Raw genomic sequence first — 98,442 nt, forward strand, 5'->3', positions numbered from 1 at the left:
CAGCAGACTCTTCTGCATCAGCAGCATCTAACAGTGCATCTGCAGCGGACAGTTCAGCTTCTGCAGCAAGCAATAGTGCAAGTTCAGCGGATAGTTCAGCTTCTGCAGCAAGCAACAGCGCAAGTGCAGCAGACTCTTCTGCATCAGCAGCATCTAACAGTGCATCTGCAGCGGACAGTTCAGCTTCTGCAGCAAGCAATAGTGCAAGTTCAGCGGATAGTTCAGCTTCTGCAGCAAGCAACAGCGCAAGTGCAGCAGACTCTTCTGCATCAGCAGCATCTAACAGTGCATCTGCAGCGGACAGTTCAGCTTCAGCAGCGTCTAACAGTGCATCTGCAGCAGATAGTTCAGCTTCGGCGGCGTCTAACAGCGCAAGCGCAGCAGACAGTTCAGCATCAGCAGCGTCTAACAGTGCAAGCGCAGCGGACAGTTCAGCGTCAGCGGCATCTAACAGTGCAAGTGCAGCGGACTCTTCTGCATCAGCTGCATCTAACAGTGCGTCAGCGGCAGACTCTTCTGCATCAGCAGCAAGCAACAGCGCAAGCGCAGCAGATAGTTCAGCTTCTGCGGCATCTAACAGTGCATCTGCAGCGGACAGCTCAGCATCAGCGGCAAGCAACAGCGCAAGTGCAGCAGACTCTTCTGCATCAGCAGCATCTAACAGTGCATCTGCAGCGGACAGTTCAGCTTCTGCAGCAAGCAATAGTGCAAGTTCAGCGGATAGTTCAGCTTCTGCAGCAAGCAATAGTGCAAGCGCAGCAGACTCTTCTGCATCAGCAGCATCTAACAGTGCATCTGCAGCGGATAGTTCAGCTTCTGCGGCATCTAACAGTGCATCTGCAGCGGACAGTTCAGCATCAGCGGCAAGCAACAGCGCAAGTGCAGCAGACTCTTCTGCATCAGCAGCATCTAACAGTGCATCTGCAGCGGACAGCTCAGCTTCAGCAGCGTCTAACAGTGCAAGCGCAGCGGACAGTTCAGCGTCAGCAGCATCTAATAGTGCAAGTGCAGCAGACTCTTCTGCATCAGCAGCATCTAACAGTGCATCTGCAGCGGACAGTTCAGCTTCTGCAGCAAGCAATAGTGCAAGTTCAGCGGATAGTTCAGCTTCTGCAGCGTCTAACAGCGCAAGTTCAGCAGATAGTTCAGCTTCTGCAGCAAGCAATAGCGCAAGCTCAGCAGACTCTTCAGCTTCAGCAGCATCTAACAGCGCATCTGCAGCGGACAGCTCAGCGTCAGCGGCATCTAACAGTGCAAGTGCAGCGGACTCTTCTGCATCAGCTGCATCTAACAGTGCATCTGCAGCGGACAGCTCAGCATCAGCGGCAAGCAACAGCGCAAGTGCAGCAGACTCTTCTGCATCAGCAGCATCTAACAGTGCATCTGCAGCGGACAGTTCAGCTTCTGCAGCAAGCAATAGTGCAAGTTCAGCGGATAGTTCAGCTTCTGCAGCAAGCAATAGTGCAAGTGCAGCGGACTCTTCTGCATCAGCTGCATCTAACAGCGCATCTGCAGCGGATAGTTCAGCTTCTGCGGCATCTAACAGTGCAAGCTCAGCAGACAGTTCAGCATCAGCAGCAAGTAACAGCGCATCTGCAGCGGATAGTTCAGCTTCTGCAGCAAGCAATAGTGCAAGTTCAGCGGATAGTTCAGCTTCTGCAGCAAGCAACAGCGCAAGTGCAGCAGACTCTTCTGCATCAGCAGCATCTAACAGTGCATCTGCAGCGGACAGTTCAGCTTCAGCAGCGTCTAACAGTGCAAGCGCAGCAGACTCTTCTGCATCAGCAGCATCTAATAGTGCAAGCGCAGCAGACAGTTCAGCATCAGCAGCAAGTAACAGCGCATCTGCAGCGGATAGTTCAGCTTCTGCGGCAAGCAATAGTGCAAGCGCAGCGGATAGTTCAGCATCAGCAGCATCTAATAGCGCATCTGCAGCGGACAGTTCAGCTTCAGCGGCATCTAACAGTGCAAGCTCAGCGGACTCTTCTGCATCAGCAGCGTCTAACAGCGCATCTTCAGCAGCATCTTCTGCCTCAATAGCAGAAAGCACGGCAAGACGTATTGAAGACGCAGGAATTGTTGATAGCAAAGGTCGTACGGCAATTGCAGCAGATAATACTAGTGATAGAAATAGTGCATCAGCGAAAGGTAAAGATGCGACAGCTATGGGGTATGGTTCAAATGCAAGTGGCGAAAATGCAACAGCTATTGGTAATAATGCGGAAGCATCAGGTAAAAACTCAACAGCATTAGGTCAAGATGCTAAAGCAACAGCAGAAAATGCAGTGGCGATTGGTCAGGGATCTGAGGCTCATGAGAAAGATACTGTATCTGTAGGACGCCAAAATCATGAACGTCGTATTACTAATGTTGCGAATCCTGTTCATGCGACTGATGCGGCAAATAAACAATATGTTGATAGTGCCGTGAGTTCGGTTCGTAATGATGTGAATTCAGTACGTAGTGATCTGAGAAAAACGGATAAGAAACTTCGTGGTGGTATTGCCGGTGCAACAGCTATTGCCAATATTCCACAAGTGACGCGTCCTGGTGCATCAATGGTTGGTGCTGGTGTTGGCAATTATAAAGGTCAAAGCGCAGTTGCCGTAGGTTATTCGAGAATGAGTGATAATAATAAGATTATCTTCAAAGTAACCGGTGGAGCAACAACTCAAGGTGATTATAATATTGGAGCCGGTATCGGTTACCAATGGTAATGAATTGATGCATTAAGTTGAAATGACTCAGGAAATTCCTGAGTCATTTTTATATGGCTTCAAGTATGATAAATAAAATACCTTAAAGTTTAACCGCTCTTTTTAGAGGATTTATATAACAAGGATATAACGTGAAAAAATATAAGATTGGGATTACTTTTAATTTAGAAGCGCAAGTTGCAGATATCTGGGCAAATGGCGCAAATCAAAATGTGATTCATCTTTATACACTATTTAAACATTCTGATATTGTGCAAGATGTTGTATTGGTTTCCTGGGGGCCTGAGAAGCGAACAACACCACCGAAAGGTTTTATGCTAGATAACCTTAACTTAAAATTTGCCTATATTGACGATGTGATTGATGAGTTGGATGTTCTTATTGAGGGATCATTAACCGTTGAACCGCCTCAAGTAACACGTATGCATGAACATGGTGGGAAAGTAGTCTGTTATAAAATGGGTAACGATTTTGTGATGGATATGGAATATTTTCTTTTTGATAAGAAAGCCGGTCGTGTATTTAATGGTACGATGTTTGATAAGGTATGGATGATTCCTCAGCATGAAAATACCTGTCGTTCTTATCTTTCAATTATGTATGACTGCGATTCTTATGTTGTACCAGCTATTTGGTCTCCAATATTTTGTGATCAAGTAATTGAACGATTAAAAAAAGATCATAATCTGGAGTTTGGTTATAAGCCAAATTTTGTTGAAAAAGGTAAGCGCATTGCTTCGTTTGAAGCTAATATGAATATTGTAAAAACGAGCTTTATTCCGATTTTAATTTGTGAACAGGCATACCGAACTGATCCAAGTAAAATTAAGCATTTTTATGCTTGTAATACTTATCATAAAAAAGATAACCCGACATTTTTTAACTTTATCGGTAGAACACAAATTGTAGGAAAAGGAATAATGACTGTTGAAGGTCGTTATCAGATGCCAGATTTTTTAACAAGATATGTTGATGTAGTACTCAGTCACCAATGGGAAAATGGATTAAATTATGCCTATAATGATGCATTGTACGGGGGATATCCATTCATTCACAATTCTAAATTATTACCGAAAGGTGTTGGCTATTACTATGATGAATTTGATGCTTTTAATGGCGCAAAAGTGCTATTAGATGTGATCGAGAATCATGATAAAAATCATGTTCAATATGTAAAACGCGCAAATGAGTATTTGGATTCTTTATTGCCCACTAACCCAGTTAATATATACCTATACGAGAAAGAATTAAAAAGATTATTTGAATAATAAGGTTTGTTATGTTTAAAGGCTATGTAATTAACTTAACCCGAAGTAAAGAAAGACTCTATAGATTTAATCAACATCCAGATGCAAAATTTTTTACGAGGCTAGAAGCAATCGATAAAAATGATTTTGAGCATATTTCGAATGTGGAAAATTTATTGTTTGATCAAACATTTGTTCAATCTCATTATCATAGAGCATCAGTGAGTTTAGGAGAAATCTGTTGTACCCTTTCACATATTAAAGCTTGGAAAATGATCGCTGAAGATCAATCACTTAATGATGACGATTTTGCTGTAGTCGCTGAAGATGACATTATCTTGGCACCTCGTTTTTCTTATTCCGTTCGTCAATTAATTGATAATATGAGAAAGAGTGAGTCGAATATTGTTCTTTTACATAAAATTGGCGGGCGAATTCCTTTTTGGAAAAGTGCAATTTCAACAGGTGATGAAGAAATTAAGCCAGTTGTGTTTTTAAATCATAATGAATATGACAATGACGGGGCATCACTTTATTTAATACGTAGATCATTTGCTAAAAAGATGACGGAAAAATGCCAAAGGATCAAACCATTTTGGTTGGCAGATATTTTTACCGCATTTTGTGAGAGTAATCATATTACGGTTGCAAATCCTTTATTAGGGTCGATTACAGAATGGAGCGATTCTTATATTTGGGATAGAGATTTACCTAATAAAAAGAAAAAGATTTTGTTTGTTCATCAATCATTGATCATTGGTGGAGCAGAAACGATTCTGTTAAATTACTTAAAGATACTGGCATTAAATCCCAATTATGAGGTTGAACTACTTCTTTTAAATGAAGCACCTATATCAAGAATTAATTCGCTAATTCCAGATTCCGTGAAAGTTTCCTTTATTCTAACGGAAGTAGAGTCTGAGTTTAATATTTTTTTATATTGGAAATTACAAGATCAATTAACAGAAAAAGAGAGACATTATTTCTCTAGTTGGCAAAACGGAATAAAGATAAGAACAAATAATGCGATCTTAGATTTTTTAACCCAAAATCATTTTGACATTATTGTGAATTTTAATCAGCATTTAGATGATTTTCTTTCTCAATACGATGTATCAAGTAAAATTATTCGTTGGGTACATATTAAAGATGATCTTGATCGATATCGAGAGAATGCCACACAGTATTATCCTATTTTGGCTAAACATTGTGCCGCAATTACAATTTCTCATGATATGGATCATTTGGCCAAAATTTCTTTTGCTAAAATGAATTTAGCATTACCAACTCAGATGATTTATAACCCTGTAGATAATTTTAGAATTTGTCGCTTGGCCGAGGAAATCAATCCAGAGGATAAAGCCTTATTTGCACAACCTTTTATTCTTTCGGTAGCAAGGTTATTCGAATATAAAAATCATTTACAGATGTTGGATATTTATGCTGAGTTAAAAAAACGTGGCTGTAAAGAAAAACTTTATATTATCGGTAAAGGGCATGAACATATCGAAGCACAATTAGTAGACAAAATTCATCACTTAGGTTTACAAGATGATTGCTTGTTATTAGGAAGCCGTGATAATCCTTTTCCGTTTATGAAGCATGCGAAGTTATTTATGCATACTTCTCGTTTAGAAGGGCTTCCGACAGTATTTATTGAAAGTATGATATGTGGTACACCAATCATTGCTTTTGATTGCCCAACAGGTCCGAGAGAAATATTAAATGATGGTAAATTTGGTATGTTAATACCATTAGGTGATGAGAAAGCGTTTATTGAACAAGCTTATCAATTTTTAACGAATGATATCATCAGTACCGCTTATCGAAAGAAATTAATTGAGGCGGTCAAGCCATTTATGTTTGAGTCGGTATCTAAACAATTTTTTGCATTTCTTAAAACAATTGAGTAGCACTGTCCTTATTGTTGCTATGGGTGATTAGTCGATTATCCCCACTTTTGAAAGCGGGGATAAAATCAATATTTAAGTAGAATTACATTTTAGGAATGTTAATGCCTGATGAAAGCACGTCTTGAATATCCGATTTTAAAACATCTGCTTTTGGCCCATAAATCGCTTGGATACCAGAGCCTTTCACGATAAAGCCCATTGCGCCCGCTTGTTTCCAGCTTGCTTTATCACCCACTAAGTCTGGGTTATGTACGGTAATACGTAAACGTGTCATACAAGCATCAACATCTGCGATGTTATTACGTCCACCAAGTAAGTTGATGATTTGAATAACTTGCGCGCTAGCATTTGCCACTTTTGGCTCATCGCTAGAAGCTTCATCTGAACCTTTTGCATCATAGTTACCATTACGGCCTGCTGTGGCAAGATTAAATTTCTTAATCATAAAGTTCGCGATAAAGAACATAGCAACGGCAAATAGGATAGATACCCAAATAAAGTTGATTACATCCATACCAATGCCGGCTTTAATCGCCATTGGTGTACGGGTTAAGAACTCAATGTTACCGAAGGAATGCACACGTAAGTCCACGATATCTGCCATGGCAAAAGCAGAACCTTGTACTAACGCATAAACAATATAAAGTGGTAATGCGACAAACATAAACATGTATTCGATTGGCTCTGTTACCCCTGTTAAGAACACCGCAAGTGCTGATGAAAGGAAAATACCTTTATAGAGTTTTTTCTTATCTTCATCTACGTTGATATACATCGCAAGTGTCAAACCCATTAAGATACCGCTTGAACCAATCATTTGCCCTACTTTGAATCGAGCGGGTGTCACGGTTGAAAGTAGCTCGTTATATTGGGTTACATTACCCGCATCTTTAAGGTTAATTAAGTCAGAAATCCATGCAAGCCATAGCGGGTCTTGACCAAATACTTGTTTACCTTGTTGTACACCTGTTAAGAATTCATAAGTACCCCCTAATGACGTATAATTCATTGGGATAGTCAACATGTGGTGTAAACCAAACGGAAGTAATAGACGCTCTAAGGTACCATAAATAAATGGTGCTAAGATTGGCGCTGAGTTTTGTGAATTAGCAATCCATTGACCGAAATGGTTAATTCCGGTTTGGACTAAAGGCCAGAATAGCGATAAGACGATAGCGACTAATACAGAACGATAAATAACAACGAAAGGAACAAAACGTTTACCATTAAAGAAGGTGAGTACTTCAGGTAACTTACGGAAATTGTAGTAACTATTGAAGGTTGTTGCCCCCACAAAACCCGCAATAATACCGACGAAAACCCCCATATTCAATGCAGGTTGCCCTAGAATATTCACAAAGTAATGTGCAACTGGGATTTCGCCTGCAAATACGGTATTTACGTGTGCATTTGGATCCGCTAGCATTTCAAGTTTCACACCGAAAAAGTTACCAGTGATTAAGTTAATTAAAATGAAAGCAAGACCCGCTGCAAATGCGCCACCTGCACGCTCATTTGCCCAGCTACCACCAATCGCTAAAGCAAATAATAAATGAAGGTTACCGATAATCCCCCAACCAATTTGAGCGATAATGTTTCCGACACGTACTAGCCATTCTGTGTCACTAATCAAAGGCAGTGAGTTGCCAATACTCACCATTAAACCTGCTGCTGGCATAACGGCAATCACCACCATTAGGCATTTACCGAATTTTTGCCAAAACTCAAAACTGAGCATTTTTTTCATATCTATTCTCCTACAAGATGAGAGCTACTTCTACGCCAAAATGGTCGGAAACAATCGGTTTATTTTTTCCATTAAAAATAACCTGACTGGATAAAACCCTTTTTGCTTGGTTTAAAAAAAAATAATCTAATCGCTTTTCTTGACTATGGCCTTTCCAGCCATCAATCGCTTTCTCTACAGTGATGCCGCTATCCTTTTGCTCTGCCATTTCAAACGTATCAAATAAACCTAAGGATTTAATTTGTTGATAAGCTTGCTGATCGCTTATTGCATCGGTATTAAAATCGCCCATCAAGATTTTAAGATTCGCACTTTGACTCCGTTCTACAATATAACGAACATTATCGAGTTGGTTTTCCCCATCGCAATTTGGCAAATTGATATGGCAAGAATAACATTCAATTAACTGACCTTGATATTCCACCGTCAAACCAATGATTTTACGCGAGAGAATCGAGTCAATACGTTGATGTTGGCTACAATAAAATGCATCAACATCATAGACAGGCAAACGGGTTAAAAACGCAATGCCTTCATCATATTTATCGTAACCAATATGCGAATTGCTCCAAAAAAACGAATATTTTTGTGCAACGCGTTGATTGATTTTATTCAACAGAATGACACCATAGTTATCTTGCTTTAATGTCGGCGAAATAGCAGGAGCCGACATCAATTGATTAACCTCTTGTAAGGCGATAATGTCATAGCCCTTTTCCACAATCGTCTCAGCAAGAATCTCTATTTTTTCCGCTTGGTTAGCTTCTAACCAAGCGTGTACATTCAGGGTAAGTAGTTTCATTGCTTTCCCCCTTAGCCCTCACAATGCCAGATGTCTGCATTATATTGAGCGATAGTGCGATCTGATGAGAAGAAGCCCGCTTTTGCGATATTGTGAACCACTTTCTCATTCCAGCTATCTTGATCTTCATAATCAGCTAAGATTTGTTCTTTCGCTTCGACATAAGCATTAAAGTCAATTAACGTCATAAACCAGTCTTTATTCAATAATTCGTTATAAAGACGTTCTAAACGTGTTTTGTTCCCTAATTTCACCACGGCAGGATTTAGAATAAAATCGACCGCTCTTTTAATCTCTTTGTCGTTTTCATAATACGCTTTTGAAACATAACCCGCTGTTTCATAAAGTTTAATAATGCTTTCTGAATCTTTACCGAAAGTATAGATATTTTCAGTGCCTGCTAATTCTGCAATTTCAACATTAGCACCATCCATTGTGCCTAGTGTTAACGCGCCATTCAGCATAAACTTCATATTCCCTGTGCCAGAAGCTTCTTTAGAGGCAAGTGAAATTTGTTCTGAAATATCGGTTGCAGGAATCAGCTTTTCCGCCACGCTCACATTATAGTTTTCCACTAAATGCACGTTTAAATACTTGTTCACTTCAGGATCATTATTGATTAACTCAGATAAACAAAGAATTAAGTGAATAATATCCTGAGCAATAATATAAGCAGGTGCAGCTTTTCCACCGAAAATCACGGTAATTTTACGTTTTGGTAATTTACCTGCTTTAATTTCTAAGTATTTATGAATCACGTAAAGTGCATTCATTTGTTGGCGTTTATATTCATGGAAACGCTTAATTTGCGTATCAATGATTGAATTTTCATCTAAATCAATACCTTTATTTTCTTTAAGGTAGGTTTTTAATGCCAATTTGTTTTCAAACTTAATTTTCGCTAATTGTTGGTGAACCTTTTTATCATCTTTAAAGGCTAACAATTTTTCTAATTTCGTTGCATCATGCAAATACTCATCACCAATCAATTCTTTAATATAAGCCGCTAATGGTTGGTTAGAAAACTCTAACCAACGGCGGAATGTAATACCGTTTGTCTTATTATTGAATTTTTCAGGATATAACGCATAGAACGCTTTAAGCTCTGAATTTTTCAAAATCTCCGTATGTAATGCCGCCACACCATTCACAGAATTTGAAAAGTGGATGTCCATGTGCGCCATATGCACACGTTTTTGTTTATCAATAATTTGTACGGCTGGATCTTGATATTCCGCACGCACTAATTCATCTAATTTTTTAATGATCACCACTAAATGTGGCACCACTTCATCGAGATAATCGAGTGGCCATTTCTCTAGCGCTTCAGCCAAAATCGTATGGTTGGTATAGCCCACCATATTACGTACAATTTCAACCGCTTCTGCAAATTTAATCTGATGTTTTTCCATTAATAAGCGAATTAATTCAGGAATCACCATTGAAGGGTGTGTATCATTGATCTGTACATAGGCATAATCGGCTAGATCATGTAAATTACTGCCACGAGCAATCGCTTCATCAATTAATAACTGTGCCGCATTTGATACCATAAAGTATTGTTGATAAATACGCAGTAATTCCCCATTTTTATCTGAATCATCTGGATAAAGGAATAAAGTCAGATTTTCTTCAATCGCAGTTTTATCAAACTCAATCCCTTTTTTAATCAATTTTGAATTTACTGATTGAATATCAAATAAATTGAGATAGTTTTTCGTCTCTTTCTTATAACCTAAAATATCAATGCGATCTAATTTAGAGGTTAACGTAAATTTCTTAAATGGTACTTCATAGCTAATATCTGTTGGAATTAACCAAGAGTTATCCTCAATCCAATCATTAGGCTCGGCATGTTGTTCATTCTTTTTAAAGACTTGTTTAAATAAGCCATAATGATAATTTAAACCGACCCCTTCCGCATTTAATCCAAGCGTAGACATGGAATCAATAAAACAAGAAGCCAAACGCCCTAAACCACCATTTCCTAAAGACGGTTCTGGCTCAATATCTTCAATATGACTTAATGATTTACCCGCACTTGCTAATTCCGTTTTGATGTCTTGATACACACCAAGGTTAATCAGGTTATTAGAAAGTAATTTACCAATTAAGAATTCTGCAGAAATATAATAAACCTTACGTTTACCTGTGTTTTTAGGTTTATCTGCTGAGAGTGTTTTTACGTAATTTAATAATTGAATATAAGTTTCTTTATCGCTTAATTGTTCAAGCGATTTATTGGTTTCGTTTTTTACAAATGTACTAAATTTCATCATTATGTTTTTCCTGATTCACACGTTGATATAACGTGGTCATTTTTGCTAAAAAGTCTTTTTTATCTTGTGTTAAATCTGATTGTTGCATTCTCCATTGCCAGTTTCCACCAATTGTTGAAGGAACATTCATTCTTGAGCTCGCAGGCAAGTCTAAAACATCTTGCATTGTGGCAATCGCCGTATTGCTCACCGTCGCAAAAAGCTGACGAATCATTGCTTGGCAAATGGATTCATCCTCACGGCGGTGGGTATAATCATTAATATATTGCTGCTGTTGTTCAGTCAGGCTGTTATACCAACCATTAGTCACATCATTATCATGTGTGCCGGTATAAACAATGGAATGTGGAATGCAATAGTGCGGGCTATCTAAGCTTTTTCCGCTAACATCTTCAAAGCCAAATTGTAGGATCTTCATACCTGGGTAATGACAATCTGCAAGCAGTTTTCTGGCTTTATCATCAATATTACCTAAATCTTCGGCAATAATCGGTAAATCGCCTAGTTGCTCTTTAACGGCTTTAAATAAGTCATAACCAGGGCCTGGCTGCCAGCTACCATCTTTAGCAACCTCTGCTTTTCCGTCCACTTGCCAATAATCAGAGAAACCTTTGAAATGGTCGATACGCAGTACATCATAAATCTTGAAGCTTTCTTCAATACGGTGAATCCACCAAGTGTAGCCTTGTTTTTTATGCACTTCCCAATCGTAAAGCGGGTTACCCCAAAGCTGCCCAGTTGCACTGAACTGATCAGCTGGAACCCCGGCAACAAAAAGCGGATTGCGTTCTTTATCTAATTGGAAAAGTTCTGGTTTGGTCCAAACTTCTACGCTATCTGCTGCCACATAAATTGGCATATCACCGATAATCTGAATACCTTTTTGATTCGCATAATGTTTTAATTCGCCCCATTGTTTAAAGAAGAAATATTGCGTCACTTTGAAGTACTGAATTTGATCCGATAACATCGTGCGATATTTTTCTAGCGTGTTTGGATCACGCGCCACGACTTTTTTATCATCCCATTTTTGCAACGCTTGGTTACCAAAATGTTCTTTAATAGCCATAAACTCAGCAAAATCGTCTAACCACAAGCGGTTGTTTTTTTCAAAATTTTGGAAATCCGCTTGGAATGATTGATTCGCTAAAAAATTTTTCACGGCGATTTCTAAAATTGGACGGCGCGCATAGAAGATGCGTTCATAATCCACGTTAGTTGGATCATCACCAAAATTGACTGATGTATAATTAGCTTTCTTCAACAAGCCCATTTGAGTTAATAAGTCAAAATCAATAAGGTGAGTATTGCCTGCAATCGCAGAAAAAGATTGATAAGGAGAATCTCCATAACTGGTGGTGGTAAGTGGAAGAATTTGCCAATAAGTTTGTTTAGTTTCAACTAAAAAATCGACAAAGTCATAAGCAGATTGCCCAAAACTACCAATCCCAAATGCATTTGGTAGAGAAGTAATGTGCATAAGAACACCACTTGAACGAGTCAGCATAATATATCCTCTAGGAAGTCATGATTTTGGCTCATTCTAACCTAAACATATTTTAACGCAATAACTTTTACGTAAAAGTTTAAATCATTTTCGTAAAAGAGTGATATTTGTCACATTTTATACGTATAACATTTTGGGTTTTATGATATGCTATAGCTATACCTATGGAACGAATGGTAGATAAAAGGATTAAAAATGAGCAAGTACAAGAAGGTTTATAACGATATAAAAAGCCAAATTAACCATGGTAATTTTACACCGTTACAAGAGCTTCCTAGTGAAAATGAACTCATGCAGAGTTATGGTTTTTCTAAAGACACCATTCGAAAAGCGCTTTCTTTACTTGAAATTGATGGCTATATTCAAAAGCAACAAGGCCGAAATTCAATTGTTTTAGAGCATGACTTATCTAAGCCACAAATGCTTTCTGAAATTAAAACCGTTAGCGAATTAAACAGTGCCTCTACACACCAAGTAAAAACCACATTAACCAGCTTGTATATTGTGCAAGGTGAAGAAGAATTGATGGATATTTTTAACGTCAACGATCAGATCGATTTCTACCGCATTGCTCGTCTCCGTGAAATTGATGGTGAAGCGGTTGAGCATGAAGTGTCTTATTTTGATCGCCGTATCGTGCCGTTTATTAGCCGAGAAATCGCAGAACACTCTATTTATCACTATCTAGAAAACGAATTAAAATTAAAAATTAGCCACTCACAACGAAAAATTGTCTTTCGTTATGCAAATGAAGAAGAAAAAAATGCGATAAATCTTGATGAGTATGACATGGTCGTAAATGTGACGAGCACGACTTATTTGGCTGATGGTCGACCGTTTCAATATGGGAGTATTAGCTACCGACCAGATAAAATTGCGTTTATCTCAACCGCAAAACGACATGCATAATGTGTTTAGCTAGTTAGTGTTAAATACATTGAACTAGTGAAAAAAAACCGCTCCTTAATCAGCTGAAGCTTAGTTCAACCTTTGGGGAGCAGATAAGTATTCTGTTTTTGCTGAGAGATTATTTAATCTCCGCTAAAACTTTTGTGAGTAATTCCCAGTATGTTTGTACGGTTGAAATTTGGACTTTTTCATCTGGCGAATGCGCATTACGAATAGTAGGCCCCACAGAAATCATATCAATGTTCGGATAATGTTCTTTTAATAAGCCACATTCAAGACCCGCATGAATTACTTTAATCTCAGGCTCTTTGCCAAGCACTTCTGCATAATGTTTTTTCATTAAGGCTAAAATTGCCGTGTCGTTTACCGGTTTCCAACCCGGGTAAGAACCTGAGAATTCGACCGTTGCACCCGTGAGTTTGGCGAGTGAAGTTAAGGTTTCTTTTACATATTCTTTACCGCTTTCAATCAATGAGCGAATAAGAATCGTGCCTTTGATTTTATCTTCAAGGGTTTTTAATACACCAATGCTCAACGAGCTCTCCACGACATTTTTGATGACATCACTGTTGCGGATTACGCCATTTGGTAAGATGTTCAGCAAATTAATCACTTTTTGGGTGGTTTCAAGCGTGAAGGTTTGTTGTGGATTTTCAACTTGCTCAACGGTTAAGGTTAAGTTTGGTTCAGCGATAGCAAGCTCTTCTTTCAATAAAACGTCAAAATTCTTGACCGCGCTTTTTACGCTTTCTACATCATGATTGAAGCAAATGGTTGCGGCCGCTTCACGTGGAATCGCATTACGAATTGAACCGCCGCGAATTTCTGCAAGGGCAAAGTGCGGTTGATTTTGTGAAAGTTTTGCTAATAAGCGTGCCAATACTTTAATTGCATTCGCACGAGTGGTGTGAATATCACAACCAGAGTGACCACCACGTAAACCTTTTAAGTTAATTTGCAAAGTATGATTGAATGAATTGGTTTCACGGTGAACAGGTAGCTCAATATTAGCATTTACCCCACCAGCACAACCAATATAGATTTCACCGATTTCTTCGGTATCGGTATTAATTAAGATTTCTGATTTTAACCAGTTACGGCGAAGGTGTACGGCACCATCCATGCCGGTTTCTTCAGTCATGGTGAGTAACACCTCAAGTGGTGGATGTGCAATATCGGTACTTTCTAATACCGCTAAAGTGGACGCTAAACCGATGCCGTTATCTGCGCCAAGTGTGGTGCCTTGTGCTTTTACCCAATCCCCATCAATATAAGGACGAATTGGGTCTTGAACGAAGTTATGTGGATTGCCTTCATTCGCTTGCGGAACCATATCTAAATGTGCTTGTAACACAACAGGTTGGCTGTTTTCCATACCTGCTGTGGCAGGTTTACGAATTAATACATTACCGGCTTCATCACGCTCGGCAAAAAATTGTTTTTCTTTCGCCCAGTTGACAATAAAGGTCGCGAGCGCATCTTCGTGATGAGAAGGATGCGGAATTGCACAAATTTGATCAAACCATTTCCAAAGTAATTGCGGTTGTAATGTGGTAATTGCTGACATAATGAACTCCTTTTTTCATTAAAATTTTTGCGGAAATCATAGCATAAAACGCCATTTCAGGTTATCATTCGCCACAATTTTTTATTTAGCGACAAAGTTTAAGGTATTTGTTATGAGCGAAAAATATGTTGTGACTTGGGATATGTTCCAAATGCATGCCCGCAAATTAGCGGAGCGTTTACTTCCTGCTACGCAATGGAAGGGAATTATAGCCGTAAGTCGTGGTGGCTTATTTCCTGCAGCGGTACTTGCTCGAGAATTAAATATTCGTTTTGTAGAGACGGTTTGTATTGCTAGCTACGATCATGATCAGCAAGGTGCATTAAATGTATTACATCGAGCAGAAGGTGATGGAGAGGGAATGATTGTGGTAGACGATTTAGTGGATACCGGAAATACCGCTCGTGCAATTCGTGAAATGTATCCGAAAGCAAAATTTGTAACAGTATTTGCCAAACCAGCCGGCGCAGAACTAGTAGATGACTACGTAATTGATATTCCACAAAATACTTGGATTGAACAACCTTGGGATTTAGGTTTAACTTTTGTACCACCATTGGCTAGAAAATAATCATAAATATAAGTTAAAATGCGGGGCTTGACCTCGCATTTTGCTTTATTGAGCCTCTTACAAAATCTCATTAAAATTAACCGCACTTTTAATTAACAAGGAATTTGAATGTTAGTCCAACCTCGCTTTGTCCATCTGCGTACACATACTGATTTTTCAATGATTGATGGAATTGTGAAAGTGAAGCCGTTAGTTAAAGCCTGTGCGGCAGATAATATGGTGGCATTAGCATTAACTGATTTTACCAATTTTTGTGGTGTGGTGCGTTTTTACGGCGAAACACTTTCTTCAGGAATTAAGCCGATTATTGGTGCTGATGTACATGTTAAAAGTGAGTTATGTGGTGAGGAGTTATTTACACTCACGTTACTTGCCAAGAATAATGCAGGCTATAAAAACATTACATTATTGCTTTCAAAAGCTTATCAGCGCGGTTATGTTGATTTGCCTTATATCGATTTGCAATGGCTGATTGAACATCGTGATGGTGTGATTGTTTTATCCGGTGGCACACAGGGTGATGTGGGTAAAAAACTGCTAAAAGAAAATCCCTCCGAAATTGAAAGTGCGGTCAGTTTTTATCAAGAATTTTTTCCTGACCATTTTTACCTTTCGCTTTCTCGAACGGGGCGTCCGGATGAGGAACGTTATATTCAGGCCGCATTAAAACTGGCTGAGGCGCGTGATTTGCCGCTTGTCGCGACCAATGATGTTATCTTCCTTAGACCTGATGATTTTGAGGCGCACGAAATTCGTGTCGCTATTCATGATGGCTATACCCTAGACGATCCAAAACGCCCAAAACGTTATACCGAACAACAATATTTTCGCTCAGAAGAAGAGATGTGCCAATTATTTGCTGATATTCCTTCTGCGCTTGAAAATACGGTATTAATTGCGCAACGCTGTAATGTCACTTTGCGTTTGGGCGAGTATTTCCTTCCAAAATTCCCAACTGGCGATCTGAGTACGGAAGATTATTTGGTGATGAAATCCAAAGAGGGCTTGGAAGAGCGTTTGGCGTTTTTATTCCCCGATGAAAAAGTGCGGGTAGAAAGACGACCGGAATATGATGAGCGTCTTCAAATCGAACTCGATGTGATCAACCAAATGGGCTTCCCGGGTTACTTCTTAATCGTCATGGAGTTTATTCAGTGGTCAAAGGACAATGATATTCCTGTTGGACCTGGACGTGGTTCTGGTGCGGGTTCATTGGTGGCTTATGCACTAAAAATCACCGATTTGGACCCCCTTGAATTCGATCTCCTTTTTGAACGTTTTCTTAACCCAGAACGTGTTTCCATGCCCGATTTCGACGTAGATTTCTGTATGGATGGACGCGATCGCGTTATCGATCATGTCGCAGAAACCTATGGACGTGGTGCGGTATCACAAATTATTACCTTCGGTACCATGGCGGCCAAAGCGGTAATTCGAGATGTGGGGCGCGTATTAGGCCATCCTTATGGCTTTGTGGATCGTATTTCGAAAATGATTCCCCCTGATCCCGGCATGACTTTAGCCAAGGCTTTTGAGGCTGAACCACAGTTACAAGTGGCATATGATTCAGATGAAGAAGTCAAGGCCCTAATTGATATGGCACGTAAGCTGGAAGGGGTAACGCGAAATGCGGGTAAACACGCGGGTGGCGTGGTGATTTCCCCTTCTTTGATTACAGACTTTGCACCACTTTATTGTGACAACGAGGGGCTTCATCCTGTTACCCACTTCGATAAAAATGATGTGGAATATGCCGGTTTAGTGAAGTTTGACTTCTTAGGTTTGCGTACACTCACCATTATCAAATGGGCATTAGATATGATCAATGCCCGCCTTGCTCGTGAAGGCAAACCGCTAGTCGATATTGCAGCTATTCCATTAGATGATCCCGATTCCTTTGATTTATTGAAACGGTCAGAAACGACTGCTGTATTCCAGTTGGAATCGCGTGGGATGAAAGATTTAATTAAACGCCTTCAGCCAGACTGTTTTGAAGATATTATCGCGTTGGTAGCATTATTCCGCCCTGGTCCATTACAATCTGGCATGGTGGATAACTTTATTGACCGCAAACACGGTCGTGAGGAAGTGTCTTATCCTGATGCAAACTATCAACATGAAAGCCTTAAACCGATTTTAGAGCCAACTTACGGTATTATTTTGTATCAAGAGCAAGTCATGCAGATTGCTCAGGTGTTAGCAGGTTATACTCTTGGTGGTGCGGACTTATTACGTCGTGCGATGGGTAAGAAAAAGCCGGAAGAAATGGCGAAACAGCGCTCCGTGTTTAAAGAAGGTGCGGAAAAAAATGGCGTTGATGGTGAGCTTTCCATGAAGATTTTTGACTTAGTGGAAAAATTTGCGGGCTATGGTTTCAATAAATCGCACTCTGCCGCTTACGCATTGGTATCTTACCAAACCCTCTGGCTGAAAACCCATTTCCCTGCTGAGTTTATGGCAGCAGTAATGACTTCGGAAATGGATAATACGGATAAAATTGTTGGCTTATACGATGAATGTTTACGTATGGGCTTAAAAGTCACTGCACCAGATATCAACGTAGGAAAACATCATTTCAGCGTGAATGAAAATGGTGAGATTGTTTACGGTATCGGCGCCATTAAAGGGGTTGGGGAAGGTCCGATTGATGCATTGATTACCGCACGTAATGAAGGTGGGATTTTCAGAGACTTATTTGATTTATGTGCTCGCGTTGATTTGAAGAAAATTAACCGTCGGACCTTTGAAAGTCTGATTATGTCGGGCGCATTTGATAAGCTAGGACCTCATCGTGCGGCGTTATCTAAGAACCTAGAAGATGCGCTTAAAGCCTCTGATCAGCATGCAAAAGATGAAGCCATGGGGCAAGCCGATATGTTCGGTGTGCTGACAGAAACACACGAAGAAGTGGAAAATGCTTATGCCCACACGCCACCTTACACAGAAAAACAAATTTTAGATGGTGAACGTGAAACTCTAGGTTTGTATTTAAGTAGCCATCCGGTGAGTCGTTATTTGAAAGAGCTTTCTCATTACAGCTCTACACGATTAAAAGATCTGACACCGAATCGCCGTGGACAAATTAGCACAGCAGCTGGTTTGTTAGTATCAACTCGCTTTGCAACAACGAAAAAAGGCAATCGCATCGGTATCGCAACCATTGATGACCGTTCAGGGCGTTTAGACCTAACTCTGTTTGGCGAAAGCTTAGAGCAATTCGGTGAAAAACTGCAAAAAGATACAGTTGTGGTGGTATCTGGCCAGGTCAGTTTTGACGATTTTTCAGGCGGATTAAAAATGTCGGTACGGGATTTAATGACCTTAGATGAGGCGCGTTCCCGTTATGCGAAATCTTTGGCGGTAAGCTTGTCCGAAGAGCAGATTAGCTCAAGTTTTATTAAAAAGCTGAAAGAAATGTTAGCGCCTGTTAGTGGCGGAACTTTACCAATTAACGTATATTATCAAAGTACAAAAGGTCGTGTCTTACTGCGTTTAGGAATTCAATGGTCAATTATGCCAACTGATGAGATTTTGACAGAATTGGTGAATTTATTGGGTGAAAATGCGGTAGAATTAGAGTTTAGTTAGTATTCTGTTAAAAGTGTGGTTAAAAAATGTGTATTTTTCTGACCGCACTTTTATGACATTTTAGCGTGTAAAAAAGTGAGGGATAAAATGGAAAAAATCATTATTGATGCGGATAGATTTTTACGCACCATTTCTCGGATTTCCCATGAAATTATTGAAAAGCACCAGGATTTCAATAATGTGATTTTGGTTGGGATTAAACGTCGAGGGGCAGAAATTGCTGAACTAATTCAACGTCGTATTGAGGAATTAAAGGGCGTAGTTTTGCCAATGATGGAATTGGATATTACGTTTTATCGCGATGATTTAGAATATGTCGAACCTGAAAATCCAACTCCAGTGTATAGTGGTGCATCAAGTTATATGAATATTCAGGGTAAAGAAGTCATTTTAATTGATGATGTGTTATTTACTGGGAGAACGATTCGTGCAGCAATGGATGCATTAACGGATTTTGGGCGAGCGTCTAAAATTGAATTGGTGATTTTAGTCGATCGTGGACACCGTGAATTACCGATTCGGGCAGATTATGTCGGTAAAAATGTGCCGACGTCTCGAGAGGAGCAAGTTCAAGTTCGTACATTAAAGCTTGATGGTTGTTATGGTGTAGCACTATTGGCTAAATAGCGGTTAGCCTATTGTGAACCTTTAATAAAATTGATAATCTAAGAAACGTTATCCTATTATTTTTAAAGACAACTAAAATGGAAAAATCAATGTTAAAATCTTTCTTATTTGCGATGATCGGCTTACTGGCTTTCTCACAAGTACAAGCAGAAGAACGCGTTGTGGCGACAGTGAATGGTATACCCATTTTACAAAGTCAAGTAAACGCAGTAATGGGTAAAAAAGGTAGTCAACGAGCAGCATTAGATAAGATTATTGATGATATACTGACAGATAAGGCTATCAAAGAATCGGGAGTAAAAGTCAACCAAGCGGAAGTAAATCGCATTGTGGAAGATATTGCCGAAAGAAATGGTTTAACTTATGGTCAATTCTTAGATGCATTAGATTATCAAGGTATTTCTCTAAATGCATTTAAACAACAAATCTCTCGTCAAATGTTAATGGCGGGTGTGCGTAATCATGCCATTCAAAATAGTGTTGATGTCACCCGTGAACAAGTGGATGCACTAGGTAAGCAAATGCTCGATGAGGCAAAGGCAAAAGGTAATGCAAAGAAAGTAACGGGTAAAGAGTATAAAGTTCGTCATATTTTATTAAAATTAAACCCATTACTGAATGATGCGCAAGCAAAAGCAGAATTAGAGCGTATTCGCCGTGATATCATTTCCGGCAAAATGACATTTGCTGATGCGGCATTAAAATACTCTAAAGATTATTTATCTGGTGCGAATGGCGGCAGTTTGGGCTATGCTTTCCCTGAAGCTTATGTAGGTCCATTTGCAAAAGCAGTTGAAACTACACGACAGGGTAGTATTTCAGCACCATTTAAATCTGAATTTGGGTGGCATATTTTAGAAGTAGTGGGCAGTCGTGATGGCGATAAAACAGAAGATGCGTATCGCCAAAAAGCTTATGAACAGATTGTGAATAGTCAATTACAAGAAGCGACCAAAGACTGGGTGAAGGCATTACGTAAAAATGCTGATATTCAATATTTCGATAAATAACAGAAACCGTTAGAATAAGGGGGGCATTTTGCCCCTTTTGTCGTTTTTATAAAATGAGTGACGCATGAAAAAAATTTTTGTCTTTTTATTGATTCTTCTGCTTATTCTTGGCGGTGTTGGTTTTTGGGGTTATCAAAAACTAACGGAGTTTGTTCATACGCCGGTGAATGTCACACAAGATCAATTGCTTACAATTGACCGAGGCACTACGGGTAGTAAACTTGCTGCGTTATTAGAGCAGGAAAAAATTCTTGAGCATGCCGATTTATTACCTTGGTTATTGAAATTACAACCGCAACTCAACAAAGTAAAAGCGGGGACTTATTCTTTAACAGACGTGAAAACGTTGCAGGATTTATTGGATATGATTAATTCTGGCAAGGAAGCGCAATTTAGTGTGAAGTTTATTGAAGGTAAAACGTTCAAGGAATGGCGTAAAAACTTTGAAAATGCACCGCACTTAAAACAAACCTTGCAAGGTAAAAGTGATAAAGAAATTATGGCTCTATTGGATATTCCAGCCGCTACAAAAGCCGTTTACGAATGGAATAACATAGAGGGGTGGTTGTATCCAGATACCTATAATTACACCCCAAATTCGACTGATCTTGAATTATTAAAACGTTCAACTACTCGTCTACAAAAAGCCTTGGATAAAGCGTGGAATGAGCGCGATGAAAATCTTCCGTTAGCGGATCCATATCAGATGCTGATTTTGGCTTCTATTGTAGAGAAAGAAACGGGGATTGCGGCGGAGCGTCCACAAGTGGCTTCCGTATTTATTAATCGTTTGAAAGCCAATATGAAACTACAAACTGATCCAACCGTGATTTATGGAATGGGTGAGAGTTACAACGGAAATATTCGTAAGAAAGATTTGGAAACGATAACTCCTTACAATACTTATATGATTGAGGGGCTACCACCAACGCCAATTGCGATGGTGAGTGAGAGCGCTTTGCAGGCTGTTGCGCATCCCGCTAAAACGGACTTTTATTATTTTGTTGCCGATGGAAGTGGTGGCCATAAATTTACTCGTAATCTGAATGAGCATAATAAAGCAGTACAAGAATATTTACGTTGGTATCGTAACCAACAAAAAGGAGTCCACTAATGCAAGGCAAATTTATCGTGATTGAAGGGTTGGAAGGCGCAGGTAAAAGTACTGCCATGCAAACGGTGGTGGATACATTAAAATCCCTTGGTGTAAGCGATATTGTGTTTACTCGGGAACCAGGTGGTACCCCTTTAGCAGAAAAATTGCGCCATTTAATTAAACATGAAACAGAAGAACCTGTTACGGATAAAGCAGAATTATTGATGCTTTATGCGGCACGAATTCAATTGGTAGAAAATGTGATTAAGCCGGCATTGGCAGAAGGCAAAATTGTGTTAGGTGACCGTCACGATATGTCTTCACAGGCTTATCAAGGCGGTGGACGTCAGTTTGACCAAACGCTGATGGCGAATTTAAAAAATATGGTATTAGGCGATTTTGAGCCTGATTTTGTACTGTATTTAGACATTGATCCAGCTGAAGGTTTAGCTCGTGCAAGAGGACGTGGAGAATTAGACCGCATTGAACAACAAGGACTGGATTTCTTCCATCGTACTCGCCAACGTTATTTGGAATTGGTGCAGAACAACCCGAAAGCCGCCATTATTAATGCGGGTCAGCCTTTGGCACAAGTACAAGCAGACATTCAAAGTGCGGTCAAAAATTGGTGGGTTTCACAAACAAAATGAGCGAACTTTATCCTTGGTTAGTGCCTACTTATCACAAAATCAGCCAAACTTTTAGCGAAGGTTTGGGGCATCATGCACTATTGATTAAAGCTGATCAAGGTCTCGGTGCTGAAGGTTTGTTTGAGGCTTTAACAAAACGCATTATGTGTCAAACGCCAGGTAATGCACCTTGTGGCCATTGCCATGCTTGCCATTTAATAGCAGCGCACAGTCACCCTGATTTTCATGTTTTAGCCTCTCAAGAAGGCAAAGACATTGGGGTTGATCAGGTACGGGCGATTAATGAGATTGTCAGCCAACATGCGCAACAAAACGGCAATAAATTAGTATATATTCAAGAGGCAGAACGTCTTACGGAAGCGGCAGCGAATGCATTGCTTAAAACCTTAGAAGAGCCACGTCCGAACACGTATTTCTTGTTGCAAACAGAGCCTTCCTCTTCATTATTAGCAACTATTTACAGCCGTTGCCAAGTGTGGAATGTGAGTTTGCCAACGGAAGCGGAAGCCTTAACTTGGCTTTCTTCTCAATTTCAGGCAGAAACATCAGAATTATTAACCGCACTTGCGATGAATTTGGGGCGTCCACTGTTAGCATTAGACACACTTCAGCAAGGACTAATTGAACAACGGAAGAATTTCCTACGTCAATTTTGGCTGTTTTATCGTCGTCGTTCGCCTTTGGAAATTTTGCCTTTCTTTGAAAAAGAACGCACTTTACAGCAAGTGGATTGGATTTTAGCGTTTTTAAGCGATGCCATTAAATACAAACTCGAAATACAAAGTGGCTGGCAAACACTCGATCTTAAAACAGGTGTAACGCAATTTGCAGATGAGCAAACGATCCTTGAATTATTAACTGCAAATAAAATTATGCACAAAGTAAGATCGGATTTACTCACTATTAATGGCGTTAATATTGAATTAATGTTATTGGATGGTTTAACAAAATTAATTACTGACGTATTTAAGGACTAAATAAATTATGTTTATCGTAGATTCCCATTGCCATTTAGATGCATTGGATTATGAAAATTTACACAAAGATATTGCTGATGTAGTGACTAAAGCCCACGCACGAGATGTGAAGCATTTATTGGCGATTAGCGTAACATTAAGCCGTTTTGAAAAAGCGTATCCTGAGTTAGCCAAATTTCCGAATGTGTCTTTAGCTTGCGGAGTGCATCCATTAGATCTTGAAGAAGAACCTTACGATGCCGAGCGTTTATTACGTTTATCCCAAGATAAAAAAGTGATTGCAATTGGCGAAATTGGTTTGGATTATTATTACAGTGCAGATAATAAGGCATCGCAGCAAATGGTTTTTGCGGATCAAATCAGAATTGCTAATGAAGTGGATAAACCCGTGATTATTCATACTCGTTCAGCGCCAGAAGATACCATTGCCATGTTGCGTGAGCATCATGCTGAAAAGTGCGGTGGATTAATTCATTGTTTTACGGAAACCTTGGATTTTGCGAAAAAGGCACTTGATTTAGGTTTTTACATCTCCTGTTCTGGCATTATTACCTTTAAAAATGCGGAAAGTATTCGTGAAGCCATTCGTTATGTTCCGGCAGATCGTTTGTTAGTTGAAACCGATTCACCTTACTTAGCACCCGTGCCTTATCGTGGCAAAGAGAACCAACCTGCCCATACACGTGAAGTGTGTGAGTATGTGGCAGCGTTAAAAGGGCTATCAGCAGAAGAATTTGCGCAAATTAGTACACAAAACTTCGAGCGTTTGTTTAAAATTAATGTACAATAAATCTTCGTTATAAATAAGGGAGTCTTATGCGGAAATTTTTAAAGTATTTTTTATTTTTAGTCGTGTTTAGTTTTCATGGTGTGATGTTTGCGGTAGTAAACTATGTTTTTCCCCACTATGATGTCACTCGAGTCACTGGGGTTGAGGTCAAACGTGTCGATAAAGATGGTCCGATTACTAAGGTAAATCCAGCGGATGGCCCAACGCGCGATGTGTATTTTATTAATACACAAAATGATGATGGCAAAATCATGGTGTATCGTAATGAAGATACTCGTTGGAGTTTCCCATTCTATTTTAAATTTGGTTCTGCCAACTTGCAGGCTCAAGTACAAGCTTTGGGTAATGAAAACAAATTGGTACAAATCAAGTATTACGGTTGGCGTATGACGATGTTTGATGAATATCGCAATGCGGTTTCGGTGAAAGAAATTAGTGGAGATATCACACCAAGCTATCCAATTTTATCTTGGGTATTCTATGCTTTCTTATTAGTTACCCTTTTCCTTTCCGTACAATTTGTGCGTGGCTGGTTTGACAGCGAAAACTAGACCTATCAATTATCAGGGCGCAGGTTGCGCCCTAAATACATTTCGAATCAAAAACAGGTGGTATATTGACCACTCTTTTAAATCAATAAAGAGAATATTATGAGTTTATCCGCCGCGATTTTTATTTTAATCGTGTTAATTATTATTAGTGCAATTATGTCATCGGCAGAGATTTCTCTTGCAGGGGCAAGACGCATTAAATTACAAACTTTAGCAAATGAAGGCAATATCAATGCTGCAAAGGTTTTACAGCTACAAGAGCATCCAGGCCGTTTTATTACGGTAGTGCAAATTGGGTTAAATATGGTCGCTGTACTTGGTGGTGTGATTGGTGAAGCGACGATCAGTCTTCATTTACAAAACTTTTTGTATGAATATACCAAGGCAGAGTGGGTTGAGCCGGCTTCATCGTGGATTGCCTTTTTTATTGTCACCACGACATTTATTTTATTAGCTGATTTAATTCCGAAGCGCCTTGCGCTAATTAACCCTGAAACTGTGGCGCTTCGGACAGTGGGCATTATGCAAGCCTTTATTTTTTTCTTAAAACCTATTGTATGGTTTTTTGACGGTATTTCTAATGTCTTATTTCGTTTTATGAGAGTTTCCACTACGCGTGAAGATAATATGACATCCGAAGATATTGTCGCGATAGTGGAAGCTGGTGCAGAAGCAGGCGTGTTAAAAACACAAGAGCATTATTTAATTGAAAATATCTTTGAGATGCAAGAGCGAACCGTGTCTTCAACCATGACGACCCGTGAAAATATTGTGTTTTTAGACCGCACTTTTACTCGTCAAGAAGTCTTGAATACTTTATCAGCAGATTCTCATTCTAAATTAGTGATCTGTGATAATGGTTTGGACAAAATTTTAGGTTATGTAGAATCACATACTTTGTTGACGCTCTATCTTCAACAGGAAGTCGTGGATTTAACGGATAACCGTTTATTACGAAAAGCGTTATTCATTCCGGATACGCTGTCATTATATGAAGTATTGGAATTATTTAAATCTACAGGTGAAGATTTTGCGATTATCGTCAATGAGTATGCACTTGTCGTAGGTTTAATTACCTTAAACGATGTGATGAGCATTGTAATGGGCGAATTGGTTTCTAACGAAGAAGAACAAATTGTGAGCAGAGATGAAAACTCTTGGCTAATTGATGGGGCAACACCGCTTGAAGATGTGATGCGTGTCTTGGATATTGAATCTTTTCCTGATGAAGAAAATTATGAAACTATCAGTGGATTTATGATGTATATGTTACGCAAAATCCCCAAAAAAACCGATTTTGTCGTATACGATAAATATAAATTTGAAGTCATCGATACCGAAAATTTTAAAATTGATCAAATTCTAGTTTCTATTATCAAAGATAATGGCATGACTAAAGAATCTGTATAGTGCTAGGTGCTACCTTGCGTAATCCCTCATTCTAAGTATAATTAGCGGCGGTTTTAATCGCCTATAAATAAGGAAAATTTAATGTTTAAAAAAATCTCGGTATTCTTTGTGGCAGTAATGCTAGCAGGTTGTTCTTCGATTTCAGATATGACCTCTAACATTCCGTTTATAGGCAAAGACAAGAAGGTTATTGATTTAGATAAAGATAAAATTGACCAAAAATCTTATGCAGCTTCTTATGAAGCGACTGTAGCAACGTATAAAGGTCGTGTAACGAAACATTTCTTTGTGGATAATTTTGCAAGTGGTGCAAATGATTGGTATCTCGGTCGTATCGTTGTGCCAATTAAACAAATTCAAGAGAAACTTTATACGGGTGGTCATGAATCAGATGTGTATGCTTACTATAGCGGTGTGCTACATGCAGAGGCATTGCAAGCTAATTTCAGTCGTTTAAGTGCAAATTGTTGGCAAAAAGTGGATTCACTGAGTGTGACACAAGGAATTTACGATGCAATGCGAGATTTGCAAAATGGCAAAGAGCGAGGTGAGAATGACGTCTATATTTCTCAAGGTAGCGAAATGTTACTTAAAGCCTGTACTAGCCAATAATTTATTTGAGCTGCTGATGAGCGATCTCATCAGCAGTTTTTCTTTTTTGAAAATTATCAATGTGAAGGAGCAAGAATGTTAGAACTTTCGGAAAGCAACATTCATTTAAATGCTACGGCAACAAATAAGCAGCAAGCTATTGAAATGGCCGCGAGTGCATTAGAGCAAGCTGGCAATGTTGAACAAGGCTATTTGCAAGGTATGCTTGGACGAGAACAACAAACGTCTACTTTTTTAGGTAATGGAATTGCGATTCCACACGGTACATTAGAAACCCGTTCAATGGTGACAAAAACCGGTGTACAAGTTTTCCAATTTCCACAAGGTATTGAGTGGGGTGAGGGCAATATTGTCTATGTTGTGATCGGTATTGCTGCCCGTTCTGATGAGCATCTTGCTCTACTTCGTCAATTAACACATGTTTTAGGTGGTGAGGACACCGCAGCTCAATTAGCGACATTAACAGATGTTGAAAAATTCCGTGCGATTTTGTTGGGTGAAAGTGATTCTTTTAGCATGACTGACGAAACATTAAGTTTAGATATTGAAACACAAAGTTTGCTCACTCTTACCGCCATCAATGCAGGTAAATTACAACAGCAAAGTGCGGTTGAAAATAGCTTTGTTTCTGAAGTGATATCCAATTCTGCTTTGCCACTTGGTAAAGGTTTATGGGTAACAGATGCCGTCTCAGGTAATGTGAAAAATGCCTTGGCATTCAGTCGTGCGAAAACCATTTTTAATCATAATGGCAAAGCGGTGAAAGGCGTGTTGACGATTTCGGCTGTCAGTGACCAAATCAATGAGACATTAGCGCGTTTATTGAATGATGAAGTCCAAAATATTTTATTAAGTGGTAATGTGCAGCAAATTTTGACCGCACTTAATGGCGGTAAAGTACCTGTTGCAGCAGCTACTCAATCTGAAGACCAAATTGCGACAGGTGCAGTGATTGGTACCTTTACTGTTCGTAATGAACATGGTTTGCACGCTCGCCCAAGTGCGGTGCTCGTCAATGAGGTGAAAAAATTCACATCCAAGATCACGGTACAAAATCTTACTCGAGAAACCGCACCAGTTAGTGCAAAAAGCTTGATGAAAATTGTGGCATTAGGTGTGACTCAAGCTCATCGTTTACGTTTTGTTGCGGAAGGGGATGATGCGAAACAAGCTATTGAAGCCTTAGGTAAGATCATTGCGAGTGGACTTGGCGAAAGCGTATCTGCTGTACCACCGGCTGAACCGGATACCATTGAAGTAAGCCGCGAGCATGCACCACAAATCCACGAAGAAAACACGGGCTTACCAGCCGATGCCATTGAAGCGGTATTTATGATTCGTAATGAACACGGTTTACACGCTCGTCCAAGTGCCGTGCTCGTTAATGAAGTGAAAAAATATAATGCGTCGGTTGCGGTACAAAACTTAGATCGTGATACCCAATTAGTCAGTGCAAAAAGTTTGATGAAAATTGTGGCACTTGGTGTTGTGAAAGGTCATCGCCTACGTTTCGTCGCGAGCGGTGAAGAAGCTCAGCAAGCGATTGAGGGTATTGGTGCAGTGATTGAAAGTGGTTTAGGTGAAGGTCGGGGGTAAGTGATGGCAAAAGTAGCAACAATTACCTTAAACGCTGCTTATGATTTAGTTGGGCGTTTGCCGCGTATTGAAATCGGCGAAGTGAATACCGTTGAAACGCTCGGTATTTTCCCTGCAGGCAAAGGCATCAATGTCGCTAAGGTATTAAAAGATTTGGGCGTAGAGGTGGCCGTTGGTGGCTTCTTAGGGGAAGACAACGTCGGTGATTTTGAAACCTTATTTAAAAAACAGGGATTGGAAGACAAATTTCATCGTGTTGCGGGCAAAACTCGTATTAATGTAAAGATTACTGAAACTGAAGCGGATGTAACAGATTTAAATTTCTTAGGTTATCAAATCACTCCAGAAGCTTGGCAGCAATTTACAGCAGATTCATTAGCGTACTGCCAAAATTTTGACATCGTTGCAGTCTGCGGCAGCTTACCGCGTGGTGTGAGTCCTGAATTGTTCGCGGATTGGCTTAATCAGTTGCATCAAGCTGGTGTGAAAGTCGTATTAGATAGCAGTAATGCCGCACTCACGGCTGGTTTGAAAGCGTATCCTTGGTTGGTGAAACCAAATCATCGCGAATTAGAAGCGTGGATTGGTCATCCGTTAAATTCTCTTGATGAAATTATTGCGGCGGCAAAAAAACTTAAAGCAGAAGGCATTGCTAACGTCATTATTTCGATGGGAGCGAACGGTTCTTTATGGCTGAGTGATCAAGCTGTGATTCAAGCTCAACCATCTAAATGTGAAAATGTGGTGAGCACTGTAGGCGCAGGCGATTCTATGGTGGCAGGCTTAATTTACGGTATTGAAAAAGGCTTGTCTCAAGCGGAAACCTTAGCGTTTGCAAGTGCCGTTTCTGCTTTTGCCGTTTCACAAAGTAATGTGGGCGTGAGCGATATCGCCTTGCTTGAGCCAATTCTGGCGAATGTCAAAATTTCTGTGATTGAAGGATAATGTAATGAATTTGTTTTTAACTCAATCTCCGCAAATGGGTGCGGCAAAAGCCTATTTACTTCGCCAAGTATTGAGCGAGGTCGCGAAAAAAGCCAATCATACTGTGGTTGAACAAGCCAAAGAGGCGGATTTAGTGATTGTTTTCGGATCTAGTTTGCCAAACTCTGCTGATCTTGTGGGGAAAAAAGTCTTTTTAGCTAATGAAGACACGGTGATTGCTTCACCTGAAGTCACGCTGACGAATGCACTCAATCAAGCAGTGGACTATGTTCAACCGACTCAAAGTGCGGTTGGATTTAGCGGCGTTTCTGGCGTCAAAAATATTGTCGCGGTGACAGCTTGCCCAACGGGTGTTGCGCATACTTTTATGTCAGCTGAAGCCATTGAAACCTATGCAAAAAAACAAGGTTGGCAGGTCAAAGTCGAAACGCGTGGCCAAGTGGGCGCAGGTAATGAAATTACGCCTGAAGAAGTCGCTGCGGCAGATTTAGTCTTTGTTGCGGCCGATATTGATGTGCCGTTAGATAAATTCCAAGGTAAACCGATGTATCGTACTTCGACTGGTTTGGCTTTAAAGAAAACGGCACAGGAATTCGATAAGGCATTTAAAGAAGCGAAAATTTACGAAGGTGGTGCAGCAAAATCTTCTGCTAAATCAGAAGAAAGTAGCGAGAAAAAAGGCGTCTATAAACATTTGATGACGGGTGTATCGCACATGTTGCCGTTGGTGGTTGCTGGTGGCTTATTAATCGCGATTTCCTTTATGTTTGGTATTGAAGCCTTCAAAGATGAAACAATTTTTCATGGTATTCCAAAAGCCTTAATGGATATCGGTGGTGGCGCGGCATTCCATCTGATGATTGCGGTATTTGCCGGCTATGTGGCCTTTTCTATCGCAGACCGTCCAGGGCTCGCGGTAGGTCTCATTGGCGGGATGTTAGCCACCACGGCGGGCGCTGGGATTTTAGGTGGTATTATCGCGGGTTTCTTAGCGGGTTATGTGGTGAAAGGATTAAATGCAACCATTAAATTGCCAGCAAGTTTAACTTCCTTAAAACCGATTCTAATTCTACCGCTCTTTGGTACCTTGATTGTTGGCCTCGCCATGATTTATGTGATTAACCCACCGGTTTCACAAATTATGACCACCTTAAGCGATTGGTTAAAATCCATGGGTGAAGTCAATGCGATGGTGTTAGGTGCGATTATCGGTGCGATGATGTGTATTGATATGGGCGGTCCAGTAAACAAAGCAGCTTATACGTTCTCCGTGGGAATGTTAGCCTCTCAAGTTCATACCCCAATGGCTGCGGCTATGGCTGCCGGTATGGTGCCGCCAATTGGTATGGCGATTGCAACTTGGATTGCTCGCAGTAAATTTACCAGTAATCAACGTGATGCAGGTAAAGCCTCTTTTGTCTTAGGCTTATGTTTTATCTCTGAAGGGGCATTACCGTTTGTAGCTGCCGATCCATTGCGTGTGATTATTAGCTCGGTGATAGGTGGTGCAACTGCGGGTGCGATTTCAATGGCATTGAATATTTCTCTGCAAGCACCACATGGTGGTTTATTTGTGATTCCATTTGTCTCTGAACCATTACTCTACCTAGGTGCAATTGCAACGGGGGCATTATTAACCGGTGTGGTTTATGCGGTGATTAAGCCGAAGGCGACAGAATAATAGATTCGTTGATTAAAAAGTGCGGTAATCTGTAACCGCACTTTTCATTTATCAAGTATAATTACAATGATTTAGGGAGAAATTATGGATAAATACAATAAACTCCGCATTGAATGGGATTGTCGTCGAGGTATGCTTGAGCTGGATAAAATCATCATGCCTTTTTATAAAGCGCATTTTGACCAACTGACTGACGACAAAAAAGATATTTTTATTCGTTTACTTGCCGCCACGGATTTACAACTTTTTTCGTGGTTTTTTAATGGCAGTCAATCAGACGATGCTGAAGTGCAAGCGATGGTTGAATATATCCAAGATGTGCAGAAAACGAATGTCCGTTAATTTTTTGAAATTTTTATACATAAGGAACTTTTCAATTTTAACTCTGTCTGATAAAGCAACAATAGCTTGCTGTCTTGAATATATGAAGGCGTGTTAGACGTAGCATAGGAGATATATGGCTGAACAGCTAACAGATCAGGTTTTGGTAGAAAGAGTGCAGCAAGGCGATAAAAAAGCCTTTAATTTATTGGTTTCTCGTTATCAAAACAAAGTAGCCGGACTTTTAACCCGCTACATTTCTCATAACGACATTCCAGATGTTGTACAAGAATCCTTTATTAAGGCCTATCGTTCCATTGAATCCTTTCGGGGCGATAGTGCATTCTACACTTGGCTATATCGAATTGCCGTTAATACGGCAAAGAATTACTTAACGGCACAGGGGCGCCGTCCACCGAGAGAAGATATTTTGGCGGAAGATGCCGAAAGCTACGATGTGGGAACTCATCTACGTGATGTAGATACCCCTGAAAACGAAATGTTATCTAGCGAATTAGAAAAAGTGGTGTTTGATACTATTCACAGTTTGCCAGAAGATTTAAGAACTGCGATTACCTTGCGCGAGCTTGAAGGGTTAAGTTACGAAGAAATCGCAGAAATAATGGATTGCCCAGTAGGCACTGTACGTTCTCGCATTTTCCGCGCTCGGGAAGTGATTGAGAACAAAATACAACCGCTTATGCAACGTTAAAATAAAGTCGGAGTTTATAAAATGCAAAAAGAGTTACTTTCAGCCTACATGGATGGAGAAGAAGTCAGTGCCGAGTTGACGGAACAACTCTGTCAGGATAAAGATTCACAAAAATCTTGGGCGGCATATCACACAGTAAGATCGGTTATGCGTAAAGAGTCACCAGTGTTATTAGGTGCTGATTTTACGGCGAAAATGGCGGACTTAATTGAATTAGAAGAAGTAAAACACGTAGAGATTACTGTCTCTCAACCAACACCAGAAGAAGCAGACAGCTTACCATTTGTGCAAAAATTAAAAGCATTCTTTGCACCAATGACACAAATTGCTGTGGCGGCAGGCGTGTGTTTAGTGGCAGTAGTAGGTGTGCAATCATTCAATGCAAAAAGCACCTCGGTTACACCTGAAAACCCAGTTTTACAAACCTTACCATTTAACAATTCTGTTCAAGAAGTAAGTTACAACGCTCCGACCAAAGATGTAGCGACTTCGGAACAGGTTGAGCAAAAAAATCGCCGTATTGGTACGATGTTACAAAACTATGAATTACAGCGTCGCATTCATGCAGATAGTTTAAATGTAGGTAGTAATCAAGCTAAATAGTTGTTGCAATGAATTGAATTCACCACCTTAGGCGTGGTGAATTTTTTTATGGATAGGTTTATTTATGAAGAAAATGTCTTCTCAATTGACGACTCTTTTGAGCTTATGCTTATTGCCTTTTGCGGTATTAGCTGAAGATTCTCTTCAGGCATTAAATAAGATGTCACAAGCTATGAGCGATTTAAATTATGAAGTTGCTTTTGTACAAACATCGCCAACCAATATGGATTCGTTTCGTTATCGTCATATTAAACAAGAGCAAAAAGTCTATGCTCAGCTAGTCACTCTCGATGGGGAACAGCAAGAAATTATCCAACGGGATAATTTAGTTAGCTATTTTCAACCTGGCTCCCAAGCGTTTACGATTAATAGTGGATATATTGTTGATGCGCTTCCTGCCGTTATTCGTACTGATTTTAATAAACTCAATCAGTATTATGATTTTATTAAGCTTGGAAAAGACCGAATTGCAGGCCGATTTGTCGATACAATTCGTATTGTGCCTAAAGATGATTTTCGCTATCAATATCTTGTTTTTTTAGATGAAGATAATGGATTATTATTACGTGCAGATATGTTGGATAGAGAAGGAAATTTACTAGATCAATTTCGTGTTGTCACCTTGTATATTGATAATCGTTTACGTGGTTTAACCGATTACCTTAATAAAGTTTCCACTCCTCCGTTTTTACATGAAAGTAAGCAGGAATCATCCTTTAGAATAAATTGGAAACCTGATTGGTTACCACAAGGATTTGAGTTGGTGAGTCAGAATCAAGATTCTATGAATGAAGAAGTGATTGAAAATGCGTTATTTAGTGATGGGCTTTTTACTTTTACATTATATGTTAATAAAGCAGATCGTATTGCAGCAAAAGAAAATACGTGGAGACAGGGCGCTTACACGATTTATAGTAAAGTAATAGGTGATAAAGAAATTACGTTTATTGGTCAGCTTCCAATCGCTACGGCTAAGCAAATTGTACAAGGCGTGACATTCCTAAAATAATTCAGTAGACGTAAGAAAGTTGCTATTTTGTTTCCCCTTGCTATACTTTCTTCACCTAATGGATTTTGATAGCTAAACCCCGTCCTGCGGGGTTTTGTTTTATCAAGTGCGGTCATTTTTCTTAAGGTTTTTACAATGAATAATCCCCTTCCTCTTCTTGGTATTACGGGTTACAGCGGTAGTGGCAAAACCACATTGCTGGAAAAATTGCTTCCTCAATTAATTAAAAAAGGCCTACATGTTTCAGTGATTAAACACAGCCATCACAACGCTCAGGTGGATAAAGAGGGCAAAGATAGTTGGCGAATGAAAGAGGCGGGTTCTGCACAAGTTATTATGGCATGTGATACTCGTTGGGCATTAATGACAGAAACGCCTCAAGAGCCGGTTTCATTAGCCTATTTAAGCCAACAATTTGATCGTCATTTAACAGATTTGGTTTTGGTGGAAGGCTTTAAACAAGAACCTATTCCAAAGATTCTGTTGCATCGACAAGAGATGATAAAACCTTTGCCGGAATTAGATGAAAACGTGTTGGCTTTAGCAACGAATTATTCTCTTGAAACTGACCACACTTTATTAGATATTAATCACATTGAACAGATCGTTGAGTTTATTTATCAATGGTGGAAAAAGACGCAGTAATAGAACGTCAGCACTATAAAGGGCTGGCTTGGGTGGCCTCCATGGCTTTGTTTATGCAAAGCTTGGATGCGACTATTTTAAATACTGCCTTACCAACTATTGCAACAGATCTTCAAACCCCTGTCTTTGAAATGCAAATGGCGATTATCGCCTATTCTCTTGCGGTTGCTTTATTTATTCCTTTAACTGCTTGGGCGGCAGCGAAATTCGGTACGCTCACTGTTTTCCGTTCTGCTGTTTTTACCTTTGTATTCGGCTCGGTAGCTTGTGCGATGTCAATCTCTCTTGAAACCCTTGTGCTCGCACGAATTATCCAAGGTATTGGCGGGGCATTTATGATGCCTGTCGCTCGCCTTGCGATTATTCAAACCGTACCGAAAAATCAATTAATTAATGCCTGGAATTTAATGGCGACAGCAGGACTCATTGGTCCGATTCTTGGCCCGATTTTAGGTGGTTGGCTTGTGGTGCATACCTCATGGCATTGGATTTTCTTAATCAATATTCCTATTGGTATGTTAGGCTTTTGGACGGCGGCTAAAGTGATGGGAAATCATAAGGGTAATGCGTCTAAGTTAGACTGGACGGGCTTTTTACTCTTTGCATTTGGTTTAGTGGGTTTAACGCTCGGGCTTGATTTACTCGGTGAAAGTCATAGTGATCGCATAACCACGTACAGTGCATTAGCGATTGGCATGGCATTATTGATGGCTTATTATTTTTATGCGAAGGGTAATGATCGTGCCATTTTGCCGTTATCTCTTTTCAATACAAGAACATTCCGATTAGGCATTACAGCCAATATTTTTATCCGTCTTTCCGGTTCGGCTGTGCCATTCTTATTGCCATTAATGTTCCAACTTTCCTTTGGTTATTCAGCTGAAGTATCAGGCTGGTTGCTTGCACCTATTGCGCTAATGTCCGTCGTATTTAAACGCTTTATTGGGCGTATTTTAAATAGGCTAGGTTATAAAACGACATTAATTTTATCGTCAGTTTTAATGGCTGGCTCAACGGTTTCTATGTCATGGCTTGATTCCTCATCATCAACGATATGGATTATATGTAATCTGATGTGGTACGGTGCCTGTATGTCGATGATTTTTACCTCAATTAATACACTCACAGTCGGGGATCTATCACAGGAACAAGGCGGTGTAGGCTCGACGGTATTGAGCATTGTGCAACAAGTGGGTATTGGTTTTGGTATCGCCGTAGCATCTATTATTTTAACGTTATACCGTCAATTCATTGGTAACGAAGGTGAAGCATTACAACATGCTTTCAGTTACACGTTTCTGACCACTTCTGTTTTTGCGATCGCATTAGTTTGGATATTGAGCTATTTGCACAAAACAGACGGGGATCATTTGCGGAAAAAACGATGATATTGAATACCTTAGTTTAATTTGTTATAAGAAAGATCTTTTTCTTATTTCGTAAAAGTTTGATTTGCTTATATCTTAAGTAAAATTTTATATTCATATTTGGGTATCTGACCCGATTAAAGAAGGACAACTAATGAAATTAAAAGCGACCTTAACTCTTATTGCAGCGAGTTTGTTTTTAGCGGCTTGTGATCAATCTGGTTCTGCTGCAAAAGAAAGTACGAAAGCAGAAACAGCAAAACCTTCGGGCAATAACACGTTTGTGTACTGTACGGCAAAAGCACCACTTGGCTTTAGCCCGGCATTGGTAATGGAAGGCACATCCTACAATGCGAGTTCACAACAAGTGTATAACCGTTTGGTTGAATTTAAAAAAGGTTCAACTGACCTTGAGCCAGCCTTGGCTGAAAGCTGGGACATCAGTGACGATGGTTTAACTTATACGTTCCATTTACGTAAAGGAGTGAAGTTCCATACGACAAAAGAATTTACGCCAACACGTGATTTTAATGCGGATGATGTGATCTTTTCTTTCCAACGTCAGTTAGATCCTAACCACCCTTATCACAACGTATCGAAAGGGACTTATCCATATTTCAAAGCGATGAAATTCCCAGATTTATTAAAATCAGTTGAGAAAGTGGATGACAACACCGTTCGTATCACCTTGAATAAAAAAGATGCGACTTTCTTAGCAAGCTTGGGAATGGACTTTATCTCTATTTATTCCGCTGAATATGCAGATGCGATGCTGAAAGCGGGTAAACCAGAAACGATTGATAACAAACCAGTGGGTACAGGTCCGTTTATTTTTGTGGATTACAAAACTGACCAAGCGGCACAATACGTAGCGAATGAAACCTATTGGAAAGGTCGTACACCGCTTGATCGTTTAGTGATCAGTATCGTACCAGATGCGACGACGCGTTATGCGAAGTTACAAGCGGGTTCTTGTGATTTAATTCTCTTCCCGAACGTGGCGGATTTAGCCAAGATGAAAACTGATCCGAAAGTACAACTTTTGGAACAAAAAGGTTTGAACGTGGCATATATCGCATTCAATACAGAGAAAGCGCCATTTGATAACGTGAAAGTGCGCCAAGCATTGAACTATGCGGTGGACAAAAAAGCAATTATTGAAGCGGTTTATCAAGGTGCGGGCACTGCAGCGAAAAACCCACTACCGCCAACAATTTGGAGTTATAACGATGAAATCCAAGATTATCCGTATGATCCAGAGAAAGCGAAACAGCTTTTAGCAGAAGCAGGTTATCCAAACGGTTTTGAAACGGACTTCTGGATTCAACCGGTGGTACGTGCGTCTAACCCAAATCCAAAACGTATGGCTGAACTTGTGATGGCAGACTGGGCGAAAGTGGGCGTAAAAGCAAATCCAGTCACGTTTGAATGGGCTGACTATCAAAAACGTGCTAAAGCAGGTGAATTAACGGCGGGTATCTTTGGTTGGTCAGGCGATAACGGTGATCCGGATAACTTCCTTTCTCCGTTACTTGCAAGTGCTAACGCTGGCAACTCAAACTTTGCTCGTTTCAAAAATGCAGAATTTGATGCCTTATTAGATAAAGCGATTGGCTTAACCAATAAAGATGAGCGTGCGGCACTTTATAAAAAAGCACAAGTGATTTTCCATGAGCAAGCGCCATGGATTCCAGTTGCACACTCAGTTGGTTTTGCACCACTTAGCCCTCGCGTAAAAGGTTACGTACAAAGCCCATTCGGCTACGATGCGTTTTATGGCGTGAGTGTTGATAGTAAATAATTAACGGACTATACTAGCCCTTGCAGTTGCAAGGGCTTTTTGTTTTCAAGCAAAAGGAGAAAGAAAATGGACTTACATGATATTCGTGAGGATTATTGCAAACAGGCGCTTTCTCAGCATGATTGCGATCCCAATCCAATAAAACAATTTGAAAAATGGCTCAACGAAGCGATTACGGCTAAAGTCAATGAGCCGACAGGTGTTAATGTTGCGACGGTCAATGAAGACGGTCGTCCAACAAGTCGAATGGTACTGTTAAAAGAAGTGAACGAACAAGGCTTTGTCTTTTTCACGAATTATCACAGCCGAAAAGGTCGTGCCATAGAACATAATCCTTTCGTTGCCCTGACATTCTTTTGGCCTGAATTAGAACGTTCTGTGCGTATTGAGGGCAAAGCCGAAAAAATCTCGCCTGAACAATCAGATGAATATTTTGCGACTCGCCCTTACACCAGCCGAATTGGCGCTTGGGCCAGCGAGCAAAGTGCGGTCATTTCTAGCCACAAATCTTTATTAGCAAAAGCTGCTCTGATTGCAGCAAAACACCCATTAAACGTCCCACGCCCACCACATTGGGGCGGTTATCTTGTGATTCCTGATCGTATCGAATTCTGGCAAGGTCGCCCAAGTAGACTGCATGACCGAATTTGTTATTTATTCAATGATGGAAAATGGGAAATAGAGCGGTTATCACCGTAAGTTTCTTCAAAAATATGTAAAAAACAACCGCACTTTGATTTTTCAACCAAAGTGCGGTTGTTTTTTTACATTGTTTTTATTTACCGATGATTTCTGATAAATCAACTTTGCGGTTTTCGTAACGAGAACGGGTACACGCATCGGCAGTGGCGATGGCAGCTCGGGCTGCTTCACCGGTGAGTAATTTTACAAATTCCTCAGTTGGTTCCATACCATGCAGAATGTCGTTTAAATAACGCATTTCTTTTTTCATGATAGAACTCAACCAGAGTGGTGTGCGTTTGCCCGGTTTACCGTATTGAATCGCGCCGTCCATTTCTGTGCTGTTGTAAATACGGGTACGGTCATCATCTTCTTCTTGGGTTTCGTGAATGAGGAAATAAGTGTCTTTTCCATCCACACGAAGGGTGCCTTTGGTATTGTACATATCCAGTTTGATCGCACCTTTTTCCCCTTGAATTAATACATAATGTTCCCCCCAACGGAAAGCCGAACCCCATTCGAGAACAGCGAAGCGATTGTCATCATATTCCATGGTGACAAAAATCATATCATCTTCATCCCCGAATTTTTCGCCTTTGTGGGCAACATTGGCAGCTGCCATGGTAACGGTTTTTGGCATACCACCCATAATGAATTGTACGCAGTCTAATTCGTGAATATGGTGGTATAAGTGACCGCCAGATTTTTCACGGATTTTTTTCCATGAAATGGTTGGTTGTTGTTCTTCCCAGCCATTACGTGCAGTATGACAATAAAGCACTTTACCAATCACACCTTGATTGATTAATTCTTTGGCATGGTGAACACCGTTAAAGAAGTTCATCACATGACCAGCCATAAAAGTGACGCCATTTTCTTCGCAAGCACGCACCATGTCATCACAGTCTTGATAACTTAAGGCAATAGGTTTTTCACAGAAAACATGTTTTTTGTTTTTTGCTGCAAGGATGACCGGTTCTTTGTGTAAGTAGTTTGGGGTGGCGACAATTACGCAATCCACATCAGGTGAAGTGACTAATTCTTCAAGAGATTTTGCCGCTACGCATTGTAATTCTTGAGCAATGGTTTCACCATTTTCAGGGTCATATACTACGGTAATTTGTGCATCATCAAATTCATTCATGAAACGGGCTAAATCTGCACCAAAATAGCCAACGCCAACAACACCATATCGCATCATAATAAACTCCTTATTTTTTCACTGAGATTTGTTTTTCCGTTACCATGGATTGCTTCGCTGCTTCTGCAACTTCGATGGCTTCAGTTAAACATAGACTTAATGGGCTGGTTTTTCCTTGCGTTAAGTGCTCTACCACGCTTTGCACTTCGATTTCAGCCGCTCGGCTTAACCAAAGTTGGCAGGGTGCGTGGGTGACATTATATTGCTGAGTGCCTTTTGCACTTTCGCGTAAAGATAAATCAGCCTCAAATTCATCAAATAAATCAACGTGTTCTATTTTTCCATCTAGATAATTAAATGTGACACTTGAGGTAAAGAAATTGACTTCAATCACACCGTTTTCACCATGAATTTGAATGCCCCATTGGTGTAATCGATAAGCGGTACCCATTTCGAGCGAACCTAACACGCCATTTTCAAAACGTAGTAACAGTTGCAACACATCACGGCTGTCTGGCGTATCGTGATGCGCTTGATTAGCGGCTTGAGCAAAGACCGCCTCAATATCGCCTAATAACCAACAGAGTAAATCCAGTTCATGAATGAGGTGGAAAAGCTCACCACCCGTAAGATTGGCATCTAATTTCCACCATTCTTTGTTTGGTAGGTTTTCAATCCAACGCTGACGCATAGCACGTGCTACTGTAATGCGACCTAATTTTCCTTGTTCTAAAGCCGCTTTGACTTTTAACATGCCAGGTAACGTACGTTCCAAATGGCCCACAAAAATGACTTTACCTTTTTCTTCAGCAAGACGGCGTAAATGTTGGCCTTGAGAAGAGCTTAAGGTAAAAGGCGTTTCAATAAAGACATGACAGCCTGCATTTAACGCTAAGATAGCGGGGGAATAATGGGCATAGTTTGGTGTGGCAATGACCACTAAATCCGGTTTAGTTTTAGCCAACATTTCTTCCTCACTAAAAAAGGCTTGGCTGCCGTATTGGTCTGCGAGTTTTTGTGCCAGAGAAGGGTTGATATCGGCCACTGCAATTAAGTTTGCTTGGGCTTTATCAAATGCTGAAGCCAACTGAACGCCAAAAAAGCCGCAGCCGATTAAGGCGATGTTTAATCCATTAGTTTGCATCATGCCCTCCTTGTTGTAAGCGTTGGCGAATACTTTGGAAATATTGCAAGATCGCGCGTTGCATCCGTACCAAATCATGTGCTTCCACGGCATCAATTAATTCACGGTGTTGCATAGCTAATTTTTCAGGAGAAAGTATTGGTGGTGGTAAGCTTTTTTCTACTTGCTGATAAATTTGCCAAAACGCATCTAAATATTGAATCAGTAATGGGTTATTTAATGGTTCATAAAGTTTTAAATGAATGTGGTATTCATCTTTAGGGGAAAATTTTTGTTCACGGGCATTTTTTTCCATGTTGGCCACTGATTTTTGCAAAAGTACGGTCTGTTCTTGGCTAATTTTTCCCAACACCATCGGGGCAAAACCGTATTCTAAAATTTCCCGAATATCCAAAATATTAATCAGCTGATTATGATCATTATGCAAATTCAGTTGAGTGTGAAAACTTAATCCACGAATCATTGGTACAAGAGAGGATTCACTCACAAAGGTACCAACACCATGGCGAATGTCTAAAATGTGTAGCGCCTCTAAAGATTTAATGGCTTCACGTAAACTGGAACGGCTTACACCAAGTTGTTCAATCAGTTCATTTTCTGTTGGCATCAAATCGCCAGATTTGAGATTTTGTTTAATGATGAGCGATTTGATTTTATCCTGCAAAACGAGACTTGCTTCTTTTTTACTTGTTTTTTTCATTTCTGTTCTCATTTTCTAATCTATTTTCTGAATTTGTGATCCAGCTCTCATTCTCTCCAATTGACATAAGACATCATACGTCTTATCTTTGGTTATGCAAGCAGAAATTAGCAGTGATTTTAAATTCTGTGATCTAAACCACAAAATTCTCAAATACAAGGAAAGGAGGTTGTTATGACAACATCACTACCATGGTATAAAGAAGTCAGTCCTACGCAAAAAAAAGCGTTATTTGCGGCTTGGTTAGGTTATGTTTTTGATGGCTTCGATTATATGCTTATCACTTATGTGCTTTTGGATATTCAAAAGGAATTCGCCATGAGCACAACGGAAACATCCACACTATTACTTGCGGCCTTCGTCGCACGTCCATTAGGTGGGGCGATTTTTGGTAGTTTTGCCGATAAATATGGTCGTCGTTTGGCGATGATTGTTTCCATTATCACGTATTCCGTTGGCACATTCTTGTGCGGCTTATCCACCAGTTATATTTGGCTTTTCATCTTCCGTATGATTATCGGTATGGGGATGGCAGGTGAATATGCGTGTTCTTCCTCTTATGCCATTGAAAGCTGGCCACAACATTTACGTACAAAAGCCAGCGCATTCTTAGTGAGTGGCTTTTCCATTGGTAATATTCTTGCCTCTCAAGTGATTCCTTGGGTATCTCAAACTTATGGTTGGCGTATGGCTTTCTTTATTGGTTTAGCTCCGGTTGCTTTAGTACTCTATGTTCGTCGCCATGCACCTGAAAGTGAAGAATGGGCGCAAGCGAAAGCTGCGGGTAAAGTGAATAAAGTGCCACTTACTGACCTATTTACTAAAAAACAATTACCAATTACCTTAATTATTTTCTTAGTTTGTTATTCAATTTTCTCCGTAAACTGGCCGGTAGTAGGCTTGCTTCCACTTTACCTCAAAGAAAACGGCTATGCTGAAAATGTGAAATCACTGATGTTCTGGGCAGGCTTTGGTATCCTCATCGGTACCTTAATTGCAGGCTTTATCGGTGATAAATTGGGTGAGAAGAAAACCTTTGTATATAGCTTATTGTTATCACTTTTCTTCCTCTTCCCAGTATTCTATTTGCCAGAAAATAATGTGTTAGCCCTTGGTGCATTGCTCTTCTTCTTACTTGCAACTAACTTAGGGATTGCCGGTTTAGTACCAAAATATATGGCGACTTTCTTCCCGGCTGAAATGCGAAGCACAGGTATCGGTTTCATCTATAACTTCGCTGCGATCGGTGGAGGGGTGTCTCCTGTGATTGCCGCCGCACTTAGCGAAAGAGTAGGACTGGGTTCAGCCCTTGTGTATGTGACCTTATTCTGGACAATTGTCCTTGTTGCTCTCGTTGGATTAAGATTGCCAGAACGTATTCAAGCTCGTATGCAATAATAAAAAACGAAAGCAAAACAGACCGCACTTTTAGGTGCGGTTTGTTGTTTAATAATGCGGAGGCGGCGTTTCTTCTGCTTGGCTAGCAATATTAGAAGGTTGCATATCTTTTAATTTGCCGGCGAGATAGCGGAGTTGAAGTTGAATTTTATCCATATCAAACTGTTGTTGAACTAATGCTTGATTGAGTTCGTCTAAAAGTTGTTCTTGAAAAGCAATTTTCATTTCAAGTTCAGCGATGCGATCTTCTAAAATTTGTTGATTTTGCATAAAATTTCTCTAATTTCTAAAAAAATGTTGTGAATTTGGTCAATCCGATTTAACCTATTCACTATTCCGTTTCTATTATAAAGGATCAAGCAAAATGTTGAAAATTCAAAAGCTTTCTCTTGCTGCACTTATGGTAAGTGCGGTCGTTTCAGGTTCTGTTTTTGCAGAAGATAAAGCCGCGCCAAGCGCAAGTGATGCGTCTTATGCTGTGGGTGCGTTAATGGGTAACCAAGTAAAAGATTTAGTGGATGCTCAAAAAGAAGTCATTCAATACGACAATGCGCGTATTTTAGATGGCTTAAAAGATGCATTAGAAGGTAAAGTTGATGTTCGTAAAGACGAAAAAATTCAAAAGACCTTAGATGGCATTCAAGAGCAATTAGTGTCTGCTGCTAAAGCAAAAGTAGAACAACAAGCGAAAGCCGCAAAAGAAGAAGGTGATAAATACCGCGCTGAATTTTCGAAAAAAGATGGCGTGAAAAGTACCAAAGATGGCTTACTTTACAAAATCACTGAAGCAGGTAAAGGTGATGCGATTAAAGCAACAGATACTGTGAAAGTACATTACACCGGTAAATTACCAGATGGTAAAGTATTTGATAGCTCTGTTGAACGTGGTCAACCGGTTGAGTTTAAATTAAACCAAGTGATTAAAGGTTGGACTGAAGGCCTTCAGTTAGTGAAGAAAGGCGGTAAAATCGAATTAGTGATTCCACCTGAATTAGCTTATGGCAAACAAGGTGCAGGCGATTCAATTCCACCTGATGCAACGCTTTACTTCGACGTTGAAGTATTAGACGTTAATCCTAAAAAATAAGCCTTAATTTAACCGCACTTTGTCCAAAGTGCGGTCATTTTCCCTACCAGATTTGAAAAATGATACTAACCGATAGACAACCTTTCACCGATGAAGATCGTGCTATTCTGATTTCCTATAAAGCAGTAGTTGATGGCGTGAGCGCGTTGATTGGCGAGCATTGTGAAATCGTATTACACTCTTTGGAAGATATTGAGCATTCTGCCATTTGTATTGCCAACGGGCATAATACCAATCGCCAAGTGGGTTCACCGATTACGGATTTAGCCTTGAAATCCTTGCGTAATATGCAAAGTGAGAGTGTGTCTAAGCCTTATTTCACGCGTGCGAAGGGCAATGTGTTGATGAAGTCTGTGACTATCGCCATTCGAAATAGCAAACAACGCATTATTGGTTTACTTTGTATCAATATTAATTTGGATGTGCCGGTTTCTCAATTTATGCAGGCCTTTATGCCAACGCAGGAACAAAATGAAACCTCTTCCGTCAATTTTGCAAGTTCAGTGGAAGAATTGGTGGCACAAACGGTAGAAAAAACCATTGAAGAAGTGAATGCAGATCGCTCGGTTTCGAATAATAATAAGAACCGTCAGATTGTGATTTCACTTTACGAAAAAGGCATTTTTGATATTAAAGATGCGATCAATTTAGTGGCTGATCGCCTCGCGATTTCTCGCCACACCGTGTATTTGTATATTCGTCAAATCAAACAAGAGCAAGAATAATGAACTATGTTCTCGCCGTGAAAAGTCCCGTTTATGGAAAACAAGGGGCTTTTCTTGCCTATCAATTTGCCCAAGCGTTACTCGAAAAAGAGCATGCCATTAGCCAAATTTTCTTTTTCCAAGACGGTGTGAGTAATGGCAATGGCTTGGTTTATCCTGCCAATGATGAATTTAATCTCACGCAAGCTTGGCAAGCCTTTTCAGCGCAGCATCATATCCCTTTGCATTTATGTGTGGCGGCTTCACAACGTCGTGGCGTAGTGGATGCGCTTACGGCAAAAGATACGGATCATACGAATCTTGCAGAAGGTTTTGAGATTACAGGCTTAGGCGAGTTTATGGCGATGGCATTAAAAGCGGATCGGGTGGTGACATTGTGAAGCTAGCATTCTTATTTCGTACCGCACCGCATGGAAACGCGATTTCTCGTGAAGGTTTAGATGCTTTGCTTGCTGCGACAGCATTTTGTGATGAAGAGGAAATTGGTGTCTTTTTTATCGATGATGGCGTATTAAATTTACTCGATGGGCAAAATCCTGAGTTATTGTTACAAAAAGATTTTATTCGTACCTTTAAATTATTAGATTTATACGATATTGAACAGCGCTTTGTCTGTGCCGATTCGCTCGACCAATACAATTTGCAAACAGAACAACTCATTATTTCTGCTGAAAAAATTGACCGCACTTCGTTGATCAAGAAACTTAGCCAAGCAGAAAAAGTGTTTACGTTTTAAGGAATATTATGCTTTATACCTTTTCTCAAGCTCATTATTCTGAGACAGACCTTCAACGTTATTTGACTGAAATCACGGAAAATGATGCGGTGGTTTTATGGCAAGATGGCGTGTTGTTAGCTGTGAAGTATGGGGAAATGTTTACTCAATGCAAAGGGCAATGTTTTGTGTTGGAGCAGGATATTTTAGCTAGAAATTTAACCGCACTTTTGCCAGAAAACAATCAAGTGCGGTCAATTTCATTAGCAGATTTGGTGGATTTAACTGCTCAATATTCGCCTCAAATCGCCTTATAGTGGGCGTTCTTTCGGTAACAAGAGCGGTAATACCATAACAGAATAAAGTGCCAAACCTGCAGCCATTAAGCAGGTAATTTCTAATCCTCCTGCGCGTAACCATTCGCCAAATCCCATGTCATTAACGAGTGTGGCATAAAAGAATCCTGCCACGACTGTGTAACTAAATCCGATTAATCCTGCAATTAATGCAATAGCTTTCACGTTGTAGCTTGCATAACGGTGAAATGCCGCCCAAAGCGTAATGAGAAAAGTCGGCACTGCAGCGACAATAAAGACAGAAAGCACCGAGCTCTGAATTTGATCAGTATCATTATTCGAGAATGTTAAGGCGACAGTGCCAATAATTTGAATAATCAACGGAAAAAGAATAAATGCTTTAAGATATTTTTTCATGAGATGTCCAATTAATAGAAAAACGGAAGCATTGTATCAATCAAATGAAAGACAACCAATCTTTTCTCTATTTGGTTTTTATTACATCCACTAATGTGGGCTGAACGATTGAGGCATAATCTTGTGTATTGAGAATAATAGAGCGTTCTAACGTACCTGCATTAAATGCCAATTCATCATAACGAGACAGTAAGCTAGGATCAGCAATTAGAAACAAATCAGGATGAAAGCTAAAAGGCGGAATTGCACCAAATACACAGTCAGTTAAGGTATCTACTTCTGCCGGACTAGCAAGAGAGGCTTTCGTGCCACCTAAATAGGCCGCCACTTTGCTTAAATCAGATTGTTGATCAGCTGGCAATATCACTAATACCGCTTGTTTTATGCCATTTCCCTTTACTTTGCATACTAACGCTTTTGCCCCTTGCCCTAATTCTGTACCACGGATTTTAGCCACTTCTTCTGATTTTCCTGCTGTGGGGTGTTCAACGACACGATAGCGTGCTTGATGCTCATCTAAAAGTGCGGTCAATTTTTCAAATGTTTTGACAGACATGCGGGTTCCTTCAATAGCGATATTTTTAATGAGTTTAACAAAGGTTGATTCATGTGAAAATCAAAGAAAAATAATTAATCTTTTGAGTCGTATTTATTATGAGATAGACAAATACCTTTACGCCCCGTACTATGTTCCTTTTTATTTGGTATCTCTTATGACTCGAATTAATCTTGTTCCACCTGAGGAGCTTTGTGATCAGCATCTTTTAGCGGAGCATCGTGAATTAACCCGCATTCCTAACGCCGTGGCGAAAGGTAAATATCACTTAAAAGGACAGCCTGCAGAATATAAGTTAGGTGAAGGGCATGTACGCTTTTTCTTTAATAAATTGGCGTTTTTAAAGAAACGCTATGATGCATTGCATGCGGAATGTAAGGCGCGAGGCTTTAACGTGCAGTATATTTGGAATGAAACGTTACCTGATGATCCAAGTTTATGGTTGGACTATGAAGCCACAGAGGCGGCGTTACAGATTAATCGTGAACGTATTCAAGAAAGAATGCCATTAAAGGCGAGATTTACACCACATCTTTCAAAGAGCGATCAAAAATAAAGCGTTTTTCACTTCCCCTGTGGGGAAATTACAGGGGAAGTGAATGGGGTTAAATTATTTATATTCAACCACGATATCGCTTTCGCTGACGGTATCACCATAAACTGGCAATAAAGTTTTTTCGTAAGCTTGTTTTAAACGACCATCTTTGCCTAAGGTTTGGATTTCGTTATTTAACCAATTTAACAATTCAGGTGCGTCTTTGCGAACAGCTGGTGCAATAACATCTTGATCGCCAAAGTTTTTTACGCCCACAGTATAACCTGGATTTTGTTTTGCCCAAGCGAATAAGAAGGTATTGTCGTTAGATAATGCATCACCACGACCATCACGTAAGGCTTCAAAGGTTTCTGTATTTTGTTCAAATTTCAATAATTTCACATCTGGATAGTTTTTGGTAAAGAAAATATCAGCTGTGGTACCTTTATCTACAATTAAAGTTTTTCCTTTTAATTGTTCAAGATCAGTAATGACTGAGCCATCTTTTGAAACGACACCGAGTGCCACTTTCATATATGGATTAGCAAAATCTACCACTTCTTTACGAGCTGGTGTCACAGTAAAGTTAGCTAAGATAATATCAACTTTCTTAGAAAGTAAGTATTCAGCACGGTTTGCGGCATCCACTAAAACAAATTCCACTTTGTTTTCGTCACCTAATAAGTCTTTACCGATCGCTTTACCAATTTCGACATCAAAGCCTTGGCTTTTACCTTGCGCATCCACATAACCAAATGGTGGTTTATCGCTAAATACACCAATGCGCACTTTGCCATCTTTTTGTATTTGCTCAAGGCTTGAAACCGTTTTTGCTCCGTCTTTAGCGGGCTCTTTATCATTACACGCGGTTAAGCCAAATGCTAAGGTGGCAGTGGCTAAAAGTGCGGTCAATGTTTTAAATGTTTTCTTCATAGTTTGTCCCTCTCGGTTCATAATTTAAGATATTTAAGAATGTTTTCGCACGATCCGTGGTTGGATTCGTGAAGAAATCTTCCGGTTTTGCCTGTTCAATGATTTGCCCTTTATCCATAAACACAATGCGGTTAGCGACTTGACGGGCGAAGTTCATTTCATGGGTAACGATGAGCATCGTCATACCATCTTTGGCAAGACCTAAAATCACATCAAGTACTTCGCGTACCATTTCAGGGTCAAGGGCAGCAGTGACTTCATCGAACAGAATAATTTCAGGGTTCATGCAAAGTGAACGCACAATAGCAATTCGCTGTTTTTGCCCACCTGATAATTCACGCGGATAGGCATTTTTTCGGTCATATAGACCTACACGTTTAAGTAACTCATCGGCTTGTTTTTCAGCTTCTGCGCGATCGCGTTTTTGTACTTTTAAAGGACCGAGCAAAATATTGTCAATCACTGATAAATGAGCGAAGAGTTCATAACTTTGGAATACCATCCCAATGCGTTGACGTGCTTTGACCCAAGGAATGTCTTTACCTAACTCTCCTGCATTTTGCAGCAAAATCTGACCGCGCTTTATTTCTTCTAATCCATTTAGGCAGCGTAAAAAAGTACTTTTACCACAACCCGATGGACCTAAAATAACGACAACTTCGCCTTTCTCTATAGAAAGATTAATGCATTTGAGTGCTTCTACATCACCGTAATTTTTGACGAGGTTTTTAATTTCTAATAACGCCATGTGTTTTCCTAATAAAAATTAACTTTCCCAACGGGTTTCTAAATAACGGGAAAATAAGGATAGCAGGTAACAAATCACAAAGTATAAACTAAAAATGACACCGTAAATCCAAAGCGCCGCCGATTGATTACTAAATAATGAATGCTCGATAATTTGTTGACCGACTTTTATCACTTCTACTACACCGATTAACATTGCCAAGGAACTGGTTTTTACCATGCGGGTAAAGAGGTTAATCGCACTTGGTGTCACACGTTTTAAACTTTGTGGAAGTAAAATATACACAAAGGTTTGAAACGGCGTTAAACCTAAAGCGTAGGCTGATTCCACTTGATGTTTTTCAATGGAAGTTAATGCACCACGCACTAAATCCCCCATTTCTGCTGTTCCCCAGAAAATAAACACCAAAATACATACAGAAATGCCATCTAAGTGAATATCAAACCATTTTGCCAAACCAAAATACGCGAGAAAAAGTAAGGCTAATAATGGAATAATACGTACAAATTCTAAATAAAAGCGGCAGATGGCTTTGATAATTGGGTTTCTGTTCGTCATTTTTACGCCAAAAATCACGCCTAAAATACAGGCGAAGAAGACAGAAATGAACGCAATTTCAGCCGTCACGCATAAACCGTTAAGCAAGCGTTCAATGTTGCTACCTTGGAATAATAACTCAAGCCCCATATTTTGCTCTCCGAGTACGGCGTTCTAAATGACCGATGAACAGAGACATCGGTAATAGAATGATCAAATAAAACACCACTAATAAAAATAAGGCTTCATTGGTTTTGTAATCGAGCCCGATGACTTCTTTCGCTACAAACATCAGTTCGGCTACGGCAACGGCACTGATCACTGAGGTTTCTTTCATTAAGAACAAGCAATTTGCTCCGATTGCAGGTGTAGCAATCGCAAAGGCTTGCGGGAAAATCACATAGCGAAAAGCTTGAAAAGGGGTGAGACCAATACTTAAGGCAGATTCAATTTGTCCTTTTGATACTGCTTCCAGACCACCACGAAAGGCTTCTGCCATATAGCTTCCACCTAAAAATGCCAGGCCGATAATGCCGCAAGTAAACCCATCTAATTTTAGGCCGATTTTAGACAGCCCAAAATAGAGAAAAAATACTTGAATTAATAAAGGCGTATTACGAGAAAGTTCAATATAGCCTTTTACTAACCAAGTTAATGATTTGACTTTGTAGGTGGTAATCACCGCACAAATCACACCAATCACTAGCGACAATAAAATGCCCCAAAAGGCAAGATGAAGCGTCATCAGCGTGGCGTGAATAAAACGTGGGGTGACGCTTAAAATATAATCCCAATTCATTTTTTATAATTTAATCGTTTGCGTAACGATATAGTAAAAAATTTTGAATCGGTGAGAAAAGAATGGAAATGCATTATTTATAATGAAATGTAATAAGAGATACGTTTCAAATAAGATCTGCAAGAGAGAAAGAATAAAAAACGGAGCTTTATTCAGCCCCGTCTTTGTTTATTTTAATCACGTTTCGCAATAAGTGCGGTTGGTTCTTCGTCTTTTTTTGGTTCATCTTGTATTTCAGCAGGTTTATCTTGAATAGACATGGCTGATTTTAAACTGTCTTGACGAATTTTTTCCGCTGCTGCTTTGTCGCCAGCTTGTTCAAACACATAAGACGCCATCATGACATCATTTGGTTGAAGTTCGGTTGGGCAAGCAGTCACTTCTTTAAATGCTTCTGCTGCTTTAGCAAACTCGTTATTACGCACATAAAGATAGCCTAATGCACGATTGAGGCAACAACGTTGGCTTTCATCGGCACGTTTTGCACGTTTTTCCACTAACTTGAGCAGTTTGCTGTTATCTTCCGCTTGTAAACGAGTGATTTGCGTGCAAAGTTCAGGGCTGATTGGAGTGTTATCACCCAATTTTTTCATAATTTCAAGCGTGAATTCATAAGCTGACTCATGGTCGTTGCAATCAATCAAACGTTGAATTAAAGCGGTTTTTAACTCTAAGTCATTGCGACGGCGGCGTGGTTGAGCTTCCCACCAAGCAAGCAGACCTTCAACGCCTTCTTCATTCATTTTCTCATCTAACAAGCCATTTTCTGTTTCTTGTTGAAGCGCTTTAAATTCTTCTGCTGAGAATAAGCCTGAACCTTCGATTAAATCTAAGATTTCATCTAAAGCTTGATAAGCTTTAGAACGGCTATAAATTTCAGCAGCAAGTTTTAATACTTCTTTGTTGCGATCTGACATTTCAAGTAAGCTATCGACGGAACTACGCGCAGCCGGTAATTTATTTTGTTGTAATAAAATACGGGTACGAGCAATTTCAACGACCAGGTTATCTGAACCTGCAAGCTCCGTCGCTTCAATTAAATAACGGTTTGCACTGAATTCATCACCGCGTTGCTGAGCAGCCTCAGCGGCTTTAATCAGATTTAATACTGGCTCGGCAGAATGTTTTGCGTTTTTACCAATCAGTTTTTCTGCTTTGGCATAATCGCCTTCATTCATTTTCATCAAGCCTTCAAGGGTTTGACGCTGTGCTTTCACGCGTTTACGGCGAGAGAACCAGTTATAGGTATTGCTACTTAAACGGAAGAAACGGGTCACCAACCACTCTAACGAATAAATCACTGCAAGTGTAACTACAAAGAGAATCACTAATGTGGTGAGTGACATTTCATATACGGTGTTTGCCGTTTCAACTCTGACATAACCTTGCTGACCGGAGAGGTAAGGGCCTGCAATCAATCCGGCAAGTAAGGCGATCATTAAAAAGAGAACTCTAAACATTATCTATCCTTATTGTTGGGGTTCAGTTGCCGGTTGTGCAGCTGGTGCTTCAGCGGGTTTTTCTTCAGCTTTTGGCTCTTCCGCTTTCGCTTCAGGTGCTGGTTTTACTTCTTCTTTTCTTGGTGAATTATCAACCGCTTTTTCTGCTTCAATTTCCACTTTTTGAACATCTAAAGGTGTACGATTTAAGTACTTATCAAGCATACTTAAGCTTTGTAATTGGCTTGGCACATCCACATAGATGGATACTTCAGATAATTCATCCACTGATTTTAAGAAATTTTGAGTCACTTCAGCATTGGTATCAAAATAGCTACGAATCCAAGATGCAACAGCTTCTAAAGATTGTTTATAAAGTTCGTTTTGCTGACGAGGCACCGCCATAATCGCTAATTGTAAGCGTAAACGAATGTTTTCACGCAAGTAGATATCTTGGTTTGGCGCTAATAATTCTTTGCGAACCGCACCATGTTTCGGTGAAATACGGATAAAGTGATTTAAGAATGAGGTCGCACTTTTTTCTGCATTTTCCGCCCAGTCAGACAGGGAATCTGATAATTTTGTTGCATTTTGATCATCACCGAAATTCACATCCAACACAGGTAACTCATCAATCGTATTAGCTAATTGTGATAATTTTTGCATGACCGCATTTTGATCCACGCCAGTTACGGAGAGAAGTTGTTTCAGATCTTGATTGATAGCACTACGGATAGCCGCGGATTGTGAGTTGTTCACTTTCGCAAGGGTTTCATCAGCGAGTTTTAAGAGTGAAACCGATGTGTCCACATCATTATCTAACACTAATTTACGCAATGCATTGTTGAGCAAGAAATCAGCTTCTGAGAATAACCAATCAGTAGGTTGTTGAGCATTAGCTTGCGCGCTCACTTTATTGATTTGTGATTGTAAGCCAACTAACTCATGTGATTTGGCATTGATGAGCTCTTCTACTTGTGCAATTTTGTCTTGCGTTGCTTTATTCGCTGACTCTAATTGAGCAAGTTGCGTGGTATCAAATTTTACGTCTTGAGTAGGTGCTGAAACCACTGTTTTATTATTAATTTGAGCTTCAAGTGCGGTCAATTTTTGTTGGAATTCATCCACTTTTTGTTGGCCAAAATAATAACCTGCACCACCCACGCCAAGTGCAATGAGAATAGCCAATAAACTTAATCCTGTACCACTTTTCTTCACAACGGTTTGTGTACGAGGTGCAACAGGTTCATGATCTTCAGTTTGAATTTCCACTGCATCTGTTGCTTGGATTTCATCTGTTGTTTCTGGGGTTAATTTCTCTTTCGCCATATCTTTTCCTTAGTGAGAAAGGGGAGTTACTTCATTTAGTAAGGTATTAAGTAAACTTTGATTATCCGCACCGGCGGAAACCACCACATGATGCCAACCTTGTTGTATTGCAACATCCGCAATGCGTTGACTTACCGTGACTAAACAGCAATTTTTTAGCCAACTTTGTTCATTTTCAGGTACAAATTCGATTAACGCCTGCAAAATTTCAAGGCTTGTGACCACCAAGGTTTGTACACCGGAACGAATACAAATACTGGTCTGCTCTTCGTTGTTATAACTAATCAGTACTCGTTGGTAACATTCGACTGTCTCAACAGTTGCACCGCGTAGTGTGGCCTGTTCGCGTAATAATTCTCGTCCACCATTGCCACGTAAAATTAACAAGTTCTTATCGGTTAATTCTGCCATTTGCGGTAAATTTAATACACCTTCAGTATTTTCCGACGTGATTGGATAACGAACAGTACATTCAGTTTGACAGGAAAAATGCTGTGCCGTTCTATGTCCAACTGTAAAGTATTGTAAATCTTGACGCCAGCTAAAGCCAATATCTTTCAGGGTTTTATCCGCAAAATCGACCGCACTTTTTGAAACCAAAAACACATAATCACCACGTTTTAGCTGATTAAGTTTCGTCGGTAATTGTGCCAACTCGGCACCCGCTTCAATAGAAAGCAAAGGCAGATGCAAGGCAACCACACCAGCTTGATTCAGCTGCTCAACTAGGGTTTTTCCTCGTTCGTCAGGGCGAGTGACTAGTACAGCCATGGTGATTCCCTATGCTGAATAAATCTTTGCTAGAATCTTATCAGCGCCTTGTGCTAGGAGTTGTTCAGCAATGGTCACGCCTAATGCTTCGGCATTTTCAACCGCACTTTTACCTTCCGCACGAATAATCGCAGAGCCGTCGGTTTCTCCGACGAGTGCACGCAAGAAAATTTCGCCATTTTGCGCAATCGCATAGCCACCGATTGGTACTTGGCAGCCGCCTTGTAAGCGGGTATTCATTGCACGCTCAGCCAAAACACAAGTCGTCGTAGTTGCATCGGCAAGTGGAGCAAGCAATGCTTTCACTTCTTCATCATCAACACGGCACTCAATGCCTACTGCGCCTTGCCCAGCAGCCGGTAATGACTGTTCCACTTCAATAAACGAGGCAATGCGTTCTGCTAGCTCTAAACGAATTAAGCCAGCTGAGGCTAAAATAATGGCATCATATTCGCCATTATCTAATTTACTTAATCGGGTTCCCACATTGCCACGTAAGGAGCGAATATCAAGATCAGGACGTAATTGTTTTAATTGGCATTGACGACGTAAGCTTGATGTCCCAACAATAGCACCTTGGGGTAATTCATCTAATGAACGGTATGTATTAGACACGAAAGCATCGCGCGGATCTTCACGTTTACAGATCACACTTAAGCCCAAACCTTCTGGAAATTCCATCGGCACATCTTTCATTGAATGAACAGCAATATCGGCACGTTTTTCGAGTAAAGCATTTTCTAACTCTTTAACAAATAAGCCTTTCCCACCAATTTTAGCCAAAGGGGAATCTAGGATGACATCGCCTTTTGTCACCATCGGAATTAATTCAACAGAAAGTGTTGGGTGAAATTTTTCTAATTGATCTTTTACAAAATTTGCTTGCCAAAGTGCTAAAGGGCTTTGACGAGTCGCAATTTTTAAGGTTTTAAGTACTGCCATAAATACCGCTGATTTTAAATAGAAATGTGTCCTATGCTACCATTTTTAGGGCAAAAAGTCAGATCATTTAAATTTTTGATTTCCGATTAGGTAAGTGATACATTAACACCAGTTATTTGGCCATGGGTAGGAAGCCTTGAAATACGATCTCAATGAAGCTCGAAAAAGTATTGACGCACTAGACAAACGTCGTTTGGAGCGAGCACTATTGGGCTCTGGAGATGCCTTCCGACACATCGTCTCTTTGATGCCATTATTGTTGCATCTTAATCATCCCACTCTACCGGGTTATGTGGAAGATGCCCCCGCAGGCATCGCCGATTTTATTTTTTCCAATTATCAGCAAGATTTTCTTTCAAAAGAACATTCTGAACTTGCAGAAAGTGTGCAAAGCGCGGTCAATTCTGATGCTGTTTTTGCACCGATTTTAGGTATTTATGTGATGGGAAGTTTTGGCTCCATTAGCCAAACTTCAGCTTCGGATCTAGATATTTGGATCTGCCATCAAGATGATTTGTCTAAACAAGATCAGCAGCGCTTAGCGGAAAAAACGAAGAAAATCAGCCAATGGGCATCGACATTTCATGTAGAAATGCACTTCTATTTAATGACGCAACAGCGTTTCCGTAACGAACGTTATTCCGATCCGCTAACTAAAGAAAACAGTGGTTCTGCGCAATATATGTTGCTGTTGGAAGAATTTTATCGCTCTGCGGTACGCCTTGCGGGTAAACCATTATTGTGGCTGCACTTGTGGGTGGAAGATGAAAAGCAATATGAGGCCGAAGTTGCGCGTTTAGTCGCGACAGGTGAGCTTAATTTAAATGATTGGGTGGATTTTGGTGGATTAGGGCAATTCTCAGCCAGTGAATATTTTGGCGCAAGCTTGTGGCAACTTTATAAAGGTATTGATTCGCCTTATAAATCGGTGATGAAAATCTTATTGTTAGAAACTTATGCCCAAGAATACCCAAATGCCCAGTTAATTGCTCGCCAATTTAAAGAGGATTTGCTTTCTGGCCATAGCACCGCTATACATCATTTCGATCCTTATATTGCGATTTTAGAGAGAATTAGCCAATATTTGACCGCACATTCAGAATTTAAGCGTCTTGATTTTGTGCGTTCTTGTTTTTATGTGAAAGCGACGGAAGATTTTGCATTATACCACGCATCAAATTGGCGTATTTCTTATATGAAAATGATGGCCCAAGAATGGGGGTGGTCGAAAGAACGTATTGAAGAATTGGACCAACGCCCAACTTGGAAAATCAAACGGGTGAAAGAAAGTCACAATAATTTGGTGAGTTTCTTGATGATGAGTTATCGAAACCTGGTTGATTTTGCACGCAAACATAAAATTAATTCTAGCGTGATCCCACAAGATATCACGGTACTTTCTCGTAAACTTTATACGGCATTTGAAGAGTTACCCGGTAAAATTACACTACTGAATCCTCAAATTTCGCATAATTTAGCGGAAGATCATCTTACATTCATTGAAATTCATGGCAATAAACACTTTAAAGATGGTTGGTATGTGGTCAATCAACCGCCACATCATATTATGTTTTCGAAAGAACGTGTAATGGAATATGGGGAAAGTTTAAATAAGGTTGTTTCATGGGCTTATTTTAATCGCTTGTTGACGGCAGAAACGCATTTACATTTAATTAGTCAAAATATCGACCAACTCACTTTACGTAATTTTGTCGCTGATTTACGATTGTTTTTCCCCCATACAAATGGTCAAATACCGACAAATGAGGCACTTTCTTCGCAATGTGAAATCCGAGATCTTTTCATTGCGGTGAACTTGGTGAATGATCCAACAGCACAAGTGGAAGAACTTAAATCCAATATCTCGCCAAGTGATTTATTCAGTTTTGGTCAATTAGAGCAGAGCTTGGTCGGTAGCATTGATTTCACTTACCGTAATATGTGGAATGAAATTCGAACCTTACATTTTGAAGGCCAAAATGCGATTTTGCTAGCTTTAAAGGTGCTTTCTAATAAAATTTATCAAGGCGTAAATAAACCTCGTTCTGTACAGATTTTTTGTTACAGTAAACATTATAATCGTACATTACGAAATTTAGTAAGTGCCTTGGTTAATCGTTGCATTAGTATTCAATTAGGTGATAGTCGCCCAACAACGCATTCCCGTTTACGAGTGGCTGGGAAAAACTGGCAATTCTTCTTTGAAGAAAAAGGGATTAGCTTACAACCGATTGACGATGGAAAAGAAAGTGCGGTCAATTTTGAAGACGTTTTACCAACTCAGTTAGAAGAGAAAGAAACTATTCCTGAAACACGCCGATATCCACCTGAAATTGATTTATTTGCTAGTGAAGGATTTTTACAGTTCTTCTTTGAAGATAATACCGATAATAGCTTTAATGTTTATTTGTTAGATGAAAAGAATCGCCTCGAGATTTATCGTCAATGCGAGGGCTTAAAAGATGATAAAGTGCGTGAAGTGAACCAGATTTATCAGTCACTCGGCTCGAAAGGTTGTAAAAATCCGTATAAAATGGTGCAACGGAATTTTAATTACCCGCAATTTTATCAATTGCACTCGACAGAAAGCGGCATGCGTATTATGCCGTTCAAATTTAAAAGCAAAAGGACTTGCGACTAGCTAAATCAAAACAAGCATGATTTGAGATAAATCAAATATATCTGCAACTATGCATTGGAAGATAGGCAAAATCCCGATAGAATCCCTCGTTTGAAAATCTATTGAGAAATAATCTAAGGCTGTGGACGTTTTCGCCTTCAGGCGATAGGATGTGCGCCCTCTCATCTCTTGGAGAAAATTATGCAAGAAAAGTTAAAAGTATTAATTATCGACGACCATCCATTGATGCGTCGCGGTATCAAACAATTAGTGGAATTAGAAGAGAATTTTGAAGTTGTCGCTGATGTAGGAAGCGGTACAGAAGGTATTTCCATTGCGATTCAAGAATCCCCAGATTTAATTATTTTAGATCTGAATATGAAAGGCCTCTCTGGTTTAGATACCCTTAAAGGGTTGCGTGCGGAGGGTGTTGACGCACGAATTTTGATCTTAACTGTGTCTGATGCGAAAAATGATATTTTCACGCTCATCGATGCGGGTGCAGATGGCTATCTATTGAAAGATACTGAGCCAGATGTGTTACTTGAGCAAATTAAACGTATTGCACAAGGTGAAGTAATTTTAAGCGATTCGATTAAGAATTTACTTTTAGAGCGTAAACATACGGTTGATCCCATTGATTCACTCACCGATCGAGAAATGGATGTATTACGTTTAATTGCGACAGGTTTATCGAACAAACAAATTGCGGGTCAGCTTTTTATTTCTGAAGAAACAGTTAAAGTGCATATTCGTAATTTACTTCGTAAACTCAACGTTCACTCACGCGTTGCGGCAACTGTCTTGTTCTTTGAACGAAATGGTCGATAGGCAAGTTTAAAACGATAAAAAAGAGCAGTTTTCAACCGCTCTTTTTTGTTATCTTGGCACGCCCCGTAATAAAGGAATTGGCTCAAACGGTGCAACCGAGGTTGGTGCAGGAATATCATTAAAAATTAAGATAAATGATTTAGGTGGCAAGATTTTTTCATTTCGCCATAAACTGCCTATACCCACTAATTGAATATCATCGGGTAAATTTTTTATTCCTGATTTTAATACAGCTACGGTATTTGGACGAGGGTGCCCAATAGCAATGGCTGTGCCATGTTTACGTGCATATTGGATTGCATTTTGAAATTGGCGTTGCACATCCACTAAATTATCACTGTCATCTAAAAAGATATGGCGATCTAATACACGTACGCCTTGTTCTTTTGCTATTTTTCCCGCAACTGATTTCCCGATCGTTCGGCTATCTAAAAAGAATAAATGTTGCTCGCGAAGTGCGGTCATTAAATAGGTCATTAATGTGGCATCGGCTGTGGCTGCACTGCCCATATGATTATTCATTCCAATGGCATTTGGCACAATAGATTTAGCTTTTTTCACTCGTTCATTTACTTGCGCTTCAGATAACCCTAAAGTCAAACCACCTTCCTCAATTTTAATATTACTGATTGGCTGCATCGGCATATGAATGAGAATATCGTGATTTTGCGTTTTCGCTTGTTGATTGCGAATTTTGGCATAGGGTGCAGCAGGAATGATGGCGACAGAGATTTCCTTTGGCATCGCTAAAATTTCTGCATCTTCTTTCGGATGATAGCCAATGTCATCGATCACAATAGCCAGCTTGCCTTGTGCAAAACTAAAAGTAGAGAAAAGTGCGGTTGAAAAAATAATTGTATTTTTGACCGCACTTTGAAAGAACCTTGCCATTATTTAATCCACCCAGCCGGATTCACAGGTACCCCTTTACGGCTGATACCAAAGTAAAGTGCCGGTTTAGAGAGCTCACCCGTATTCCCCACTTGTGCGATGGTTTGTCCCGCAGAAACAAGCTGACCTTGTTTTACAAATACCGCTTGGTTGAAACCATACAGACTCAAGTCGCTATCGCCGTGTTTCACAATCACCATATAACCATAGCCATTAAGATGGCCGGCGAGAATAACACGACCACTTGCAATGGCTTTTACTGCGGTCCCCATTGGTGCGCCGATAACCATACCTTTCCATCGCACTTCGCCTGCTTGGATTGAGCCAAAGGAATACAACGTTGGGCCAGAAACTGGACGACTGTATTGACGAGCGGCGCTACCTAAACCACTGGTACTATTAATCAACTTACGTTCTTGATCGGTTGGTTGGTAAGGTTTTGAGGTCCGTTTTTCTTCTGCTTGTTTTTTCTGTGCAAGGGCTTCACGCTCACGTTGTTCTTGTTGGCGAGCGGCTTGTTCTGCACGTTGAATTTCTTGGCGAAGGGCATTTTCGTTCGCTTTCAACGTTTCCAGCTTATTCTGATCTTTCGTTAAGTTTTTGTTGAGTTCATTTAACGTAGATTGGCGTTCTTGCTGCGCTTTTTGTAATTCTTGCTGCTGTTTCTTTTGCGTAGAAAGTTGATCGCGATGATTTTTTTGTTGCCCTGAAATCGCTTCGCGCTGTTTCGCTAAACTCTCTTGTGTCGCTTTCAGATTGTTGATCATATCGATGCGAACTTGATTTAAGTGCTGATAATACAGTTTCATGCGTTCCGCTTTTTTCGCATCTTCTGAAAGCATTCTTTCTAAGGTAGAAGGATTTACACCTGAGCGATAAATAGCGTCTATTTGCTGTGCGAGCTTCACTTTTTGCGCACGCTCTTGCTTTTCTAATTGCTTGATTTGCTTTTCGGTTTCCGCCATTTGCTTGCGAATTTCTTTTAAGCTTAATTCTGTTTCGCGTAATTCACCGACAACACTGTTAATTTTGCTTTCTTGATGTTTAAGACTCGCTTGTAATTTGGCTTGTTCTCGCTTCTGTTCAGCGATCTTTGACTCTTGTTGTTTAATTTGTTTTTGAATCTGGTTGAGATCGTTGCCTTGCGCGAAAGATGAAAAGCCAAGCAAGCCACAAGCAAAAAGTGCGGTCAGTTTTGATAAGCTTTTTTTTCTACGATTGCTTTGTTGCATACATCTAAACTTAAGAGAAATTAAGGGACGAATAAAACTTAAATACTAGCATTATTTTTGAGTGGCTAAAAGTTTACAGGCGATTTTTTGCGAAAGATCAGTAAATGCCGCCTTTTTACTTTTAAACATAATGATTTTTTGCTATAAAAGAACCATTCATTTTTTATCAATACTTAGGAGATCCTTATGGAATTAGTATTCATTCGTCACGGTTTCAGTGAGTGGAACGCAAAAAATTTATTCACTGGTTGGCGTGATGTGAATTTAACCGAGCGCGGCGTAGAAGAAGCAAAAGCAGCGGGTAAAAAATTGTTCGAGAAAGGCTATGAATTCGATATCGCCTTCACTTCTGTTTTAACTCGTGCAATCAAAACCTGTAACATCGTGTTAGAAGAATCTCACCAATTATGGATTCCTCAAGTGAAAAACTGGCGTTTAAATGAGCGTCACTACGGTGCATTACAAGGCTTAGATAAAAAAGCAACCGCAGAACAATACGGTGACGAACAAGTTCATATCTGGCGTCGCTCTTATGACATTTCTCCTCCAGATTTAGATCCGAAAGATCCAAACTCTGCACATAACGACCGTCGTTATGCAAACATCCCATCTGACGTGGTACCAAACGCAGAAAACTTAAAATTAACCTTAGAACGCGCGTTACCATTCTGGGAAGATCAAATTGCACCAGCAATGCTTTCTGGTAAACGTGTTTTAGTGGTGGCGCACGGTAACTCACTTCGTGCATTAGCAAAACACATTATTGGTATTTCTGATGCGGAAATCATGGATTTTGAAATCCCAACCGGTCAACCGTTAGTGTTAAAACTTGATGATAAATTAAACTATGTAGAACACTACTATCTTTAATTTATAAATGATTTCAAAGTGCGGTTAATTTTGACCGCACTTTTTGTTTAAGGAGAATAACGGATGAAAAAATTACTTGCGGTGATTTTTGCCTTGTTACCTGTTTTGGCCTTTGCAGCATCGCCAAATCACTCGGCAAAATCAACTCAAACTAAGTCAGTGAAAACGGCAGTTAAAAAAGTGGAAGTCAAGAAAGCCACTACGCCTAAAGCCGTAGTCAAAACAGCAAAAAAGAAAGCCGATGCCAAAAAAGCAGAAGCGAAAAAGCCAACTAAAATTGCCGAAGCGAAAAAAGCGGTAACGAAAAAAGAAAAAATGAAAAATAAAACGACAAATAAAGCCTCTAAAGCAGAGCCGACAAAAACGAAAGGCAAACAGCGAGTAGAAAAAACTAAGCAAACTGCAGTTAAAGAATCAGCGAAACCTGAAAAAGTGATGGCTAAAAAAACACCTGCGGCTAAAACCGAAGTGAAGAAAGCAGAACTAAAATCTGTTGAAAAAGTGACTGAAAATAGCGTGGAAACTGTTACTCAGAAAACAGCGAATACCGTGACAAAATCCGTTGTTGTGCCAAGATGTAATGATTCAAAAGTCTTTGCCGTATTATCTGATGCGTTCCACAAGCAAGGTATCGTGACTAATACACCAATGACTATAAAACAGATTATCCAAGCGCATGAAACACAATCTTACCCACAACAAGGCATTCGGAGTTGTAACGCTATAGTTAGAACTAATGGCGTTAAATATGTTACGAATTACAGCATTATCTTGAATGATAAAGGCTTTTTCGTGCAAGTTGAAAACGCACAACCCGCTCAACGTTTCTAATCTTAACGTGCGTTATTTAAATGGAGTTGTTTGAATAGCGCACGCATTTCTTCTTCATTCAAACGGCGGTATTCACCATTACCCAATCCATCAAGTGTTAAATGACTCATTTGATAACGGATAAGTCGTAATGTCGGAAAGCCGATATGTGCCGTCATTCTACGCACTTGTCGATTACGCCCTTCACTAATTTTAATTTCCAACCAGCTCGTTGGAATACTTTGACGTTCACGAATAGGTGGATTGCGAGGCCAAAGAAAATCCGGTTCAGAAATCAACCGCACTTTTGCAGGCTTCGTCATCCCATCTTTCAATTCAACGCCTTTGCGGAGTTTGTCTAAGTCTGTCTCTTCAGGAATGCCTTCTACTTGTACAAAATACGTTTTTTCGGTTTTAAACTTAGGATCTGCCAAACGATGTTGCACTTCACCATTATTCGTTAAAATCAGCAGCCCTTCACTATCACGATCCAATCGTCCTGCCGCATACACATTAGGAATGGTAATAAAATCTTTTAATGTAGCTCGGCCATTTTCATCGGTGAATTGTGTCAGTACATCAAACGGTTTGTTAAATAAAACAACGATTGTTTGTTCTAATGTAAGTAGCTTTGCTTTTGGCTTAAATGAACGAGTAGGTTTTGCCGTTCGTTTGGTTGTAAATGAGTGAGAAGGGAAAGATTTTGACATATTATTTATTGAGTAAAAAAGAGAAAAAAGGCGGATTTTACTCCGCCCTTTTATATTACCATTGATAACGATAGACTGCTTGAATTGCATAAGGTTTATCGAAGTTTTTACCGTCAGCACGGCTTACTTCTAAACCAAAACGATGATTTGCAAATCCAGCATTTAAACCGACTGCACTTTCAAAACGTCCGCGGCTGCTTGCAACATCAAGCGCGCTGTTTGCGTAATGAATTTTGCTACTACGGTTTTTGCTGGTAATTGCATTGACTGCCGCGTAAGGTTGTAAATTCCAACCATTACTTAATGCAAAGCCTTTGGCTACACGTAAACCAATTCGAGAATAAACAGAAGATAAGCTATCTTCATTCTCTTGTGATGAAATATGTGTCCACGCTAATTGTGCTTGCGGAGTAATTGTCCAATCGTTCACAAGGCTAAAGCGTTTGCCTAATTCACTCGAAATAGTATAAGCGTTGTAATGGCGTTTTTCAGTGTGATCTGAGTTAGCGTGTAAACGGCTGTATTTCACGATGTTATCTACATAAATACCGTTATCTGCAAGGTAAGCTGCATATAACCCCACGCTGTTGCTTCTTACTTTGCCATTACCGTAATGGCCATTGAAATCAACGTTAGCTTGGCTACGACCAACAAACCCACCAACACGGAGGTTATCGGTTACAGCAGCATCTGCGCCCACTTGTAAGCTATGTACGTTTTGTTTAAAGCCAGCAGTTTCACTCTCACCAGTCGAAAGTGCGGCTAATTTTTGGCGAGAATTCACATTACGAACCCATACATTACCTTTTTCACCGTTTTTCACTTCGCCTAGACGTTGATGGATGCCACTTAAATCATCTTCCACTAAACGCAATTGTGCTTGGCGAAGAGAAACTTGTGCATTTGCTAAGTTTGAAAGTAACGGTTCGCTTGGTAGAACTGCTGGTGGTACTACTGGATTACTTGGGGTTACTACTGGGGTGCTAGGCGTTACCGCAGGTTTGCTTGGAGTCACCACTTGTTTGCTTGGTGTAACTGGTGCAACAGGTGGAGTTGGGGTGACTTCATTTTTAGAGTTCGCTAACACCCAATTATTTCCTTCTTTTGTGAGGAAGTATTGGTAAGCCCCTAAATCTACACGATTATTCGGGTTTGTTAAGCTAAATGCAGCGTTACCACCATGGGTTTCGACAAGTGTCACTTTACCGTTAGCAACATTTGCGCCTTGGTTCGTTACCCCAATTTTATGATTACCTTCAGCAGTGCCTTGAACAATGATTTTATTTGCATTGTTATTTTCAATATTGGTGTAAAGATTAAATATGCCAGAGCCAGTAAGATTTCCCGTGATAGTTAATACAGCATAAGGCGCTTTGGTGCTAGTTAAGGAAACGGCTGAATTATTTAAATGCAAGTCAGTTACTTCTGAGTTATTAACTAAATCCCATGTAGAATTGTTAGTGAGGTTTAATGTAACAGGTGTTTTATTTTTGTTGTCGTATTGTTTTACCACACCATTCAACTGAGAGTTATCTGCATTCAAAATAAATCTCGGTGAACTTGTCTTTTCACCTTCAGCTAAGTCCGTATCGGCTAGTTCAGGCATATTTAACCCTACAAGCACTTTTGCATCAGGTACTTTTGTATTTTTTAGATTAACGGTAGTTGAGTCGTAATTATTTGTTTCATCTCGAGGATCTTGTTTATTAGTAAAAATAACTACATCTCCAGTGTTATTTTCAATGTTAGAATTTGTAATGTTGGTTACGCCACCATCAAGTAAAAAACCTAAACCTTGACTTTGACCTTTCGCTTCAATTTTGAGCAAGCTGTCTTCAATATTTAATGTAGTATTCTCAGACATGTATGCAATAGTGGTTGATTTATCGATACCTGCTGGTTGTAGCGTGATATCTAAATTTTTGATATATAATGTTGAGTTTTCGGCATCTATAGCAGTGCTGTTATCCCCCCCCCAGAAAAATAGAGGAGTGGGTAATATTTGCTGTAGATTTATTATACACTTGGTATCCTGCGTCATCTTTAGCCAAACTAACTATACGAACTGCATCAATATCAATGGTGCTATTATCTTGAAGATTAAATGCTACATTTCCTGAAACAGTCTCACCATCTGCATCAACTGTAGAAAGCCCCTCAGATAAATTGATATTACCGAAGTGAAATTTAAGGTTTGAATCTCTCAATTCAAAAACAGAACTTGCAGGAAAAGCTTTCGATAATGTGAAAGTGCTATTAGGTTTGATTTCTAATGAGGTAGATCCATTAGAAAATCGAGGATCGAGGGAAATTAATGATTCTGTTGGATAATCGTTATCCTTTAAACCATTTTTCAGCCGAAAAGATACACTTGCAAGATTATTTTTATTTGTTAAATCATAGCCATAATCTGAATTAAAATTCATATTTTTTACTTCAGAGTCAGTTCTTTCCGGATTCTTATATATGGTACCTTCATATAGCTTATAATCAATAGCCCACACAGGGTTTACTAATCCTAACGCCACAGCCACCAGACTCACTTTAAAAGTGCGGTTAAAAATTTTATTGTTTTTCATATTAATTCCTTTGGATTATAAAAAAGCCAACTTATTGAATAAGTTGGCTTGAATTTTACCGATTTAATAATTAACCTGCAACAGCGATACGTTTCATATCTGTCATGTAGCCACGTAACTCTTGACCGATTAATTCAACCGGGTGGTTACGGATTGCATCATTTACATCACGTAAGGTGATGTTGTCGATAGCAACTGCTGGTGTTGGTTCACCTAAGTCACCTTTTTGTAAGGTTGGAATGATTTCTTTAGCAAGAATAGGCGTCGCGACGTTAGAGAATAAGTAGTTACCATATTCTGCCGTATCAGAAATTACCACGTTCATTTCGTATAAACGTTTACGCGCGATAGTGTTAGCAATTAACGGTAATTCGTGAAGTGATTCATAGTAAGCTGATTCTTCATAGATACCGCTTTCTACCATTGCATCAAAGGCTAATTCTACGCCTGCTTTCACCATTGCAACCATTAATACACCGTTATCAAAGTATTCTTGTTCAGAAATTTTGATGCCATCTGCTTTTGGTGCATTTTCAAAGGCAGTTTTGCCAGTTGCTTCACGCCATGCGAATAAATCTTTGTCGCCGTTTGCCCAGTCAGCCATCATGGTCGCAGAGAAGTGACTGCTGATGATGTCATCCATATGTTTGTAATATAAGAAACCAAGGCTTTCTTTGATTTGCTCAGCTAGTTCAAATGCACGTAATTTTGCGCTGTTTGATAAGCGATCCATCATTAATGTGATACCGCCTTGTTTTAAGGCTTCAGTAATGGTTTCCCAACCGTATTGGATCAATTTACCTGCGTATGCTGGATCTTTACCATCAGCAACAAGTTTGTCGTAACATACGATAGAACCTGCTTGTAACATACCGCAAAGAATGGTTTGTTCGCCCATTAAGTCAGATTTTACTTCTGCGACGAATGAAGATTCTAATACACCTGCACGGTCACCACCGGTTGCAGCTGCCCATGCTTTTGCAATTGCCATTCCTTCACCACGTGGGTCATTTGCTGGGTGAACTGCGATTAATGTTGGTACACCGAAACCGCGTTTGTATTCTTCACGTACTTCAGTACCTGGACATTTTGGTGCAGTCATTACAACAGTGATATCTTCACGGATTTGCTCACCTACTTCAACGATGTTGAAACCGTGTGAGTAACCGAATGCAGAATCTTTTTTCATTAACGGCATCACATCAGCCACCACTTTAGAGTGTTGTTTGTCTGGTGTTAAGTTGATCACTAAGTCTGCGGTTGGAATTAATTCTTGATAAGTGCCCACTTTAAAACCATTTTCAGTCGCACGTTGGAATGAAGCACGTTTTTCTGCAATCGCTTCTGGACGTAATGCATAAGCAATGTCTAAACCAGAATCACGCATATTTAAACCTTGATTTAAACCTTGCGCACCACAACCTACGATAACGATTTTTTTGCCTTTTAAGTAGTTGCAACCATCAGCGAATTCGCTGCGATCCATAAAACGACAACGACCTAATTGATCTAATTTTTCGCGTAAATTTAATGTATTGAAATAGTTAGCCATTTTTCATCCTTTGTATGATGTTGATTAATGTTTGTATGAGGTTGTGTTTGCATATTTTTTTGTTGTGGTTTGATTATAGGATTTTTTGTTGTTGCGTAAAGTGATATTATAGGAATGTCATGTTGCGATTTATGCAATTATTTTGTTTTTTTGTGAATTGGCATCGTATTTCGCTCGATGAGCGACCTACTTTTTCTTTGCTTGTGCAAAGTAAAAGTAGGCAAAGAAGGGAAAATATTTTATTCTTTCTTTGATTTAAAGTGCGGTTAAAAATTGAATATTTTTCATTATAAAAATAATCTTATAATCAACTTCATTTTAAAATAATGTGCTAATACATCTTAAGCCCCATATAAATCGCTTTTGTGACTTTCAATTTTTAGGCAATTTTCGTCTGTTTGAGCGCAGCGAGTTTAGAAAATTGCCGTAAAGAAAATTGAAACAAAGCAAAGATCAGCGATTTAACTGGGGTGTATTTTTCTTTGCTTACTTTCTTTTGTACAAGCAAAAGAAAGTAAGTCGCCATCGGCGAAACCTGATATTAAATAAAAGAAGAAATTATGGAATTTAACGACCTACAAATATTCATTCACCTCAGTGATACAAAAAACTTCGCCAGAACCGCCACCCAAAACCACATGTCTCCTTCTACGCTTTCACGTCAGATTCAACGAATGGAAGAAGAATTAGAACAGCCTTTATTTATTCGTGATAATCGACAAGTGCGTTTAACCGAACAAGGTGAAAAATTTTTGCAATTTGCGAAAACAGAATGGCAAAATTGGCAACAGTTTAAGCGCCAACTTCGGGATAATTCTGCGGAATTAAGCGGGGAGTTACGTTTATTTTGCTCGGTAACGGCTTCATATAGCCACTTGCCACAGGTGTTAGCCAAGTTTCGTACACGTTATCCTAAAGTAGAAATTCAACTGACAACTGGTGATCCCGCTTCAGCGGTACAATTTATTCAATCAGAGCAAGTGGATCTTGCATTGGCAGGAAAACCAAACAACCTGCCGGCAGGGTTAGAGTTTTATAAGATTGATGATATTTCCCTTTCATTGATTGCACCTCACGTGGCTTGTTTAGCGACACAATTATTACAGGAAGAACCCATCAATTGGCAGCAAATGCCTTTCATTTTGCCGTTAGATGGAATGGCGCGGCAGCGTATTGAACAATGGCTACGTAGCAAACACATTAAACATCCAAAAATTTATGCCACCGTAGCAGGACACGAAGGGATCGTGCCAATGGTAGCGCTCGGTTTTGGATTAGCGATGTTGCCTGATGTGGTGATTGATAATAACCCGATGGCAAAGGAGGTATCTCGTTTGCATTTGGACAATCCTGTCGAGGCATTTGATTTGGGCGTTTGTGTACAAAAAAGAAATTTGGCAAACCCCTTAATTCGTGCATTTTGGGAGATGTTAGACTAGAATAATAAGCAAAATTGACCTAAGGATTTATTATGTTAAGAGGCGTACTCATTTCACTTTTAGCCTCATTTTTATTTGGCTATATGTATTACTTTTCCACGCTGCTGAAACCCCTCAGCGGCACGGATATTTTCGGCTACCGAATGATTTTTACATTTCCTTTCGTCGCCCTTTCCGTCATCATGTTTAAACAGAAACAGGCATTAGTGGAACATATAAAACGCATAAAAAAACAACCGCTCTTTGTTCTCTCCTATATTATTTGTGGTGCATTAATGGGCTATCAAATGTGGCTCTTTTTGTGGGCACCCAATAATGGTAGCTCCTTAAGTGTCTCTTTCGGTTATTTGTTGTTACCAATTGTGATGGTGGCTGCGGGGCGACTCATTTTTAAAGAACGAATTTCGACACTAAAATTGATTGCGGTATTAATTGCTACAGTCGGGGTGATTTCCAACATCATATTAAAAGGTGGCTTATCTTGGGAAGCTATTGTCATTTGTGTTGGCTACACGACTTATTTCTCTCTAAGAAAAGCCTTAAAAAATACTGATCTTGGCGCATTTTGTTTAGAAATGATCGCATTACTACCAGTAAGCGTTTACTTTGCCCTTCAAACCGATTTTGCCACCGTGCAGGAATCGAATCCTAATATTTGGGTATTATTGGTATTACTCGGGCTTATTAGTGGCTCAGCATTGATTGCTTATGTTATTGCGAGCAATATGCTGCCAATGAATTTACTTGGCCTTTTAGGTTATGTTGAAACCATTTTGATGGTGATTATTTCATTTTTAATTGGAGAGGAAATGGATGCGAATAGCTATCCGTTATTCATTTGTTTAGTATTGGCCATGAGTCTGATTATTTTTGATGGTGTGTATAAACAACGGGCTAAAGGAATAAACCATGTCATTTAAAGAAATTAGTCCAGAACAAGCTTGGGAAATGGTACAAAATGGTGCCATGCTTGCAGATATTCGGGATCCACAACGTTTTACTTATTCCCACGCAAAAGGGGCATTTCATTTAACCAACCAAAGCTTTTTACAATTTGAAGAACAGGTGGATTTCGATTCCCCGATTATTGTGAGTTGTTATCATGGCGTGAGTAGCCGAAATGTGGCGACGTTTCTCGTTGAGCAAGGCTATGAAAATGTATTTAGTTTAATCGGTGGGTTTGATGGTTGGGAGAAGGCAGGTTTACCAATAGAAACAGCTTATTAATATTTTTCGTTGATTTAAAATGCGGTTAATCTGATACCTATTTTCTAATAGGGGGAATTTAGTAGACATAAAACCGGCTTAATAAACAAAAAGTGCGATGAAATCTGATTTCACCGCACTTTTTCTTGATTTAGGCTTATTGTCCTACTTTCTTTAACAACTCATTCGCCGCTAAAATACCAAGATTATTTGACGCCAGTGGACTGTCGCCAGTTAGTACATTACGATCGTTGTGTACTTGACCGGTAATGCCTTCATTCAATATTTTCATTCCTAAAGCTTCTAAGCGCTCAGCCAATAACCACTGTAATTTACCTGGAATGTAGCCGATATCCACGTTTGCGCCTTCATCTAATGCGTCTGGGAACACGCAGATTTCATAACCTTTGAATGGGAAATCTTCTGGTTTTTCGTCCACGCTTGCCGCTAAGAATGCCGCAGGACCATGACATAAACTGATGATATATTTATCATTTTTTATCGCCCAGTTTAACACAGCTTTCATATCGGTGCTGAACGGTAAGCCGTGCAATGCTGCGTGGCCACCAGGGATGAACACGCCTAAGTATGGCGAATCTTCCGCAGTGACTTCCGCCAACATATCCGCTAATTTACGTGGACTTTTGAATTTCGGCAAGTAGGTTTCGTATAAGCCCATCACCGCTTCATCTTCTGTTGGCATAGCCCACATTTCAAATTTTACAGCGTTACCTGAAAGGGTTGCTACTTCAATTTCAAAACCTGCGTGGTGAATGTGTAACATTGGCAACATTGTTTCTACAGGGTGATTACCTGTTGAGAATAATTTGCCATTTTTCATTTCAAGATAACGCTCGTCTGATGCGACCATTAAAATTTTGTGTTTGCCGCCTGTGTAAGGTTTGTTGAATTTAAAACCATCGAAATCCGTTTTTTTTGCCACATATTGGCTTAATGAGTACGTTGAAGGGAAAAACGCATTATGTTCTGCACGGTCTGCCACAGGACTTTTGAGATCTGCCATTTTGTTCTCCTAATGTTAAAAGAAAATTTAAAACAGGTTATTTGTCGTAATGATGTGAAGTATAGCCTAGTTTTTTGAACTGAAAATCAATAAAATGAGAATAAACTATTCTTAAAAAAGGAATAATGATGAATAAATTAGAGGCTCTTCGCTATTTTTGCTCCGCAGCTGAAACCTTAAATTTTCGCGAAACGGCTCAGCGGCTTGCCGTTTCACCTCAAGTGGTAACAAGAATGATCGCCGATCTTGAGGCTTTATTAGGTGAAAGTGTGTTTAAACGTAACACACGAAATATCAAGCTAACAGAGTTTGGCGAACAATTTTTGCCGAAAGCCACACAATATTTGGCGGAAGGTGAACGGCTGTTTTCCATAAACAATGTGAAAGATAAAGCAATGCAAGGCGTTGTGAGAATTACTTTGCCTCCGATGCCTTATAACGATGAAATTTTGTTTGAATTATTAACTGCACTTGAGCCTTACCCGGATATTGCGATTGACTGGTGGGTGGGCATTGATAAGCTCAAAAGTGTGGATGACCAGATCGATATTGGCTTGCGAATTTGTCAAGAACCCGAGCCGGATTGGGTGGCGCAGCATATTTGCACTTTTTCGGAAAAAATTGTCGCTTCGCCAACTTTACTCAAACGATTAGATTTTCCTAAAGATCTGCAAGATTTAGCTCAAAATTATCCGCTGAGTGGTTTGATTGACCCTAAGCTTAAACGTATTTGGCAGTGGCAAATCAATGCTGAACAACGCTTTATGCCAAACCGCGCGATTTTTTTTGCCTCAGATGTGCAAAGCGAACTGCAATCAGCATTGGCTGGACGCGCTTGCTCTTATCTTATCAACAGTGTTTGTGATCCCTATTTAGAAAACGGTCAATTGGTGGAGCTCTTCCCTGAAATTGAAAAGCAAAAATGGCAGCTTTATTTATATCGACCATATCAAACGATTGTCGCCGAGCGGGTGATATGGGTATATAACAAACTAAAAGAGATCTTGTTAGCGAAAATGGTTAAGGCATAAAAATATGGCGAGATAATCTCGCCATGTTTTTTTCACGATAGCTTATCCACAATCGCTTTCAACATTGTATAAGATTGGGCTTGTTTTTGTTCATCAAAAATATAGCTCACCGCCATAATTTCATCAAAATGTACCCGTTCACGTAATTGCTTGAGTTGAAAATCCACGCTTTCAGGACTACCGATAAGCGAACAAGCGGTCATTTGTTCCACTACGGCACGCTCTTGGTTGTAAATTGGGATTTCCTCGAAATCGACTGGGCCAAAGTGCGGTTTCTTTTGGGCGTGCATTTGAGCTTTCCAAACATCTTCTTCTGATGCCATCGGTGGTTGTAAATTTTGTTGTGCGTTAGTGACCACATTTAAGAAAAAGAGTGTTTGTGTTGTCGCGAGTTGTCTTGCTTCTTTATCGGTTTCGGCAATAATCGCGTTCACCCCTAAGATGACATAAGGCTCAGCAAGATAGGTAGAGGGTTTGAAGTTTTTGCGATAAATCTCCACCGCCATTTCCATCATGCGTGGCGCAAAGTGTGAAGCAAAGGCATAAGGCAAGCCAAGTTCTGCCGCAAGATAGGCACTTTCGGTGCTGGATCCCAAAATATAAAACGGTATATTCAAGCCCGCGGAAGGATAAGCTGAAACTGGGTTGCTATCTTTAAAGTAACCGCGAAGTTCCGCAATTTCTGCAGGGAAATCTAAGCTGTTTCGTCCACGACGAAGTGCCGCAGCCGTTTGCATATCCGTTCCTGGCGCACGGCCTAAACCGAGTTCAACACGGTTTGGATAAAGCGTCTCCAGTGTGCCATATTGCTCCGCTACTACATACGGCGAATGATTTGGTAACATCACGCCACCAGACCCCACGCGTAAGGTCTTCGTATTGGCTAGCGTATGTTGAATTAAAAGTGCGGTCGCTGAACTCACCAAATTTTTCATATTATGATGCTCAGCAATCCAATAGCGTTCAATGCCAATGCTCTCAGCATGTTTTGCAAGATTTACCATCGAATCGACCGCTTGCAAATAAGTTTGCCCTTCTCGAACAGGGGCGAGATTAAGAATTGAGAGCTTCATTTTATTTCCTCATGATTGATTTGTTGAGCGTCATTATACGTGTTTTTTCTGGCAGAAATATCGATAAAATTGGAATAGACTGTTCCGAGAAAAGGAAAAATATTGCAAAATAGGCACAAATTCAGATGTATTCGAAAAAATGATTGTATTTAATAATATTTCCCTAAAGCGCGGGCAAACCGAATTGCTCGAGAATGCCACGGCAACCATCAATCCGAAACAAAAAGTCGGCTTGGTGGGGAAGAATGGTTGCGGTAAGTCGTCTCTTTTTGCCCTATTAAAAAAAGAATTAACGCCAGAGGGTGGCGAGGTCACTTATCCATCCAACTGGCGGGTATCTTGGGTGAATCAAGAAACGCCGGCATTGGATATTCCTGCCATTGATTATGTGATTCAAGGAGATCGTGAATATTGCCGCTTGCAACAAGAGCTTGAGCAAGCAAATGAACGCAATGACGGTAACGCCATTGCGCGTATTCACGGGCAATTAGAAACCTTAGATGCGTGGACAATTCAATCTCGCGCAGCTTCTTTATTGCATGGTTTAGGATTTAGCCAAGAAGAAACAACTCAGCCAGTGAAAGCCTTTTCGGGTGGTTGGCGGATGCGTTTGAATTTGGCGCAAGCTCTGCTTTGTCCGTCAGATTTATTATTACTGGATGAGCCGACCAACCATTTGGATTTAGATGCGGTTATTTGGTTAGAACGTTGGTTAGTGCAATATCAAGGCTCCTTGGTATTAATTTCCCACGACCGTGATTTTCTCGATCCGATTGTGACAAAAATCCTCCATATCGAAAATCAGAAGCTTAACGAATACACGGGCGATTATTCTTCCTTTGAAGTGCAACGAGCAACTAAACTGGCACAACAAACTGCCATGTATCGTCAGCAACAACAAAAGATCTCTCATTTACAAAAATATATCGACCGCTTTAAAGCGAAAGCGACCAAAGCCAAACAAGCACAAAGCCGCATGAAAGCCTTAGAGCGCATGGAACTGATTGCACCGGCTTATGTGGATAATCCTTTTACCTTTGAATTTCGTCCGCCGCAATCCTTGCCGAATCCATTGGTGATGATTGAGCAGGCGAGTGCAGGTTATGGTAGCGGTGAAAGTGCGATAGAAATTTTAAGTAAAATTAAGCTGAATTTAGTACCGGGTTCGCGCATTGGTTTACTCGGTAAAAATGGTGCAGGAAAATCAACCTTGATTAAACTTTTAGCGGGAGAACTGACCGCACTTTCAGGCACAGTACAGTTGGCTAAAGGCGTGCAACTCGGTTATTTTGCTCAGCATCAGCTTGATACGCTACGTGCAGACGAATCCGCTCTCTGGCATATGCAAAAACTCGCGCCTGAGCAAACTGAGCAACAGGTTCGAGATTATTTGGGTGGTTTTGCGTTTCACGGCGATAAAGTAAATCAAACAGTGAAATCCTTTTCAGGAGGAGAAAAAGCCCGCTTGGTGTTAGCTTTGATTGTTTGGCAACGACCGAATTTGCTATTACTTGATGAACCAACCAACCACTTGGATTTGGATATGCGTCAGGCATTAACTGAAGCACTGGTGGATTACGAAGGCTCTTTGGTGGTGGTTTCTCACGATCGCCACTTACTACGTAATACCGTGGAAGAATTCTATTTGGTACACGATAAAAAAGTGGAAGAATTCAAAGGCGATTTAGAGGATTATCAAAAATGGCTGAATGAACAAAATAGTGCACCAGAAAATAAATCCTCGGAGAAAAATGACGACAATGAAAATTCCATGCAAAACCGCAAGGAACAAAAACGTCGCGAGGCCGAACTTCGTCAACAAACTGCGCCTCTTCGTAAACAAATCTCTCAATTGGAGGAAAAAATGAATAAACATGCCTCCAAACTTGCGGAGATTGAAAAGCAATTGGCTGATTCCGAACTATACAGCGCAGAAAATAAAGAAAAATTGACCGCACTTTTGGCACAGCAAGTAGAGGAGAAGAAAGCATTGGAAGAAGTCGAGATGGATTGGTTGGCAGCCCAGGAAGAATTGGAAGCAATGCTTCAAGCATAAGGACAGATTATGAATCAAAGCCTTTTTCATCATAGCAAACAACAGGAATATTGCCCTCAATGTGGTGCGCCTTTGCAAATTAAACAAGGCAAAAAAGGGCTGTTTTTAGGTTGCTCTGCTTATCCTGAATGTGATTATTTGCGACCTTTGCAACGATCGGAACATAAAGTATTAAAAACACTTGATGAAATTTGTCCGAAGTGCGGTAATTTATTGCAGTTGAAACAAGGCAGTTTTGGAATGTTTATTGGTTGTAGTTATTATCCTGAATGCGATTTTGTGGTGCGGGAAGAATCTGAATCTGAGGAAAAAATGGCTTGTCCTGAATGCAAAACGGGGCATTTGATTTCTCGTCGTGGTCGTCAAGGAAAGATTTTTTACGGCTGTGATAATTTCCCTAAATGTAAATTTTCTTTGCCTGCCAAGCCTTATACCGTGCCTTGCCCAACGTGCCATTTTCCACTTTCTTTGTTAAAAAGCGAAGATGGGGAAAAACAAATTTTCCAGTGTGCAAATAAAACTTGCCGTCATATTTTTGAGCAATAAAAGTAAAAGAGTGAAATGAATAGAGAACAAGTCGCCGAGGCCCTTCGACAAAATCAAGTGGTTGCTTATCCCACTGAAGCTGTATTTGGCTTGGGCTGTAATCCGCAAAGTGAAAGTGCGGTAAAAAAATTACTTGATTTAAAGCAACGTCCCGTGGAAAAAGGGTTGATTTTAGTGGCACCTAGCTTGGATTTTTTCCGTCCTTTTGTCGATTTTGAGCAGATTAATGATGAGCAGCTTTCTCGCCTTCAAGGTAAATATGAACGTCCAACTACTTGGATTGTTCCCGCTAAATCGACCACCCCGCATTTTCTCACAGGCAAATTTGATAGCATCGCAGTACGTTTGTGCGATCATCCTTCCGTAAAAGCCTTATGTGAACTCACGGGGTTTGCATTAACTTCTACTAGCGCCAATTTGACTGGTGAGCCACCTTGCCGCATCGCTGATGAAGTGCGGTCACAATTCGGTGCAGATTTTCCAGTATTAGATGAAATGGTAGGCGGGGCACGCAATCCATCCGAAATTCGAGACTTGCGCACAAATCAACTTTTTAGACAGGGATAATTTATGGATCTTTATGCTGTGTGGGGGAATCCGATTGCGCAAAGTAAATCCCCGTTAATTCAAAGTCAGTTAGCAGCGCAAACGCATCAAGCCATAGAATACATTGCAAAGTTAGGCGATCTTGATGCTTTTGAACAACAGCTTTTGGCATTTTTTGAGGAGGGCGCAAAAGGTTGCAATATTACTTCGCCTTTTAAAGAACGAGCTTATCAGCTGGCAGACGAATATAGCCAACGAGCAAAACTGGCGGAAGCCTGTAATACGCTAAAAAAACTCGATAATGGGGAGCTTTATGCGGATAACACCGATGGGATTGGCTTAGTGACGGATTTGGAGCGTTTAAATTGGCTTCGTCCAAATCAGCGTGTATTAATGTTAGGAGCGGGAGGCGCGACAAAAGGCGTATTATTGCCACTTTTACAAGCTCAACAAAATATTGTCCTTGCTAACCGCACTTTTTCGAAAGCAAAAGAATTAGCTGAAAGATTTCAGCCTTATGGCAATATTCAAGCCGCCTCAATGGATTCTATTCCGCTACAAACTTATGATTTGGTGATTAATGCGACTTCCGCTGGATTAAGTGGTGGAACGGCTCCAATTGATACTGAAATTTTAAAATTGGGCTCGGCTTTTTATGATATGCAATATGCGAAAGGTGCGGATACGCCATTTATCGCATTATGTAAAAGTTTAGGTTTAACCAATGTTAGCGATGGCTTTGGAATGTTGGTCGCGCAAGCTGCACATTCTTTCCATTTATGGCGAGGCGTAATGCCAGATTTTGTTGCGGTTTATGAGAAGCTTAAAAAGGCGATGTTATGATGACTCGATGCCCTTGGGTTGGCGAACAGCCTATTTATATTGATTATCATGACAAGGAATGGGGAAAGCCTGAATTCGACAGCCAAAAGCTATTTGAAAAAATTTGTTTGGAAGGGCAGCAAGCGGGGCTTTCGTGGATTATGGTTTTGAAAAAACGTGAATCTTACCGTGTGGCCTTTCATCAATTTGAACCGAAAAAAATCGCCAAAATGACTGCACTTGATATTGATGCTTGCATGCAAAATACGGGATTAATTCGCCATCGCGCCAAGTTAGAAGCCATTGTCAAAAATGCTAAAGCTTATTTGGCGATGGAAAAGTGCGGTGAAAATTTCAGTGATTTTATTTGGTCATTTGTAAATTATAAACCGATAGTGAATGATGTGCCTGATTTTAGATCTGTGCCGGCTAAAACAGAAATATCTAAAGCTCTTTCTAAAGCCTTAAAAAAACGTGGTTTCGTTTTTGTTGGCGACACCACATGCTATGCTTTTATGCAATCTATGGGATTAGTCAACGACCATATAAATGGCTGTTGTTGTAAGTGATATTCCAGTATAATCCCCCTAATTTCATCTGAATAAGAACTGAATTATGAATAAAAAATATACCTTAATTTCAATCTCAATTCTGACCGCACTTTATAGTCAACAAAGTTTGGCAGATCTGCATTCTCAGTGTTTACTTGGCGTGCCTCATTTTACTGGTGAGGTTGTGAAAGGTGATGTTAATAATTTGCCGGTTTATATTGAAGCAGATAAAGCAGAGATTAATCAGCCAACTCAGGCGATTTATCAAGGCAATGTGGATTTGAAACAAGGAAACCGTCATTTAGTTGGTAATTCAGTTGAAGTTAAACAAACTGGTGAAGGTGAACAAGCACAACGCTGGGCTTATTTGCGAGGAGGATTTGATTACAAAGATAATCAAATTAACCTATTAGGGAATGATGCGAGTTTTAATTTAGATAGTAAAAACGGTAATGTCACCGATGCAGACTACCAACTTGTAGGACGCCAAGGTCGTGGTAAAGCTCAGGAAATTGAGTTAGGTGATAATTACCGTTTAATGAAAAATGCGACATTTACCTCTTGTTTACCCGATGATAATGCTTGGGCGGTAGATGCCTCTGAGATTCGTCAGCACATTAAAGAAGAATATGCTGAATTTTGGCATGCTCGTTTTAAAGTATTAGGTGTGCCGGTATTCTATACTCCTTATCTACAATTACCGATTGGTGATCGTCGTCGTTCAGGTTTATTAATGCCAACAGTCGGTCATTCTAGTCGTGATGGTTTTTGGTATAAACAACCAATTTATTGGAACATTGCACCAAATTACGATGCCACATTTGCACCAAAATATATGTCACAGCGTGGCTGGCAATTAAATGGTGAGTTCCGTTATTTAACACCGGTTGGTGAAGGTAAACTGGCGGGCGAATATTTAGGACGAGATCGTTACGATGAATATATCAGCGAGAGTCATAAACGCCATTTATTTTATTGGAATCACAACTCCTCTTTTCTTGAAAATTGGCGTTTGAATATTGATTATACTAAAGTCAGTGATAACCGCTACTTCACTGATTTTGATTCGGATTATGGCAGCAGCACAGACGGTTATGCCAACCAATATGCTCGTATTGCGTATTATCAGCCAAACTATAATTTTGCGATTTCAGCTCGTCAGTTTCAGATTTTTGACGAAGTTTCCGTTGGGCCGTATCGTACGATGCCACAAATGGACTTCAATTATTATAAAAATGATTTAGCAAATGGTTGGTTAGATTTTAAATTATTCTCACAAGCCGCACGTTTTGATAATGACAGTGCATTAATGCCAACGGCTTGGCGTTTCCATACTGAGCCGAGTTTGACGACAGTAATGTCAAATAAATACGGAAACTTGAACATTGAAACCAAACTTTATGCAACGCATTATAATCAGAAGAAAGGATCTTCTGCTGCTGCAGAAGAGGTACAAAAATCCGTAAATCGTGTATTGCCACAATTAAAAGTAGACTTACAAACAGTTTTAGCCACCAACAAAACTTTATTTGATGGCTATACACAAACACTGGAACCACACGCACAATACTTATATCGACCGTATAAAGATCAAAGTAATATCGGTTCAAAACAGGTCAATGATTATCTTGGTTTTGGTTATGATTCAGCGTTAATTCAGCAAGATTATTATTCCTTATTTCGTGACCGTCGTTATAGTGGTTTAGACCGTATTTCATCGGCTAACCAGGTGACAGTAGGAGGAACCACCCGTTTTTATGATAAAAATGCCGATGAGCGTTTTAACTTCTCCGCAGGACAAATTTATTATTTAACGGCCTCCAGAATTGATGATAACCCGAGTAATCGCACACCAAAATCCTCTTCTTCTTGGGCATTAGAGTCTAACTGGAAAATGAGCGATAAATGGAATTGGCGCGGTAGCTACCAATACGATACGTTGCTCGATAAGGCTTCATTGGCGAATAGTAGTCTAGAATTTAACCCAATTAAGAATAATCTAATTCAGTTAAATTATCGTTACGCAAGTAAAGAGTATATCAACCAAAATTTAGGTGCGTCTGCTAACCGTTACCAACAAGATATTAAACAGGTCGGTGTTGTAGCCGCATGGGAAGTCTCGGATAATTGGGCAGTTGTTGGGAAATACTATCAAGATATTGCATTGAAAAAACCGGTTGAGCAATATGTGGGTGTGCAATATAACTCATGCTGTTGGTCTGTTGGCGTAGGGGCGAGACGTTATGTCACCAGTCGGCAAAATCAACGTGATGATCAAGTGGTTTATGATAACAGTGTTGGCGTTACCTTTGAATTACGAGGCCTAGGTGAAAATGATCACCAAAGCGGTATCGAAGACATGCTGAAGAAAGGTAAACTTCCTTATATTCAAGCATTTAGCTTATAGTGAAATGAATAAAGGCTACCGAAAGGTAGCCTTTTTGTTTAGAAGTGCGGTTAAAAAAGATGACGGTTTTTGACCGCACTTTGCTTATTTTTTTCGTTTTGCTCGAGGATGGGCTTGATCATACACTTCAGCAAGATGTTGGAAATTCAAATGCGTATAAATTTGCGTGGTGGATAAATTGCTGTGCCCTAAAAGCTCTTGAACGGCACGCAAATCTGAACTTGCTTCCAGCATATGCGTTGCAAAAGAGTGACGTAGTTTGTGTGGATTGAGATGGCTGTTTAATCCTTGGCGAATGCCCCAGGTTTCCATTCGCTTTTGAATAGAGCGATGAGTGAGGCGATTTCCTTGTTGGCTCACAAAAAGGGCGTCATCTTTAGGATTAAATAAAGGGCGTACCTTCAACCATTGCTGAATTGCATGAGAAGCATAATGTCCAAAAGGCACAATACGTTCTTTGTTTCCCTTACCAATCACTCTCACTTCACGTACACGAGTGTTAATGCTATTAAGGTTTAAGCCTTGTAATTCAGATAAGCGAAGCCCTGAGCTATACATCAATTCCATCATCGCACGATCACGCAAATCAATGGGATCTTTGCTGTCATTTGAAAGCAATTTTTGGACCTGTTCAGCATCAATATTTTTTGGTAAATGTTTGCCTTGTTTCGGCGCTGAAATACCCGTTGCCGGATTCACTTTAAGTTGACCTTGCTGCACAAGATAGCTGAAGAACTGACGAAGAGCAGACAAACGTAATGCTAAGCTCTTTTCTTTTAAACCTTGCTTACGGCTTTCCGCCAAAATAAGACGAACCACACTAGGATTCACTTGCTGCCAGTGCTGAATACCTTTTTCAGCCAGAATAGCTAAAATCGCATTCAGTTGATGTTGATAATTGGTGAGCGTATGTGGACTGACTTGACGTTCAATTCTCAAGTAATCCCAATATTGATTGAGGAGTGTATGCATTAGAGAGTTAATTCAAACAAACTTTTTTTCGTGTTTAGCTTAAATCCTTCGTGTTCTAAAATATTCTGTTGAGCTTGACTCAATTCCGCCACTAAACGATTAGATTGTGTATAACGGACAAACTCTTTCGCTTTAGAAATAAGGACAGCATAAATCTCGGCTTGATGTTTGTCTTCTTTTACAAAAATATCGGTTAATTGCCAATAGCGTTGTAGTTGTAAAGAGGATAAGCGAGGATAAAGTTGGACAAAACCAATCGCCTGTGAGTTTTCGTTTACAGCAACAAAAAATATGCTTTCATTAAAACGTATACGATTTGTTAAAAAGGTTAAAGTGCGGTCAGGATTTTCACTCATTCCGTTGGTAAGTCGATAGGCTTCAAAGAGTGGAGCAAGCACTTCTATATTCCATTGTTCGGCTTTGAAAATTTTCATTGTTACCAGACCTATTTTCCGTTTATTTATAAAATTGGTTATTTTTTATCGGTTCCATACAGTAGATTGTAGCTTTTTAGCACAAAATAATCATCATTTACCCAAAAAAATTTTCAAAATGTGATTTTGCACAAAGAAATCTGCCCAAAGTTTGGTATAGTAAACACACTTTTTATTTATTCAATATGGAGAAACAAAAATGGCACGTCGTCCTTTAGTTATGGGTAACTGGAAATTAAATGGTAGCAAAGCGTTTACCAAAGAGTTAATTGACGGTTTAAAAGTAGAATTACAGGGGGTTACGGGTTGTGATGTGGCTATTGCCCCGCCAGTCATGTATTTAGATATTGCAGAAACAGCTCTTGCGAATAGTCAAATTGCTTTAGGTGCACAAAATGTAGATGTAAATGTGAAAGGTGCATTCACAGGCGATATTTCTACTGAAATGCTGAAAGATTTCGGTGCAAAATATATTATCATAGGCCACTCCGAGCGTCGTACTTACCATAAGGAAAGCGATGAGTTTGTGGCAAAAAAATTTGGTGCATTAAAAGAAGCAGGTTTAGTACCAGTATTATGTATTGGTGAAACTGAAGCTGAAAACGAAGCGGGTAAAACAGAAGAAGTATGTGCGCGTCAAATTGATGCTGTCATTAACGCATTAGGTGTAGAAGCATTTAATGGTGCAGTGATTGCTTACGAACCAATTTGGGCAATCGGTACCGGTAAATCCGCAACTCCAGCACAAGCTCAAGCTGTTCACGCATTTATCCGTGCTCATATCGGAGCAAAATCACAAGCTGTAGCAGATCAAGTCATCATTCAATACGGTGGTTCGGTTAATGATGCTAATGCAGCAGAATTATTTACTCAACTGGATATTGATGGTGCATTAGTAGGAGGAGCTTCACTTAAAGCGCCTGCATTCGCCGTCATCGTGAAAGCTGCGGCAGCAGCAAAAAACTAATTTTATTAGTGGCGAAATAAAAAAGTGCAGATTACACTGTGATCTGCACTTTTTTTATAAAGATTAGTAGTTTGAGTTTATTAATACTTCTTCACCATAGCCACCAAGCGTTGGCATTGGTTGGTAAGTGGAGTTGGCCGCACGCATTAAACGAATACCACGAATGCCAGCCTCTTTTGCTGCGAGGATATCATCATCGCTGTCACCATAGTGAATGCTCACTTTATGCTCAATAATACCTGGCGTTTTGTTATATTTAGTTGGAAGCTTGCGACCGCCCATGAATTCTACAGGGTGCATGTCTTTAATATTAAAGGCTTTTTGTAGCACTGGGGTCACACCATCTTTATCGCCAGCTGTACGACCCGTGATGAAATAAATTTGGTCGCCACGTGCTTGGTGCATATTAATTAAATCTATCGCAATTTGTTTTGGAATAGAATATTGGTCACAACCCGCATTTACTTCATTCCAGAAATCTTGATTTTTTAAGTAATCATGTTTACCTGGGGAGTATTTTTGTTGGCCGTGATAGAAGCAAGGGCTACTGAAAAGTACAGTATCGTCAATGTCGAAGCTCACATTAATTGGTGCTTTGCCTTCCAATTCTTTTTTTAATTGTTCAACAGAGATCCAGTGAATCGGTTTTTGCTCAGTCATTTCACGAGCATTCGTACCTTGTTCAGTATAAGGTTCTTTGTTTGATGCAAAAGTAGAGATTGCGCTTGCCGCTAAAATTGCAATGGCAGAAAGTTTAAGTAAATTTTTCATGTTTTCCTCATTAAGTAGTTTGTTTTACTTGTAACAAATCATATTACTTTAAAATATGGGTGTGAAATAATAGCAATCGTTTGCTATTTAAAAAAGTGATCTTTGTCATATTTTTTTGAGATGTTTGTTTAATAAAGCATCAAAGAAAAATTTCCCCTTGAATTTGGTGGAATCGATCGCCATATAACGAATAACTTTTCTTAAAAGAAGGATAAAAAGAATGACAACAATTGTAAGCGTACGTCGTGATGGCCAAGTGGTTGTTGGGGGCGATGGACAGGTTTCACTAGGCAATACAGTGATGAAAGGGAATGCCCGTAAAGTACGCCGTTTATATAATGGCAAAGTTTTAGCCGGTTTCGCAGGCGGCACAGCTGATGCGTTCACCTTATTTGAATTATTCGAACGTAAATTAGAAATGCATCAAGGGCATTTGTTAAAAGCTGCTGTAGAATTAGCCAAAGATTGGCGAACCGATCGTGCGTTACGCAAGTTAGAAGCAATGTTGATTGTAGCGGATGAAAAAGAAAGTTTAATCATTACCGGTATTGGTGATGTGGTGCAACCGGAAGCCGATCAGATTTTAGCCATTGGTTCTGGCGGTAATTATGCATTATCGGCAGCCCGTGCGTTGGTGGAAAATACCGATTTATCAGCCCGTGAAATTGTTGAGAAATCTTTAAAAATTGCCGGTGATATTTGCGTGTTCACTAATACGAATTTTACTATTGAAGAATTACCGAATAAGTAAGGAAAAATTATGTCTGAAATGACCCCTCGTGAAATTGTTTCCGAATTAGATCAACATATTATCGGCCAAAAAGAGGCGAAAAGAGCGGTTGCGATCGCGTTGCGTAACCGTTGGAGAAGAATGCAGTTACAAGAGCCACTTCGTCATGAAGTGACCCCTAAAAATATTTTAATGATTGGGCCAACGGGTGTAGGTAAAACCGAGATTGCACGTCGTCTTGCGAAATTAGCCAATGCGCCTTTCATTAAAGTGGAAGCGACGAAGTTCACCGAAGTGGGCTATGTGGGGAAAGAAGTGGACTCCATTATCCGTGATTTAACGGACAGTGCGATGAAATTAGTTCGCCAACAAGAAATTGCGAAAAATCGTGCGAAAGCAGAAGATGCAGCGGAAGATCGTATTTTAGATGCATTATTGCCACCACCGAAAAATCAATGGGGTGAAGTCGAAAACCACGATACCAACAGTAGCACTCGCCAAGCGTTCCGTAAAAAATTACGTGAAGGTCAATTAGACGATAAAGAAATAGAAATTGATGTGTCTGCGGGTATGTCAATGGGCGTGGAAATCATGGCACCTCCAGGCATGGAAGAAATGACCAATCAGTTGCAATCTATGTTCCAAAGTCTGGGTTCGGATAAAACTAAAAAACGCAAAATGAAAATTAAGGATGCATTAAAAACCTTAATTGACGATGAAGCAGCCAAATTGATTAATCCAGAAGAATTGAAACAAAAAGCCATCGATGCCGTTGAGCAAAACGGTATCGTATTTATTGATGAGATTGATAAGATCTGTAAAAAAGGCGAATACAGTGGTGCAGATGTATCACGTGAAGGTGTGCAACGTGACTTATTACCATTAGTGGAAGGTTCAACGGTTAATACCAAACACGGTATGGTGAAAACTGATCATATTCTCTTTATTGCATCGGGCGCATTCCAAGTGGCGCGTCCATCGGATTTAATCCCCGAGTTGCAAGGTCGCTTGCCAATTCGTGTTGAATTATCAGCATTAACGGCAGAGGATTTTGAGCGTATTCTAACTGAGCCAAATGCCTCTTTAACGGAACAATATAAAGCGCTCATGGCAACAGAAGGCGTAAACATTGAGTTTACACAAGATGCAATCAAGAAAATTGCCGAAGCAGCCTTCCGTGTGAATGAGAAAACGGAGAATATCGGTGCAAGACGTTTGCATACCGTTATGGAGCGTTTAATGGATAAAATCTCATTTGATGCGAGTGAAATGGACGGTCAAACTGTTAATATTGATGCTGCTTATGTAATTGATGCTTTAGGCGAAGTGATTGAGAATGAAGATTTAAGTCGATTCATTCTGTAATAAAAGTTTAGACAAAGAAAAAGTGCGGTGATTTTGATTTGACCGCACTTTTTGTTTTTGATTAATGCTGGTTACGCTCCCATAAATCAGCATATTTCACAAAAGTTGAATGAGCGGAAAGTACTGCGAGCAGGAACCCTTGTTTTCCATCTAAGAAGCCTGCTTTTAAAATGTACATTTTCACAAAGCATCCGATGGCATGACTGACACCTTGCCACAATGTTGCTTTTTTACCTTTAGCTTGGCGTTGATCTGCCCAAGCTTTGGCGTAGTCTGCGGATTTTACCAAATAGTGATGAATGCTTTTATACGTGAAATGCTCCAAATCCCCAGTTAATTTCTGTACTTTTGTGTTTTCAGAATAAACCACTTTTTCATGTACCAGAGAATCATTATATCCTGCATAATTTGTGCGATATAAACGCACCACATAATCAGGATACCAACCGGAATGACGAATTTCACATCCAAACACTTCACTGACGCGCGGAATATCATAAACCCTATTTGGCGCATCTTGTTGAACCGCTTGTTGAATGGATTCACGCAGTCTTGGTGTGACGCGTTCATCGGCATCTAGCCACAAAACATAATCACTGGTGGCATATTGTTGTGCGCGTTGGCGTTGTTTGCCAAAACCTGGCCAATCAGAATGCGAATAAAATTTTGCACCATATTGTTCCGCAATTTCTTGGGTATTATCCGTACTGCCTGAATCGACAATAATGATTTCATCTACCCAATCTTTTACTGTATCAAGACATTGAGCAAGATTTGTTGCTTCATTTTTGACAATCATGGCAACGCTAATTGTTGGCATATTTTGATCCTTTTTTTGTTATACTAGCCGAAATTTTTTTCAGTATAACCGAATTTATTTTATGTGGCGTTTTTTTTATACCAGTCTGATGTACTTGATTCAGCCTTTAGTATTGTTTTTTATGCTACTACGTAGTATTAAGTCACCTAATTATCGAAAGCGTTTAGGTGAGCGTTACGGGTTTTATGAAAGATTAAGTAAGCCTGCGCAAAATGGCGTAGTTATTCATGCAGCTTCGGTTGGAGAAGTGATAGCTGTAACGCCTTTAGTAAAGCGTATTCAGCAAGATTATCCACATTTACCGATAACGTTTACAACCGTTACGCCTACAGGCTCTGAACGAGTAAAAGCCGCGTTCGGGGAAAGTGTGACGCATTGTTACCTGCCTTATGATTTGCCCGATGCCATTCATCGTTTTATTGATTTTATTCAACCTAAAGTATTCATTGTGATTGAAACGGAACTTTGGCCAAATTTGATTGATTGTTTGGCTCATCGAAATATTCCTTTCATTGTGGCGAATGCACGTCTTTCTGCACGCTCAGCGAAACGTTATGGGAAAGTGAAACAATGTTTGCAACGTATGTTTTCTCAAATCAGTTTGATTGCACCACAAGACAATATCAGCGGAAAGCGCTATTTAGCGTTAGGCTACGAGAAAGAACGTCTACGATTAACAGGCAATATTAAATATGATCTTGTCGTTAGTGATGACTTATTAAAAAAAATTGCGCTGCTTAGTGCAGATTGGGTGAAAAATCGTCCTGTTTGGATTGCGGCGAGTACGCACGAAGGGGAAGAAGAACTTATTTTACATGCGCATCATTTGTTATTAAAAAAACATCCGAATTTGCTGTTATTGCTAGTGCCTCGTCATCCTGAACGTTTTAATCCTGTGGCAGATTTAATTGAAAAAGCCAACTTTCACTTTATTCGTCGTTCAACGGGGGAGATTCCTTCAGAAAATACCCAAGTGATTCTGGGTGATACCATGGGTGAGTTGATGTTGATGTATGGTATTTCAGATATTGCGTTTGTCGGCGGAAGTTTGGTCAAACATGGGGGACATAATCCTTTAGAGCCTTTGGCATTTAAATTACCCGTTGTGAGTGGAAAGTATACCTTCAATTTTCCTGAAGTTTTTACTTCGCTCTTAGAAGTGCAAGGTGTGTTGCAAATCAACTCAACAGAAAAAGCATTGTCAGAGATTATTGATAAGTTATTGAATTCGAAAGGAGCGCGTCAACGTTTAGGCAATGCAGGTTACGAGGTATTAATCGAAAATCGTGGCGCATTACAGCGTCTTTTAGATTTGCTTCATCCTTATTTAACCCATATTTCGGAGAACAATAAATGACAAGCGTAATTTACCCTGGCACGTTTGACCCGATTACAAACGGGCATTTAGATATTATTGCGCGAAGTGCGGTCATTTTCCCGAAAGTTTTTGTCGCGGTGGCGAATAGTCCGAGCAAAAAGCCATTGTTCTCATTGGAAGAACGCGTTGAGCTGGTGCGTCAATCGGTCGCTCATTTGCCCAATGTGGAAGTATTTGGATTCTATGATTTACTCGCGAATGAAATCAAAGCGAAAAAGATTACAGCAATTATTCGTGGCGTGCGTACAACGACGGACTTCGAATATGAATTACAACTGGCCGCGTTAAACCGTTTATTAACCGAGGGTGTGGATAGTTTGTTTTTCCCACCAACAGAAAAATGGGCGTTTGTGTCTTCCACGATTGTACGAGAAATTTATTTACATCATGGCGATGTGAAAAAACTGGTGCCGGAAGCTGTCTATTTAGCTTTAAAAGCACGTCGTGAATGAAAAAAACACTTCTGATTTTAACCGCACTTTTAGCGTTAACCGGTTGTGGTACGGTGGTGAAATTAATCGATCCATCGGAAAAATACACACCTTATGCGGGGGCGGCTTATGATTTAGAGATGGCACAAAAATGGGGCTTACCTATTTTAGATTTGCCACTGTCATTTTTATTAGATACCGCATTATTGCCTTATGCGTGGTCAAATTAATTTGCATTAAGATATGAAACTCAATCCTCAACAACAACAGGCTGTCGAATATGTCAGTGGGCCTTGCTTGGTGCTGGCAGGCGCAGGCTCGGGCAAAACTCGCGTGATCATCAATAAGATTGCTCATTTGATTGAACACTGCGGTTATTTACCTAAACAGATCGCCGCCGTAACCTTTACCAACAAAGCCGCTCGTGAAATGAAAGAGCGTGTAGCCCATTCCATTGGTAAAGAAAAATCCAAAGGATTGATTGTTTCCACTTTCCATACCTTAGGTTTCGACATTATCAAACGGGAATATAAAGCGTTAGGCTTTAAATCGAATATGACCTTGTTTGATGAGCACGATCAACTTGCCTTACTCAAAGAACTGACGGCAGATGTACTGCAGGAAGATAAAGACTTACTGCGTGAATTAATTTCTGTTATTTCCAATTGGAAGAATGATTTGGTTTCGCCAAAACAGGCTTATTCCTTAGCGAAAGATGCCAAATATCAAACCTTTGCAAAGTGTTATGAGCGTTATGCGGCGCAAATTCGAGCTTACAATGCGTTGGATTTTGATGATTTGATTATGTTGCCGACCTTACTCTTCAAACAGAACGAAGAAGTACGGTCAAAATGGCAGGAGAAAATCCGCTATTTGTTGGTGGATGAATATCAAGATACTAATACTAGCCAATATGAGCTCATCAAATTACTCGTCGGCGAGCGAGCTTGTTTTACCGTAGTGGGTGATGATGACCAATCCATTTATTCTTGGCGAGGTGCAAGACCGCAAAATATGGTGCGTTTACGTGATGATTTTCCGCATGTGCAAGTCATTAAATTAGAACAAAATTACCGTTCCACTCATCGTATTTTGCATTGTGCCAATATTTTGATTGATAACAACGAGCACGTATTTGACAAAAAGCTTTTTTCCAACTTAGGCGAAGGTGAAAAACTGCAAGTCATTGAAGCGAAAAATGAAGAACATGAAGCCGAACGAATTGTGGCGGAATTAATTGCTCATCGTTTTAGCCGTAAAACTAAATTCAAGGATTATGCGATTTTGTATCGGGGGAATCATCAATCCCGACTATTGGAAAAAGTGCTGATGCAAAACCGTATTCCATACAAAATTTCTGGTGGAACGTCTTTTTTCTCTCGTGCTGAAATTAAGGACATGATGGCCTACTTGCGTTTGGTGGTGAATCAAGATGATGATGCGGCTTTTTTGCGTATCGTGAATACACCGAAACGGGAAATTGGTACGGCAACATTACAAAAACTAGGCGAGTTAGCACAGGAAAAACATATTAGCTTATTTGAGGCGATTTTTGAGTTTGAACTCATGCAACGAGTCACGCCAAAAGCCTATGATGCATTGCAAAAATTTGGTCGTTGGATGGTGGAGTTGAACGATCAAAGTTTACGTTCCGATCCTGAAACCGCGGTGCGTTCGTTACTTTCTTCATTGCATTACGAAGAATATTTGTATGAGTATGCCACCAGTCCGAAAGCTGCTGAAATGCAGAGTAAAAACGTGGCAACCTTGTTTAGCTGGGTAGAAGATATGCTCAAAGGCGATGAGGTGAATGAGCCGATGAATTTAAATCAAGTGGTTACCCGTTTAACCTTGCGCGATATGATGGAGCGAAGTGAAGACGATGACGAGAGTGATCAAGTGCAATTAATGACATTGCACGCCTCCAAAGGCTTAGAGTTTCCCCATGTGTATTTAATTGGTATGGAAGAGGGGATTTTGCCTCATCAAACCAGTATTGATGAAGACAATGTAGAGGAAGAGCGTCGTTTAGCCTATGTGGGTATTACTCGAGCACAACAAACGCTGACTTTTTCTCTTTGTCGTGAAAGACGTCAGTTTGGTGAGTTAATTCGCCCAGAGCCTAGCCGTTTCTTGGCAGAGTTACCGCAGGATGATGTGCAATGGGAAAAAGATAAGCCAAAATTAACGGTAGAGCAGAAGCAACAACAAACTTCTAGTCAGCTCGATCGTCTGCGGGCAATTTTAAAAGGCTAGAGATGATTAAAATTAAAGTGCAGTGAGAAATTTATTTGTTTTTTCAACCGCACTTTATTTATGCAAAATGGAGATAAATCAAGCAACCAAAACGGCTTTTACAAAAAATGATTTGACTTATTTTCAAAAAAACGTATTATACCGCCCACAAACCGATTGTGGTGAGATGGCCGAGTAGGCTGAAGGCGCTCCCCTGCTAAGGGAGTATGGGGTCAAAAACTCCATCGAGGGTTCGAATCCCTCTCTCACCGCCATTTGTTGTTAGTTTTATTATTCTGCACCCGTAGCTCAGCTGGATAGAGTACTCGGCTACGAACCGAGCGGTCAGAGGTTCGAATCCTCTCGGGTGCGCCATTTTAAATCGACTCTATCAGTTAAAATGGTCACGAAGAATAAAACATCACTACGCACCCGTAGCTCAGCTGGATAGAGTACTCGGCTACGAACCGAGCGGTCAAAGGTTCGAATCCTTTCGGGTGCGCCATCTTCTCTCTTCAAATTTTTCTTTTTATCAAAACAATTAATTCTTTATTTGATCATTTTTCTCGATCATCAATAGTTTTTAATAAATAATTTCCTTGTACGTCTGTGACACTTCTAAAACCGACATTCGTGATTTTATATGGGAAATTTGTCTTATACTCGACGTTATCGTGGTGATGACCATGGAAAACGTGTCTTACCCCTAATTTTTCAGCAAGTTGATTAATCACACGAAATCCCATTGGATGGGGCTTCGGTGCCTCATGGCAAATTAGAATATCGGCTTGCTCGTTTTCAATGGCTTCGATATCAGAAGGGAAAATAGACGTGCGATGACGCAATGGTACACCACCACGCCAAATTTTTTCTTGCGGGCTATATTGGCAATAGTGGATGGGATCAAAATACATCGGTTTATTGGGAGGCATCCAGATTTGCCCTCGGAATACGCCACCTAGGCCAGCAATACGTAGACCTTGGATTTCAACAACACGATTATGTAAATTACGTGATTTCCAATGTGTACCCCAAATCGCCTCAAATGCGGCGACGGTTTTGCTATCATGGTTGCCGTGAATAAACCAAATATCACAATAGTTTGCGAGTTTATCTAATTCATCAGGCGAAGAAAGTTGCAAGTCACCCAAAATAATCAGGGCAACGTTATCATTTTCTTGCACGAAAGGATAAAGATGTTCGTAACTTCCGTGCGGATCGCCTGCGAATAAAATCATCTTATTTCCCTGCTAAAATTTGTTTGCTATGTTGCAGATCATCTAGTACTTCATCATTGAGCACTTTTTCAATCACTGATTTTACTTGGTTATAGCGATCTAAGTAACTTGGAGACTCAATTTCAATATAGGGTACTTTATATTTATCGAGTAATTTTTTCAATAATTGCTGGAATTGTTGGCGTTGTTGCTGACTACCTAAACTGCGCAAACCGTCATCCACCCATTTAGTATTATTTTTTAAGAGAATTGTTACATCAAACGGATATTCTTTGATCATGGAATCTAAGAATGGATGAGCTTTTCCTTCATATTGAATACAAAATGCTTGTGTTGTGATGAAATCTGTATCAATAAAAGCAATTTTGTGTGCGTGTCGGACGGCATAATCAATATAATGCTGATGGCCGAGTGCCATTTGTGGATAGTCGGAATATTGCATGGCTTGCTCATCGCCACCTAATTTCTCAAAGACATATTCCCGACCATATTCCCATGCCGAAGTGGTATTAAATACGGCTGCCAGTTTGCTGACTAACACACTTTTACCGCTGCTTTCACCACCTAAAATAGCAATAGTCTTTGCAAAGAACGGACGGACTTCTTTCGGAATGAATTTCCAATATTGGAAAGGTGTAGTACGAATTTTCGTGGCGGATACATTAAAGAAAGAGCGATCAGGATCCACTAAAGAAACTTCAAGCCCTAAGTATTTTTCGTATGGCGCTTTGTCTTGCGGCTCACTGCTAAATACCATCGTAGGGGTAAATTGTTTTTCTTCAAATAGATTTTTTACCGCCTCACTCCAAGCTTGCCAGCCATTCGGATAGCTTGGGATGCCATCTTCTACTAAGTGATGGATAAAAATTTGATTTTGTTGATATTTAAAGATTTGTTGCATCCAACGAAGACGATCCTGTACTGTTGGCATACGTTTCATTTTGCTATCGTAAAAGAGTTTTAAGTCACGTTCTGTATCGCTACACACAATTACGTGAAGCTCATCCACTTTACTGAATGCCTCATAAATCATATTAATGTGGCCGGTATGAACCGGGTAGAATTTCCCAAAAATTACACCCACTTTTTTATCGTGTTTGTTCGACATAATGTATCCTTCGCTAAATGACCACTGCGAGGTGGCTGAATAGTCCTATTTTATGCAATCTTTGTGCAAATAAAAACATTTTTCATTGAATGATTTTTTACAGCGACATTTTGCGTTATACTACGACCTGCATTCTCAGGGCAGGGTGAAATTCCCTACCGGTGGTGATAGCCCACGAGCGCTTAAAAGTGCGGACAGTTTTGATCATGTTTTTGACGAAATTGTTTCTGATCGTTTTAAGGTTAGCAGATTTGGTGAAATTCCAAAGCCGACAGTATAGTCTGGATGAAAGAGAATAAAACGGATTGGGTTCCCAATTCCGTTCTGTTTATTTGCATTTCTCAGCCCTGATTCTGGTTAATTTTAACGTAACAACAAAGGAAATTACGATGAATCAGTCAATTTTATCTGCATTTGGTGCGACCGGCGAAGAACGGGTAATTAACGCATTGAACGCATTCAAACAAGGTAATGGCGTATTAGTATTGGATGATGAAGATCGCGAAAATGAAGGCGATTTAATTTTCCCAGCGGAAACCATTACCCCAGAACAAATGGCAAAACTTATTCGTTATGGCAGCGGTATCGTGTGTTTATGTATCACCGATGAACAATGCAAACAGCTTGATTTACCGCCGATGGTTGAGCATAATAATAGCGTGAATAAAACCGCGTTTACCGTGACAATTGAAGCAGCAGAAGGTGTGTCAACAGGTGTATCAGCACAAGATCGAGTAACAACCATTAAAGCTGCGATTGCAGATCAGGCAAAACCGACAGATCTTCATCGTCCAGGCCATGTTTTTCCATTACGCGCCGCAGAAGGGGGGGTTTTAGCCCGTCGCGGTCATACCGAAGCTTCGGTTGATTTAGCGCGTTTAAGTGGTTTTAAGCCAGCGGGTGTGATTTGTGAAATCACGAATGATGATGGCACCATGGCGCGTGCACCAGAAATTATCGAATTTGCGAAAAAATTTGGTTATGTGGTATTAACGATTGAAGATTTAGTGGCATATCGTCAGAAATATCAGTGCTAATTAAATACTCGGAAAAAAAGTGCGGTCAGAAAATTTGTTAAATTCTGACCGCACTTTGCATTTTAGGCTTAATTCGTTTCCACAAAGCTTAATGCCGTTTCAACCACTTCAATTCCCGCCCCTTGCTTAAAGGCATTTTCACTTAAATAGCGTCGCCATTGTCTTGCTCCTTTGCAGTTTTGGAATGCACCGAGCATATGTCGAACGATATGATTTAAATAAACACCTTGGCTCAGTTGCTTTTCAATGTAAGGGAACATGGCTTCCACCGCTTGTCTTGGTGTGACGATATCCGCATTGGCATCAAAAAGCATTTGATCAACATAGCCCAATAACGACGGATTTTGATAAGCCTCACGCCCAACCATCACGCCATCAACAAATTGTAAATGATGTTTCATTTCTTCGATGGTTTTAATGCCGCCATTAATTGCAATAGTCAACTGCGGGAAGTTTTTTTTCAATTGATAAACACGCTCATAATCCAAAGGGGGAATCTCGCGATTCTCTTTTGGGCTTAATCCTGAAAGCCAGGCTTTTCGTGCATGAACAATAAATTCTTGGCAGCCTGCGTGATGGACTTTTTCGATAAAGTCGCAGAGAAATTCATAGCTATCCAAATCATCAATGCCAATACGAGTTTTCACGGTGACAGGAATATTCACGACACGTTGCATTTCTGCAATACATTCTGCTACTAAATTCGCTTTTGCCATTAAGCAAGCACCAAACATACCATTTTGCACGCGGTCAGACGGGCAACCCACATTCAGATTAATTTCATGATAGCCTCTTTCTTCGGCTAATTTGGCACAATGTTTAAGCTGTGCGGGATCACTTCCACCAAGTTGTAAGGCAACTGGGTTTTCTTGCAAATCAAAATCTAAATGATCGTATTTGGCATGAATAATGGCGGGAGCCGTAACCATTTCAGTATAAAGCAACGCATGTTTACTAAATTGGCGATGAAAATAGCGACAATGGCGTGTTGTCCAATCTAACATTGGCGCAACGGAAAAGCGTCCACGATAAAAGTGCGGCTGATTTTCTGACATATTTTATTTCTCTTGAATTTTGTTACGGCGAAGATCTTCTGCTTGTTGTTCCTGCATTCGTTGGCGGAAACGTCCAGCCGCAAAGTGGTAAAAAGGTTTCGGACTAAATTGGCGCGAAATTATGGAGGCAATAATACTGGAAATCAAGAGCCAAATCAGCACGGGTTGGGCCCCCGTCATTTCCATTACTACTACGCTGGCTGTCACAGGGGATTGTGTGCCTCCAGCTAAAAAGGCTGCCATACATAAAATGACCAAGAAACGTTGATCGACCATGCCGTTACTGATTTCCCATAACATAGTGCCGATACCCGCACCAGTAGTGAGAGATGGCGTAAAAATTCCGCCCGCGATGCCATTCCAATACGTCGTAACCGTTGCGAAGAGTTTTAGTATTCCCACTTCAGGTGAAACGAGTTGTCCTTCTAATGCTCTTGCAACCACATTATAGCCCGTTCCATAAGTTTGCCCTTCGCTGTAGGTACCCATTGCGGCAAGTACTAAACCGAGTAATAAGGCAATGTAAATTGGGTGTTTGCGGATCCAATCACGCCATTTGAGTGGAGAAAGCCCCGCGAGCCCTTTGGCAAGGAGTCGTCCAAATATACCACCCAGTACACCGCAGACGATGCCACAAATGGCAAGCCAAAGATATAAATAAGGAATAGAAGTCGCACCTTTATAGGCTGGAAAGTAAGGGCTATTGCCTTGAATCGCCACTAAAATAAAACCGGCCGCTAATACACCGAGTAATACACGCCTTTCCCAGCGTAACATCACGCCTCGACCAAGTTCTTCAATGGCAAAAATGACCCCAGCTAAAGGGGCATTAAAGGCGGCAGCAAGACCGCCTGCTGCACCGGTTGCGATGAGTTCATTCGTACTTAAACCACGGAAAGCGAAGTTATATTTACGACAGAAATTTCCCCAAGCGAGCATAACCGCTGCACCCACTTGAACAGAAGGCCCTTCACGTCCAACAGACGCACCGATAACCATTGCAAAGAAAGTAAGTGGAATTTTCCAAATGGTTTGGCGAAATTTAACAAGTTTCGTTTTATAGCCACTGTAAGGAAGATTGATGGAGGCAATCACTTGTGGAATACCGCTGCCACCAACATAAGGTGTGTATTTGGCGGTAAACCAGGTGAGAAAAGCAAGACCAAGCGGTAAAACGATCCAAACGGTGAGAGGATATTTAGCAGACCAATAGGCATTAAATTCAAGTCCGATATCGGCGAGTTTCGCAAATCCAAAGGAAAATAGGGCAACAAATGTCGCACCAATCAGTAAACATACAAATTCGAGTGTTTTATGAGAGATACGATGGGTTTGTCGAAGCTTTTTATGATAAAAATAACGTAAATGGTAGAGGAATGAACGTAACATAAATTTTGCCCAAAATTATTTTAGTTAAAATTATAAAACCCCAACTAAAGACAGGCAATTAATTTAAAAGGACCGCTCATTTGGCGTAGCTTTTTTGACAAGCGATCCTCTGCGATCCATTTTTGTTTAAATATTGACAATACTAGGTGAAACCATTAAAATTCAGCGTCTATTTCTTCTGTCTATTGGATGGAAAGATAGATTTTGTAACAAACATTCTATTATGAATAACATTTAAACTGGAGCTTTTTTAATGGCAACTATCAACCAGCTAGTACGCAAACCGCGTGTGAAAAAGGTTGTAAAAAGTAACGTTCCTGCATTAGAGGCTTGCCCGCAGAAACGTGGTGTGTGCACTCGTGTATACACAACTACACCTAAAAAACCGAACTCAGCATTACGTAAAGTATGTCGTATTCGTTTAACTAATGGCTTTGAAGTAACTTCTTACATCGGCGGCGAAGGTCACAACCTTCAAGAGCATAGTGTTGTGCTTATCCGTGGTGGTCGTGTTAAAGACTTACCGGGTGTGCGTTACCACACTGTACGCGGCGCATTAGACTGTGCAGGCGTTAAAGATCGTAAACAAGGTCGTTCTAAATACGGCGTTAAACGTCCTAAAGCTTAATGGAACTCCGTTAAGTAAGGCCAAACGTCTAAATTAGTAAAAATTTAAATCAGAAACTCCAGTATCACATTAGCTCACTTTAAAGTGCGGTTAATTTTTATAGAGTTTTGGATATCCTGAAGATTAAATATACGGAGAAATTCGCAATGCCACGTCGTCGTAGTGTTGAACCACGCAAGATTCTTCCAGATCCGAAGTTCGGTTCAGAGTTACTTGCAAAATTTATTAATGTATTAATGGTAGACGGTAAAAAATCCGTTGCTGAAACCATCGTTTACGGTGCGTTAGACAAACTTGCAGAACGCACAGGTAAAGAACCTTTAGAAGCATTTGAAATTGCACTTGAAAACGTTCGCCCAACTGTTGAGGTTAAATCTCGTCGTGTTGGTGGTTCTACTTACCAAGTGCCAGTTGAAGTACGTCCAGTTCGTCGTAACGCATTAGGTATGCGTTGGATCGTTGAAGCGGCACGTAAACGCGGTGATAAATCAATGGCTTTACGTCTTGCAAATGAATTATCTGATGCATCAGATAACAAAGGCGCAGCAGTGAAAAAACGTGAAGACGTTCATCGTATGGCTGAAGCTAACAAAGCATTTGCTCACTTCCGTTGGTAATACGCTTTTAAAATTTAAGGGCTTCATCCTCGATGAAGCCTTACCCTTATATAAACAGATATTAAACTTAACAAGGTTATAATAATGGCTCGTACAACCCCTATTGAAAGATATCGTAATATCGGTATTAGTGCGCACATTGATGCTGGTAAAACTACTACCACTGAACGTATCTTATTCTACACTGGTGTAAGTCACAAAATTGGTGAAGTACACGATGGTGCAGCGACAATGGACTGGATGGAACAGGAACAAGAACGTGGTATTACCATTACCTCTGCGGCAACTACCGCATTCTGGTCTGGTATGTCACAACAGTTCCAACAACACCGTATCAACGTTATCGATACCCCGGGACACGTAGACTTTACTGTTGAAGTAGAACGTTCTATGCGTGTTCTTGATGGTGCGGTAATGGTTTACTGTGCGGTTGGTGGTGTTCAACCTCAGTCTGAAACTGTATGGCGTCAAGCTAACAAATATCAAGTTCCACGTATCGCGTTTGTAAACAAAATGGACCGTACTGGTGCTAACTTCTTACGTGTTGTTGATCAACTTAAAACTCGTTTAGGTGCTAATGCTGTTCCTCTTCAACTTCCAATCGGTGCAGAAGAAAGCTTCACTGGTGTTGTTGATTTGATCAAAATGAAAGCGATCAACTGGAATGAAGCAGACCAAGGTATGACTTTCACTTATGAAGATATTCCTGCAGATATGCAAGCAGCTTGTGAAGAATGGCGTCAAAACCTTGTTGATGCAGCAGCTGAAGCAACTGAAGAATTAATGGAAAAATATCTTGGTGGTGAAGAGTTAAGCGAAGAAGAAATCAAAGCAGGTCTTCGTCAACGCGTATTAGCAAACGAAATCATCTTGGTAACTTGTGGTTCTGCATTCAAAAACAAAGGTGTTCAAGCAATGCTTGATGCGGTTGTTGAATACTTACCAGCACCGACTGATATTCCAGCAATCAAAGGTATCAATCCAGATGAAACTGAAGGTGAACGTCACGCAAGCGATGATGAGCCATTCTCTTCATTAGCATTCAAAATTGCAACTGACCCATTCGTAGGTAACTTAACCTTCTTCCGTGTGTACTCAGGTGTAATTAACTCTGGTGATACCGTATTAAACTCTGTACGTCAAAAACGTGAACGTTTTGGTCGTATCGTACAGATGCATGCTAATAAACGTGAAGAAATCAAAGAAGTTCGTGCGGGCGATATCGCTGCAGCAATCGGCTTAAAAGATGTAACTACGGGTGATACATTATGTGCTATCGATGCACCAATCATCCTTGAGCGTATGGAATTCCCAGAGCCAGTAATCTCTGTAGCAGTAGAACCTAAGACTAAAGCTGACCAAGAAAAAATGGGTCTTGCATTAGGTCGTCTTGCTCAAGAAGACCCTTCATTCCGTGTTCACACTGATGAAGAATCTGGTGAAACCATTATTTCTGGTATGGGTGAGTTACACTTAGATATCATCGTTGACCGTATGAAACGTGAGTTCAAAGTGGAAGCTAACATCGGTAAACCACAAGTATCTTACCGTGAAACTATCCGCACTCGTGTTAACGATGTGGAAGGTAAACACGCAAAACAATCTGGTGGTCGCGGTCAATATGGTCACGTTGTTATCGACTTATATCCATTAGATCCAGAAGGTCCTGGTTACGAATTTGTAAACGAAATCAAAGGTGGTGTAATCCCTGGTGAATACATTCCTGCGGTTGATAAAGGTATCCAAGAACAGCTTAAATCTGGTCCGTTAGCGGGTTATCCAGTAGTCGATCTTGGTGTACGTTTACACTTCGGTTCATACCATGATGTTGACTCATCTGAATTAGCGTTTAAATTAGCCGCTTCTTTAGCATTTAAAGCAGCATTCGCTAAAGCAAACCCAGTTCTACTTGAGCCAATCATGAAAGTTGAAGTAGAAACTCCACCTGAGTATGTTGGTGATGTAATCGGTGACTTAAGCCGTCGTCGTGCTATGGTTAACGGTCAAGAAGCGAACGAATTCGTTGTTAAAATCGATGCAGAAGTTCCACTTTCTGAGATGTTCGGTTATGCAACAGACTTACGTTCACAAACTCAAGGTCGTGCATCATACTCAATGGAACCATTAAAATATGCTGAAGCCCCAACAAGTGTTGCTGCTGCAGTAATTGAAGCGCGTAAAAAATAATTTTTTGTAACAATCCGCTCTAATAAGTTGAATGGCTTATAGAGCATTTTCTAGGAAACTAAACAAATGTCTAAAGAAAAATTTGAACGTACAAAACCGCACGTAAACGTGGGTACAATCGGCCACGTTGACCACGGTAAA

At 40.1% G+C, this 98,442-nt stretch carries 94 protein-coding genes, 3 tRNA genes, 1 pseudogene and 1 riboswitch; of the genes and pseudogenes, 62 read left to right on the forward strand and 36 right to left on the reverse strand.

The features are described 5' to 3' along the window. Nucleotides 1-2,089: hypothetical protein (locus ACXVWP_RS07590; RefSeq protein WP_458473339.1), on the reverse strand; the 2,089-nt coding region annotated here is incomplete at its 3' end. A gap of 76 nt (nucleotides 2,090-2,165) precedes the next feature. On the opposite strand from ACXVWP_RS07590, the gene ACXVWP_RS07595 reads away from it, so the two are divergent. The 3 genes from ACXVWP_RS07595 (at nucleotide 2,166) to ACXVWP_RS07605 (ending at nucleotide 5,877) form a co-directional block, all read left to right on the forward strand. Continuing rightward, nucleotides 2,166-2,717, forward strand: coding sequence for a YadA family autotransporter adhesin (locus tag ACXVWP_RS07595; protein WP_289902393.1), 552 nt, complete (start codon nucleotides 2,166-2,168; stop codon nucleotides 2,715-2,717). Nucleotides 2,718-2,848: 131 nt separating this feature from the next. Next, the gene (locus ACXVWP_RS07600; protein WP_049356931.1) at nucleotides 2,849-3,985 is read left to right on the forward strand and encodes a DUF2827 family protein; all 1,137 of its coding nucleotides are present in this window, start codon (nucleotides 2,849-2,851) and stop codon (nucleotides 3,983-3,985) included. Nucleotides 3,986-3,996: 11 nt separating this feature from the next. Continuing rightward, nucleotides 3,997-5,877, forward strand: a complete 1,881-nt coding sequence (locus tag ACXVWP_RS07605) for a glycosyltransferase (RefSeq protein WP_289902394.1) — start codon at nucleotides 3,997-3,999, stop codon at nucleotides 5,875-5,877. Nucleotides 5,878-5,959: 82 nt separating this feature from the next. Here ACXVWP_RS07605 and ACXVWP_RS07610 read toward each other — a convergent pair whose 3' ends face one another. From ACXVWP_RS07610 to malQ, 4 genes are read right to left on the reverse strand one after another with little or no spacing between them, the layout of a single operon-like run. Then, nucleotides 5,960-7,624: a PTS transporter subunit IIBC gene (locus ACXVWP_RS07610; protein ID WP_289902395.1), complete on the reverse strand. Its 1,665-nt coding sequence runs from the start codon at nucleotides 7,622-7,624 to the stop codon at nucleotides 5,960-5,962. A gap of 10 nt (nucleotides 7,625-7,634) precedes the next feature. Then, nucleotides 7,635-8,426, reverse strand: a complete 792-nt coding sequence (locus tag ACXVWP_RS07615) for an endonuclease/exonuclease/phosphatase family protein (protein WP_289902396.1) — start codon at nucleotides 8,424-8,426, stop codon at nucleotides 7,635-7,637. Between the two features lie 11 nt (nucleotides 8,427-8,437). Continuing rightward, nucleotides 8,438-10,705, reverse strand: a complete 2,268-nt coding sequence (glgP, locus tag ACXVWP_RS07620; protein WP_289902397.1) for a glycogen/starch/alpha-glucan family phosphorylase — start codon at nucleotides 10,703-10,705, stop codon at nucleotides 8,438-8,440. After that, the gene (malQ, locus tag ACXVWP_RS07625; protein WP_289902398.1) at nucleotides 10,692-12,212 is read right to left on the reverse strand and encodes a 4-alpha-glucanotransferase; all 1,521 of its coding nucleotides are present in this window, start codon (nucleotides 12,210-12,212) and stop codon (nucleotides 10,692-10,694) included. Before malQ ends, glgP begins: the two co-directional genes overlap by 14 nt. A 195-nt stretch (nucleotides 12,213-12,407) precedes the next feature. Between malQ and ACXVWP_RS07630 the strand changes: the two genes are divergently transcribed. Continuing rightward, nucleotides 12,408-13,121 (forward strand): UTRA domain-containing protein, encoded by a 714-nt coding sequence (locus ACXVWP_RS07630; protein ID WP_128787886.1) that lies wholly within the window; start codon nucleotides 12,408-12,410, stop codon nucleotides 13,119-13,121. A 118-nt stretch (nucleotides 13,122-13,239) separates the two neighbouring features. On the opposite strand, the gene ACXVWP_RS07635 is transcribed toward ACXVWP_RS07630, so the two are convergent. Continuing rightward, nucleotides 13,240-14,688 (reverse strand): aminoacyl-histidine dipeptidase, encoded by a 1,449-nt coding sequence (locus tag ACXVWP_RS07635; RefSeq protein WP_289902399.1) that lies wholly within the window; start codon nucleotides 14,686-14,688, stop codon nucleotides 13,240-13,242. A 112-nt stretch (nucleotides 14,689-14,800) separates the two neighbouring features. Between ACXVWP_RS07635 and gpt the strand changes: the two genes are divergently transcribed. The 22 genes from gpt (at nucleotide 14,801) to pdxH (ending at nucleotide 37,949) form a co-directional block, all read left to right on the forward strand. Further along, nucleotides 14,801-15,259 carry a xanthine phosphoribosyltransferase gene (gene gpt / locus ACXVWP_RS07640; protein ID WP_049356918.1) on the forward strand — a complete coding sequence of 153 codons (459 nt, stop codon included), beginning with the start codon at nucleotides 14,801-14,803 and terminating at the stop codon, nucleotides 15,257-15,259. 108 nt (nucleotides 15,260-15,367) lie between these two features. Beyond that, complete coding sequence (gene dnaE, locus ACXVWP_RS07645; protein ID WP_297568904.1) at nucleotides 15,368-18,847, forward strand: DNA polymerase III subunit alpha; 3,480 nt, start codon at nucleotides 15,368-15,370, stop codon at nucleotides 18,845-18,847. Nucleotides 18,848-18,934: 87 nt separating this feature from the next. Beyond that, entirely contained in the window at nucleotides 18,935-19,474 is a 540-nt protein-coding gene (gene pyrR, locus ACXVWP_RS07650; protein ID WP_049356914.1) for a bifunctional pyr operon transcriptional regulator/uracil phosphoribosyltransferase PyrR, read from the forward strand. A 77-nt stretch (nucleotides 19,475-19,551) separates the two neighbouring features. Further along, nucleotides 19,552-20,484 carry a peptidylprolyl isomerase gene (locus ACXVWP_RS07655; RefSeq protein ID WP_128787881.1) on the forward strand — a complete coding sequence of 311 codons (933 nt, stop codon included), beginning with the start codon at nucleotides 19,552-19,554 and terminating at the stop codon, nucleotides 20,482-20,484. A gap of 64 nt (nucleotides 20,485-20,548) precedes the next feature. Next, nucleotides 20,549-21,598, forward strand: a complete 1,050-nt coding sequence (gene mltG, locus ACXVWP_RS07660; RefSeq protein ID WP_297568908.1) for an endolytic transglycosylase MltG — start codon at nucleotides 20,549-20,551, stop codon at nucleotides 21,596-21,598. Further along, the gene (tmk, locus tag ACXVWP_RS07665) at nucleotides 21,598-22,230 is read left to right on the forward strand and encodes a dTMP kinase (RefSeq protein WP_297568910.1); all 633 of its coding nucleotides are present in this window, start codon (nucleotides 21,598-21,600) and stop codon (nucleotides 22,228-22,230) included. Before mltG ends, tmk begins: the two co-directional genes overlap by 1 nt. After that, nucleotides 22,227-23,207: a DNA polymerase III subunit delta' gene (locus tag ACXVWP_RS07670; protein WP_128787878.1), complete on the forward strand. Its 981-nt coding sequence runs from the start codon at nucleotides 22,227-22,229 to the stop codon at nucleotides 23,205-23,207. The genes tmk and ACXVWP_RS07670 overlap by 4 nt, the downstream gene beginning before the upstream one ends. 7 nt (nucleotides 23,208-23,214) lie before the next feature. Beyond that, nucleotides 23,215-23,997 carry a YchF/TatD family DNA exonuclease gene (locus tag ACXVWP_RS07675; protein WP_297568914.1) on the forward strand — a complete coding sequence of 261 codons (783 nt, stop codon included), beginning with the start codon at nucleotides 23,215-23,217 and terminating at the stop codon, nucleotides 23,995-23,997. Nucleotides 23,998-24,023: 26 nt separating this feature from the next. Next, complete coding sequence (locus ACXVWP_RS07680) at nucleotides 24,024-24,548, forward strand: DUF1523 family protein (RefSeq protein ID WP_297568917.1); 525 nt, start codon at nucleotides 24,024-24,026, stop codon at nucleotides 24,546-24,548. Between the two features lie 99 nt (nucleotides 24,549-24,647). Beyond that, nucleotides 24,648-25,958, forward strand: a complete 1,311-nt coding sequence (locus ACXVWP_RS07685) for a polyamine export protein PaeA (protein ID WP_049356900.1) — start codon at nucleotides 24,648-24,650, stop codon at nucleotides 25,956-25,958. Between the two features lie 81 nt (nucleotides 25,959-26,039). Beyond that, nucleotides 26,040-26,570 (forward strand): hypothetical protein, encoded by a 531-nt coding sequence (locus ACXVWP_RS07690; RefSeq protein WP_128787876.1) that lies wholly within the window; start codon nucleotides 26,040-26,042, stop codon nucleotides 26,568-26,570. Between the two features lie 75 nt (nucleotides 26,571-26,645). Then, entirely contained in the window at nucleotides 26,646-28,166 is a 1,521-nt protein-coding gene (gene fruB / locus ACXVWP_RS07695; protein WP_297568920.1) for a fused PTS fructose transporter subunit IIA/HPr protein, read from the forward strand. A 3-nt stretch (nucleotides 28,167-28,169) separates the two neighbouring features. Next, nucleotides 28,170-29,111: a 1-phosphofructokinase gene (fruK, locus tag ACXVWP_RS07700; RefSeq protein WP_297568923.1), complete on the forward strand. Its 942-nt coding sequence runs from the start codon at nucleotides 28,170-28,172 to the stop codon at nucleotides 29,109-29,111. 4 nt (nucleotides 29,112-29,115) lie between these two features. After that, on the forward strand, nucleotides 29,116-30,792 hold the full coding sequence (locus ACXVWP_RS07705) for a fructose-specific PTS transporter subunit EIIC (RefSeq protein WP_297568931.1): 1,677 nt from the start codon (nucleotides 29,116-29,118) through the stop codon (nucleotides 30,790-30,792). Between the two features lie 84 nt (nucleotides 30,793-30,876). Further along, entirely contained in the window at nucleotides 30,877-31,134 is a 258-nt protein-coding gene (locus tag ACXVWP_RS07710) for an FAD assembly factor SdhE (protein ID WP_014064432.1), read from the forward strand. A gap of 115 nt (nucleotides 31,135-31,249) precedes the next feature. Continuing rightward, the gene (rpoE, locus tag ACXVWP_RS07715) at nucleotides 31,250-31,825 is read left to right on the forward strand and encodes an RNA polymerase sigma factor RpoE (RefSeq protein ID WP_458473342.1); all 576 of its coding nucleotides are present in this window, start codon (nucleotides 31,250-31,252) and stop codon (nucleotides 31,823-31,825) included. A 21-nt stretch (nucleotides 31,826-31,846) separates the two neighbouring features. Then, entirely contained in the window at nucleotides 31,847-32,428 is a 582-nt protein-coding gene (locus tag ACXVWP_RS07720) for a sigma-E factor negative regulatory protein (protein ID WP_128787872.1), read from the forward strand. 64 nt (nucleotides 32,429-32,492) lie between these two features. After that, nucleotides 32,493-33,437, forward strand: a complete 945-nt coding sequence (rseB, locus tag ACXVWP_RS07725; protein WP_049356887.1) for a sigma-E factor regulatory protein RseB — start codon at nucleotides 32,493-32,495, stop codon at nucleotides 33,435-33,437. Between the two features lie 135 nt (nucleotides 33,438-33,572). Next, the gene (gene mobB, locus ACXVWP_RS07730) at nucleotides 33,573-34,082 is read left to right on the forward strand and encodes a molybdopterin-guanine dinucleotide biosynthesis protein B (protein ID WP_128787871.1); all 510 of its coding nucleotides are present in this window, start codon (nucleotides 33,573-33,575) and stop codon (nucleotides 34,080-34,082) included. Next, nucleotides 34,061-35,470: an MDR family MFS transporter gene (locus ACXVWP_RS07735; protein ID WP_128787870.1), complete on the forward strand. Its 1,410-nt coding sequence runs from the start codon at nucleotides 34,061-34,063 to the stop codon at nucleotides 35,468-35,470. Before mobB ends, ACXVWP_RS07735 begins: the two co-directional genes overlap by 22 nt. Before the next feature lie 133 nt (nucleotides 35,471-35,603). Continuing rightward, nucleotides 35,604-37,250 (forward strand): ABC transporter substrate-binding protein, encoded by a 1,647-nt coding sequence (locus tag ACXVWP_RS07740; protein ID WP_128787869.1) that lies wholly within the window; start codon nucleotides 35,604-35,606, stop codon nucleotides 37,248-37,250. A 66-nt stretch (nucleotides 37,251-37,316) separates the two neighbouring features. Next, nucleotides 37,317-37,949, forward strand: coding sequence for a pyridoxamine 5'-phosphate oxidase (gene pdxH, locus ACXVWP_RS07745; RefSeq protein WP_049364208.1), 633 nt, complete (start codon nucleotides 37,317-37,319; stop codon nucleotides 37,947-37,949). A 76-nt stretch (nucleotides 37,950-38,025) separates the two neighbouring features. Here pdxH and ACXVWP_RS07750 read toward each other — a convergent pair whose 3' ends face one another. The 3 genes from ACXVWP_RS07750 to ACXVWP_RS07760 are packed head-to-tail and all read right to left on the reverse strand — an operon-like array spanning nucleotide 38,026 to nucleotide 40,916. Further along, a complete protein-coding gene (locus ACXVWP_RS07750; RefSeq protein WP_049371401.1) occupies nucleotides 38,026-39,132 on the reverse strand; it encodes a Gfo/Idh/MocA family protein in 1,107 nt (368 codons plus the stop codon). Nucleotides 39,133-39,142: 10 nt separating this feature from the next. Continuing rightward, nucleotides 39,143-40,216 (reverse strand): Gfo/Idh/MocA family protein, encoded by a 1,074-nt coding sequence (locus tag ACXVWP_RS07755; RefSeq protein ID WP_289902437.1) that lies wholly within the window; start codon nucleotides 40,214-40,216, stop codon nucleotides 39,143-39,145. Then, entirely contained in the window at nucleotides 40,206-40,916 is a 711-nt protein-coding gene (locus ACXVWP_RS07760; RefSeq protein WP_289902405.1) for a FadR/GntR family transcriptional regulator, read from the reverse strand. Before ACXVWP_RS07760 ends, ACXVWP_RS07755 begins: the two co-directional genes overlap by 11 nt. A gap of 174 nt (nucleotides 40,917-41,090) precedes the next feature. Between ACXVWP_RS07760 and ACXVWP_RS07765 the strand changes: the two genes are divergently transcribed. Beyond that, nucleotides 41,091-42,314: an MFS transporter gene (locus ACXVWP_RS07765; protein WP_329505980.1), complete on the forward strand. Its 1,224-nt coding sequence runs from the start codon at nucleotides 41,091-41,093 to the stop codon at nucleotides 42,312-42,314. 48 nt (nucleotides 42,315-42,362) lie between these two features. Here ACXVWP_RS07765 and ACXVWP_RS07770 read toward each other — a convergent pair whose 3' ends face one another. Beyond that, on the reverse strand, nucleotides 42,363-42,584 hold the full coding sequence (locus ACXVWP_RS07770) for a SlyX family protein (protein ID WP_005699194.1): 222 nt from the start codon (nucleotides 42,582-42,584) through the stop codon (nucleotides 42,363-42,365). Nucleotides 42,585-42,678: 94 nt separating this feature from the next. Between ACXVWP_RS07770 and fkpA the strand changes: the two genes are divergently transcribed. From fkpA to tusB, 5 genes are read left to right on the forward strand one after another with little or no spacing between them, the layout of a single operon-like run. After that, nucleotides 42,679-43,401 carry an FKBP-type peptidyl-prolyl cis-trans isomerase gene (gene fkpA, locus ACXVWP_RS07775; RefSeq protein WP_128787865.1) on the forward strand — a complete coding sequence of 241 codons (723 nt, stop codon included), beginning with the start codon at nucleotides 42,679-42,681 and terminating at the stop codon, nucleotides 43,399-43,401. 59 nt (nucleotides 43,402-43,460) lie between these two features. Next, a complete protein-coding gene (locus tag ACXVWP_RS07780; RefSeq protein ID WP_075875883.1) occupies nucleotides 43,461-44,126 on the forward strand; it encodes a helix-turn-helix transcriptional regulator in 666 nt (221 codons plus the stop codon). Then, entirely contained in the window at nucleotides 44,126-44,506 is a 381-nt protein-coding gene (gene tusD / locus ACXVWP_RS07785) for a sulfurtransferase complex subunit TusD (RefSeq protein WP_369866762.1), read from the forward strand. The genes ACXVWP_RS07780 and tusD overlap by 1 nt, the downstream gene beginning before the upstream one ends. Continuing rightward, on the forward strand, nucleotides 44,503-44,862 hold the full coding sequence (gene tusC, locus ACXVWP_RS07790) for a sulfurtransferase complex subunit TusC (protein ID WP_049364201.1): 360 nt from the start codon (nucleotides 44,503-44,505) through the stop codon (nucleotides 44,860-44,862). The genes tusD and tusC overlap by 4 nt, the downstream gene beginning before the upstream one ends. A gap of 8 nt (nucleotides 44,863-44,870) precedes the next feature. Further along, nucleotides 44,871-45,158 (forward strand): sulfurtransferase complex subunit TusB, encoded by a 288-nt coding sequence (gene tusB / locus ACXVWP_RS07795; protein ID WP_128787862.1) that lies wholly within the window; start codon nucleotides 44,871-44,873, stop codon nucleotides 45,156-45,158. On the opposite strand, the gene ACXVWP_RS07800 is transcribed toward tusB, so the two are convergent. Both ACXVWP_RS07800 and ACXVWP_RS07805 read right to left on the reverse strand, forming a co-directional pair. Further along, nucleotides 45,153-45,554 carry a hypothetical protein gene (locus ACXVWP_RS07800; RefSeq protein WP_005694870.1) on the reverse strand — a complete coding sequence of 134 codons (402 nt, stop codon included), beginning with the start codon at nucleotides 45,552-45,554 and terminating at the stop codon, nucleotides 45,153-45,155. The genes tusB and ACXVWP_RS07800 overlap by 6 nt on opposite strands. A gap of 67 nt (nucleotides 45,555-45,621) precedes the next feature. Then, on the reverse strand, nucleotides 45,622-46,110 hold the full coding sequence (locus ACXVWP_RS07805) for a YbaK/prolyl-tRNA synthetase associated domain-containing protein (protein WP_128787861.1): 489 nt from the start codon (nucleotides 46,108-46,110) through the stop codon (nucleotides 45,622-45,624). Nucleotides 46,111-46,267: 157 nt separating this feature from the next. Here ACXVWP_RS07805 and ACXVWP_RS07810 point away from each other — a divergent pair, with 157 nt between their 5' ends. Continuing rightward, nucleotides 46,268-46,666, forward strand: a complete 399-nt coding sequence (locus tag ACXVWP_RS07810; protein ID WP_289902407.1) for a pyrimidine dimer DNA glycosylase/endonuclease V — start codon at nucleotides 46,268-46,270, stop codon at nucleotides 46,664-46,666. Between the two features lie 54 nt (nucleotides 46,667-46,720). On the opposite strand, the gene ACXVWP_RS07815 is transcribed toward ACXVWP_RS07810, so the two are convergent. The 8 genes from ACXVWP_RS07815 to hemC form a co-directional block, all read right to left on the reverse strand. Continuing rightward, nucleotides 46,721-47,578, reverse strand: a complete 858-nt coding sequence (locus tag ACXVWP_RS07815; RefSeq protein ID WP_054420144.1) for a cysteine ABC transporter substrate-binding protein — start codon at nucleotides 47,576-47,578, stop codon at nucleotides 46,721-46,723. Beyond that, nucleotides 47,562-48,326, reverse strand: a complete 765-nt coding sequence (locus ACXVWP_RS07820) for an amino acid ABC transporter ATP-binding protein (protein WP_289902408.1) — start codon at nucleotides 48,324-48,326, stop codon at nucleotides 47,562-47,564. The genes ACXVWP_RS07815 and ACXVWP_RS07820 overlap by 17 nt, the downstream gene beginning before the upstream one ends. Before the next feature lie 18 nt (nucleotides 48,327-48,344). Continuing rightward, nucleotides 48,345-49,013 (reverse strand): amino acid ABC transporter permease, encoded by a 669-nt coding sequence (locus ACXVWP_RS07825; protein ID WP_369866763.1) that lies wholly within the window; start codon nucleotides 49,011-49,013, stop codon nucleotides 48,345-48,347. Then, nucleotides 49,003-49,662, reverse strand: coding sequence for an amino acid ABC transporter permease (locus ACXVWP_RS07830; RefSeq protein WP_049364192.1), 660 nt, complete (start codon nucleotides 49,660-49,662; stop codon nucleotides 49,003-49,005). Before ACXVWP_RS07830 ends, ACXVWP_RS07825 begins: the two co-directional genes overlap by 11 nt. A gap of 173 nt (nucleotides 49,663-49,835) precedes the next feature. After that, entirely contained in the window at nucleotides 49,836-51,122 is a 1,287-nt protein-coding gene (locus ACXVWP_RS07835) for a heme biosynthesis protein HemY (RefSeq protein WP_289902410.1), read from the reverse strand. 9 nt (nucleotides 51,123-51,131) lie between these two features. After that, nucleotides 51,132-52,430: a uroporphyrinogen-III C-methyltransferase gene (locus ACXVWP_RS07840; RefSeq protein ID WP_458473345.1), complete on the reverse strand. Its 1,299-nt coding sequence runs from the start codon at nucleotides 52,428-52,430 to the stop codon at nucleotides 51,132-51,134. Nucleotides 52,431-52,439: 9 nt separating this feature from the next. Continuing rightward, a complete protein-coding gene (locus ACXVWP_RS07845; protein WP_289902412.1) occupies nucleotides 52,440-53,201 on the reverse strand; it encodes a uroporphyrinogen-III synthase in 762 nt (253 codons plus the stop codon). A gap of 9 nt (nucleotides 53,202-53,210) precedes the next feature. Beyond that, nucleotides 53,211-54,143, reverse strand: coding sequence for a hydroxymethylbilane synthase (gene hemC, locus ACXVWP_RS07850; RefSeq protein WP_289902413.1), 933 nt, complete (start codon nucleotides 54,141-54,143; stop codon nucleotides 53,211-53,213). 136 nt (nucleotides 54,144-54,279) lie between these two features. Between hemC and ACXVWP_RS07855 the strand changes: the two genes are divergently transcribed. Beyond that, nucleotides 54,280-56,784 carry a class I adenylate cyclase gene (locus tag ACXVWP_RS07855; protein WP_458473346.1) on the forward strand — a complete coding sequence of 835 codons (2,505 nt, stop codon included), beginning with the start codon at nucleotides 54,280-54,282 and terminating at the stop codon, nucleotides 56,782-56,784. Nucleotides 56,785-56,964: 180 nt separating this feature from the next. Continuing rightward, nucleotides 56,965-57,594 (forward strand): response regulator, encoded by a 630-nt coding sequence (locus tag ACXVWP_RS07860; protein ID WP_049364186.1) that lies wholly within the window; start codon nucleotides 56,965-56,967, stop codon nucleotides 57,592-57,594. Nucleotides 57,595-57,642: 48 nt separating this feature from the next. Here ACXVWP_RS07860 and ACXVWP_RS07865 read toward each other — a convergent pair whose 3' ends face one another. Together ACXVWP_RS07865 and envC are read right to left on the reverse strand one after the other, a co-directional pair. Continuing rightward, nucleotides 57,643-58,485: a divergent polysaccharide deacetylase family protein gene (locus ACXVWP_RS07865; protein WP_128787852.1), complete on the reverse strand. Its 843-nt coding sequence runs from the start codon at nucleotides 58,483-58,485 to the stop codon at nucleotides 57,643-57,645. Then, entirely contained in the window at nucleotides 58,485-59,717 is a 1,233-nt protein-coding gene (gene envC / locus ACXVWP_RS07870; protein ID WP_289902415.1) for a murein hydrolase activator EnvC, read from the reverse strand. Before envC ends, ACXVWP_RS07865 begins: the two co-directional genes overlap by 1 nt. A gap of 186 nt (nucleotides 59,718-59,903) precedes the next feature. Here envC and ACXVWP_RS07875 point away from each other — a divergent pair, with 186 nt between their 5' ends. Together ACXVWP_RS07875 and ACXVWP_RS07880 are read left to right on the forward strand one after the other, a co-directional pair. Then, entirely contained in the window at nucleotides 59,904-60,587 is a 684-nt protein-coding gene (locus ACXVWP_RS07875; RefSeq protein WP_005694847.1) for a 2,3-diphosphoglycerate-dependent phosphoglycerate mutase, read from the forward strand. A 63-nt stretch (nucleotides 60,588-60,650) separates the two neighbouring features. Continuing rightward, nucleotides 60,651-61,418, forward strand: coding sequence for a hypothetical protein (locus tag ACXVWP_RS07880; protein ID WP_289902416.1), 768 nt, complete (start codon nucleotides 60,651-60,653; stop codon nucleotides 61,416-61,418). A 2-nt stretch (nucleotides 61,419-61,420) separates the two neighbouring features. Here ACXVWP_RS07880 and ACXVWP_RS07885 read toward each other — a convergent pair whose 3' ends face one another. The 4 genes from ACXVWP_RS07885 to ilvC form a co-directional block, all read right to left on the reverse strand. Continuing rightward, nucleotides 61,421-62,107, reverse strand: coding sequence for an rRNA large subunit pseudouridine synthase E (locus ACXVWP_RS07885; protein ID WP_049356831.1), 687 nt, complete (start codon nucleotides 62,105-62,107; stop codon nucleotides 61,421-61,423). Nucleotides 62,108-62,162: 55 nt separating this feature from the next. Further along, on the reverse strand, nucleotides 62,163-63,971 hold the full coding sequence (locus ACXVWP_RS07890; RefSeq protein ID WP_369866764.1) for an autotransporter outer membrane beta-barrel domain-containing protein: 1,809 nt from the start codon (nucleotides 63,969-63,971) through the stop codon (nucleotides 62,163-62,165). Nucleotides 63,972-64,071: 100 nt separating this feature from the next. Beyond that, a complete protein-coding gene (locus tag ACXVWP_RS07895; protein WP_289902418.1) occupies nucleotides 64,072-64,686 on the reverse strand; it encodes a hypothetical protein in 615 nt (204 codons plus the stop codon). 70 nt (nucleotides 64,687-64,756) lie between these two features. Then, the gene (gene ilvC, locus ACXVWP_RS07900) at nucleotides 64,757-66,238 is read right to left on the reverse strand and encodes a ketol-acid reductoisomerase (RefSeq protein WP_049356828.1); all 1,482 of its coding nucleotides are present in this window, start codon (nucleotides 66,236-66,238) and stop codon (nucleotides 64,757-64,759) included. A 560-nt stretch (nucleotides 66,239-66,798) separates the two neighbouring features. Here ilvC and ilvY point away from each other — a divergent pair. The 3 genes from ilvY to glpE are packed head-to-tail and all read left to right on the forward strand — an operon-like array spanning nucleotide 66,799 to nucleotide 68,904. After that, nucleotides 66,799-67,677 carry an HTH-type transcriptional activator IlvY gene (gene ilvY, locus ACXVWP_RS07905; protein WP_128787847.1) on the forward strand — a complete coding sequence of 293 codons (879 nt, stop codon included), beginning with the start codon at nucleotides 66,799-66,801 and terminating at the stop codon, nucleotides 67,675-67,677. Nucleotides 67,678-67,709: 32 nt separating this feature from the next. Further along, nucleotides 67,710-68,597, forward strand: a complete 888-nt coding sequence (gene rarD, locus ACXVWP_RS07910) for an EamA family transporter RarD (protein ID WP_049356824.1) — start codon at nucleotides 67,710-67,712, stop codon at nucleotides 68,595-68,597. Beyond that, a complete protein-coding gene (glpE, locus tag ACXVWP_RS07915; protein ID WP_049356822.1) occupies nucleotides 68,587-68,904 on the forward strand; it encodes a thiosulfate sulfurtransferase GlpE in 318 nt (105 codons plus the stop codon). The genes rarD and glpE overlap by 11 nt, the downstream gene beginning before the upstream one ends. A 136-nt stretch (nucleotides 68,905-69,040) precedes the next feature. Here glpE and hchA read toward each other — a convergent pair whose 3' ends face one another. Next, nucleotides 69,041-69,907: a glyoxalase III HchA gene (gene hchA, locus ACXVWP_RS07920; RefSeq protein WP_049356820.1), complete on the reverse strand. Its 867-nt coding sequence runs from the start codon at nucleotides 69,905-69,907 to the stop codon at nucleotides 69,041-69,043. A gap of 128 nt (nucleotides 69,908-70,035) precedes the next feature. Here hchA and ACXVWP_RS07925 point away from each other — a divergent pair, with 128 nt between their 5' ends. Further along, a complete protein-coding gene (locus tag ACXVWP_RS07925; protein ID WP_369866765.1) occupies nucleotides 70,036-70,938 on the forward strand; it encodes a LysR family transcriptional regulator in 903 nt (300 codons plus the stop codon). A 32-nt stretch (nucleotides 70,939-70,970) separates the two neighbouring features. Here ACXVWP_RS07925 and ACXVWP_RS07930 read toward each other — a convergent pair whose 3' ends face one another. Continuing rightward, the gene (locus ACXVWP_RS07930; RefSeq protein WP_289902420.1) at nucleotides 70,971-72,011 is read right to left on the reverse strand and encodes an LLM class flavin-dependent oxidoreductase; all 1,041 of its coding nucleotides are present in this window, start codon (nucleotides 72,009-72,011) and stop codon (nucleotides 70,971-70,973) included. Between the two features lie 139 nt (nucleotides 72,012-72,150). On the opposite strand from ACXVWP_RS07930, the gene ACXVWP_RS07935 reads away from it, so the two are divergent. The 6 genes from ACXVWP_RS07935 to lptD are packed head-to-tail and all read left to right on the forward strand — an operon-like array spanning nucleotide 72,151 to nucleotide 78,939. Next, nucleotides 72,151-74,067, forward strand: coding sequence for an ABC transporter ATP-binding protein (locus tag ACXVWP_RS07935; RefSeq protein WP_289902421.1), 1,917 nt, complete (start codon nucleotides 72,151-72,153; stop codon nucleotides 74,065-74,067). A 9-nt stretch (nucleotides 74,068-74,076) separates the two neighbouring features. Further along, entirely contained in the window at nucleotides 74,077-74,613 is a 537-nt protein-coding gene (locus ACXVWP_RS07940; RefSeq protein WP_049356812.1) for a DNA topoisomerase family protein, read from the forward strand. A 15-nt stretch (nucleotides 74,614-74,628) separates the two neighbouring features. After that, nucleotides 74,629-75,180: a Sua5/YciO/YrdC/YwlC family protein gene (locus ACXVWP_RS07945; RefSeq protein ID WP_049356810.1), complete on the forward strand. Its 552-nt coding sequence runs from the start codon at nucleotides 74,629-74,631 to the stop codon at nucleotides 75,178-75,180. A gap of 3 nt (nucleotides 75,181-75,183) precedes the next feature. Beyond that, complete coding sequence (aroE, locus tag ACXVWP_RS07950; protein ID WP_128787842.1) at nucleotides 75,184-76,002, forward strand: shikimate dehydrogenase; 819 nt, start codon at nucleotides 75,184-75,186, stop codon at nucleotides 76,000-76,002. Continuing rightward, nucleotides 75,999-76,550 (forward strand): DNA-3-methyladenine glycosylase I, encoded by a 552-nt coding sequence (locus ACXVWP_RS07955; RefSeq protein WP_128787841.1) that lies wholly within the window; start codon nucleotides 75,999-76,001, stop codon nucleotides 76,548-76,550. The genes aroE and ACXVWP_RS07955 overlap by 4 nt, the downstream gene beginning before the upstream one ends. A gap of 46 nt (nucleotides 76,551-76,596) precedes the next feature. Further along, on the forward strand, nucleotides 76,597-78,939 hold the full coding sequence (gene lptD / locus ACXVWP_RS07960) for an LPS assembly protein LptD (protein WP_289902422.1): 2,343 nt from the start codon (nucleotides 76,597-76,599) through the stop codon (nucleotides 78,937-78,939). 84 nt (nucleotides 78,940-79,023) lie between these two features. Here the strand turns inward: lptD and xerC are convergent, their stop codons facing one another. Together xerC and ACXVWP_RS07970 are read right to left on the reverse strand one after the other, a co-directional pair. Continuing rightward, nucleotides 79,024-79,911 (reverse strand): tyrosine recombinase XerC, encoded by an 888-nt coding sequence (gene xerC, locus ACXVWP_RS07965; protein ID WP_289902423.1) that lies wholly within the window; start codon nucleotides 79,909-79,911, stop codon nucleotides 79,024-79,026. After that, complete coding sequence (locus ACXVWP_RS07970) at nucleotides 79,911-80,345, reverse strand: GNAT family N-acetyltransferase (RefSeq protein WP_128787838.1); 435 nt, start codon at nucleotides 80,343-80,345, stop codon at nucleotides 79,911-79,913. Before ACXVWP_RS07970 ends, xerC begins: the two co-directional genes overlap by 1 nt. Before the next feature lie 199 nt (nucleotides 80,346-80,544). On the opposite strand from ACXVWP_RS07970, the gene tpiA reads away from it, so the two are divergent. Continuing rightward, the gene (gene tpiA, locus ACXVWP_RS07975) at nucleotides 80,545-81,312 is read left to right on the forward strand and encodes a triose-phosphate isomerase (RefSeq protein ID WP_289902424.1); all 768 of its coding nucleotides are present in this window, start codon (nucleotides 80,545-80,547) and stop codon (nucleotides 81,310-81,312) included. Nucleotides 81,313-81,375: 63 nt separating this feature from the next. On the opposite strand, the gene aphA is transcribed toward tpiA, so the two are convergent. Next, nucleotides 81,376-82,083 (reverse strand): acid phosphatase AphA, encoded by a 708-nt coding sequence (gene aphA / locus ACXVWP_RS07980; RefSeq protein WP_289902425.1) that lies wholly within the window; start codon nucleotides 82,081-82,083, stop codon nucleotides 81,376-81,378. Between the two features lie 220 nt (nucleotides 82,084-82,303). Between aphA and hslV the strand changes: the two genes are divergently transcribed. Together hslV and hslU are read left to right on the forward strand one after the other, a co-directional pair. Continuing rightward, entirely contained in the window at nucleotides 82,304-82,834 is a 531-nt protein-coding gene (gene hslV, locus ACXVWP_RS07985) for an ATP-dependent protease subunit HslV (RefSeq protein WP_289902426.1), read from the forward strand. A gap of 9 nt (nucleotides 82,835-82,843) precedes the next feature. Continuing rightward, nucleotides 82,844-84,178 (forward strand): HslU--HslV peptidase ATPase subunit, encoded by a 1,335-nt coding sequence (hslU, locus tag ACXVWP_RS07990; protein WP_289902427.1) that lies wholly within the window; start codon nucleotides 82,844-82,846, stop codon nucleotides 84,176-84,178. Between the two features lie 61 nt (nucleotides 84,179-84,239). On the opposite strand, the gene ACXVWP_RS07995 is transcribed toward hslU, so the two are convergent. Next, nucleotides 84,240-84,998: a glycosyltransferase family 2 protein gene (locus tag ACXVWP_RS07995; protein ID WP_289902428.1), complete on the reverse strand. Its 759-nt coding sequence runs from the start codon at nucleotides 84,996-84,998 to the stop codon at nucleotides 84,240-84,242. A gap of 61 nt (nucleotides 84,999-85,059) precedes the next feature. On the opposite strand from ACXVWP_RS07995, the gene waaA reads away from it, so the two are divergent. The 7 genes from waaA (at nucleotide 85,060) to ACXVWP_RS08030 (ending at nucleotide 89,547) form a co-directional block, all read left to right on the forward strand. Continuing rightward, the gene (gene waaA / locus ACXVWP_RS08000; RefSeq protein WP_369866766.1) at nucleotides 85,060-86,355 is read left to right on the forward strand and encodes a lipid IV(A) 3-deoxy-D-manno-octulosonic acid transferase; all 1,296 of its coding nucleotides are present in this window, start codon (nucleotides 85,060-85,062) and stop codon (nucleotides 86,353-86,355) included. Beyond that, a complete protein-coding gene (coaD, locus tag ACXVWP_RS08005; protein ID WP_289902430.1) occupies nucleotides 86,352-86,828 on the forward strand; it encodes a pantetheine-phosphate adenylyltransferase in 477 nt (158 codons plus the stop codon). Before waaA ends, coaD begins: the two co-directional genes overlap by 4 nt. Continuing rightward, entirely contained in the window at nucleotides 86,825-87,037 is a 213-nt protein-coding gene (locus tag ACXVWP_RS08010; protein ID WP_005694824.1) for a lipoprotein, read from the forward strand. The genes coaD and ACXVWP_RS08010 overlap by 4 nt, the downstream gene beginning before the upstream one ends. 13 nt (nucleotides 87,038-87,050) lie before the next feature. Continuing rightward, nucleotides 87,051-89,063, forward strand: coding sequence for a DNA helicase Rep (gene rep, locus ACXVWP_RS08015; RefSeq protein ID WP_289902431.1), 2,013 nt, complete (start codon nucleotides 87,051-87,053; stop codon nucleotides 89,061-89,063). Nucleotides 89,064-89,223: 160 nt separating this feature from the next. Next, nucleotides 89,224-89,317, forward strand: a tRNA-Ser gene (locus ACXVWP_RS08020). A 23-nt stretch (nucleotides 89,318-89,340) separates the two neighbouring features. Further along, nucleotides 89,341-89,417, forward strand: a tRNA-Arg gene (locus ACXVWP_RS08025). A 53-nt stretch (nucleotides 89,418-89,470) separates the two neighbouring features. Continuing rightward, a tRNA-Arg gene (locus ACXVWP_RS08030) sits at nucleotides 89,471-89,547 on the forward strand. Between the two features lie 52 nt (nucleotides 89,548-89,599). On the opposite strand, the gene ACXVWP_RS08035 is transcribed toward ACXVWP_RS08030, so the two are convergent. Further along, nucleotides 89,600-90,280: a metallophosphoesterase family protein gene (locus ACXVWP_RS08035; RefSeq protein WP_289902432.1), complete on the reverse strand. Its 681-nt coding sequence runs from the start codon at nucleotides 90,278-90,280 to the stop codon at nucleotides 89,600-89,602. A 1-nt stretch (nucleotide 90,281) separates the two neighbouring features. Beyond that, nucleotides 90,282-91,388, reverse strand: a complete 1,107-nt coding sequence (gene nadR / locus ACXVWP_RS08040; protein WP_289902433.1) for a multifunctional transcriptional regulator/nicotinamide-nucleotide adenylyltransferase/ribosylnicotinamide kinase NadR — start codon at nucleotides 91,386-91,388, stop codon at nucleotides 90,282-90,284. A 127-nt stretch (nucleotides 91,389-91,515) separates the two neighbouring features. After that, nucleotides 91,516-91,689, forward strand: a riboswitch (FMN riboswitch). 88 nt (nucleotides 91,690-91,777) lie between these two features. Here nadR and ribB point away from each other — a divergent pair. Then, nucleotides 91,778-92,425, forward strand: a complete 648-nt coding sequence (gene ribB / locus ACXVWP_RS08045; protein ID WP_289902434.1) for a 3,4-dihydroxy-2-butanone-4-phosphate synthase — start codon at nucleotides 91,778-91,780, stop codon at nucleotides 92,423-92,425. Between the two features lie 68 nt (nucleotides 92,426-92,493). Here ribB and dusA read toward each other — a convergent pair whose 3' ends face one another. Both dusA and ACXVWP_RS08055 read right to left on the reverse strand, forming a co-directional pair. After that, on the reverse strand, nucleotides 92,494-93,480 hold the full coding sequence (gene dusA / locus ACXVWP_RS08050; RefSeq protein WP_289902435.1) for a tRNA dihydrouridine(20/20a) synthase DusA: 987 nt from the start codon (nucleotides 93,478-93,480) through the stop codon (nucleotides 92,494-92,496). A 3-nt stretch (nucleotides 93,481-93,483) separates the two neighbouring features. After that, nucleotides 93,484-94,869, reverse strand: coding sequence for a chloride channel protein (locus tag ACXVWP_RS08055; protein WP_149785897.1), 1,386 nt, complete (start codon nucleotides 94,867-94,869; stop codon nucleotides 93,484-93,486). Nucleotides 94,870-95,122: 253 nt separating this feature from the next. Here ACXVWP_RS08055 and rpsL point away from each other — a divergent pair, with 253 nt between their 5' ends. The 4 genes and pseudogenes from rpsL to ACXVWP_RS08075 form a co-directional block, all read left to right on the forward strand. After that, entirely contained in the window at nucleotides 95,123-95,497 is a 375-nt protein-coding gene (gene rpsL, locus ACXVWP_RS08060) for a 30S ribosomal protein S12 (RefSeq protein ID WP_005543325.1), read from the forward strand. 146 nt (nucleotides 95,498-95,643) lie between these two features. After that, nucleotides 95,644-96,114, forward strand: coding sequence for a 30S ribosomal protein S7 (gene rpsG / locus ACXVWP_RS08065; RefSeq protein WP_005699184.1), 471 nt, complete (start codon nucleotides 95,644-95,646; stop codon nucleotides 96,112-96,114). A gap of 84 nt (nucleotides 96,115-96,198) precedes the next feature. Further along, the gene (fusA, locus tag ACXVWP_RS08070; protein ID WP_128787828.1) at nucleotides 96,199-98,301 is read left to right on the forward strand and encodes an elongation factor G; all 2,103 of its coding nucleotides are present in this window, start codon (nucleotides 96,199-96,201) and stop codon (nucleotides 98,299-98,301) included. A 66-nt stretch (nucleotides 98,302-98,367) separates the two neighbouring features. Then, a pseudogene (locus ACXVWP_RS08075) lies at nucleotides 98,368-98,442 on the forward strand (GTP-binding protein); the annotation flags it as partial.

It is taken from the genome of Haemophilus sp. SZY H56, assembly GCF_054332415.1.

Excerpts from the sequence above, each read along its gene's own strand:
- ACXVWP_RS07595 (WP_289902393.1), top strand. The coding sequence starts at position 2,166 with ATGGGGTATGGTTCAAATGCAAGTGGCGAAAATGCAACAGCTATTGGT.
- ACXVWP_RS07605 (WP_289902394.1), top strand. The coding sequence starts at position 3,997 with ATGTTTAAAGGCTATGTAATTAACTTAACCCGAAGTAAAGAAAGACTC.
- ACXVWP_RS07610 (WP_289902395.1), bottom strand. The coding sequence starts at position 7,624 with ATGAAAAAAATGCTCAGTTTTGAGTTTTGGCAAAAATTCGGTAAATGC.
- ACXVWP_RS07615 (WP_289902396.1), bottom strand. The coding sequence starts at position 8,426 with ATGAAACTACTTACCCTGAATGTACACGCTTGGTTAGAAGCTAACCAA.
- glgP (WP_289902397.1), bottom strand. The coding sequence starts at position 10,705 with ATGATGAAATTTAGTACATTTGTAAAAAACGAAACCAATAAATCGCTT.
- malQ (WP_289902398.1), bottom strand. The coding sequence starts at position 12,212 with ATGCTGACTCGTTCAAGTGGTGTTCTTATGCACATTACTTCTCTACCA.
- ACXVWP_RS07630 (WP_128787886.1), top strand. The coding sequence starts at position 12,408 with ATGAGCAAGTACAAGAAGGTTTATAACGATATAAAAAGCCAAATTAAC.
- ACXVWP_RS07635 (WP_289902399.1), bottom strand. The coding sequence starts at position 14,688 with ATGTCAGCAATTACCACATTACAACCGCAATTACTTTGGAAATGGTTT.
- gpt (WP_049356918.1), top strand. The coding sequence starts at position 14,801 with ATGAGCGAAAAATATGTTGTGACTTGGGATATGTTCCAAATGCATGCC.
- dnaE (WP_297568904.1), top strand. The coding sequence starts at position 15,368 with ATGTTAGTCCAACCTCGCTTTGTCCATCTGCGTACACATACTGATTTT.
- pyrR (WP_049356914.1), top strand. The coding sequence starts at position 18,935 with ATGGAAAAAATCATTATTGATGCGGATAGATTTTTACGCACCATTTCT.
- ACXVWP_RS07655 (WP_128787881.1), top strand. The coding sequence starts at position 19,552 with ATGGAAAAATCAATGTTAAAATCTTTCTTATTTGCGATGATCGGCTTA.
- mltG (WP_297568908.1), top strand. The coding sequence starts at position 20,549 with ATGAAAAAAATTTTTGTCTTTTTATTGATTCTTCTGCTTATTCTTGGC.
- tmk (WP_297568910.1), top strand. The coding sequence starts at position 21,598 with ATGCAAGGCAAATTTATCGTGATTGAAGGGTTGGAAGGCGCAGGTAAA.
- ACXVWP_RS07670 (WP_128787878.1), top strand. The coding sequence starts at position 22,227 with ATGAGCGAACTTTATCCTTGGTTAGTGCCTACTTATCACAAAATCAGC.
- ACXVWP_RS07675 (WP_297568914.1), top strand. The coding sequence starts at position 23,215 with ATGTTTATCGTAGATTCCCATTGCCATTTAGATGCATTGGATTATGAA.
- ACXVWP_RS07680 (WP_297568917.1), top strand. The coding sequence starts at position 24,024 with ATGCGGAAATTTTTAAAGTATTTTTTATTTTTAGTCGTGTTTAGTTTT.
- ACXVWP_RS07685 (WP_049356900.1), top strand. The coding sequence starts at position 24,648 with ATGAGTTTATCCGCCGCGATTTTTATTTTAATCGTGTTAATTATTATT.
- ACXVWP_RS07690 (WP_128787876.1), top strand. The coding sequence starts at position 26,040 with ATGTTTAAAAAAATCTCGGTATTCTTTGTGGCAGTAATGCTAGCAGGT.
- fruB (WP_297568920.1), top strand. The coding sequence starts at position 26,646 with ATGTTAGAACTTTCGGAAAGCAACATTCATTTAAATGCTACGGCAACA.
- fruK (WP_297568923.1), top strand. The coding sequence starts at position 28,170 with ATGGCAAAAGTAGCAACAATTACCTTAAACGCTGCTTATGATTTAGTT.
- ACXVWP_RS07705 (WP_297568931.1), top strand. The coding sequence starts at position 29,116 with ATGAATTTGTTTTTAACTCAATCTCCGCAAATGGGTGCGGCAAAAGCC.
- ACXVWP_RS07710 (WP_014064432.1), top strand. The coding sequence starts at position 30,877 with ATGGATAAATACAATAAACTCCGCATTGAATGGGATTGTCGTCGAGGT.
- rpoE (WP_458473342.1), top strand. The coding sequence starts at position 31,250 with ATGGCTGAACAGCTAACAGATCAGGTTTTGGTAGAAAGAGTGCAGCAA.
- ACXVWP_RS07720 (WP_128787872.1), top strand. The coding sequence starts at position 31,847 with ATGCAAAAAGAGTTACTTTCAGCCTACATGGATGGAGAAGAAGTCAGT.
- rseB (WP_049356887.1), top strand. The coding sequence starts at position 32,493 with ATGAAGAAAATGTCTTCTCAATTGACGACTCTTTTGAGCTTATGCTTA.
- mobB (WP_128787871.1), top strand. The coding sequence starts at position 33,573 with ATGAATAATCCCCTTCCTCTTCTTGGTATTACGGGTTACAGCGGTAGT.
- ACXVWP_RS07735 (WP_128787870.1), top strand. The coding sequence starts at position 34,061 with ATGGTGGAAAAAGACGCAGTAATAGAACGTCAGCACTATAAAGGGCTG.
- ACXVWP_RS07740 (WP_128787869.1), top strand. The coding sequence starts at position 35,604 with ATGAAATTAAAAGCGACCTTAACTCTTATTGCAGCGAGTTTGTTTTTA.
- pdxH (WP_049364208.1), top strand. The coding sequence starts at position 37,317 with ATGGACTTACATGATATTCGTGAGGATTATTGCAAACAGGCGCTTTCT.
- ACXVWP_RS07750 (WP_049371401.1), bottom strand. The coding sequence starts at position 39,132 with ATGATGCGATATGGTGTTGTTGGCGTTGGCTATTTTGGTGCAGATTTA.
- ACXVWP_RS07755 (WP_289902437.1), bottom strand. The coding sequence starts at position 40,216 with ATGCAAACTAATGGATTAAACATCGCCTTAATCGGCTGCGGCTTTTTT.
- ACXVWP_RS07760 (WP_289902405.1), bottom strand. The coding sequence starts at position 40,916 with ATGAAAAAAACAAGTAAAAAAGAAGCAAGTCTCGTTTTGCAGGATAAA.
- ACXVWP_RS07765 (WP_329505980.1), top strand. The coding sequence starts at position 41,091 with ATGACAACATCACTACCATGGTATAAAGAAGTCAGTCCTACGCAAAAA.
- ACXVWP_RS07770 (WP_005699194.1), bottom strand. The coding sequence starts at position 42,584 with ATGCAAAATCAACAAATTTTAGAAGATCGCATCGCTGAACTTGAAATG.
- fkpA (WP_128787865.1), top strand. The coding sequence starts at position 42,679 with ATGTTGAAAATTCAAAAGCTTTCTCTTGCTGCACTTATGGTAAGTGCG.
- ACXVWP_RS07780 (WP_075875883.1), top strand. The coding sequence starts at position 43,461 with ATGATACTAACCGATAGACAACCTTTCACCGATGAAGATCGTGCTATT.
- tusD (WP_369866762.1), top strand. The coding sequence starts at position 44,126 with ATGAACTATGTTCTCGCCGTGAAAAGTCCCGTTTATGGAAAACAAGGG.
- tusB (WP_128787862.1), top strand. The coding sequence starts at position 44,871 with ATGCTTTATACCTTTTCTCAAGCTCATTATTCTGAGACAGACCTTCAA.
- ACXVWP_RS07800 (WP_005694870.1), bottom strand. The coding sequence starts at position 45,554 with ATGAAAAAATATCTTAAAGCATTTATTCTTTTTCCGTTGATTATTCAA.
- ACXVWP_RS07805 (WP_128787861.1), bottom strand. The coding sequence starts at position 46,110 with ATGTCTGTCAAAACATTTGAAAAATTGACCGCACTTTTAGATGAGCAT.
- ACXVWP_RS07810 (WP_289902407.1), top strand. The coding sequence starts at position 46,268 with ATGACTCGAATTAATCTTGTTCCACCTGAGGAGCTTTGTGATCAGCAT.
- ACXVWP_RS07815 (WP_054420144.1), bottom strand. The coding sequence starts at position 47,578 with ATGAAGAAAACATTTAAAACATTGACCGCACTTTTAGCCACTGCCACC.
- ACXVWP_RS07820 (WP_289902408.1), bottom strand. The coding sequence starts at position 48,326 with ATGGCGTTATTAGAAATTAAAAACCTCGTCAAAAATTACGGTGATGTA.
- ACXVWP_RS07825 (WP_369866763.1), bottom strand. The coding sequence starts at position 49,013 with ATGGGGCTTGAGTTATTATTCCAAGGTAGCAACATTGAACGCTTGCTT.
- ACXVWP_RS07830 (WP_049364192.1), bottom strand. The coding sequence starts at position 49,662 with ATGAATTGGGATTATATTTTAAGCGTCACCCCACGTTTTATTCACGCC.
- ACXVWP_RS07835 (WP_289902410.1), bottom strand. The coding sequence starts at position 51,122 with ATGTTTAGAGTTCTCTTTTTAATGATCGCCTTACTTGCCGGATTGATT.
- ACXVWP_RS07840 (WP_458473345.1), bottom strand. The coding sequence starts at position 52,430 with ATGGCGAAAGAGAAATTAACCCCAGAAACAACAGATGAAATCCAAGCA.
- ACXVWP_RS07845 (WP_289902412.1), bottom strand. The coding sequence starts at position 53,201 with ATGGCTGTACTAGTCACTCGCCCTGACGAACGAGGAAAAACCCTAGTT.
- hemC (WP_289902413.1), bottom strand. The coding sequence starts at position 54,143 with ATGGCAGTACTTAAAACCTTAAAAATTGCGACTCGTCAAAGCCCTTTA.
- ACXVWP_RS07860 (WP_049364186.1), top strand. The coding sequence starts at position 56,965 with ATGCAAGAAAAGTTAAAAGTATTAATTATCGACGACCATCCATTGATG.
- ACXVWP_RS07865 (WP_128787852.1), bottom strand. The coding sequence starts at position 58,485 with ATGGCAAGGTTCTTTCAAAGTGCGGTCAAAAATACAATTATTTTTTCA.
- envC (WP_289902415.1), bottom strand. The coding sequence starts at position 59,717 with ATGCAACAAAGCAATCGTAGAAAAAAAAGCTTATCAAAACTGACCGCA.
- ACXVWP_RS07875 (WP_005694847.1), top strand. The coding sequence starts at position 59,904 with ATGGAATTAGTATTCATTCGTCACGGTTTCAGTGAGTGGAACGCAAAA.
- ACXVWP_RS07880 (WP_289902416.1), top strand. The coding sequence starts at position 60,651 with ATGAAAAAATTACTTGCGGTGATTTTTGCCTTGTTACCTGTTTTGGCC.
- ACXVWP_RS07885 (WP_049356831.1), bottom strand. The coding sequence starts at position 62,107 with ATGTCAAAATCTTTCCCTTCTCACTCATTTACAACCAAACGAACGGCA.
- ACXVWP_RS07890 (WP_369866764.1), bottom strand. The coding sequence starts at position 63,971 with ATGTCTGAGAATACTACATTAAATATTGAAGACAGCTTGCTCAAAATT.
- ACXVWP_RS07895 (WP_289902418.1), bottom strand. The coding sequence starts at position 64,686 with ATGAAAAACAATAAAATTTTTAACCGCACTTTTAAAGTGAGTCTGGTG.
- ilvC (WP_049356828.1), bottom strand. The coding sequence starts at position 66,238 with ATGGCTAACTATTTCAATACATTAAATTTACGCGAAAAATTAGATCAA.
- ilvY (WP_128787847.1), top strand. The coding sequence starts at position 66,799 with ATGGAATTTAACGACCTACAAATATTCATTCACCTCAGTGATACAAAA.
- rarD (WP_049356824.1), top strand. The coding sequence starts at position 67,710 with ATGTTAAGAGGCGTACTCATTTCACTTTTAGCCTCATTTTTATTTGGC.
- glpE (WP_049356822.1), top strand. The coding sequence starts at position 68,587 with ATGTCATTTAAAGAAATTAGTCCAGAACAAGCTTGGGAAATGGTACAA.
- hchA (WP_049356820.1), bottom strand. The coding sequence starts at position 69,907 with ATGGCAGATCTCAAAAGTCCTGTGGCAGACCGTGCAGAACATAATGCG.
- ACXVWP_RS07925 (WP_369866765.1), top strand. The coding sequence starts at position 70,036 with ATGAATAAATTAGAGGCTCTTCGCTATTTTTGCTCCGCAGCTGAAACC.
- ACXVWP_RS07930 (WP_289902420.1), bottom strand. The coding sequence starts at position 72,011 with ATGAAGCTCTCAATTCTTAATCTCGCCCCTGTTCGAGAAGGGCAAACT.
- ACXVWP_RS07935 (WP_289902421.1), top strand. The coding sequence starts at position 72,151 with ATGATTGTATTTAATAATATTTCCCTAAAGCGCGGGCAAACCGAATTG.
- ACXVWP_RS07940 (WP_049356812.1), top strand. The coding sequence starts at position 74,077 with ATGAATCAAAGCCTTTTTCATCATAGCAAACAACAGGAATATTGCCCT.
- ACXVWP_RS07945 (WP_049356810.1), top strand. The coding sequence starts at position 74,629 with ATGAATAGAGAACAAGTCGCCGAGGCCCTTCGACAAAATCAAGTGGTT.
- aroE (WP_128787842.1), top strand. The coding sequence starts at position 75,184 with ATGGATCTTTATGCTGTGTGGGGGAATCCGATTGCGCAAAGTAAATCC.
- ACXVWP_RS07955 (WP_128787841.1), top strand. The coding sequence starts at position 75,999 with ATGATGACTCGATGCCCTTGGGTTGGCGAACAGCCTATTTATATTGAT.
- lptD (WP_289902422.1), top strand. The coding sequence starts at position 76,597 with ATGAATAAAAAATATACCTTAATTTCAATCTCAATTCTGACCGCACTT.
- xerC (WP_289902423.1), bottom strand. The coding sequence starts at position 79,911 with ATGCATACACTCCTCAATCAATATTGGGATTACTTGAGAATTGAACGT.
- ACXVWP_RS07970 (WP_128787838.1), bottom strand. The coding sequence starts at position 80,345 with ATGAAAATTTTCAAAGCCGAACAATGGAATATAGAAGTGCTTGCTCCA.
- tpiA (WP_289902424.1), top strand. The coding sequence starts at position 80,545 with ATGGCACGTCGTCCTTTAGTTATGGGTAACTGGAAATTAAATGGTAGC.
- aphA (WP_289902425.1), bottom strand. The coding sequence starts at position 82,083 with ATGAAAAATTTACTTAAACTTTCTGCCATTGCAATTTTAGCGGCAAGC.
- hslV (WP_289902426.1), top strand. The coding sequence starts at position 82,304 with ATGACAACAATTGTAAGCGTACGTCGTGATGGCCAAGTGGTTGTTGGG.
- hslU (WP_289902427.1), top strand. The coding sequence starts at position 82,844 with ATGTCTGAAATGACCCCTCGTGAAATTGTTTCCGAATTAGATCAACAT.
- ACXVWP_RS07995 (WP_289902428.1), bottom strand. The coding sequence starts at position 84,998 with ATGCCAACAATTAGCGTTGCCATGATTGTCAAAAATGAAGCAACAAAT.
- waaA (WP_369866766.1), top strand. The coding sequence starts at position 85,060 with ATGTGGCGTTTTTTTTATACCAGTCTGATGTACTTGATTCAGCCTTTA.
- coaD (WP_289902430.1), top strand. The coding sequence starts at position 86,352 with ATGACAAGCGTAATTTACCCTGGCACGTTTGACCCGATTACAAACGGG.
- ACXVWP_RS08010 (WP_005694824.1), top strand. The coding sequence starts at position 86,825 with ATGAAAAAAACACTTCTGATTTTAACCGCACTTTTAGCGTTAACCGGT.
- rep (WP_289902431.1), top strand. The coding sequence starts at position 87,051 with ATGAAACTCAATCCTCAACAACAACAGGCTGTCGAATATGTCAGTGGG.
- ACXVWP_RS08035 (WP_289902432.1), bottom strand. The coding sequence starts at position 90,280 with ATGATTTTATTCGCAGGCGATCCGCACGGAAGTTACGAACATCTTTAT.
- nadR (WP_289902433.1), bottom strand. The coding sequence starts at position 91,388 with ATGTCGAACAAACACGATAAAAAAGTGGGTGTAATTTTTGGGAAATTC.
- ribB (WP_289902434.1), top strand. The coding sequence starts at position 91,778 with ATGAATCAGTCAATTTTATCTGCATTTGGTGCGACCGGCGAAGAACGG.
- dusA (WP_289902435.1), bottom strand. The coding sequence starts at position 93,480 with ATGTCAGAAAATCAGCCGCACTTTTATCGTGGACGCTTTTCCGTTGCG.
- ACXVWP_RS08055 (WP_149785897.1), bottom strand. The coding sequence starts at position 94,869 with ATGTTACGTTCATTCCTCTACCATTTACGTTATTTTTATCATAAAAAG.
- rpsL (WP_005543325.1), top strand. The coding sequence starts at position 95,123 with ATGGCAACTATCAACCAGCTAGTACGCAAACCGCGTGTGAAAAAGGTT.
- rpsG (WP_005699184.1), top strand. The coding sequence starts at position 95,644 with ATGCCACGTCGTCGTAGTGTTGAACCACGCAAGATTCTTCCAGATCCG.
- fusA (WP_128787828.1), top strand. The coding sequence starts at position 96,199 with ATGGCTCGTACAACCCCTATTGAAAGATATCGTAATATCGGTATTAGT.